The organism is Candidatus Tisiphia endosymbiont of Micropterix aruncella (genome assembly GCF_965178575.1).
In the GTDB taxonomy this organism is placed as follows: domain Bacteria; phylum Pseudomonadota; class Alphaproteobacteria; order Rickettsiales; family Rickettsiaceae; genus Tisiphia.
Genome location: NZ_OZ238268.1, coordinates 115,343 through 230,685, shown reverse-complemented (window position 1 = coordinate 230,685; position 115,343 = coordinate 115,343). Strand labels below are relative to the sequence as shown.

104 protein-coding genes, 2 tRNA genes and 2 pseudogenes (1 of these 108 cut by a window edge) are annotated in these 115,343 nt (G+C 33.0%); 50 read left to right on the top strand and 58 right to left on the bottom strand.

The window, feature by feature from the left end; all coding sequences use genetic code 11:
• Positions 1-49 precede the first annotated feature (49 nt).
• The 3 genes from rodA (at position 50) to ACN1AG_RS01075 (ending at position 2,764) form a co-directional block, all read left to right on the top strand.
• On the top strand, positions 50-1,150 hold the full coding sequence (gene rodA, locus ACN1AG_RS01085) for a rod shape-determining protein RodA (RefSeq protein ID WP_367364798.1): 1,101 nt from the start codon (positions 50-52) through the stop codon (positions 1,148-1,150).
• Between the two features lie 422 nt (positions 1,151-1,572).
• Positions 1,573-1,647, top strand: a tRNA-Asn gene (locus ACN1AG_RS01080).
• Between the two features lie 388 nt (positions 1,648-2,035).
• Positions 2,036-2,764 carry a 3-deoxy-manno-octulosonate cytidylyltransferase gene (locus ACN1AG_RS01075; RefSeq protein WP_417905164.1) on the top strand — a complete coding sequence of 243 codons (729 nt, stop codon included), beginning with the start codon at positions 2,036-2,038 and terminating at the stop codon, positions 2,762-2,764.
• A gap of 398 nt (positions 2,765-3,162) precedes the next feature.
• Here ACN1AG_RS01075 and ACN1AG_RS01070 read toward each other — a convergent pair whose 3' ends face one another.
• The 8 genes from ACN1AG_RS01070 to ACN1AG_RS01035 all read right to left on the bottom strand — a co-directional run bounded on the left by ACN1AG_RS01070 (position 3,163) and on the right by ACN1AG_RS01035 (position 11,842).
• Positions 3,163-3,903, bottom strand: coding sequence for a biotin--[acetyl-CoA-carboxylase] ligase (locus tag ACN1AG_RS01070; RefSeq protein ID WP_417905163.1), 741 nt, complete (start codon positions 3,901-3,903; stop codon positions 3,163-3,165).
• A 2-nt stretch (positions 3,904-3,905) separates the two neighbouring features.
• Positions 3,906-5,369 carry an NADH-quinone oxidoreductase subunit NuoN gene (gene nuoN, locus ACN1AG_RS01065; protein ID WP_417905162.1) on the bottom strand — a complete coding sequence of 488 codons (1,464 nt, stop codon included), beginning with the start codon at positions 5,367-5,369 and terminating at the stop codon, positions 3,906-3,908.
• Positions 5,370-5,450: 81 nt separating this feature from the next.
• Positions 5,451-7,247, bottom strand: a complete 1,797-nt coding sequence (gene mrdA, locus ACN1AG_RS01060; RefSeq protein ID WP_417905161.1) for a penicillin-binding protein 2 — start codon at positions 7,245-7,247, stop codon at positions 5,451-5,453.
• Positions 7,237-7,743 carry a hypothetical protein gene (locus tag ACN1AG_RS01055; RefSeq protein WP_417905160.1) on the bottom strand — a complete coding sequence of 169 codons (507 nt, stop codon included), beginning with the start codon at positions 7,741-7,743 and terminating at the stop codon, positions 7,237-7,239. Before ACN1AG_RS01055 ends, mrdA begins: the two co-directional genes overlap by 11 nt.
• Positions 7,740-8,696: an NAD(P)H-dependent glycerol-3-phosphate dehydrogenase gene (locus ACN1AG_RS01050; protein WP_417905159.1), complete on the bottom strand. Its 957-nt coding sequence runs from the start codon at positions 8,694-8,696 to the stop codon at positions 7,740-7,742. The genes ACN1AG_RS01055 and ACN1AG_RS01050 overlap by 4 nt, the downstream gene beginning before the upstream one ends.
• Positions 8,693-9,955, bottom strand: coding sequence for a tRNA (N(6)-L-threonylcarbamoyladenosine(37)-C(2))-methylthiotransferase MtaB (gene mtaB / locus ACN1AG_RS01045; protein WP_417905158.1), 1,263 nt, complete (start codon positions 9,953-9,955; stop codon positions 8,693-8,695). Before mtaB ends, ACN1AG_RS01050 begins: the two co-directional genes overlap by 4 nt.
• Positions 9,948-10,757: a diaminopimelate epimerase gene (dapF, locus tag ACN1AG_RS01040; RefSeq protein WP_417905157.1), complete on the bottom strand. Its 810-nt coding sequence runs from the start codon at positions 10,755-10,757 to the stop codon at positions 9,948-9,950. Before dapF ends, mtaB begins: the two co-directional genes overlap by 8 nt.
• Positions 10,758-10,903: 146 nt before the next feature.
• A complete protein-coding gene (locus ACN1AG_RS01035; RefSeq protein ID WP_417905156.1) occupies positions 10,904-11,842 on the bottom strand; it encodes an IS110 family transposase in 939 nt (312 codons plus the stop codon).
• A gap of 231 nt (positions 11,843-12,073) precedes the next feature.
• Here ACN1AG_RS01035 and ACN1AG_RS01030 point away from each other — a divergent pair, with 231 nt between their 5' ends.
• The 4 genes from ACN1AG_RS01030 to ACN1AG_RS01015 are packed head-to-tail and all read left to right on the top strand — an operon-like array spanning position 12,074 to position 15,683.
• Positions 12,074-13,336 carry a M16 family metallopeptidase gene (locus tag ACN1AG_RS01030; RefSeq protein ID WP_417905155.1) on the top strand — a complete coding sequence of 421 codons (1,263 nt, stop codon included), beginning with the start codon at positions 12,074-12,076 and terminating at the stop codon, positions 13,334-13,336.
• A complete protein-coding gene (locus tag ACN1AG_RS01025; RefSeq protein WP_417905154.1) occupies positions 13,333-14,016 on the top strand; it encodes a uroporphyrinogen-III synthase in 684 nt (227 codons plus the stop codon). Before ACN1AG_RS01030 ends, ACN1AG_RS01025 begins: the two co-directional genes overlap by 4 nt.
• Entirely contained in the window at positions 13,997-14,611 is a 615-nt protein-coding gene (locus tag ACN1AG_RS01020; RefSeq protein ID WP_417905153.1) for a hypothetical protein, read from the top strand. Before ACN1AG_RS01025 ends, ACN1AG_RS01020 begins: the two co-directional genes overlap by 20 nt.
• 4 nt (positions 14,612-14,615) lie before the next feature.
• Positions 14,616-15,683 carry a tetratricopeptide repeat protein gene (locus ACN1AG_RS01015; RefSeq protein WP_417905152.1) on the top strand — a complete coding sequence of 356 codons (1,068 nt, stop codon included), beginning with the start codon at positions 14,616-14,618 and terminating at the stop codon, positions 15,681-15,683.
• A gap of 247 nt (positions 15,684-15,930) precedes the next feature.
• Here the strand turns inward: ACN1AG_RS01015 and ACN1AG_RS01010 are convergent, their stop codons facing one another.
• The 8 genes and pseudogenes from ACN1AG_RS01010 to ACN1AG_RS00975 form a co-directional block, all read right to left on the bottom strand.
• Positions 15,931-18,306 (bottom strand): penicillin-binding protein 1A, encoded by a 2,376-nt coding sequence (locus ACN1AG_RS01010; protein WP_417905151.1) that lies wholly within the window; start codon positions 18,304-18,306, stop codon positions 15,931-15,933.
• 746 nt (positions 18,307-19,052) lie between these two features.
• Entirely contained in the window at positions 19,053-20,390 is a 1,338-nt protein-coding gene (gene miaB / locus ACN1AG_RS01005; RefSeq protein WP_417905150.1) for a tRNA (N6-isopentenyl adenosine(37)-C2)-methylthiotransferase MiaB, read from the bottom strand.
• A gap of 251 nt (positions 20,391-20,641) precedes the next feature.
• Positions 20,642-20,950, bottom strand: a complete 309-nt coding sequence (locus ACN1AG_RS01000; RefSeq protein ID WP_417905149.1) for a nucleoside triphosphate pyrophosphohydrolase — start codon at positions 20,948-20,950, stop codon at positions 20,642-20,644.
• 26 nt (positions 20,951-20,976) lie between these two features.
• Complete coding sequence (locus tag ACN1AG_RS00995; protein ID WP_417905623.1) at positions 20,977-21,672, bottom strand: PD-(D/E)XK nuclease family protein; 696 nt, start codon at positions 21,670-21,672, stop codon at positions 20,977-20,979.
• 165 nt (positions 21,673-21,837) lie between these two features.
• Positions 21,838-24,315, bottom strand: a pseudogene (locus tag ACN1AG_RS00990) (UvrD-helicase domain-containing protein); the annotation flags it as partial.
• Between the two features lie 542 nt (positions 24,316-24,857).
• Positions 24,858-25,523, bottom strand: a complete 666-nt coding sequence (locus ACN1AG_RS00985; RefSeq protein ID WP_417905148.1) for a demethoxyubiquinone hydroxylase family protein — start codon at positions 25,521-25,523, stop codon at positions 24,858-24,860.
• 94 nt (positions 25,524-25,617) lie between these two features.
• Entirely contained in the window at positions 25,618-26,490 is an 873-nt protein-coding gene (locus ACN1AG_RS00980; protein WP_417905147.1) for a phosphatase PAP2 family protein, read from the bottom strand.
• The gene (locus tag ACN1AG_RS00975) at positions 26,487-27,266 is read right to left on the bottom strand and encodes a phosphatase PAP2 family protein (protein ID WP_417905146.1); all 780 of its coding nucleotides are present in this window, start codon (positions 27,264-27,266) and stop codon (positions 26,487-26,489) included. Before ACN1AG_RS00975 ends, ACN1AG_RS00980 begins: the two co-directional genes overlap by 4 nt.
• 417 nt (positions 27,267-27,683) lie before the next feature.
• Between ACN1AG_RS00975 and ACN1AG_RS00970 the strand changes: the two genes are divergently transcribed.
• The 5 genes from ACN1AG_RS00970 (at position 27,684) to ACN1AG_RS00950 (ending at position 31,559) form a co-directional block, all read left to right on the top strand.
• Entirely contained in the window at positions 27,684-28,055 is a 372-nt protein-coding gene (locus ACN1AG_RS00970; protein ID WP_417905145.1) for a cupredoxin domain-containing protein, read from the top strand.
• A gap of 16 nt (positions 28,056-28,071) precedes the next feature.
• Positions 28,072-28,899 (top strand): FTR1 family iron permease, encoded by an 828-nt coding sequence (locus ACN1AG_RS00965; RefSeq protein ID WP_417905144.1) that lies wholly within the window; start codon positions 28,072-28,074, stop codon positions 28,897-28,899.
• Between the two features lie 8 nt (positions 28,900-28,907).
• Entirely contained in the window at positions 28,908-29,450 is a 543-nt protein-coding gene (locus ACN1AG_RS00960; RefSeq protein ID WP_341753674.1) for a septation protein A, read from the top strand.
• Positions 29,451-29,811: 361 nt separating this feature from the next.
• Positions 29,812-30,672 (top strand): UDP-3-O-acyl-N-acetylglucosamine deacetylase, encoded by an 861-nt coding sequence (lpxC, locus tag ACN1AG_RS00955; protein ID WP_417905143.1) that lies wholly within the window; start codon positions 29,812-29,814, stop codon positions 30,670-30,672.
• A gap of 26 nt (positions 30,673-30,698) precedes the next feature.
• A complete protein-coding gene (locus ACN1AG_RS00950) occupies positions 30,699-31,559 on the top strand; it encodes a hypothetical protein (RefSeq protein ID WP_417905142.1) in 861 nt (286 codons plus the stop codon).
• A 37-nt stretch (positions 31,560-31,596) separates the two neighbouring features.
• Here ACN1AG_RS00950 and rnpA read toward each other — a convergent pair whose 3' ends face one another.
• The 9 genes from rnpA to ACN1AG_RS00905 form a co-directional block, all read right to left on the bottom strand.
• Positions 31,597-31,992: a ribonuclease P protein component gene (gene rnpA, locus ACN1AG_RS00945; protein ID WP_417905141.1), complete on the bottom strand. Its 396-nt coding sequence runs from the start codon at positions 31,990-31,992 to the stop codon at positions 31,597-31,599.
• Between the two features lie 3 nt (positions 31,993-31,995).
• Positions 31,996-32,130, bottom strand: a complete 135-nt coding sequence (gene rpmH / locus ACN1AG_RS00940; RefSeq protein WP_341748129.1) for a 50S ribosomal protein L34 — start codon at positions 32,128-32,130, stop codon at positions 31,996-31,998.
• Between the two features lie 393 nt (positions 32,131-32,523).
• Entirely contained in the window at positions 32,524-32,802 is a 279-nt protein-coding gene (locus ACN1AG_RS00935) for a hypothetical protein (protein WP_417905140.1), read from the bottom strand.
• Positions 32,803-32,956: 154 nt separating this feature from the next.
• Positions 32,957-34,468 carry an NADH-quinone oxidoreductase subunit M gene (locus ACN1AG_RS00930; protein ID WP_417905139.1) on the bottom strand — a complete coding sequence of 504 codons (1,512 nt, stop codon included), beginning with the start codon at positions 34,466-34,468 and terminating at the stop codon, positions 32,957-32,959.
• 35 nt (positions 34,469-34,503) lie between these two features.
• Positions 34,504-35,991 carry an Asp-tRNA(Asn)/Glu-tRNA(Gln) amidotransferase subunit GatA gene (gatA, locus tag ACN1AG_RS00925; RefSeq protein ID WP_417905138.1) on the bottom strand — a complete coding sequence of 496 codons (1,488 nt, stop codon included), beginning with the start codon at positions 35,989-35,991 and terminating at the stop codon, positions 34,504-34,506.
• Between the two features lie 3 nt (positions 35,992-35,994).
• Complete coding sequence (gatC, locus tag ACN1AG_RS00920) at positions 35,995-36,297, bottom strand: Asp-tRNA(Asn)/Glu-tRNA(Gln) amidotransferase subunit GatC (RefSeq protein ID WP_341758655.1); 303 nt, start codon at positions 36,295-36,297, stop codon at positions 35,995-35,997.
• 134 nt (positions 36,298-36,431) lie between these two features.
• Positions 36,432-36,992, bottom strand: a complete 561-nt coding sequence (gene frr / locus ACN1AG_RS00915; RefSeq protein WP_367364621.1) for a ribosome recycling factor — start codon at positions 36,990-36,992, stop codon at positions 36,432-36,434.
• A gap of 3 nt (positions 36,993-36,995) precedes the next feature.
• Positions 36,996-37,715, bottom strand: a complete 720-nt coding sequence (gene pyrH, locus ACN1AG_RS00910; RefSeq protein ID WP_341758657.1) for a UMP kinase — start codon at positions 37,713-37,715, stop codon at positions 36,996-36,998.
• Positions 37,716-38,082: 367 nt separating this feature from the next.
• Entirely contained in the window at positions 38,083-38,244 is a 162-nt protein-coding gene (locus tag ACN1AG_RS00905; protein ID WP_417905137.1) for a palindromic element RPE1 domain-containing protein, read from the bottom strand.
• A 20-nt stretch (positions 38,245-38,264) separates the two neighbouring features.
• On the opposite strand from ACN1AG_RS00905, the gene tyrS reads away from it, so the two are divergent.
• Positions 38,265-39,503 carry a tyrosine--tRNA ligase gene (tyrS, locus tag ACN1AG_RS00900; RefSeq protein WP_417905136.1) on the top strand — a complete coding sequence of 413 codons (1,239 nt, stop codon included), beginning with the start codon at positions 38,265-38,267 and terminating at the stop codon, positions 39,501-39,503.
• A 458-nt stretch (positions 39,504-39,961) separates the two neighbouring features.
• Here tyrS and ACN1AG_RS00895 read toward each other — a convergent pair whose 3' ends face one another.
• Complete coding sequence (locus ACN1AG_RS00895; protein WP_417905135.1) at positions 39,962-41,269, bottom strand: nitrate/sulfonate/bicarbonate ABC transporter ATP-binding protein; 1,308 nt, start codon at positions 41,267-41,269, stop codon at positions 39,962-39,964.
• A 601-nt stretch (positions 41,270-41,870) separates the two neighbouring features.
• On the opposite strand from ACN1AG_RS00895, the gene ACN1AG_RS00890 reads away from it, so the two are divergent.
• The 8 genes from ACN1AG_RS00890 (at position 41,871) to blaOXA (ending at position 48,371) form a co-directional block, all read left to right on the top strand.
• Complete coding sequence (locus tag ACN1AG_RS00890) at positions 41,871-42,512, top strand: exopolysaccharide biosynthesis protein (protein ID WP_341757562.1); 642 nt, start codon at positions 41,871-41,873, stop codon at positions 42,510-42,512.
• Between the two features lie 133 nt (positions 42,513-42,645).
• On the top strand, positions 42,646-43,362 hold the full coding sequence (locus ACN1AG_RS00885) for a phosphoribosylaminoimidazolesuccinocarboxamide synthase (RefSeq protein WP_341757563.1): 717 nt from the start codon (positions 42,646-42,648) through the stop codon (positions 43,360-43,362).
• Between the two features lie 91 nt (positions 43,363-43,453).
• A complete protein-coding gene (nuoI, locus tag ACN1AG_RS00880; RefSeq protein ID WP_341754835.1) occupies positions 43,454-43,933 on the top strand; it encodes an NADH-quinone oxidoreductase subunit NuoI in 480 nt (159 codons plus the stop codon).
• Positions 43,934-43,935: 2 nt separating this feature from the next.
• Entirely contained in the window at positions 43,936-44,550 is a 615-nt protein-coding gene (locus tag ACN1AG_RS00875) for an NADH-quinone oxidoreductase subunit J (RefSeq protein ID WP_341753657.1), read from the top strand.
• Complete coding sequence (nuoK, locus tag ACN1AG_RS00870) at positions 44,543-44,857, top strand: NADH-quinone oxidoreductase subunit NuoK (protein WP_341757565.1); 315 nt, start codon at positions 44,543-44,545, stop codon at positions 44,855-44,857. Before ACN1AG_RS00875 ends, nuoK begins: the two co-directional genes overlap by 8 nt.
• A gap of 5 nt (positions 44,858-44,862) precedes the next feature.
• Positions 44,863-46,794 (top strand): NADH-quinone oxidoreductase subunit L, encoded by a 1,932-nt coding sequence (gene nuoL, locus ACN1AG_RS00865; RefSeq protein ID WP_417905134.1) that lies wholly within the window; start codon positions 44,863-44,865, stop codon positions 46,792-46,794.
• Positions 46,795-46,860: 66 nt separating this feature from the next.
• A complete protein-coding gene (locus tag ACN1AG_RS00860) occupies positions 46,861-47,565 on the top strand; it encodes a cyclase family protein (protein ID WP_417905133.1) in 705 nt (234 codons plus the stop codon).
• Positions 47,566-47,573: 8 nt separating this feature from the next.
• Positions 47,574-48,371: a class D beta-lactamase gene (gene blaOXA / locus ACN1AG_RS00855; protein WP_417905132.1), complete on the top strand. Its 798-nt coding sequence runs from the start codon at positions 47,574-47,576 to the stop codon at positions 48,369-48,371.
• A 192-nt stretch (positions 48,372-48,563) separates the two neighbouring features.
• Here blaOXA and yidD read toward each other — a convergent pair whose 3' ends face one another.
• The 8 genes and pseudogenes from yidD to ACN1AG_RS00815 all read right to left on the bottom strand — a co-directional run bounded on the left by yidD (position 48,564) and on the right by ACN1AG_RS00815 (position 57,173).
• Positions 48,564-48,803 (bottom strand): membrane protein insertion efficiency factor YidD, encoded by a 240-nt coding sequence (yidD, locus tag ACN1AG_RS00850; protein WP_341748468.1) that lies wholly within the window; start codon positions 48,801-48,803, stop codon positions 48,564-48,566.
• A gap of 571 nt (positions 48,804-49,374) precedes the next feature.
• Entirely contained in the window at positions 49,375-49,680 is a 306-nt protein-coding gene (locus ACN1AG_RS00845) for an HU family DNA-binding protein (protein ID WP_341752074.1), read from the bottom strand.
• 510 nt (positions 49,681-50,190) lie between these two features.
• Positions 50,191-51,561, bottom strand: a complete 1,371-nt coding sequence (mgtE, locus tag ACN1AG_RS00840; RefSeq protein ID WP_417905131.1) for a magnesium transporter — start codon at positions 51,559-51,561, stop codon at positions 50,191-50,193.
• Between the two features lie 247 nt (positions 51,562-51,808).
• Positions 51,809-51,893 (bottom strand) — tRNA-Leu (locus ACN1AG_RS00835).
• A gap of 478 nt (positions 51,894-52,371) precedes the next feature.
• A complete protein-coding gene (locus ACN1AG_RS00830) occupies positions 52,372-53,241 on the bottom strand; it encodes a TIGR01459 family HAD-type hydrolase (protein ID WP_417905130.1) in 870 nt (289 codons plus the stop codon).
• Positions 53,242-53,985: 744 nt separating this feature from the next.
• Positions 53,986-54,958 (bottom strand): annotated as a pseudogene (gene ftsZ / locus ACN1AG_RS00825) (cell division protein FtsZ); the annotation flags it as partial.
• A 93-nt stretch (positions 54,959-55,051) separates the two neighbouring features.
• Positions 55,052-56,434, bottom strand: coding sequence for a class II fumarate hydratase (gene fumC, locus ACN1AG_RS00820; protein ID WP_417905129.1), 1,383 nt, complete (start codon positions 56,432-56,434; stop codon positions 55,052-55,054).
• A gap of 49 nt (positions 56,435-56,483) precedes the next feature.
• Entirely contained in the window at positions 56,484-57,173 is a 690-nt protein-coding gene (locus ACN1AG_RS00815; protein WP_417905128.1) for a DUF2278 family protein, read from the bottom strand.
• A gap of 952 nt (positions 57,174-58,125) precedes the next feature.
• Between ACN1AG_RS00815 and ACN1AG_RS00810 the strand changes: the two genes are divergently transcribed.
• A complete protein-coding gene (locus tag ACN1AG_RS00810; RefSeq protein ID WP_417905127.1) occupies positions 58,126-59,628 on the top strand; it encodes a peptide MFS transporter in 1,503 nt (500 codons plus the stop codon).
• A gap of 310 nt (positions 59,629-59,938) precedes the next feature.
• Here the strand turns inward: ACN1AG_RS00810 and ACN1AG_RS00805 are convergent, their stop codons facing one another.
• Both ACN1AG_RS00805 and ACN1AG_RS00800 read right to left on the bottom strand, forming a co-directional pair.
• Positions 59,939-60,658 carry an outer membrane protein gene (locus ACN1AG_RS00805; RefSeq protein ID WP_367364638.1) on the bottom strand — a complete coding sequence of 240 codons (720 nt, stop codon included), beginning with the start codon at positions 60,656-60,658 and terminating at the stop codon, positions 59,939-59,941.
• Between the two features lie 410 nt (positions 60,659-61,068).
• On the bottom strand, positions 61,069-61,374 hold the full coding sequence (locus ACN1AG_RS00800; protein ID WP_417905126.1) for an RNHCP domain-containing protein: 306 nt from the start codon (positions 61,372-61,374) through the stop codon (positions 61,069-61,071).
• Positions 61,375-61,486: 112 nt separating this feature from the next.
• Between ACN1AG_RS00800 and ACN1AG_RS00795 the strand changes: the two genes are divergently transcribed.
• From ACN1AG_RS00795 to ACN1AG_RS00775, 5 genes are all read left to right on the top strand, one after another.
• Complete coding sequence (locus tag ACN1AG_RS00795) at positions 61,487-62,728, top strand: MFS transporter (RefSeq protein ID WP_417905125.1); 1,242 nt, start codon at positions 61,487-61,489, stop codon at positions 62,726-62,728.
• A 106-nt stretch (positions 62,729-62,834) separates the two neighbouring features.
• Positions 62,835-63,335 carry a Fe-S protein assembly co-chaperone HscB gene (gene hscB, locus ACN1AG_RS00790; protein ID WP_417905124.1) on the top strand — a complete coding sequence of 167 codons (501 nt, stop codon included), beginning with the start codon at positions 62,835-62,837 and terminating at the stop codon, positions 63,333-63,335.
• Positions 63,326-65,137: a Fe-S protein assembly chaperone HscA gene (gene hscA / locus ACN1AG_RS00785; RefSeq protein WP_417905123.1), complete on the top strand. Its 1,812-nt coding sequence runs from the start codon at positions 63,326-63,328 to the stop codon at positions 65,135-65,137. The genes hscB and hscA overlap by 10 nt, the downstream gene beginning before the upstream one ends.
• A 16-nt stretch (positions 65,138-65,153) precedes the next feature.
• The gene (locus ACN1AG_RS00780) at positions 65,154-65,486 is read left to right on the top strand and encodes a ferredoxin family 2Fe-2S iron-sulfur cluster binding protein (protein ID WP_341751628.1); all 333 of its coding nucleotides are present in this window, start codon (positions 65,154-65,156) and stop codon (positions 65,484-65,486) included.
• 13 nt (positions 65,487-65,499) lie between these two features.
• Positions 65,500-66,570: a hypothetical protein gene (locus ACN1AG_RS00775; protein WP_417905122.1), complete on the top strand. Its 1,071-nt coding sequence runs from the start codon at positions 65,500-65,502 to the stop codon at positions 66,568-66,570.
• Positions 66,571-67,145: 575 nt separating this feature from the next.
• Here the strand turns inward: ACN1AG_RS00775 and ACN1AG_RS00770 are convergent.
• Positions 67,146-70,883, bottom strand: a complete 3,738-nt coding sequence (locus ACN1AG_RS00770; protein WP_417905121.1) for a hypothetical protein — start codon at positions 70,881-70,883, stop codon at positions 67,146-67,148.
• A 219-nt stretch (positions 70,884-71,102) separates the two neighbouring features.
• On the bottom strand, positions 71,103-72,755 hold the full coding sequence (locus ACN1AG_RS00765) for a hypothetical protein (RefSeq protein WP_417905120.1): 1,653 nt from the start codon (positions 72,753-72,755) through the stop codon (positions 71,103-71,105).
• A 191-nt stretch (positions 72,756-72,946) separates the two neighbouring features.
• Between ACN1AG_RS00765 and ACN1AG_RS00760 the strand changes: the two genes are divergently transcribed.
• Both ACN1AG_RS00760 and ACN1AG_RS00755 read left to right on the top strand, forming a co-directional pair.
• Positions 72,947-73,669 carry an alpha/beta hydrolase gene (locus tag ACN1AG_RS00760; RefSeq protein WP_417905119.1) on the top strand — a complete coding sequence of 241 codons (723 nt, stop codon included), beginning with the start codon at positions 72,947-72,949 and terminating at the stop codon, positions 73,667-73,669.
• Between the two features lie 43 nt (positions 73,670-73,712).
• Positions 73,713-75,788, top strand: a complete 2,076-nt coding sequence (locus ACN1AG_RS00755; protein ID WP_417905118.1) for a hypothetical protein — start codon at positions 73,713-73,715, stop codon at positions 75,786-75,788.
• 423 nt (positions 75,789-76,211) lie between these two features.
• Here ACN1AG_RS00755 and xth read toward each other — a convergent pair whose 3' ends face one another.
• Complete coding sequence (gene xth / locus ACN1AG_RS00750; protein ID WP_417905117.1) at positions 76,212-76,991, bottom strand: exodeoxyribonuclease III; 780 nt, start codon at positions 76,989-76,991, stop codon at positions 76,212-76,214.
• A gap of 270 nt (positions 76,992-77,261) precedes the next feature.
• Between xth and ACN1AG_RS00745 the strand changes: the two genes are divergently transcribed.
• The gene (locus ACN1AG_RS00745; RefSeq protein ID WP_417905116.1) at positions 77,262-78,284 is read left to right on the top strand and encodes a hypothetical protein; all 1,023 of its coding nucleotides are present in this window, start codon (positions 77,262-77,264) and stop codon (positions 78,282-78,284) included.
• Positions 78,285-78,570: 286 nt separating this feature from the next.
• Here ACN1AG_RS00745 and ACN1AG_RS00740 read toward each other — a convergent pair whose 3' ends face one another.
• The gene (locus ACN1AG_RS00740; protein ID WP_367364683.1) at positions 78,571-79,038 is read right to left on the bottom strand and encodes a DUF2269 family protein; all 468 of its coding nucleotides are present in this window, start codon (positions 79,036-79,038) and stop codon (positions 78,571-78,573) included.
• The gene (locus ACN1AG_RS00735; protein ID WP_417905115.1) at positions 79,038-80,330 is read right to left on the bottom strand and encodes an NAD(P)H-binding protein; all 1,293 of its coding nucleotides are present in this window, start codon (positions 80,328-80,330) and stop codon (positions 79,038-79,040) included. The genes ACN1AG_RS00740 and ACN1AG_RS00735 overlap by 1 nt, the downstream gene beginning before the upstream one ends.
• A gap of 579 nt (positions 80,331-80,909) precedes the next feature.
• Between ACN1AG_RS00735 and ACN1AG_RS00730 the strand changes: the two genes are divergently transcribed.
• Entirely contained in the window at positions 80,910-81,581 is a 672-nt protein-coding gene (locus ACN1AG_RS00730; protein WP_417905114.1) for a bifunctional (p)ppGpp synthetase/guanosine-3',5'-bis(diphosphate) 3'-pyrophosphohydrolase, read from the top strand.
• Between the two features lie 427 nt (positions 81,582-82,008).
• Here the strand turns inward: ACN1AG_RS00730 and gmk are convergent, their stop codons facing one another.
• Both gmk and ACN1AG_RS00720 read right to left on the bottom strand, forming a co-directional pair.
• Positions 82,009-82,638 carry a guanylate kinase gene (gmk, locus tag ACN1AG_RS00725; protein WP_417905113.1) on the bottom strand — a complete coding sequence of 210 codons (630 nt, stop codon included), beginning with the start codon at positions 82,636-82,638 and terminating at the stop codon, positions 82,009-82,011.
• A complete protein-coding gene (locus ACN1AG_RS00720) occupies positions 82,616-82,801 on the bottom strand; it encodes a DUF465 domain-containing protein (RefSeq protein WP_341755487.1) in 186 nt (61 codons plus the stop codon). Before ACN1AG_RS00720 ends, gmk begins: the two co-directional genes overlap by 23 nt.
• Positions 82,802-82,905: 104 nt before the next feature.
• Between ACN1AG_RS00720 and ACN1AG_RS00715 the strand changes: the two genes are divergently transcribed.
• Positions 82,906-83,493, top strand: coding sequence for a UbiX family flavin prenyltransferase (locus tag ACN1AG_RS00715; protein WP_367364809.1), 588 nt, complete (start codon positions 82,906-82,908; stop codon positions 83,491-83,493).
• A gap of 59 nt (positions 83,494-83,552) precedes the next feature.
• The gene (locus tag ACN1AG_RS00710; protein WP_367364686.1) at positions 83,553-84,158 is read left to right on the top strand and encodes a carbonic anhydrase; all 606 of its coding nucleotides are present in this window, start codon (positions 83,553-83,555) and stop codon (positions 84,156-84,158) included.
• Between the two features lie 249 nt (positions 84,159-84,407).
• Here ACN1AG_RS00710 and groL read toward each other — a convergent pair whose 3' ends face one another.
• Together groL and ACN1AG_RS00700 are read right to left on the bottom strand one after the other, a co-directional pair.
• Positions 84,408-86,063, bottom strand: a complete 1,656-nt coding sequence (groL, locus tag ACN1AG_RS00705; protein ID WP_367364687.1) for a chaperonin GroEL — start codon at positions 86,061-86,063, stop codon at positions 84,408-84,410.
• A gap of 30 nt (positions 86,064-86,093) precedes the next feature.
• A complete protein-coding gene (locus ACN1AG_RS00700; RefSeq protein WP_341761682.1) occupies positions 86,094-86,381 on the bottom strand; it encodes a co-chaperone GroES in 288 nt (95 codons plus the stop codon).
• A gap of 612 nt (positions 86,382-86,993) precedes the next feature.
• Between ACN1AG_RS00700 and ACN1AG_RS00695 the strand changes: the two genes are divergently transcribed.
• The gene (locus ACN1AG_RS00695; RefSeq protein ID WP_417905112.1) at positions 86,994-88,034 is read left to right on the top strand and encodes an IS630 family transposase; all 1,041 of its coding nucleotides are present in this window, start codon (positions 86,994-86,996) and stop codon (positions 88,032-88,034) included.
• Positions 88,035-88,494: 460 nt separating this feature from the next.
• On the opposite strand, the gene ACN1AG_RS00690 is transcribed toward ACN1AG_RS00695, so the two are convergent.
• Positions 88,495-89,400 (bottom strand): hypothetical protein, encoded by a 906-nt coding sequence (locus ACN1AG_RS00690; protein ID WP_417905111.1) that lies wholly within the window; start codon positions 89,398-89,400, stop codon positions 88,495-88,497.
• Positions 89,401-89,773: 373 nt separating this feature from the next.
• Positions 89,774-91,462, bottom strand: coding sequence for a peptidylprolyl isomerase (locus ACN1AG_RS00685; RefSeq protein ID WP_417905110.1), 1,689 nt, complete (start codon positions 91,460-91,462; stop codon positions 89,774-89,776).
• A 76-nt stretch (positions 91,463-91,538) separates the two neighbouring features.
• Here ACN1AG_RS00685 and ACN1AG_RS00680 point away from each other — a divergent pair, with 76 nt between their 5' ends.
• The 4 genes from ACN1AG_RS00680 (at position 91,539) to ACN1AG_RS00665 (ending at position 94,288) form a co-directional block, all read left to right on the top strand.
• The gene (locus ACN1AG_RS00680) at positions 91,539-92,279 is read left to right on the top strand and encodes a triose-phosphate isomerase family protein (protein WP_417905109.1); all 741 of its coding nucleotides are present in this window, start codon (positions 91,539-91,541) and stop codon (positions 92,277-92,279) included.
• Positions 92,276-92,581 carry a preprotein translocase subunit SecG gene (secG, locus tag ACN1AG_RS00675; protein ID WP_417905108.1) on the top strand — a complete coding sequence of 102 codons (306 nt, stop codon included), beginning with the start codon at positions 92,276-92,278 and terminating at the stop codon, positions 92,579-92,581. The genes ACN1AG_RS00680 and secG overlap by 4 nt, the downstream gene beginning before the upstream one ends.
• Before the next feature lie 17 nt (positions 92,582-92,598).
• Positions 92,599-93,432 (top strand): 3-deoxy-8-phosphooctulonate synthase, encoded by an 834-nt coding sequence (gene kdsA / locus ACN1AG_RS00670; RefSeq protein WP_417905107.1) that lies wholly within the window; start codon positions 92,599-92,601, stop codon positions 93,430-93,432.
• Between the two features lie 244 nt (positions 93,433-93,676).
• Positions 93,677-94,288, top strand: a complete 612-nt coding sequence (locus ACN1AG_RS00665; protein WP_417905106.1) for an HD domain-containing protein — start codon at positions 93,677-93,679, stop codon at positions 94,286-94,288.
• A 59-nt stretch (positions 94,289-94,347) separates the two neighbouring features.
• Here ACN1AG_RS00665 and ACN1AG_RS00660 read toward each other — a convergent pair whose 3' ends face one another.
• A complete protein-coding gene (locus ACN1AG_RS00660; RefSeq protein WP_417905105.1) occupies positions 94,348-95,658 on the bottom strand; it encodes an MFS transporter in 1,311 nt (436 codons plus the stop codon).
• Between the two features lie 233 nt (positions 95,659-95,891).
• Entirely contained in the window at positions 95,892-96,701 is an 810-nt protein-coding gene (locus ACN1AG_RS00655; protein WP_417905104.1) for a class I SAM-dependent methyltransferase, read from the bottom strand.
• A gap of 243 nt (positions 96,702-96,944) precedes the next feature.
• Between ACN1AG_RS00655 and ffh the strand changes: the two genes are divergently transcribed.
• Together ffh and ACN1AG_RS00645 are read left to right on the top strand one after the other, a co-directional pair.
• Complete coding sequence (gene ffh, locus ACN1AG_RS00650; RefSeq protein ID WP_417905103.1) at positions 96,945-98,297, top strand: signal recognition particle protein; 1,353 nt, start codon at positions 96,945-96,947, stop codon at positions 98,295-98,297.
• Positions 98,298-98,439: 142 nt separating this feature from the next.
• Positions 98,440-99,504, top strand: coding sequence for a hypothetical protein (locus ACN1AG_RS00645; RefSeq protein WP_417905102.1), 1,065 nt, complete (start codon positions 98,440-98,442; stop codon positions 99,502-99,504).
• 5 nt (positions 99,505-99,509) lie between these two features.
• Here ACN1AG_RS00645 and ACN1AG_RS00640 read toward each other — a convergent pair whose 3' ends face one another.
• The 4 genes from ACN1AG_RS00640 to rpmI all read right to left on the bottom strand — a co-directional run bounded on the left by ACN1AG_RS00640 (position 99,510) and on the right by rpmI (position 101,738).
• Positions 99,510-100,265, bottom strand: coding sequence for a hypothetical protein (locus ACN1AG_RS00640; protein WP_417905101.1), 756 nt, complete (start codon positions 100,263-100,265; stop codon positions 99,510-99,512).
• Positions 100,266-100,282: 17 nt separating this feature from the next.
• Positions 100,283-100,834 (bottom strand): hypothetical protein, encoded by a 552-nt coding sequence (locus ACN1AG_RS00635; RefSeq protein ID WP_417905100.1) that lies wholly within the window; start codon positions 100,832-100,834, stop codon positions 100,283-100,285.
• A gap of 316 nt (positions 100,835-101,150) precedes the next feature.
• Positions 101,151-101,507 (bottom strand): 50S ribosomal protein L20, encoded by a 357-nt coding sequence (gene rplT, locus ACN1AG_RS00630; protein WP_341747957.1) that lies wholly within the window; start codon positions 101,505-101,507, stop codon positions 101,151-101,153.
• Between the two features lie 27 nt (positions 101,508-101,534).
• Positions 101,535-101,738: a 50S ribosomal protein L35 gene (rpmI, locus tag ACN1AG_RS00625; protein ID WP_341747956.1), complete on the bottom strand. Its 204-nt coding sequence runs from the start codon at positions 101,736-101,738 to the stop codon at positions 101,535-101,537.
• Positions 101,739-102,455: 717 nt separating this feature from the next.
• Between rpmI and ACN1AG_RS00620 the strand changes: the two genes are divergently transcribed.
• From ACN1AG_RS00620 to lptB, 5 genes are all read left to right on the top strand, one after another.
• Entirely contained in the window at positions 102,456-103,064 is a 609-nt protein-coding gene (locus ACN1AG_RS00620; RefSeq protein ID WP_417905099.1) for an outer membrane protein, read from the top strand.
• 699 nt (positions 103,065-103,763) lie between these two features.
• Positions 103,764-104,720 (top strand): KpsF/GutQ family sugar-phosphate isomerase, encoded by a 957-nt coding sequence (locus ACN1AG_RS00615; protein WP_417905098.1) that lies wholly within the window; start codon positions 103,764-103,766, stop codon positions 104,718-104,720.
• Complete coding sequence (lptC, locus tag ACN1AG_RS00610) at positions 104,720-105,439, top strand: LPS export ABC transporter periplasmic protein LptC (RefSeq protein ID WP_417905097.1); 720 nt, start codon at positions 104,720-104,722, stop codon at positions 105,437-105,439. Before ACN1AG_RS00615 ends, lptC begins: the two co-directional genes overlap by 1 nt.
• A 79-nt stretch (positions 105,440-105,518) precedes the next feature.
• On the top strand, positions 105,519-105,890 hold the full coding sequence (locus tag ACN1AG_RS00605) for an LptA/OstA family protein (protein ID WP_417905096.1): 372 nt from the start codon (positions 105,519-105,521) through the stop codon (positions 105,888-105,890).
• Between the two features lie 23 nt (positions 105,891-105,913).
• Complete coding sequence (gene lptB / locus ACN1AG_RS00600) at positions 105,914-106,651, top strand: LPS export ABC transporter ATP-binding protein (RefSeq protein WP_375332779.1); 738 nt, start codon at positions 105,914-105,916, stop codon at positions 106,649-106,651.
• Positions 106,652-106,847: 196 nt separating this feature from the next.
• Here lptB and pgeF read toward each other — a convergent pair whose 3' ends face one another.
• Positions 106,848-107,582, bottom strand: a complete 735-nt coding sequence (pgeF, locus tag ACN1AG_RS00595; RefSeq protein WP_417905095.1) for a peptidoglycan editing factor PgeF — start codon at positions 107,580-107,582, stop codon at positions 106,848-106,850.
• On the opposite strand from pgeF, the gene ACN1AG_RS00590 reads away from it, so the two are divergent.
• The 5 genes from ACN1AG_RS00590 to tnpB all read left to right on the top strand — a co-directional run bounded on the left by ACN1AG_RS00590 (position 107,583) and on the right by tnpB (position 110,830).
• Positions 107,583-108,458, top strand: a complete 876-nt coding sequence (locus ACN1AG_RS00590) for a glutamine synthetase (protein ID WP_417905094.1) — start codon at positions 107,583-107,585, stop codon at positions 108,456-108,458. It begins immediately after the preceding gene.
• Entirely contained in the window at positions 108,458-109,183 is a 726-nt protein-coding gene (locus ACN1AG_RS00585) for an SURF1 family protein (protein WP_417905093.1), read from the top strand. Before ACN1AG_RS00590 ends, ACN1AG_RS00585 begins: the two co-directional genes overlap by 1 nt.
• Before the next feature lie 224 nt (positions 109,184-109,407).
• On the top strand, positions 109,408-109,875 hold the full coding sequence (bcp, locus tag ACN1AG_RS00580; protein ID WP_417905092.1) for a thioredoxin-dependent thiol peroxidase: 468 nt from the start codon (positions 109,408-109,410) through the stop codon (positions 109,873-109,875).
• A 182-nt stretch (positions 109,876-110,057) separates the two neighbouring features.
• Complete coding sequence (locus tag ACN1AG_RS00575; protein WP_417904493.1) at positions 110,058-110,489, top strand: hypothetical protein; 432 nt, start codon at positions 110,058-110,060, stop codon at positions 110,487-110,489.
• Entirely contained in the window at positions 110,477-110,830 is a 354-nt protein-coding gene (tnpB, locus tag ACN1AG_RS00570; RefSeq protein WP_341757307.1) for an IS66 family insertion sequence element accessory protein TnpB, read from the top strand. The genes ACN1AG_RS00575 and tnpB overlap by 13 nt, the downstream gene beginning before the upstream one ends.
• On the opposite strand, the gene ACN1AG_RS00565 is transcribed toward tnpB, so the two are convergent.
• The 4 genes from ACN1AG_RS00565 to ACN1AG_RS00550 all read right to left on the bottom strand — a co-directional run.
• Positions 110,827-111,936, bottom strand: coding sequence for an IS66 family transposase (locus tag ACN1AG_RS00565; protein ID WP_417904515.1), 1,110 nt, complete (start codon positions 111,934-111,936; stop codon positions 110,827-110,829). The genes tnpB and ACN1AG_RS00565 overlap by 4 nt on opposite strands.
• Before the next feature lie 302 nt (positions 111,937-112,238).
• The gene (locus ACN1AG_RS00560; RefSeq protein WP_417904495.1) at positions 112,239-112,472 is read right to left on the bottom strand and encodes a hypothetical protein; all 234 of its coding nucleotides are present in this window, start codon (positions 112,470-112,472) and stop codon (positions 112,239-112,241) included.
• Between the two features lie 463 nt (positions 112,473-112,935).
• Positions 112,936-114,426: a sensor histidine kinase gene (locus tag ACN1AG_RS00555; RefSeq protein ID WP_417905091.1), complete on the bottom strand. Its 1,491-nt coding sequence runs from the start codon at positions 114,424-114,426 to the stop codon at positions 112,936-112,938.
• Between the two features lie 458 nt (positions 114,427-114,884).
• Positions 114,885-115,343: the 3' end of a S41 family peptidase gene (locus tag ACN1AG_RS00550; protein WP_417905090.1), read on the bottom strand. It continues 921 nt past the right edge of the window; the window shows 459 of its 1,380 coding nt (coding positions 922-1,380); its start codon lies off the right edge, out of view; the stop codon is at positions 114,885-114,887.

Genomic DNA, 115,343 nt, shown 5'->3' with positions numbered 1-115,343 from the left:
ATAATATCATTTTACAGCTAATTTTTATGGATATCTATCTAGAATGTCAATTCAAAGAAATTATTTTGAAAAACTAAAAAAACTACCAATTACTTTAATTATGCTTATTAGTGTGATTTGTAGCATTGGTTTTGTTGTACTATATTCCGCTTCAGACAGTAATATTCACCCTTGGGCGTATAAGCAGATGATGCATTTTTTCCTGTTTTTACCAGTTGTGATTATTATTGCAACCATTGATATAAAATATATATTTAAATTCTCATATATATTTTATATTGCTATTATTATCTTATTAGTTAGTGTTGAGCTTTTTGGATCTATTTCTATGGGAGCAAAGCGTTGGATAGATTTAGGAGTTATCCGTGTGCAGCCTTCTGAACCAACAAAACTAGCAGTAGTGTTAATGTTAGCTAGGTATTTTCATCAACTAAAAATTGAGGATTTTGCTAGATTTTACAAGATATTATTGCCTATAATAGGTGTGATAGTACCAGTTATACTGATAATAAAAGAACCGGATCTAGGTACTGGAGTGATTAATATCATTATTGCTAGTATTATTTTTTTTGCTGCTGGTTTTAGAGTAAGAAATTTTGTAATAATTGGTATTATAGTCCTTACTTGCATACCAGTTATGTGGCAAGTGATGCATGATTATCAAAGAAAAAGAATCATGGTTTTTTTTGATCCTGAGAAAGATCCTCTTGGAGCTGGATATAACATTATTCAATCAAAAATCGCTATTGGTTCTGGTGGGTTGTGGGGCAAGGGGTTAGCTAAAGGTAGCCAAAGCCATCTAGATTTTTTACCAGAGCATCAGACCGATTTTATCTTTGCTACTTTTGCTGAAGAATTTGGTTTTGTTGGTAGTTTGTTTCTGTTAATTCTTTATTGTGCAATTATAATAATTTCATTAATGATTGCTGTGAATTGTAGAGCTATATTTAGTAAACTGATGGTAATAGGCATAACATCAACCCTATTTAGTCATGTATTTATAAATATAGCTATGGTGATGGGATTATTGCCAGTGGTAGGTGTGCCTTTACCTTTTATATCTTACGGCGGTACAATGATGGTATCAATGCTTATTGGGTTTGGATTAGTAATGAATGCTCAGGTACACCAGCATAGTAATGTTTCTTAATTAACCTCAGTTCGATATAAGAATTATTAATTCTTATATCGAACTGGCTTTGTTATAAGGAAAAATGCATTCTTAAAGCGGCTAACGCGAATGCATTTTAAACCTTTCTAAAGCTAAAAACATGATTTTAACCTTTTAAAATCATGTTTTTAGCAAAATATTAATTTAACAATCAGATGCAGAGCCGTCTCAAATCTGATTGTTTCTATAATTTTACCGAATTTGGGATAAGAATTGGCAAATTCTTATCCCGAATTCGCGTGATATACGTTGCGGGTCGAGATTCCAAGTCTCCTTCAAATGCCTCAGCATAAACGAATTCTGCAAGAGGTCTATTTATTTTTTATAGATAAAATAAGAAAATACTAGACCCTAGTCAAAAGATTTGTTATAAGAAACCTAGTCTATATAAAGGCAAATGTTCCTCGGTAGCTCAGTGGTAGAGCAAACGGCTGTTAACCGTTCGGTCGCTGGTTCGAGTCCGGCCCGGGGAGCCATTCAAGACTAGTAGTAGTTTTTTCGAATATATAAAACGGGAAACGCAAGGTAAACTCTAGCTTCTGATCGTTTAGTTTGAGGTTCTGAAGTATGAAACTTATCATCTTACGTTTTTGAGGGCTTTCAGAACCTTTGAAAGTCTCATAGGCTTCAGAGGCAAGATTTGTGAGTTGCAGTGGTGTCAGTAAATTTATCATCTGCTTTAATAATTGGCTAATTTCATACTGACAATCTTTTAATTTCTGTTTTTTGGTTTGAAATTCTTCTTTACTAACTTTACCACCAAGTCTTAAATCAATTAATAGATCTCTTTCTAGGAATATGTGTTTTTTCTTGCATTTTACGGGAGATCCATACATGAGGTTAAATATAGTTATATGGTAGTTTATGCATTCTGATGTTGCAATTATTATCCCTTCAAGACTTGATTCAGTAAGACTTCCCGAAAAACCTCTACAACTTGTAGGGGGAATCTCAATAATTGAACGTGTTCTTAGGCAAGTATATTTAACCAAACTAAGAAATATTTATGTGGCAACTGATTCAAAAACTATAGCTAAAATAGTTACTGATTGCGGTGGACAAGTTATTATAACAACCCAGGAATGTCAAACTGGTACCGAACGTGTATACGAAGCATTTCAAGCAATACCTAACAATCACCATATTAATTATATCCTGAATGTACAGGGTGATATGCCTTTTGTTGAACCGGAATCAATTATCAAAGTTATTGAAAACCTAAAGTCCAGTAGCCATGATATTATGACCCCAGTAGTAAAAGTTGGTATAGATGCCGTAAATGGTCATAGTAATGTCAAAGTTATTACTGATCATAATGATAAGGCTTTGTATTTTTCTCGTAATCTCATTCCACACGGTGCAGAAGAATTTCTATATCATGTAGGAATGTATGGGTTTCGCAAAGAAGCATTAACTAAATTCATAAACTTACCTGTTTCAACTTTAGAATTAAGCGAGAAACTTGAACAACTAAGAGCCTTACAAAATAACATGTCCATAGGGGTATGTTATGTTAACAATATCCCTATCTCTGTTGATACAGCAGAGGATTTAAACAAGGCTATAGAGTTTTATCAAAAAAATATCAGTTAATAACTCACCTTACGCATAACTCCCATGGCAATTTAAAAGTCATGAGAAAAACAGCCTAGCGTCATTGCGAGGAGTCACTTTGTGGCGACGAAGCAATCTAATGAATGTGGATTGCCACTCATAGTACCCTACATTTTTCTATAATCGTCATCGCGAGGCATCTTTAGATGCCGTGGCGATCTAGGTAAACAGCGAAGCTGTTTTTTCTAGTACGCTTCGCGTATCCTGGATTGCCGCGTCGTCGCTTTCAGCGACTCCTAGCAATGACGATCAGCAGCCATTTTAATAGTGGTTATATAAAAAATGTAGGGTACTATGATTGCCACTACACTCACGTGGTCTCGCTAATAGACGTCTTGTACTTTTCTGCAATTTTTAAATGCTATACGTAAGGTGAATTAATAAATTATTTCCGTAGCATAATTAACGCAACAAACCTGTCCTGATGCAAGCTGAATCCTTATGCTCCCGTTTTCATCTATGTCTTTAAAAATTCCTGAAATTTTTGTGTTTCCATCATTTACGCTAACCATCTTACCTAACTTATAAGCTCTTTTAAGCCAATATTGTCTTATTTTACTGAACCCTTCTTGTTTCCATCTACTAAAATATTTTTCAAAATTAATCATGAGAAGCTCTAATAAATATTCTAGATCTTTTACTTCTATATTCTCATCGGATAAATTGGTTGCCAATTGATCAATATTTAAAGGGCTTCCCTTAACGTTGATGCCAACACCTATAATAAGATAATTATTATCATTTATACTAATAGATTCAAGCAATATACCCGATACTTTCTTGTCGTTTATCAAAACATCATTGGGCCATTTTAATTTGATAGAATTCTCCGATTCCACCCACAAAGATCTTATGGTTTTATAAACAACAATAGCCATAACAAAAGATAATTGTGGAATAAAATTAAGATCAATCTTATGATTTAATAATATACTAACATACAAATTTCCTAGACTAGAATGCCAGGCTTTTGTATTTCTCCCACGCGATTTTGTTTGATTTTTAGCAAATATTACATAATTTTTATCAGGACAAGCCTTAGCCATCCTAATAGCTTCAGAACTGGTACTATCTATCTCATCAAAAATTAGTAGATTATATTTTTCCTGCCATGACATAGCTATAAACCATCCATAGTATCAGCAAGTGGCTGGATAAAAACACACAGAAACAATAAAACTCCAATAATCAAATAGCATATAAATTTTAAACTCTTAGGTGTTGGTACTAAAACTCGTTTTAAACTTTTATTCGCCTCAAAGAAGTACATAGACTTAACTATTTTCAGGTAATAATAAGCCGCTATAACACTTGTGCCAATAGCTATAAATGCTAGAGTAAATTGCTTCTCTATAATAGCCTGATAGAAAACGCTGTATTTCGCAAGAAATCCTGCCAGTGGTGGAATGCCTATCATAGAGAACATGATAATCGCAATCCCAGCAGCTAACGCCTTACGGGTAGAAGCAAGGCCTTTAATATCATCAAAAGTTGCCGAATCTGATTTTTCACCCAGCAGAGTAATTAGGCAGGCAAAAAAGCCAGTGACAGAAGCAGCATAAATAATCATATATAGTAATGCTACCCTATCACCGTGAGGAGTATGAAAAGAAATAGCCATTAAAACATAGCCAATATTTAGAATAGTGCTGTAACCCATTAGCCTTTTAAGGGAGGTTTGTCTAATAGCACCAGCTGCCCCAATAAGCATGGACAAAATCGCAGTGATTTTTATTAGATCAACTGAAATTTGCTTATAATCTCCAATTACCATAGTCATTATATTTAATAATACCACCACATTGCCAATTTTTGTGGCAGCAGAGAAATAGGTAATTGAAGGAATGGGAGACCCTTCATATACATCTAGAGTCCAACTATGCAAAGGAGCAGCTGATAATTTAAATAAGATACCACTTAAAAAAAGCACTAAACCCACTATTAAACCAATATTTGGCTGCGGGGAATGATTCAATTTCTGAAAAATATTACTATAATCTAAACTACCGCCAAATCCATAAATAAAGGAAATGCCAAATAACGTTAGGCAGCTAATCAAAGACCCAAGGATAAAATATTTTAACGCTCCTTCTGATGCTTTAATATTATTCAGATTAAAGCCAGCTAATACATAGGCTACCAGTGCCTGTAACTCCATAGCAACAAATAAAAGTAAAAAATTACGGGCTGATATAGTAATACAAATAGCAACAGTCGATAGTACTATTAAAGTAATAAATTCACTTTTAAATTCTTCCCCAGTAATTTTACAATATGCCTGATAAATCATCATGGTCATTATTGAAAATAATAAAACAAAGAATTTAAAACCAACAGTAAAATGATTAACGACAAAAGAATTATGAAAAGCTATTATATCATTATCTGAACCTTGTAAAGCAAGATACTGCAACTGTTGAAAAGCAACAATAAGTAATATTGCCGATAGTAATATCTGAATATTGCTAATGGTTTTAGTTTTTGTACTAAATAACACTGCATATGTCTGAGTAAATAAAGCTAGTAAGGTCAGCATTATCTCAGGTAAAATAATTACAAATTGTTTAAGAATTGGGTCTGTCATATTGCGAGTTTCTAAGTTTTTATATAAATACTAATATATACTATAAAATCGCTAGCACTAAGTACGAATAGTAAAAAATATTCAATTATATTTATCAAGTACCATAGCCATAATCTTACTAGCTATAGGGGCTGCTGCTCTGCCCCCGCCTCCACCATGATCTACAAAAACTAAAATAGAGTAACGAGGTTGTAGGTAAGGAGCAAACCCAGCGAATATAGCGTGGTTACGCCTTTCCCAAGCAATTGACTCTCTATTTAAATCATCATTGATATTAGCCTTTGATTGCACTTGTGCCGTACCTGTTTTACCAGCTAATTGATGCCCTTCTGTCAAAATTCTGCTATAATAGGCAGTCCCACCTTGCGTATTAACTGCTCTATACATGCCTTCTTTTAAAATATCTAGATATTGTTGATTTATATTAACCTGATCAAATACTGACCCATCTTTTACTGATATATCTTTAGCAATTTTAGGATTATACAATTTCCCATTACTGGCAATTGCCGTTATAAATCTAGCTAATTGGATTGGAGTAGCTGATAAGAATCCCTGCCCTATCGATAAATTAAGAGTATCACCAATCGTCCATTTAGAGTTAAATTTTTTCATTTTCCACTCTTCTGAAGGGATAAAACCTGATGCTTCTCCGGTTAAATCAATGCCAGTTTTTGTACCGAAACCAAAATTTCTTGCCATATCTAATATTCTTTTATGACCTATTAAGCGAGCTATTTCATACATATAAGAATTACAAGAATGTTTGATAGCATTATACATATCAACGATGCCATGACCATGACGATTCCAGCACCTAGCACTATTATTACCTAATACTGAAGCACCAGTACAATTAACAGTTTGAGTTGGTTTAATGCCATTCTCTAATCCGGCTAAAATTGTAATAATTTTAAAAATAGATCCAGGTGGGTAAGTACTTTGTATGGTCTTATTAATCAACGGCTTATAGGGATCATTGACTAAACTTTGCCAGTAATCTTGGGATAATTTTATAAAGTTATTGGCCTCAAATACTGGTGACATAGCCAGCACTAGCACATTACCATTATTGGTATCGATAACTATTGCAGAGCAACCTTGTTTATTTAAGTATGGCTGCACTCTTTGTTGTAGTTCCACGTCAATATTTAAATGTAAGTCCTCACCTTGCTGGCTTTGAATATTGGTGATTTCTCTTACTTGTTTGCCCAAAGCATTTACTTCTATCTGCTTATAACCAAATTTTCCACGTAACTTGTCTTCATAATATTTTTCTACACCAAATTTTCCAATATTAAAATCCCCTAAATTGTTAATTTGTAAATCTTGTTTTTCTTGCTCATTAATCTGTCCAGTGTACCCTATCACATGACAAGTCGCTTCTGAAAAATGGTAAAATCTTGCATAACCAGCATCTACAAAAATAGAACTTAAATTTAACTTTTGTTCTTCAATAAGTGACATTTGTTGCCAGCTAAGATTATCTAGTATAACTAAAGGAGTATGTTTATTGGCTTTTTTTATTTTTTGCTTAATGTAATTTTGTTTTTCCTCGGATAATTCTAGGATATTGGCAACTAGAGCTAATTCATTTTTGTAATCATTGCCATCATGTATGTCAAGTAACAACCTAAAACAAGTTTGGTTTGTAGCCATAATGTTACCGCTGATATCATAAATTTGCCCTCTAAAAGGTGGAATTAGAATAAAACTTATACGATTTTTATCAGATAAAGTACGATATTTATCATTTTCAAGCAACTCCATAAAAAACATTCTTCCAGCCAATAACGAAAGCAATGTCAGTTTTCCTGAACCTATGAGAAAAGCCCTTCTTGATATTAACTGGCTATATAATATTTTACTATTTAGCATGTTTTCTAAAATATTCTAATGCTTTATCAAGTGGAATTCGTAGCAAATTATATGAGAATATAGTAGTTAGATACTGCATTAACATCATAAAATACCCCTCCGAAGATAAGCCTTTGCTTAAAATTAGCAAATATCTAAAATGTAATATAAAGAAATAATAGAAACAAAAGACGATAAAATTTGTTAAATAACTTCTAAGTACAAAAAATTTTCCTGTGAATTCTAAAGTTATGTGAGCAATTATCAGAACCAAAGAATTTGTACCAATTGGCATGGAATATAACTGGTCAAAAATTATTCCTGCTAAAAATATTAGCCAGAAACCAATATGATAAAATGTGGAAAAATAGTAGAGTAAACTAACTTCAAAAGCTGGGAAAATAATAGATTCTCCATTAATTCTAAAATTTTCTAACGGAAAAATTAATAATAACAAACAGAATTCTAATAATATTATTTTACCAAATATTTGTGATAAATTGCCAAAAAACTTCATACTAATTTCAGTTCTTTAATTACTGATGAAATAATCGGTAATGTTAGATCATATTTTCTTATGAGATCCAATACCAGTTTAGCAGATTCTCGACCCTCCACTAAGTATAAATTTTCATTTAAAAATTTATTAACATCTAAATGTTTCCCTAATTCATAGCCAAATCTACTATTTCGTGATTCTTTAGAGTAACAAGTTAGCACCAAATCCCCTAATACGCCTGGAGCATATAAAATAGAGCTATCCCCTAGTTCTCCGTCAATGGCCTCAGATAAAATTTTTATTTCTTGAAGCCCCCCCGTTATCAGACCTGCTTTAGCATTTTGTCCATAACCTTTTGCCTCATACCAACCACTTTTTATCGCTACAATATTTTTAACAGCAGATGCCACTTGCATTGCTACCACATAGTCAGTTACAGTAACCTTAAATTGCTGTGATATTAAACTAATTGCCAATCTTCTTGCAAGGTCAATGTCTACAGAAGCAATAGTTACCGAACTTAATAAATTTTGAGCAACTTCTTTAGCTAGGTTAGGTCCAGCGATAAACGCCAATGGATTATTTGGTAATATCTTTTTTACTTTATCGGATAGTAGTTCTGTAGGATCTCTAGAAAATCCCTTAGTTGCAACTAATAACGCCACATCCTTAGATATCCCAGTATCTTTTAATATATTCAGAGTATCATGAAAAGCAAAAGATGGTACAGCAATAATTATTACTTCTTGATCTAAAATAGCTGCCAACTCACTATAAGGCACTATATTACTTGGTAATGTAATATCGCTACCCAAATATTTGCTATTGGTTTTATTATTTTTTATTTCTTCAACAATATTATTATCACGTAAAAATATTGGAGCATTATCGTAACATCTTGCCACTTGACAGGCTAGTGCAGTTCCCCAACTACCACCACCATAAACAGCAATATTTTTAAACTTGTTCATACCAAAATTTCTGAAATCATATGATTATCTTCTATAGCAACTAGCCGAGCCTTAACAATTTGTCCTACATCAAAATTATCTTCAAGTTTTACCGGAATAAAATTTTCTGTATGAGCTATGTTATTCTGTTCTACAAGTAGCTCTACTTCCTGCCCTATATTTCTTTGGAAAAATTTTTGTAATTGTTGTTCCCCGGCAGTTCTTAAAATTTCTGCTCTTGCTTTTCTAATCGATTTTGCTATTTGCGGCATTCTTGCAGCCGGAGTTTCATCGCGTTCAGAATATGGAAAAACGTGTAAATATTGTAAATCTGCCTCAGAGATCAGTCTTTTTGTATTCTCAAACATTGCATCAGTTTCCGTCGGAAAACCAGCTATAATGTCTGCACCGAATGATACATTTGACCTTAAATTACGCAATTTATGACAAAAATCAATAATATTTTGACGATTATGGCGACGTTTCATACGCTTAAGTATCATATCATCACCAGCTTGTAAACTAATATGAAAATGCGGCATAATCTTTGGTACATAAGCCATAAGATCGAACAAATCATCATCGATCTCAGCTACATCAATTGAAGATAATCTAAGCCTCTTTAGTTCTGGAACCAAGCCAATAATTCGTCTAATCATCTGGGCAAAAGTTGGATTTCCTGGCAAATCTGGTCCATAAGCCGTCACATCAACTCCTGTAAATACTACTTCATTGTAACCATTTTCTACTAATGCCCTTAACTGCCGTACTATAACGCCCATCGGTACTGACCTACTATTACCTCTACCATAAGGTATCATACAGAACGTACAACGATGATTACAACCATTTTGCACCTGAATGAAGGCACGAGACCTACCGTCAAAACTACTCACCATATGATTAGCAGTTGCAGTAACCGACATTATATCATTTACCACCACTTTTTCTTCGGTAAATTGATAATTGCTAGCAATCAATTTTTCTTCATTACCAATTACTTTATCAACCTCAACCATATTAGCAAAAATAGCTGGGTTATTCTGGGCAGCACAACCAGTAACAATAATTCTTACATCAGGATTATTTCTTTTAGCCTTACGAATTGCTTGACACGACTGTTTTTCAGCTTCCTTAGTAACTGCACAAGTATTAAATACTATGACATTCTCGAGACCAGAAATAGCTAAGTTATTTTTGATCACTTCACTTTCATAAATATTTAATCTGCAGCCAAAAGTTACAACTTCTTGGGTTACAACTGCTTGTAATTTAGCCATAAAAAAACTCCCCTCGTGAAACTAAAGCGGCAGGACCGGTCATAATTATATTCTCGCCTTGTTTTGACATTTGTAGACTACCTAATTGAAACACCACTTGACAAGGAGAGCTAATAAATCCAAGCTTTACCGCAGAAGCAAAACTAGCACATGCTCCACTACCACAAGCAAGAGTTAAGCCTGTACCTCTTTCCCAAACCGATAAATAAATTTTATTATCCTTGATTGAAGCAAAATTAACGTTAACACCATCAGCAAATAATTCTTTTTCCTGTAATTTCTCTCCTATTATTTCTTTATCTTCAATAGTGAGATCGCTAAAAATAACAAAATGTGGATTACCAATATCGGCACAAATAACTTCCTTGATGTCGATCATATAACGCTCTACAACCGGCCAAATTTTTTCGGATGAAGGCATCCAATCTTCCTCGAAACTAACTATCCCGCTATCTACTTCAATCTCGTTCTCATTCAGTATCTTACAAGATAATTGTTTTCCGTATACCCTCAAAGTGATTTCCTTTATACCTAAATCAAGATATATCAGCTTGGTAAGACATCTTGAAGCATTACCACATAATTTGGCACTTGATCCATCTTGGTTATATATAATCATCTCATAGTAATTTGGTTTTTTATCATAAATAATAAACTGATCACAACCAATACCAGTATGGCGATTGGCAATCTTTAGAGATAATTGTTGCAAATCACAATTTTTAGGTAAATCACGCTGGTTAATAATCACGAAATCGTTACCTAATCCATGCATTTTAGCGAAATTGATTTTTTGGGACACGAAAATATCTTTAGTTGTTTGAGGTTATTATACTAAATATTATGAAATTTATGTAGAAAATAATAGACCTATTGCATAACTACTCGTAAAGAGTTATTTTAAGGTCATTGGAATCTACCGTCTTGCTAGTCAAGAAAAAAAGTAGATTAGTATTCATAAATTTTATTATTTTTCACCATAGAATTTAAACAAATAATTACTTTACGCATAACGGCTACTAAAGCGACCTTTGCTTTTTTACCAGCATTAGTCATACGTTCATATAATGCCTTCATTTTGTCATTATGACGCATCGCTACTAAAGCAGCCATATACAAGCTTTTTCGAACAAAAAACCTGCCGCCTCTAATATGAGCCCCATTAGTTTTTTGACCGCTTTGGCTTGTTTTTGGGGCGAGTCCAACTAAGCTTGCAATTTCCTTATTGCTCAGCACACCAAGCTCTGGCAGTTCTATTAGCAAAACACTAGCTGTTTTTTCGCCTATACCTTTATAGCTTATCAGCAAATCATTTTTTGCCTTTAAACTCTTATCTTCCTTTATGGCAGCCTTTATATCTTTTCTAATTTCCTCAAGCTGTTTTTTGCCACACTTTATCATTTCCTCGAGATATTTCTTGGCCTTCTCGGATGCAACTTTTGTTCTGCATTGATTAGCATGTATATCTTCTTCTATATTACGTTCTATGCTCCTTAGAGATTGTAATTCTTCTTGTATAACAGAAATTATTTGGTCTCCTTTCTCATCATTAGCAATAAAAGCTGCATATTTCTCAAGTAATAACGCATCCAATTTATCAGTCTTAGCAAAATGGTTACAGACCTTGGCAAAAGCGTGAACTCTATTAGGATGAGTTCTATGCACAGCAAGCCCGGCTTGTTGCAACATCCTCATAACCAAACGTTCATAACCGCCAGTAGATTCCAAAACAGTAAGCACAATATTTCGAGAAGCTATTTCTGATTTTATAAAATCAGAAATAGCTTTATCTGTATTTTTAATCTTACAATGAATATTGTTCATAGATATATCAAGCGTATTTTTTGAAACATCTATTCCCATAAATATCTTGCTTTTTTCAGTCATTTGCTTTACCTATAATTAGTGGTTGTTTTGCAAAGTTTTGATACATGATTGTAAATTCGATCTCTAAAGGATCATCCTACCGTTCGTATTATACTTTGCGATTCAAGGAAGGAGTGCACCAAGATTCCCTCGGTCTTTAAAGACCAATCTAAATTAAACGGCGTCACTCCTTCCGACCATATTAACTCCATATTGAGCTAATATTCAAGATACAATCTAATAAGTGATAAAATGACTTTCAACTCAAGCAAACTTAACAATGGACTAACCGTTGTTACTTACCATATGCCTAATGTAAATTCTGTAGCTATTAATGTCATTGTCAATGTAGGTAGCCGCTATGAACAATCTTCAGAAATAGGCATATCCCATTTTCTTGAACATATGGCATTTAAAGGCACAACAACTAGATCTGCTAAACAAATTGCTGAAGAATTTGACTCTATAGGAGGACATTTTAATGCATATACCTCGCATGAACAAACTGTTTATTATTCAAAAATATTGAATGAAAACTGCTATAAAGCTTTAGAAATACTGGCAGATATCATACAAAATTCAGTTTTTTCAAAGGAAGAAATAGCCAAAGAATATCAGGTGATTCTACAAGAAATTGCTCATGTTCAAGATAACCCTGATGAACTTATCCATGAAAAATTTTACAGTAGTGCTTATGAGAATCAAGCACTTGGCAGGTCAATTCTAGGAACTCACGACAGTTTGGCTAAATTTGATAGAGAACATTTTAGTAATTATGTTGACAAACATTATAATGCCGAAAATATTTACTTATCAGTAGCAGGAAATATTTCCCATGAGCAAGTTGTAGAATTTGCCAAAAAATTATTTTGTTCATTAAAAAATAAACAAAATAGTCATTTTGAGAAAGTTAGATATACTGGGGGACATAGCTTTATCACCAAAGATCTTGAGCAAACTACCCTAGTTCTAGGTTTCGAGAGTGTGCCGTATTTTAACATACAACAATTATATCATACGCAAGTTCTTTCACTAATACTTGGCAATGGTATGTCATCGAGATTATTTCAACAAATCAGGGAAAAACTTGGACTGGTTTATTCAATTGGTAGCTATAATAGCTCCTACTATGATAGTGGAATTTTTGGCATATATGCCTCCACTAATCATGATAAACTACCATTCCTTGCAGAACAATTAGTTAATGAAATAAAAAAAATTTCTACAGACATCAAAGACTCAGAAATTGATAGGGCTAAAATACAACTAAAAACTAGTATCTATATGGCTCAAGAAAAATCTTCTTATAAATCAGAAGAAATTGGTAAGAATTTTGCTGTTTTTGGCAAATATATACCTACGGAACAAATTATTGAACATATTATGAATATAACAAAACAAGATCTAATAAATATTGCTAACAAAATATTTGTTACAAAACCTACTTTATCTATTATTGGTTCTAAACCACTTGCCATAGATTATCAAGAATTATGCCATAAGCTAGCTCTATGAAATCGGTGCTATTAACTAGAAGTTTAGAGGATAATGATGAAATCATTAGAGAATTGGAGAAAAATTGTAGTTTTAAATATATCTGTTCTCCTTTAGTGGAATATCAAGCTTTGCCATTAAATAGCACTATTTTGCATAATTATGTTAATATAATTGTCACCAGTAAATTTGCTGCTAGAATCCTTGCTGGACATCAAGAGGCAGAACAAAAGAACGTATGGATAGTCGGCAATTCATCAAAGTTAATTCTAGAACAAAAAAATTTTGTAGTACGATATGTTGCTACAAATATTCAAGATCTACTAGAAAACATCCCTCAAGAAATATATGACCAAACCATATATTTATCGTCAAATGAAATTACTCAAGATTTGCCCCAAAGAATAAAAAGACACATTATTTATCAGGTAAAATACGCGACCCAACTATACCAAATAGCAGAGATTGAAAAGGGCATCAATTTTATTTTACTATATTCACAGAACAGCACTAAGACTTTCATTGAATTATTAATAAAAAATAATTTGCTAAAACTACTAGATAATAGTTTAGTGATTACTATAAGTGAAAAAGTGGCAAATATTATTAGATATTTTGCCAAAAATGTGGTTTATTGTGATAATGGACAGCCACAACAAATGTTAGAGTTATTAATTTATAATGCAAAAATCAGAAACTAATATAATAAAAGTTCGTAGTAATAATCCTATTATTCTCACAATTATTCTAATTGTGTTATTTGCAATATCGGTAACTTATATGACTTTTTTAAATAATAAAAAGGTCGATTCTGAATTACCCAATAATACAACTATTTCTAAAACAGACTCTATGTCAGAACATGATGTAATTCAAGAAGATAATAGTCCAAAACAAGAAGAGGTCTTATTAAACCACCAACCCGAACCATCTAAGACCCCCCCTAATTATACCATTTATTTACTTAGCGTTAATCTTTTAGTGATGAATTTTTTACAAGATAAAGATTATACACAGCAAATTCGTCAAATTGAAACTGTAGAGTTACCTACAAAAATAAAAAATATTTTGCTAGACCTACATAATTATAATGAAAATTATTTACTTAATAATAGTTTAGGTTTAGTCAAGATCTTTCCAAAAGCAAATTGTTGGATCGAGAAATTTATTAAGATTGAAAGAAAATCTAGTTTTACCAAAGATAAAGAAAAACTAAAGTTGAGAATAATAGGCAATCTAGATTTTTTTATTAATTTCTTTTATTCAGAAGAATTACAGCAAAAATTTGTAGAGTAAAATAATGATAAGATTATTAATAATTTGTATTACATTTTTGTTATTATATTTAGGCTTTTCTGTCTTAAATCAGCTTGACTCAACATTAACCTTAAATTTATATGATTATTATATAGAAACCTCCTTTTTTACTTTCATTATTTTATATATATTATTTACACTTTTTAGTGCTATTTTTTTAAAAATAATATTGCTAATTATTGACCTACCTGCTAATTTAAAAGATCTTTTCTTTTCCAAAAGAGCCACTACTGATAATTACCTACTGATGAAAGCTATGGCAGAATATATTGCTGGTGAAAAATCAAAGTCAGTAGCTTTGATCCAAAAAATAGCTTACCGTTTAAGCGAAGAAAACAAGGTATTTCATACTTTACTTTTAGCAGAAGCAGAATTAGATACTTCAATAAGAATAAAATATTTTCAGGAATTAGAGCAATCTAAACATTATAGTGCCTTTGTTACCAAAAGACTTGCACAAATATTTTATCAAAATAATATGTATGAAACAGCTGAGAATTATGCTGTTAGATCGTTTAACCTAAATGAATTTGATAGTGAAACTTTAGAAATTTTACTTAATTGTTATGCTAAACTTTCTCTGTGGACAAAATTTATCTTTGTGGTATCTAAACTTAGCAGAGTTGACGCACAAAAACTAGAGTCTATAAAGAACAAAATTGCTGATTACTATGTTGACGCTGCCAAAAATATGCTGGAAGCTAATGAAGAAAAGGATGCTATACATTATTTAGAATCAGCTATTAAACTTATACCTTCACATACCTTCGCATTAAATCTTTATCTACCTCTAAATTCTTCTAGCTGGAATAATAAAAACATTGAAATATTAAAAGCTGCCTTCGCACATAACCCTTCTTTTGAGATTGTAGAATTATATAAACAATTCTCCTCTGTAACCCCTTCAAGAATTTACGAAGATCTAGCAATTTTAGTGAATCCTAAACAATATTTAGGGCTATTTTTAGCTATAGCCGTTTATTTAGACTTACCGGAAAAGATTAAAAATCTTAAAAATGAACCTGAACTATTACCTTTTCATGATATTTGAGCTTAATATAACCTCAAATATTGATGTAATACCATTTCCCATTATTAACTACGCTAATACTACAGTTGTAGTTACTACCCAGAGCTGTCAGCAACGGCGAGAATCTAAAAAAATAGCCTAAAAGACTATTAAACATTATTAGATCCCAGCTTTCGCTGGGATGACATCGTTTTGACATTAGTACTACAACTGTAGTGCTAAATAGCGTAGTTAATAATGGGAAATGGTATTACATCAATACTCGAGCTTAATATATTTCCTGAGAAGTATCTTTTTCGGGAGGAATATTATGGAAAGCATCATTATCTTGACCTTGGTTTTCTTCTTGATAATCTAATACTGGTATATCATGAATTTTGAATGCTTCCATAATACTACTAGAAGAAGTAACTTTACCAGTTGTTGGATTTATTGGTAACAATCTAATTGATTCTGGTACTTTAAATGCCAGTGATGGAATATCAGAATAAGCCTTCTCCATAAAATCAATAAATATAGGCAAGGCAACACTTGACCCTGTTGCAGTTTTTCCTAGTGTTTTTGGCGTATCATAACCAATATATGTTCCGACAACTATTTTTGGAGTAAAACCAATAAACCAAGTATCCATACTATCGTTGGTAGTACCACTTTTGCCAGCTATAACCTTACCAAGTTTTTTTGCAGTGGTTGCCGTACCTCTTTCAACTGCTCCAGTGAGAAATGAGATAATCTGATAATCACTTGCTTCATCGGTAATCATCCGATAGTCGGGTTGAGGTAGGATAGGGAGTGATAAGTTATCAGTAAGCTGGGAGTCAGATACATTACAATTTTTACATTCTCTATTATCTCTACGATAAATTATTTTACCATTACGATCTTTAATTAGCTCTACGAAATGCGGCGTAACTTTTTTTCCTGAATTGGCAATTATTGCATAAGCATTGGTCATTTTTTCTAGTGTGGTTTCGAGCGAACCAAGTACCATAGAATAAAATCTCTTCGGCTCATTATTAATACCAAATCGCTTGATTATCTCAGCAACTTTGCTTAGTCCTATAGCTTGTGCTACCCTAACAGTAACAAGATTTCGTGATTTCTCAAGCCCTATACGCATAGTAATTGCACCTAAAAAATTCCCTTTATAATTTTTTGGTCGCCAAACTGGCATGCCAGGACCTTGTGGAATCTCTACTGGACCATCTTCAAAGATTCTATTTGGCTGGATTGCGTTTTCTACAGCAGCAAGATAAACAAAAGTTTTGCTGAGTGACCCTGGTTGTCGCAGTGCCTGAGTAGCACGATCAAATTTACTAACTGTGAAATCATATCCACCAACGCTGGCAAGTACCTGACCTGTTGTAGGATTCATCACTATAATCGCACCATTAACGGTAGGAATTTGCCGCAAATAGTAATTAGCATTTACTTTTTCGACTACTACAACATCACCTTTCTTTAAAAGAGTTTTTACTGATTTAAGATCATTTTTTGCCCACTTCATTTCTGATAAAACTATTTTTGACTGACTCAAGTCACAAAGACCAATTTCTGCTTGATTATCCGAAACATTTAACACAACAGCTAATTGATATTCTAAAATAGCTGGAGGCTTTGCTACTTTATTTAAATTATCTTGCCAGTTATTTAAATCAATATTAGTTATGACTCCTCTAAAACCATGCTTCCTGTCATATGCTCTTATGCCTTGCCTAAGAGCATTTTCTGCAGCTTGCTGATAACCAGCATCAAGTGAAGTAATGACCGTTAACCCTCCAGTATAGAAATATTCTTTACTGCCAATTTTACTAATGACTTCTTCCCGTACTTGCTCAGCATAATAACCGGCTGTAACGGTTTCGTTACGATCCCGCTTTTGCAAAGTAATAGGGCTATCTATTGCTTCTTTTGCTGTTTCTTGCGTTATATAACCATCTTCCAACATTCTCATAATAACATAATCTCTACGATCTTTCACCCTAGCATAATTTCTCTCCGGATTAAAATTTGATGGTGCTTTTGGTAGACCAGCGATAAAAGCTGATTCGGCAACAGTTAAATCTTCAATAGACTTATTAAAATAATTCTGAGCAGCCATGGCAACTCCATAAGCTCCCCTACCAAAAAATGTTTGATTAAGATATAACTCCAAAATTTGATCTTTAGTAAAGGTTTTTGATATCCTATAGGATAAAATTGCCTCTTTGATCTTACGTTCTATTGATACTTCAGAGGTTAATAAAAAATTCTTGACTACTTGTTGAGTAATAGTTGACCCTCCTTCTACTCTACGATGATGCAAAATATTAGAGATATTGAATATGGCTGCTCTGATTATACTTATAAAATCAACTCCTGGATGTTCAAAAAAATTCTTATCTTCTGCTGAAATAAACGCTTCTATAAGAGAGCGTGGTACACTACTAATAGGTACAAAAACTCTACGTTCCAAAGCATATTCCTCCATTAATTTTCCATTTTGTGCATAAACTCTTGTTACCGATGGTGGATGATAATCGGCAAGTTGAGAATAATCAGGTAGATCTTTAGAGTAATGATACAACAAATATATACAAGCACTAAGAGCTATTATGCCTGATATTATAAATAATTTAAAAGATATATAAAAAAATTTGAGCATTTTTGACAAAGTGTTTCTCACATTTATTTAAGTAAAAGTTTTATCTTAGATAATATTTCTGCTACCAGCTTTTTGTCTATAGTTAATTCAGGAGAATTGGGTAGCAGGAGCGATGGAGCGACACCTATATGTAATACCATTTCCCATTATTAACTACGCTATTTAGTGCTACAGTTGTAGTACTAATGTCAAAACGATGTCATCCCAGCGAAAGCTGGGATCTAATAATGTTTAATAGTCTTTTAGGCTATTTTTTTAGATTCCCGCCTACGCGGGAATGACATACTAGTGATCCACGCAACAAAGCCTACGCGAGAATGACATCTTCTCGGCTTCTTTTCATGACTTTTAAACTGTCCTGAATTATATAACTCACGCGAATTCGGGATAAGAATTTGTCAATTCTTATCCCAAATTCGGTAAAATTATAGAAACAATCAGATTTGAGACGGCTCTGCATCTGATTGTTAAATTAATATTTTGCTAAAAACATGATTTTAAAAGATTAAAATCACGTTTTTAGCTTTAGAAAGGTTTAAAATGCATTCGCGTTAGCCGCTTTAAGAATGCATTTTTCCTTATATTAAAGCTGATTCGGGATAAGAATTAACTAATTCTTATCCCGAATTGGGGTAACTCAATAAAAACTTGATTATCGAGTTTAAAATACATTCGCAAAACCGCTTTAAGAATGTATTTTTCCTTATATTAAAGCTAATTCTTATCCCGAATTGGGGTAAATTGGATCACAGCACCATTTCTCCGCTCAAACTACTTGCCCCAGCCTTGATAATTTTTACATCGATAATCTGACCGAACAAATCTCTTGCAGGGTTTATTACATGCACCGACTGCATATAACATGTTTTCCCTATCAGTTGATTGTCCAATTTACCGTCACGATCAAACAATACTGGCATTATTTTACCAATACAACTTTCATTAAACAATAATTGTTGGCGAGAGATTTCTTGCTGTAAAATTGCTAAACGCCTAGATTTGATATGTTCAGGCACTTGCTCTTTAACCGCAGCAGGTGTACCAGGTCTTGGACTATATTTAAAAGAATAACACTGACCATAACCAACCTTCTTTACTAGATCTAAAGTATCAGCAAAGTCTTCATCCGTTTCTCCGGGGAATCCTACAATAAAGTCAGATGAAAAGACTATATCTCTTCTCGCATTTCTTAAACGATTAATAATATCGAAATAATAATCTCTGTTATGTCTACGATTCATTGATTTTAAAATTTTGTTAGAACCTGACTGTACTGGCAAGTGTAAAAACGGCATTAATTTTGGTTCAGACCCATGTAACAGAATTAAATCTTCTGTCATATCAATAGGATGAGAAGTAACGTATCTAATACGCTCAAGATTTGGTATTTCTGCTACGTAGCTGATTAGATCTGCTAAACTACACTCTTTGCCTTCAATAGTTTTTCCATGATAAGCATTAACATTCTGACCTAGCAAGATTACCTCTTTTGCTCCGTTTGAAACGGATTTTACGATTTCTATGTATATTTGTTCTAGATTCCTTGAGAATTCTGCACCCCGAGTATAAGGTACAACACAGAAAGTACAAAATTTGTCGCAACCTTCCTGAACTGAAATAAGGCTACTTACTCCTTGTATATTAGACTGTTCAGGCAGCTTATCAAATTTAGCTTCTTCAACAAAATCTAATTTAATTACATGTTTTTCATGTCTAGCAATTTTTGCTATCAACTCTAGTAAATCGTAGTAAGATTGTGGCCCTACTACTATATCTACATAACTAGCTCTTCTAAAAATTTCATCACCTTCAGCTTGTGCAACACATCCAGCAACAGTAACGATTACATTACCTTCTCCCTTTGATTTTCTATCATCTTTAATTTGTTTGATGCGACCAAGCTCGGAATACATTCTTTCTGCAGCTTTCTCCCTAATATGACAAGTATTTAAAATAATCATATCAGCTTGGTGCATAGAATCAGTTGGCTGATAACCGAATGGCTCTAGCAAATCCTGCATCTTGATGGAGTCATATACATTCATTTGACATCCATAAGTTTTAATAAAAAGCTTTTTTTTCACGTTTTTTACTTAACAAAAATAAATTAGGTTGCATTATATATAATACTGTAAAAAAGATGACATATTTTTTTTGGAATGATTTTATTTGAGTGCAAAAAGAATTTTTCAAATTCATGGTGTAGATAAAAATGGTAAGATGGTATTAAAGAAAAAGTTGATGAGAGATCAGGCTCTTTTAGCTTATCATTACAATCTTTGAAATTAGTTGCCAGCCCTTTAATAATTGACTCACTTAATTGTTATTAGGTAGCTTAGGTTTTTATGATTATTTTTTCTAAAACTATTTTACTGTCAAAAGCACCATTGGTATCTTTTTTGTGCTTTTTAATGTTTAGTATATCCTTTAATTTATAAGAATTGCTATTACATATTACCTCAAGTACTTCTATGATATCAGCAATTTCTTCGATAGATTCACTTTTTAAGAATTCTTCTACCTCTTCAGAAAGTTTCTGTCTTAATAATTGTTTATACTCAGCCGGTTCTGCAATACGAAAGACTGGTATTCGACCAGATTTTAAGATAATTTGTGGAACTAAATCTCTTACTAATTTTGTCATATTACCTACGTATTATAGGTTGAAGGTTAACTAATAGTCATAAAATTGGCATTTTCTAGCCATAGAATTTTGCAAATGATTTCACTGTTAGGATACAGTTTTGCTACTATATGTCGATAAAAATTCAACTGATCAATATAAGATTCCTTAACTAATTGACAGGTTTTAGGTGGACTAGCATCAGATTTGTAATCAATAATGATTATTTTCCCCGTATCAATAGCAAGTAAATCAATTCGTCCTATCTTAACCTCATCATTTATAGTTGTTCCTATCGTCACTTCAGTGTTTAGCTCTTGGGAAATAAGTGCCATAAATTCTATATTATTCAGTAATTTATCAATATTGCTATGAATCTTTTCTTGCAGAGTTGTTGGTAACTTGTAAATAAACGGATGTTTATTCATACTAGAAAAATCATTGATCTTTGTGGCATCTTCTAGAATTTTATGAAATATCTTACCATATTCCAAATGATCATTAACTATAAGAGGAGAATTGACTGAATAATTTTGCTTTGTATTTTTGGTGATTTTATTAATTAAAAAAAGATTTGGTATCCAATCTTCAATATCATTCCCGCTGTCTTCAATGTCATATCTACTTCTCTTTATGTCATCCCTGCAATGGTTTATGTCATCCCTGCGAAGGCAGGGATCTAGAATATCTAAAGCACCCTTTTGGTCTATTTCTTTAGATTCCTGCTTTCGCAGGAATGACATCGTTTCATCGTATATGTCATCCCTACTTTCCTTTATATCATCCCTGCAAAGGCGGGAATCTAGATCCGCGACTTTCGTAGGATGACATAGCCCATTTCCACTTCCTTCAATAACTGATTCATAAACTATAATACCATTTTCCTGTACCTTCCCGCGCATATTCATTGTCCTAGCAACCAACTCATACCAACAATTTTGTGGCAGCTTACTACTTGACTGATAACCACATATCACTAAATGGTCTTCGGCTCTAGTCATTGCAACATAAAGTAGTCTGATATATTCTTGTAAGTCTTTTTGTTGCTCCTTTTCTTTGAGAGCTTTAAAGAATTCTGGGCTATTGGCTGATTGAGTGGTAGAGAACACTTGATTTTCGTCCCAAATAAATTTATTACTATTAGTTGGTACTGAACTAGTATCACACAAAATAACAATAGGTGCTTGCAGACCTTTAGAAGCATGCACGGTCATAATTTTTATCTTACTTGACGATTCTAAGTTTCTTTTAATCTCAATTTTGTTATTTTCAAACCAATAAACAAAGCTTTGCAAAGAGCTATCTATATTATTAGCATAATTGCTACTCAAATATATCAATTCATTTATTACGTCATTACTATCAAATCCATTAGATTCAACTAAAACTTTTCTAACATCCAAACAATCGACAATAAGTGAAAAAAAATTCTCACAATTGGCAACCTTGTATAGTTGCAAGAAATGACACAGTTTCTTATATATACTTGCATAGTCTGGGATAGTTTGTAGGTAACCCCAAATAGAATTTTTGCCTCGAGAAATTGCAATAGTTTGTAGTGCTTGTTCACTCATGCCGATTATTGGTGATTTTAACAAACTAGCCAAATTCAAATCATCTTGAGGTAGTAGTACAAATTTTGCTATGCTCATTAAGTCTAATACTGACAAACTTTTATTTAAAGTGATCCGATCAACATCTTCTACTGCCAAACCATGTTGCTTAAGACAGTTAATAATCTCAAAAATCAACTCATCTCTCTTGCGTACCAAAATCATAAAATCTGATTCTTTGACTTCGGAATTAGTAGCAGGCAGGATTCTTCGACTTGCTATTTGGCTTTTTATAAAACTAGCAATTTGTTGTGCAAATAATTGCTGAGCAGATTTGGATTTATTATGCTCTTCCAGTAAAGGCCAAAACAACTTACTCTCTTTTTCACCCTTAACTAATGGCCAAAGTTCAACTCTACCTTTATGAGTTTGACGAAATGGCAAAATTTTAGGGTTATCAGATGTAAATAATGGGGGGGTAGTATGTTTAATTTGTTGAAAAATTAGATAGACAATATCAATAATTTCTTTAGTAGATCTATAAGACCACTGTAGGGTAATATTTCTGAAATTCTTATTTGCATCAGATAGGTTTTTATACAAATTTTCATTAACATAACTAAAAGAGCTAAGATCTGCTCCTTGGAAGCTAAAAATTGACTGTTTCTCATCGCCTACGACAAAAATAGTACTTTTTTTCTTAGTGCTAGAAGTAAAGTCTGCTATAATTGCAGTGATAATGTCCCATTGTCCCGGGCTAGTATCTTGTGCTTCATCAACAAGCAAATGGTCAATCCCGCCATTAAGTTTATAAGCTACCCAATTTTTTGCAGCATTATCCGTTAATAATAACTGCGTAAGATAAATTAAATCATCATAATCAAGCAAACTATGCTGGATTTTGTAGGAATCATATTTATCAAGAAAAATTTTTGCCAAGTTACGTAACGAATTTGAGCAATTCTCCATATCTTGCATTTTAGCTTGTTGATCTAGCTGAAAAATTTTCTCTTGAATATATTCAAGTTCATTCAATAACTTTGGGTACTTCATTGCCACAGATTTAGGCAATATGTTCTTACGCTTAAGGTTTTCTTTAGTAAGGAAAAATTGTTGAATTTCTTGATCTAGGTCAATAGATATTGAGTATTTTGCCAATAATTGCTTAGCTTGGTCATAAATATTTGATAATTGTGCAAAAATAGTTTGAGCATCGTACTCTACAGAATCCATTTGTTTGGCAAATAATTTCTTAAACTTAATTTTTTGCTGGATTATTTCAGAGAAAATATCATTGATAGTTGTTTCATGAAAATTGGTCAGAAAAAAACTAATCAGCTCATTATAAGTCGGATCTAAATAGATTTGGTTTCTTATTTTGCTAAGAACCCCTTGTGCTGTAATCTCGTCAAGAATCTGAAATTTTGGATTAATGCCAACTTCAAAAGGAAATAATTTAAGCATCTTCTGACAGAAAGCATGGATAGTGTAAATATTAATACCATCTTCAGAGTTTAGTAGTCTGTGATATAAAGTTTTGGTATATTGTACCTCACTTTCTAAAGGCTCTCTAGTAAGTAATAAACCTAACTCTTCAGTTAATTTAGCGGTTTCGTTTGCAGCAAATTTAGCAAGCTTATTTTTAATCCTACTCTGCATTTCAAGGGCGGCTGCATTAGTAAAAGTTAAGCATAGGATCTTTTCAAATGGGACTCCCTTAATTAGTAACCGCAGCACCCTATCTGTTAAAATTTTGGTTTTGCCTGTACCAGCTGAGGCAGAAACCCAAACAGAATATTCTGGGTCAGATGCTTGTTGTTGTAATTCATTCATTTAATTCCTATTTGAGTTAACTTAACCTGAATTCGATGTAACTTGTTACATCGAACTTTCGTGTTATATATAGAAACAATCAGGTTTGAAGCGGTTCTACACCTGATTGTTAAAATATAACACTCCATTCAATATGTGATTTTAATAATTAAAATCACATATTGAATGATGAAAAAAGTTAAAATGCACTCGCAGAACCGCTTCAAGAGTGCATTTTTCCTTATAACAAAGCCAGTTCGATATAAGAATTATTAATTCTTATATCGAACTGAGGTTAACTTAAACTCAATAATCAAGTTTTTTTCTGAGGGCTACAATTCATGGTAGTGTATGTCATCCCTTCCTTACGATGTCACCCCTGCGAAAGCAGGGGTCTAAAAAAGTCTAACACACCTTCTTGGTCTATTTTTCTTAGATTCCTGCCTTCGCAGGAATGACATAAACCCTACACTGCCTTCGCAGGGATGACATCTTCTCGGCTTATTTTCATGATTTTCAAACTGCCATGAATTATATAACTTAATAAAAACTTGATTATCGAGTTAAACTTTTTTACTCACATTAATAGCCATATTACACATTAATTTAATAACTTTATTGATTAAGGAAGCCAATACTACCTTACTGCTACCTTGTAGACTCTTCTGCTTTGAAGAATTGGTTTCGCAAAACTGCGGGGTATTCGCGTACTCACGTACTTCATGTACGCTCCGTTCGCTCACCCCTTGTTTTACGTTCCAATTCTCCAAATCATTTGAGTACACTAGAGCTATATCTTTATGTTCAATTTCCTCAGCCTGAAATTGTTTTATGCTATCTACTAATTCTTTCTCTAAATTATACAATTCGAGATAATCTATTTGTTTTTGATAATGTTGTTCAATCACTTCTTCTACACTTTGCGTTAATAGCATGGCAGTTTTTGTTCCTATCAATATCGATCCACTACCAAGTATATAGCCAATAATATGCCAAAATGGTATCAAAATAGTTGGTCTAACATTACGTTGTAATAACAAATTAGTAAAGTAGCTCAAATGTACTTCTTCTTGCTGCATCATATGTTTTATTGTAGAGGAAGCTTCGTGGTTTTTGCAATAATTTAATTGCCCTTGATAAATTCGTTTAGCCCCATATTCTCCAGCATGATTCACTCTAATAATTTCTTTTATAATATTGTCTGAATTGATGAAATTTGGTCTTGCCATATGCTGCCTTAATATCTAAATAACGGATAATTTATTGCATTTTACGCGAATTCGGGATAAGAATTGACAAATTCTTATCCCGAATGGGGGTATTTTATAATATATCAATTTTATTAGATCTAGTGATCTTAGAGATAGTACTAGGAATTAATACAAAAATTCCAAAAACAAGAACACTATATTTTAATATAATACTACAATAGAAAATAAAAATGTTTATTTTTACAGTAGGTATGAATTTTGCTATGCCAATTAAAATGGCTAGGGATATTAGAGCTGTTGGAATAGTAATTTTGTGCTGTAGACGACCAACTGCCTGATTTCCTATCCATCGTAAGGATAACCCAAAGCCAATGAGAGCTCCTATTGCCATCGGTATCATAGGTGGCCATGGTAAAGATTGAGACACTATGGTGTATAGTGAAATTATTATAGCAAGTAAAAACCAAAATTTTTTGCAACTATGTTGAAACACTTCTACAAGCAATGCTCTTTCTAAATATGTTTTCCATATATGGAAAACACAAAACCCAAATATCAAACCACCAATTACATCATATATACTATGAACACCAAGATATACTCTTGAAAGACCAATACCAATTATTGGCAGTAAGCATAAATACTTGAAAGGGCTATTTTTAAGACTTAAAAAGATTGCTAGCCAAAAAGTGGTTGCCACTTGAACATCACCACTAGGAAAGCCAAAAGGATCATACACAGATATTAAATGTAAAGATATGTCAGGGCGCGATATTTTAAATAAATTCTTTAACAAGCAATTAAGTAAAGTACAAAAAGGTATTAAAAATCCTAATGATCTAAATAATAATGCCGATGGATTTAACCAATATCCTAAAGCAGTAAGGGTAATGTAAAAGTAATCACTAGCAAAAAATGGAAATAACTTAAATATGGTTGTTAGAAAATCTGTTCTTATTTCTACAATCCAACTAGGATCTATCATGAAAATGAACTCTTATAATGATTGATATAGTTTGCAATAAAAACTGATGCTGGGATACAAAATCCGATTATAGCCCATTGTATTTGCCTGATAGCTAATGGTAAAGAGGAGATATAACCAACTGTAAAAAGCATTTTGACTATAAAGAGCATGAAAAAACACAGTATTGTTGCTGATATTTTGCTTCGTAGATTTATAATTATTATTTTTTTTGTAAAAATGTTCTCAGAAAATATTACTCCAATAAGAGCGTAATATGCCATATATAGATGTTCTTCTACCTTATGTATAGATGCAATGTACAACATCAAAAATGTAGTAAAAGTCAATAAAACTGGTGGCAATATTTGCTGTTTTGTACTTGCAAGAAATGTATAAAAGGCTATTAATAAAGAACCAAAAAATATGGCTCCTAGAATATCAAAATAATTATGATAGCCAAAATAGACTAAACTCATTCCTATGCCAAATAGCAAGCCAGTTATCAGAATTTTACATATACGGCTTTGTGTTTTTGTCATCAGCCAACCATACAAAACAACTGAAGACTGCATATGACCACTTGGAAAAGCAAAACCTTGTTTACCAATATGAGCGGATAGTGGTACTTGAAATGTAATTTTTAGAGCAAAATTAAATAATATACTTACTAATATTAAACATATTGCATTAAAAAACACTTTTTGCTCTAACCAAATATAGCCTAGTATAAGTAGTGGGATAATGACTATATCATGACTAAAACTTAAAAAAATCTTAGCAACATTGTCTAGCATAAAAAATTGTAGAAGATTTGAACTTATAGACACTATTATTTACTTGGTCGCCAATTAAACTTTACCCATTATACAGATACTCTGTATACAAGATTTTATCATTTTGTCAATAGCTAATTACCCTGCTAGAAGCTCCAGTGATTATAATTGTCTTTTTATTGGTGATCATTTATAATTACCTACTGTACAAACTATCAGAGTTGGCTAGAGGAGAAACAACGTATTGTTAAAATATTTGATCCTTGATGACTTAGTGGAAATCTAATATATTGTATAATATAGGGAGGGTGCTTATGAATTTACCCAAAAAAATGAAGAACCATAAAAAACAAAAAAACTACACTCTGTTATATGTGCTTGTAGCTATGATTGTATTGGTGTATTTTGTAACTTTAATAAAGCTTTCAAGTTAGAACTATGGAAAAAAAAACTATCCTTCAATTTTTTGGAGGTATTATTCTATTGATAGGTGTAATAATTTTTGCAATTAATCATAAAAGCACATCTAAGAATGATGTAGATAATATAGTAGAAATTGTAACGGTTATAAAAAATCATAGATTTGAGCCAAATGTTATTAGAGTAGAAAGTGGTAAGAAGATTCGTTTTACTATCCACAACCAAGATAGTACAGTAGAAGAGTTTGAGAGTCATGATCTGCACCGCGAAAAGATTATTATGCCAAATGACTCTATAAATATCATCCTTGCCCCTTTAGCCCCGGGTAAATATGATTTTTTTGGAGACTTTCATCAAGAGACAGCACAAGGGTCTCTCATTGTTAATTAAATTTATTTAGGTTTAGATGTTTAAAATAGCATTAGTGGTATTCAGGGAATGCCTAGAAATAGCTTTGTTGCTTGGTGTAATACTTGCTGTGACAAAACAATTAGAAAAATCTAGAATTTATATAATTGCTGGAGTCATGCTTGGTACAGTTTCTGCTGGGTTATTCGCTTTCTTTACTCGTAGTATAACCGTAGCATTTAGTGGTCTAGGTGATGAGATATTTAACTCTGGAATTATTTTGTTAACAGTTGGATTAATTGGTTGGACTATAGTATGGATGCAAGGTTATGGTATTAAGATAAAACAAAATCTTAATGATTTATCTGTAAAAATTAGTAGCGGCGATAGTAGTTATATAATGCTAGTACTGATTGTTGCGGCAACTATTCTTCGAGAAGGAATGGAAATTATTATATTAGTTTATAGTATTTCTTCAGTCGAAATTATTGACAGTAATAGCTATCTACTAGGATTAATTATTGGTATGGTCAGTGGTCTAACCTTGGGTGTCATTATCTATTTAGGTTTAATAAAAATAGTAAACCAACAATATATATTTCGCATATCTTCCATTTTATTAATGCTTGTTGCTAGTGGCTTTGCAGCAGAAGCTGCTGGTATATTGAGTTCTTCAGGGATTATTACTATTTTATCCGACCAGCTTTGGGATAGCTCTTGGCTCATTTCTGACAGAAGTATCTATGGTAAATTCCTAAAAATGATTACTGGATATATTGCTAGACCTAACGGATTACAAGTTGTTTTTTACATTTGTACTCTAGGTTTAATTAATATCTTAATACAAATAAAAATCAGACACACAAAAGTAGTAACAGAGAAATAAAACTATTTATGATTAATTTTTTATCAGAAGTTGCTCCGCTTATAGCTTTTTTTATTGGCTATTTTTATGGTGGTAGTATACAAAGTGCGACGTTATATATACTTATTACTTCAATTATTTGTGTTAGTCTGTGTTATCTTATAGAAGGCAAAGTTTCCAAATCCTCCTTAATATCTTCTGGAGTGTTGTTAGTCTCAGCTAGTATAGTTTTGATTAGTGGTAACTCTATGTATATCAAAATCAAACCAACTATTCTATATGTAATTTTTGCTAGTACATTTTTTATCAGTGCTGTAAGAAATAAGGCCTTTTTGAAATATATGTTTAATCATTTTGTCCAACTTGAAGATAAGAACTGGAATATTTTAAGCTATAGATCTGCTGCTTTTTTACTGTTCATGGCAGTGTTAAATGAAATAATATGGCGTAATTTTGCAGAATCTACATGGGTTATATTTAAAATATTTGGAGCAATACCTGTAACGATCATTTTCTTTTTACTACAACTACCTTTTATACTGAAGAACAGACTTCCAGATTCAACAGAGTAAGGTATACTCTTCTGCTTTGAAGAATTGTTTTTTGAAAATATCATGGATTCGCACATGTTGCCATTATGTCATCCCAGCGAAAGCTGGGATCTAAGAAAAGTTTAAATAGTCTTCTTAGCTATTTTTAGACCCCTGCTTTCGCAGGGGTGACATCGAAGGGGAATCAGGGTAACCCCATAACAGGAATGATACTGATAACTTGTTACATTGAACTAAAATAGCAAAAATCTCAACAAGCACCAATTTTTTAAAGCAGAAGAGTATATATTGATGAAATATTTTGTAACATAATGTAACTTGCATGTAATTGTTTAAGGCATTAGAATAAGTTGAATTTCTAAAATGTTAGTAAAATTAACCAATGCAAGTATCAATACTAAACCCAGTAAGTTGTTATGGTGTGGGCGTTCATTCCGGTAACATTACTCAGATGACTTTAAGACCAGCTGTAGAAAATACCGGTATTGTTTTTGTCAGAACTGATGTAAGGCAAGAGATAAATTTTATTCAAGCTAGTTGTTTAAATGTTTCAGAAACTTCTTTATCTACTACCATAAAAAATGAACATAATATTTATGTTTCAACTATAGAACATTTAATGGCAGCTCTTTGGGGATGTGGAATCGATAATTTAATAATTGAAATCGATGGTCCTGAAGTCCCGATAATGGATGGTAGCAGTAAACCATTCGTCTTTATGATAGAATGTGCTGGTAGACAATTACAAAATGCTCCAAAGAAATACCTAAAAATCTTAAAAGAAATTAGGGCAATTCACAAAGATTGTGAGCTAGTATGCAGCCCCTCCAATAGCATGACGGTTGACATAACAATAGATTTTGCTAGTAAAGCTATTGGCAAGCAAAATTTAGTCTTCTCAGAAAATGAGTCTTTTAAAAGTAATATTGCTGATGCTAGAACTTTTGGATTTGTCCATGAACTTGAATATTTAAAAAGTAAGGGCTTAGCACGTGGGGCATCTCTCGATAACGCTATAGGTATAGATCAAGATATTATAATGAACCACGATGGACTAAGATATCCTAATGAATTCGTGCGTCACAAACTTCTTGACCTGTTCGGAGATTTATATACTACAGGAGGTCATCTAATAGCTAACATCACGGGTTATAAAACTAGTCATGCTCTGAATAACCAATTCTTACGACAAGTATTTAGTGATCGCAGCTCCTATCAATGGGTTAGTGCTAGAGAAATTTAAGCTTGCAGCAGCTCAGGTTTAATAATATGGCTAGTAAAGAAAATATAAAGTTCAAAGAATTAGAAAAACGAATTCAGCAATTAGAGCAGCAAGTTCAGCCAGTAATAGATATGCATAGTGCAGCATCTTTTAAAACTGGTTTGGTCTATAATTTGCTTCCAAAGATAGAACCTTTATGGCTCAAAGTTAAACCTGTATTTAAGTTCATATACCAATATTTTTACTCATTATTATTTTTCTGCCTACTAATATTTATAATAACTACTTCTTGTATATATGATCGAGCTGAATTAGCATCCATTGCAAAAGATTATACGTTGTCTGAACAAGTACGATTTATGATTATATCCGGTATGACATCTGTAATTATTATTTTTGCTAGGCGTTACTCCTTTATCGTTGATATTTATAAATTTCTAGAAGCTTCTGTAACTAGTTTTATTGTGATTTATTCCTTTACCTTGGTCATAGCTCTTATTGTTCACTCTTTAATGATCAAATTTAACATAATAGATATCCAAAATATCCAAGAAACTAATATTACGTATATATTAATAGCAATATTTCTAGCCACAATGTTTATTTTTAACTCTGTAGGCTTACTAGTAAAACGTCACATGCAACTTTATTATCGTAAGTGGATACATTACCAACCATCTTGGCCATTGATCTGTACTATTTTCTGTATGCTAATATGCATAGCTGCTACAATTTGGAGTACAAGATACTTCGTTTATCCAGAAAAGGATAACGAGATAATAAAAATATATGTTGCTATTTGGTTGCAAGTTAAGTTTCTCATTCCTACTTTTATAATGCATATTATAGGATTGCTAATAAGCGAATATTATATTGATAAAAAATGCATAGAAATATATGGAGAGTGAATGATTAGAATAACTTCACAGCATTAGATCTTTGAAACTATCCTATATAGCTCACTTGATAAGGTTGCAACTCAATTTGCTCAAAACCCTTTCTAGGGACAAATATCATTGCCCAACTATTGGATTTGAATTGTGGCTCTTTGCTTAGAAGCCTAACTAAATGCCTGATACGTCTTTTGATTTTATTACGAATAACAGCGTTTCCTAATTTTCTCCCGGCTTTTATGCCAAAAAGTAATAGAATTTCACTAGGTTTCTTACATAGCTGTACTTGGGTAGTTTTGTCGTCAATATTACCTTTTACATTTAGTTTTGCAAAGAGTTTAGTAGAATTCTTTGCTATTATTGTGATAAAATAAGGACTATGGAACTTTTTCCCTAACTTATTAACTAGGTCAAATTCTTTCTGATTTTTTAGAGATGAAATAAGCACTTACTACGCTGATAATTTTTTTCTGCCTTTTGCTCGGCGTTTCCTTAAAATTTCTCTACCGCCGACAGTCGCCATTCTTGCCCTAAATCCATGTCTTCTTTTTCTTACTAAATTGCTAGGTTGAAATGTACGTTTCATAAATTCATATCCAATACACGCGAAGTTATAGAAACAATCAGATTTGAGACGGCTCTGCATCTGATTGTTAGCTTTAGAAAGGTTTAAAATGCATTCGCAAAACCGCTTCAAGAGTGCATTTTTCCTTATAACAAAGCCAGTTCGATATAAGAATTATTAATTCTTATATCGAACTGAGGTTAAACTAATATAGTTGTTTTAACCATTTTTCATTTTTGTCCAGTAGTGTGACTAAATGTACGCTTCGCTCACTCGCCCCTCATTTTCAAATCCAATTCGTAGGATCATTCGAGTATACACGTAACAAAACCTTGCTTGCAAGGACAGCCCCTGCAGGAATGTTGAACTAGGATATAATACCCCTATATTCAACAGAGCATGTGAAATTATGTTTTACTTGGTTTTTGTTTGGGTATTTTGATCAGTCTGTCGATTTGACTGTTCTTGTTTCAAAAGCTTACTTTTCTCCTCTATTGAGTTAAGAAAAAAATAAGTAAACGTTAGAAACCCGACCAAAAGTGGGATAACGACAAATATAATTGCCTTTAATTTTCTAGCTGATTCTTCACGATCCAAGCGGTTTTCTCTTTCTTCTTCTGTTTCTTCAATCTTTTCTGTTTCAACATTTAATTCGTTAGCAATAATTTCTGAATCTAAATTGTCTTTTAACATTTGTATAACCTATTAATTCTATAGTTAAGAAGATTTTTAATCGAGCCTAGCATAGTTGTTTGAGTCTTACAAGTAATAATATAAAATTAATTTATAAATATCTAAAAAAATCGTTAAATCATTAGAATAATAATAATTAAGTTAATTTAAGTAATTATTTTACAACATAAGGTATTTGTGATAAGATTTTATGAGTTGATAAATCCAGTATGTTCATAATTGTATTTGGCAACAAACCTAAATAAATTATTGCTACACAAAGCGGCATAATTGCTAGTGTCTCATAGAGATATAGATCTTTAAAACTTACAACCTGATTATTAGTAATTTGTCCTAGCATTACTTCCTTATAAAGTTTTAGCATATAAACAGCTCCAAGAATAATGCCAACACTACTTATAATAGCTGCTACTGCATTAGCTTGATAAATACCTACCAAACTTAAAAATTCTCCTATAAAACCGCTAGTGCCTGGTAAACCTATAGAGCCAAGCATGGCAATCATGAAAAAGGTGGCGAGTATTGGCATTTTATTTGCCACTCCACCATATTTGTCTATCTCCTTAGTATGCAATCTATCATACAAAGTACCAATTATCAAAAACAAAGCAGATGCCACAGTGCCATGACTAATCATTTGATATACGGCTCCCTTAATCCCAGCTTCTGTTAAGCTAAAAATCCCTCCAGTCACATAGCCCATATGAGCTATCGATGAATAAGCTATCATCTTTTTCATGTCTCTTTGAGTCAGTGCTACTAGTGAACCATATATTACAGCAAAAATACTCAGCACTAATACATAAAATGCAAATTCTTTTGATATATTTGGAAACATTGGTAATGATACACGTAAAAACCCATATGCCCCAAGTTTTAACAATATACCAGCCAAAATGACAGATCCAGCAGTTGGAGCTTGTACGTGTGCATCAGGAAGCCACGTATGGAACGGTAGCATAGGAACTTTCACTGCGAAGGCTATAAAGATTGCCCACCATAAAACTCTCTGCACTGGTAATGTTAATGAAGGTACTAATTCGTTTAGATCAAGCATATTAAAACTATGAACTTGGCTATAAATATATATAAGTGACAATAAGAAAAATACCGACCCCAAAAAAGTATAGAGGAAGAATTTTACGGCAGCATAAACTTTATTTTCGCCTCCCCAAATTCCTATAATTATATACATAGGGATCAATATTACTTCAAAAAATAAGTAAAATAATAGTAAATTCATTGAGCAAAAAGCCCCAATGCAAAAAGACTCAATTAATAAAAAACAAAATAAGAATTCTTTGATATATTTTTTGACGGTAAATAAGCTAGCTATAATACAGATAAGGGTTAAAAAGCTTGTCAGAACAACAAAAAATATTGAGATTCCGTCAACTCCAATGTGGAATTCAAGACCTATATATTGAATCCAACTATAGCATTCTACAAACTGATAAAGTTTTGATGTATTATCAAATTGAACTAATAAATAAATAGTAGATATTAGGGTTAGGATAGAGCTTAAAACTGCGACATACATCGCATAAACTTGCTTATTTTTAGCTTGCTTATTTACTGACCTACTTTGGTTGATAAATAGCAGAATATATAATGCACTTACTAAAGGCAAAAAAATACTTATTGATAAGATTGGTAACCCGGACATTTTAAGCTCTAATAATCAAATTAACACCGATAACTTTACCGTTTATTAGAATATACAAAACTAATATCTCTTGAACCACGCTCAATTGCTGCTGCTACCTTTAAAGTATTATATTCATCAAGGGCTTTTCCTATTACTTGCATGCCAAGAGGTAAACCCCTAGAAGATAATGCAGCAGGTATAGAGCAACAAGGAAGACCGGCAAGACTAGCTGGAATAGTAAATAAATCGTTTAAATACATTGTCACAGGATTATCTTGTTTCTCACCTAAGTTAAAAGCTTCGGATGGTGCAGATGGCAAAATTATTGCTTCAACTTGTGCAAAAGCTTTCTTGAAATCATCTGAAATCAAGCGTCTTATTTTTTGGGCTTTTAAGTAATAAGCATCCATAAAAACAGATGAAAGCAAATAAGTACCAATCATAATACGTCTTTTAACTTCAGCACCAAAGCCAGCAGTCCTTGTTTTTTCATACATTTCCTCAATGGATATTCCCTCATTTCCTACCCTGATTCCATATCTTATACCATCATATCTAGATAAATTAGATGAGGTTTCAGCAGGTGCTATAACGTAATATGCAGCTAGAGCATATTTAGAATAGGGTAATGAAATATCAATAATTTCTGCCCCATCATTTTTTAGAATATCAATAGTATGCTGCCACATCTTAATAATATCCGGTTGTATACCATCTTGTTTCATAATATCAAATGGTACACCTATTTTCATGTTTTTTGCACTACTATTACATGCTGATCTTAGCTCTAGTATCTCAGAGTGTATAGAAGTAGAATCCTTTTCATCAAAACCAATTATGGCTTGTAGCATTAAAGCAGTATCTTCAACAGTTCTTGTAAGTACTCCAGCTTGGTCAAGCGAACTGGCAAAAGCAATCATACCATATCTAGAACAACGACCATATGTTGGTTTGAATCCGACAATCCCAGTATAACTGGCAGGTTGGCGAACAGAACCTCCTGTATCACTTCCAAGAGCTGCCATAGCTAAAAAGCTACTGACAGCAGCTGACGAGCCTCCAGAAGATCCACCAGGGACTACCGGAGTTGTAGGTGCATCTACCGCTTTCCAAGGGCTAATAACGTTACCAAAATAGCTAGTAATATTAGCCGATCCCATAGCAAACTCATCCATATTAGCCTTACCAAGCATTATTGTGCCGTGATCTCGAACATTTTTACTTACAGTAGATTCATATGTTGGTACAAAGTTGCTGAGTATTTTTGAGGCGGCAGTAGTTCGTACTCCTTTTGTACAAAAAAGATCTTTTACAGCAATAGGAATTCCTTCTAATGGTCTTGCTATTCCATTATGATAATTTTGATCAGCAATTTTAGCTTGCTCTAAAGCAATATCTGTAGTTTCAGTAATATAAGCATTTAACTCTTTATGTTTATCCATTTCCTTAATATGTGCTTTAGTCAGCTCAACACACGAAAATTCTCTATTTTTTAAGGCTTTAAGGGCTTGTGTGATGGTTAATTTTATAATTTCCGACATATTTTACTCTACTACTTTTGGGACAACAAAACATTTTACTTCTTTGGCAAGTTCTGCTTTATCATTAGGCAGATTAGCAAATAATTCATCAGAAATGTCACCATACAATACTTGGTCTTTTCGCATTCTTTGGTGCATATCGCAAACAGAGGTAAGTGGTTCAACGTTACTACAGTCTACATCGTTTAAAATGTCGATCATATTCATCATCTCAGTTAATTGATAGGCAAAACTGCTTATCTCTTCTTGGGTAAAATTAAACCTAGCAAGTTTTGCTATTTTTTGCACTTCTTCATTTGTAATCATTATATACCTTAAATATTTATAGTAATTATAGCATGAAATATGTTTGCACTAATAATTTATGGCTATTTTATGAAAAAATATACCTAAGTCATTTAGGTGGCATCTCTTTGAGGAATGACACTTCTTTTTAGACTTCAAATAGTCAATATTTCTTGTTCTTTTTGTTTAACATGCAAGTCCACTTTATTACTATACTCATCAGTTAATTTTTGGATTTCTTCTGATAGGTTATGTTGTTCATCTTCAGTTATGATACTGTTTTTTTCTAACTTTTTTAAATCTTCATTACCATCCCTTCTTATATTACGCAAGGCAATTTTAGTATTCTCTCCATATTTGTGAGCAAACTTAACAAGCTCTTTGCGGCGTTCTTCAGTAAGTAGTGGTATTGTGATTCTTATTAGCTGTCCATCTGATGATGGGTTTAGACCCAAATTTGTATCCACAATAGCTTTTTCTACAAATTTTACTATAGATTTATCCCACACCTGTACAGTAATAGTCCGTGCATCTGGAGTTGAGAGACTTGCTACTTGCGACAATGGTACTTTATCTCCATATGCTTCAACCAATACAGGGTCAAGTAAGTTAACTGAAGCTCGACTAGTCCTGAGTCCCTTAAGTTCGTGATCTAATACCCTTATCGAACTATCCATTTTTGATTGTAATTCTTTACGTATAGTTGCTTTATCCATACTTTACTCACCTTCTTGAATTTTTGTATATTCACCTTTTCCTTGCAGTACTTTTGCAAAATTACCTTTCTCTTTAATGGAAAATACCTTAATTGGCAAGTTGTTTTCTCTAGCCACAGCAATAGCAGCAATATCCATAACTTGTAAATTGTCTTTTAAAAGATTAGTATAGCTTATAGTAGAATATTTCACTGCATTAAGATTCTTTGTCGGATCTGCATCATATACACCATTAACCTTAGTGCCTTTTAGTAATAAATCACAGCTCATTTCAATTGCTCTTAAAACAGCTGCACTATCAGTAGTACAAAATGGATTACCAGTACCGCCGGCAAAAATTACTACTCTACCTTTTTCTATATGTTTTTTTGCTTTACGACGTATATAAGGCTCACAAACGCTCATCATAGGGATTGCGGAAAGGACTCTAGTATGAACACCCAAACTTTCCATAATATTTTGTAGAGTAAGTGCGTTTATTACCGTGCCAAGCATGCCAATATAATCACCAGCAGCTCTTTCCATGCCAAATAAGACATCAGTGCCACGATAAATATTGCCACCGCCGACGACCACACATACTTCTATCCCAAGATCAATTGCTTCCTTTATATCTTCAGCAATTCCTAGGATTATAGAGTATTCATGACCAAATTGTTTGTTGCCCATTAAGGCTTCGCCAGAAACTTTTAACAGGACTCGTTTATATTGCAAAGAGGACATAAATTAAACTCCTATTTTTAGATCCCTACGAAAGCAGGGATTGTAAAATGACACTACCTTTGTTGTGTTGAACTTAGGTTACTTAAACTCGATAATCAAGTTTTTTCTAAGGCATACAATTCATGGTAGTTTATGTCATCCGAGCTGCGGCTGGGATCTCAAAAACCTTTACGTCTAAGGTGTTTTTGTATTTTTAGATTCCGCTACCTGTGCGGGAATGACATCTTCTCGACTTCTTTTCATGACTTTTAAACTGCCATGAATTATATAACTCAATAAAAACTTGATTATCGAGTTAAACTTGCATACTTGGTGACTACTAAAATTAGTTGAAGTATTATTTTTGTCAAGTATTATAACCTTTAATTCAGCAATTATGAAGAGAGTTCTTGCATAATTCTACTTCTGCTGGTAATTTATTCGTGTTCCCGGTACTCTGCTCCTCACATACATTTGAGTACGCTGCGGGTCGAAGTTCTGTGACTCCTTTAAATTCCTCAGCATAAGCGAATTCTACAAGAACTCTCATTAAAAAAATTAGTTTTAAAAATGTTTATTAAAAATTTTGATAGTAAAGGTTTTCTATATCAATGTACTGATTTAGAAAAACTAACAGAGCTAATGAAAAACAGCAAAATCTCTGCTTATATTGGTTTTGATTGTACAGCACAATCTTTACATGTAGGTAGTCTGATGCAAATTATGATACTGCGTTTATTGCAACAATATGGTCATAAGCCAATAGTACTCCTAGGAGGGGCAACTAGTAAAATTGGTGATCCTACCGGTAAAGATGAGGCAAGGAAATCTTTAACAAAAGAAGAAATTGCCAAAAATGCTGAAGGTATAAAAAAATCATTATCAAAATTTATTAAATTTGGTACTGGGGAAAATGATGCAATATTAGTTGATAATTCAAATTGGCTAGAATCGTTAAATTACTTAGATTTTCTTCGCAATTTTGGTAGTTTTTTTTCTGTGAATCGTATGTTATCTATGGACTCTGTAAAATTACGTTTAGAGAGAGAGCAACATATGAGTTTCTTAGAATTTAATTATATGTTGCTACAAGCCTACGATTTTTATCATTTAAATAAACTATATGGTTGTTCTTTACAAATAGGTGGTAGTGACCAGTGGGGTAATATAGTAATGGGCGTCGATTTTACAAGGAAACTAACAGGTAATGAAGTCTTTGGTATGACTACGCCCTTACTAACAACTGCTTCTGGCAACAAAATGGGCAAGTCTATTGGTGGAGCTGTGTGGCTAAATGAGGATATGTTAAGCCCGTACGATTATTATCAATATTGGCGGAATTGTGAAGATCAAGATGTGGTCAAGTTCGCAAAATTATATAGTGAGTTAGGGGAAGATGCCATGCAGGAGTTTATCTTACTTAGTACCTCTGATATTAATAGTGCCAAAAAGCAATTAGCCTTTAATTTAACCAAACTTTGTCATGGTGAAGAGGCTGCTATGACGGCTTTAGAAACAGCTACCAAGGTTTTTGAACAAGGAGAAATTGACACAAATTTACCAACTATTTATCTAGAGCAGGGGAGGTTAGCTCTAGGTATTCCAGCATATGAATTACTTTATGAAGCAGGTCTTGCTAAATCAAAATCTGAAGGGCGTCGGTTGATTAAAGGGGCTGGAGCAAAAATCAATAATCAATTAATCCAAGACGAAAACATGGTTATTGACTTGACCTTTATGCAGGATAACCAGCTTATTAAGATCTCTGCAGGTAAGAAAAAACATGTGTTGATCAGGTTGATACAATAGTGAGCTAAAAAATAGATCTCTTTCGAAAATCTACTTCTGTTGGTAATTTATTCGTGTTCCCGGTACTCTGCTTCTCACACACATCATCGTCTGCTGCGGTTCTGCGTTCCGTGGCTTCTTTAAATTCCTCAGCATAAGCGAATTATGCAACAAGTCTAGTAGTAAAAACAACCCCTGCGAAAGTAGCTTCCTATTACCCACATCTCTAGATTTGTGGGACGTCGGTAACTTCAAAGTATAAAGTATTAAAAAGATTAATAGTTACTAAATAATACGATATACGTCAATTCGGGATAAGGATTAGTAAAAATGCTTTAGCTATAACTAATACAAGATTTTGGATATGTATAAATTGCATTTCTGTGAATTCATACATTAATTGCTCTTCGTAGTGTATATATGTCTGCTATTTTTACTAATCCTTATCCCGAATTAACGTGATATATACAATTCGACTTTCAAGCTGTTGGATTATCTAAGCTAAAAACCTTTTTATTATCATCATAGGAGAAGATTTCTGCATATCTTCCTAAACCTATTATAGACTTTAAAGTTATAGTGGCATCTTCACTAGATAATGTATCCTCAAGCTGTGTCTTAAAACGCGAAAGAGGTGCTTTATGATCTAAACGTTGATGTAAAATTTCACAGATGTAGGATGCAAGAGGAATATTGTCAAGTAAATGCTGAGCAAGCATTTTTTTTCTATCTTCTAAACTACTTGTGAAAAAAAGCTTGCCATGTTTATTTAATTTTATACTCTCAGAAGTAACATTAGCAAAATTTAATATTTGTAAAGCTCCAACAATATGTAAAATTTCCTCCATATTGTTAATGTGAAAAATCTTAGATAATTCTGATAAATTTGCAGAACCTTTATATGGCAATGCAGAAAGTGCCTCAATGCTACCGATCAGTTCAGTTACCGACAAATGAATTTTTTGATCGATGTTGCCAACAATAGCTTTCTGTTTATTACTAACAGGCAAAGGTGGTTTTTCATAGGCTGATACCATGAGAGCATAAATTTTATCTACCACAGTACGAAATTCCATATTTTGAACATCACGTGAACGAGGGAGGGTAATTGCTAATTCTGATACAATACGCCCAGGATTAGATGAAAGTATTAACACTTTGTCAGCCATAGTTACTGCTTCTTCAATCGAATGAGTCACCAGTACCACTGACTTCATTTGAGTTTTTCCACTACTCCACAGATCAAGAAAATCATTCTTTAAGGTATTAGCCGTTAGAACATCAAGAGCGGAAAAAGCTTCATCCATAAGTAAAATTTCTGGTCTGAGAACTAATGCTCTAGCAAAACCTACTCGTTGCTTCATACCACCTGATAATTCTTTTGGGTATGCTGACTCAAAACCATCAAGTCCTATCATATCTATAGCCTCTAATGCACGCTTGCGACGTTCATATTCAGAAATATTGAAACTTTTTAAACCTAGCTCAACATTCTCAAAAACAGTTAACCATGGAAAAAGTGCAAATGTTTGGAAAATCATACTAATATCGCAACGATCACGAAAAGCAGGTTTTTTATTTAGTATTACTTTACCTTTAACTGGTTTTGCAAAACCTGCGATAATTCTTAGTAATGTTGATTTTCCAGATCCAGATTTTCCCAGTATCGCAACTATCTCATTAGGTTTTAGTTTTAGAGTAACATTATCTAGTATCTTTTGCGTACTATGATCATCTTTTGTAAAACTTTGTGTAATTGATACTAATTCAAGTAAATTATTATTCATAGGTCTTACTCTTTTTGTAAAATGGTCAACTTAATTTGCTGCAGTATATGCAGGGTAATTTAAAAGTCACAATCGTTAGTTGTTATAGATTCAAGTTTAACCGCTACCGATGTCATCCCTGCTTCGGTGCGGGATCTATATTACTTAATAGTCTTTCAGGCTTATTTTTTTTAGATTCCCGCCGTTGCTAAGAATGACATCGAGTACATATTAAGCACTTTTTCCTTTATCTATTAGCCTTGCAGCCCGACTTTTAAATTACCCTGAGTATATGTAAGGTGAAATAGTTAGTTTTTTACATAAATTATCTATAGAGTCATTATTTTTGCTGTATAAAATCTTCAGCTAACTTTAACAAAGCATTTAAATTAAAGCCAGTTCGATATAAGAATTAATAATTCTTATATCGAACTGAGGTTAACTAATGATAATAAAGTAAATATTCTTTGCTAAATCCATTACAATTGTGCTACATTCCGTAGTGGATTTCTTAATTACTATAAAATCGTAATTTTGAGATAACCTAACGAAGGTAAGAGAATTATTAATTATTTTCTAATAATCTAAAATATAGTATAATTTACAAGAAAATTAAGTCAAAATGTTTAACATTGCATCAAAAGATAAACAACTAGATAGAACTAAAGTATCTAGTGTTTTTTATAAATTAGGACAAAAAGAAAAAAAAGAAAAGACTAGAATTAGTGAGTTATTAGTTGATTTTCATGAAAATGGTCTTCTATTAATGATACTTTTTTTTGCAATACCAGTTGCAATTCCACTGCCTTATCCTCCAGGTTTTACTACTATAGTAGGGATTCCTTTGATGATTCTATCTATGCAGATGTTGCTTGGCTTTAGACAAGTTTCTTTACCATCCAAAATTAATAACTATCAAATTAGCAATGGTATACTTATTAATATAAGTGACAAAATTGTACCAAAAATTAAATTTGTGGAAAAATATATACGACCAAGATTTAGTTTCGCAGCCTCTATATATTGTGAACAATTTATTGGTTTAATATCGCTGATTTGCTCTATTGCCATATCAATACCTTTACCTCTAACTAACGCCATACCTGCACTGGGCATTACAATAATGGCATTAGGTCTTTTAAACCGAGATGGATTAACTATAGTTCTTGGATTTATTACCTCTATAGTTGGACTTATTATAGCTTTTATAGCAATCGCTGCTAGCTGGATTAGCATTAAATATTTATTTAATCTATTCTTCTGATATAATAAATATTAAATTTGTGCAAAAGGTGAAAGCCACTACTATAGAACCTTTTGCACTCATTATTAAATAATTTCCTCTTCAAGAGTTGTTTTCACAACTCTTGAAGTAGGAGAAGTATATTATTTTTCAAATGAAACAAAAGTTATATCAAGGATCAAGTAAAGCTCTTTATCAGTCACAAGAAGATTTTGCTTTTATTATGGCCTTTACTGACAAAATTACTTTAGAGAACGGAGAGATTTTTGATATTTCGGGTAAAGGGGTGCTGAATAATAATATTTCGTCCTTCATAATGAGCAAACTTGATATGGTAGGAATAGATAACCACCTAATTGAAAAAATTAATATGCGTGAGCAATTAATACAATCTGTAGATATTTTCCCCGTTCAAATATTGGTTTCTACAGTAGCTTGCGGTAGGTTTGTAAAAGAATTCTCTATGGAAGAAGGATACGTATTTGATCATCCAATTATCGATTTTAGAGTTAGAAGTAGTGAGTTAAAGCATCCTATAATTAATGAACACCAAATACTAAATTTTGGTTGGTTAAGTAAACAAGAAATTGATGAAGTAAAACATAAAGCCATAAGAACATACGATTTTTTAAGTGGATTATTTACAGGTATTGGTATAAGGCTTGTTGAATGCAAACTAGAATTTGGCAGAGTGTTTAATGGTGAGGAATTTATGGTAATGTTGGCTGATGAAATTAGCCCTGATAATTGTCGTTTATGGAATATGAATAATAATGAGAAACTTGGAGCAGAAATGATTGCCAGTGATCCAGAAAAAGCTCTGAAATCTTATCAGGCAATAGCTGATTTATTAAAAGATAGAACTTTATAAGTATTAGTATACCTAAAACCTTCTCTAGGAAGAAAAAATAAATTGTAAACATGCTTAGTGCTACAAATTTTTGGTGTATAATAAAATGAGAATAATTAGTTACCTGAAGTCTTTTTTTTTATTTGAAATAATCTCAGGGCTTAGTCTAACTTTGAAGTATTTCTTCAAACCTAAAGTAACTATAAATTATCCCTATGAGAAGGGAAGGATAAGCCCAAGATTTAAAGGTGAACATGCATTAAGGCGTTACGCCAATGGTGAGGAACGTTGTATTGCTTGTAAGCTTTGTGAAGCAATTTGTCCGGCTCAAGCTATTATTATTGAAGCAGAAGAAAGAGAAGATGGTAGTAGGCGTACCACTAGGTACGATATTGATATGACTAAATGCATTTATTGTGGTTTATGTCAGGAGGCTTGTCCAGTTGATGCTATAGTGGAAGGTCCTAATTTTGAATTTGCTACTATTACCCATGAAGAATTGCTTTATGACAAAGAAAAATTGCTGAAAAATGGTGATATGTGGGAACAAGAATTAGCAATTAAGTTACATGATGATTATAAATATAGATAATTATGGAGATATTTTTTTATTTATTTGCGGGGTTAATGGTTATAAGTAGTTGTTTGGTAGTCATGAGTAAAAACCCTGTTTATTCTGTCTTATGGTTGATCTTTACTTTCTGTAACGGTTCGGGGCTAATGATTTTGCTAGGAGCAGAATTTTTAGCAATGATATTGATTGTTATATATGTTGGGGCAGTAGCAGTATTATTTTTGTTTGTTATAATGATGTTGAATATCCGTTTTACCGATGTTATTGTGCAATTTAAAAGAAACTTATTTATAAGTATTGCTGTTGCACTTATTATGTTTGCTGATCTTGTCCTGATAATTTGGTTAGGTACTAAAAATATAATTTTAGATAATAGCCAATTTGAAATAAAATCAGATGTCACTAATACTCATGCTATTGGGAAAGTACTATATACCGATTATATTTTACCTTTTCAAGTTTCGGGTATTATTCTGTTTGTGGCAATGATATCTTGTATTACCTTAACTATTCGGCATCGCAGCGGAGTTAAAAGACAGGATATTGCTAAGCAGCATGCTAAAAATAAAGATAATTCCATATTAATGGTCAAACCACATTTAAATGAGGGAATAGAAGGACTCAAATATGATTAGTACTATTACTTTGGAACATTATTTAACTTTGTCGGCTCTCATTTTTAGTATAGGGATGGTTGGTTTGTTTATGCATCGTAAAAATGTCATAACAATTCTTATGTCGATTGAATTGATGCTGCTGGCTGTAAACATCAATTTTGTGGCATTCTCTACTTATGCACATGAGATATCTGGGCAAATTTTTAGTATAATAATTTTAACAATAGCAGCTGCCGAGACCACAATAGGGCTTGCAATATTACTAGTGTATTTTAGAAATAAAGGCTCAATAGAAGTGGGTGATATAAATCAGATGAAGGGCTAATTGATATGATGGCTTCGGCAGCAACACTTACAGTAATGTTACCTTTAATCTCTGGTATCATCAATGGTCTGTTTTGTCAGTGTTTTAGCAAAAAACAAGCAGCTTTTATTTCTACTATTGCTATAAGTTTATCGGCATTATTATCTATGTTTATATTTTACAATGTGGGCATAAACAAAGCCATTATTCATATAATTTTAGCAAAATGGCTAGAAGTTGGTAACATGAAAGTAAGTTGGGCGATTTACGTCGATCAGCTAACTGCTATTATGTTTATAGTGGTTACTTGGATTTCAGCTGTTGTACATATTTATTCTCTTGGCTATATGGCAAATGATGATGGATTACCTAAATTTCTAGCATTTTTATCATTATTCACTTTCTTCATGCTAGCTTTGGTATCAGCAGATAATTTTTTACAATTATTTTTTGGTTGGGAAGGTGTTGGTCTCTGTTCATATTTGTTAATTGGTTTTTGGTATCAGAAAGAAGCGGCGAATAAAGCAGCAATTAAAGCCTTTATAGTCAATAGGGTAGGAGATTTTGCTTTTATACTTGGGATTATTACCATTATTGTTTATTTTGGTGTAGTTGATTTTGCTAGTGTATTTGATAAAGCGGAGTCATTATCTAAGATACAATTGAGTATATTGGGTTTTAAAGCAACAGTAATTGACGTGGTATGTTTGCTATTATTCTTGGGCTGCATGGGCAAATCGGCTCAAATTGGCTTGCATATATGGCTACCAGATGCTATGGAAGGTCCAACTCCAGTTTCAGCACTTATTCACGCTGCAACTATGGTAACAGCTGGGGTCTTTTTAGTAGCTAGATGTTCTTATTTATTTGAATATAGTATAGGGGTATTGCACTTTATTGCCATTATTGGTGCTATTACATGTATATTTGCCGCAAGTATTGCCATAGTTCAAGATGATATAAAAAAAATTATTGCCTATTCTACTTGTAGCCAACTTGGTTATATGTTTCTTGCTTGTGGTGTATCAGCTTATAATGCTGGTATTTTTCATTTAGTCACCCATGCATTTTTTAAAGCTTTATTATTTTTATCAGCTGGTAGTGTAATTCACGCTTGTCACGAGCAAAATATTTTTAAGATTGGTGGTTTGAAAGATAAGATGCCTATTACTTATTGTAATTTTTTAATTGGATCACTGGCTCTCATAGGTATTTATCCTTTAGCAGGATTTTATTCAAAAGATGCTATTTTAGAGCTAGCATATAGTAGCGGTGGTATCGGTACTATCGTGTTTATTCTTGGAATTCTTGCTGCAGTTCTGACTGCCATTTATTCTATGAAAATTATCTTATTAGTATTTCATGGAAAAACTAGATTAACTATTGACATCAATCATATCCATGAATCACCCAATATCATGAATGGGCCACTTAGTCTTTTAGTAGCAGGGAGTTTTTTTGCAGGGATGATAGGTTATTATATATTGTCTTTTGACAAACCAAATGGTTATTTCCTTGATAGTATATTTAATATTCATATTTACCAAATACTAGCAATTCATCCTCCTCTTTATATAAAATTATTACCAATGCTTTTGGGACTAATAGGTATTGTTTTGGGGATTTATTTTTATAGAAGCATCAAAGAAAAAATAAAAATAGGATTTATAGAAAAGCTGTTGGTACATAAATATTATTTTGATGAGGTTTATGACTTTGTGATAGTAAGATTAGTAACTAACTTAAGTAAGTTATGCAATTTGATGGATCAAAGAGTGATAGATAGATTTGGTCCAAATAGCTTTGCCAAAACGGTAAATTACTTTGGTTTTTTGGTGGGTAGATCGCAGACAGGTTACGTATTTAATTACACTTTATATATAGTTTTATGTATAGTTGTTTATATTACTTTCTTTATAATAGGAATATTGCGAACTGATTCTTTTTACCCCAATTAGGGATAAGAATTGACAAATTCTTATCCCTAATTTGCATTTTTTGATAAGTTTGAAGGAAGGATAACCATGATTTTTCCATACAAAATTATTGATCTCACACACATTCTTGATGAGCAAACTCCTTCATGGAGTGGAGGTTGTGGGTTTAATATTGAGGTTAAATTGGATTATTCTGACTGCCCACAGAATGAAGAATTTCGCGTGCAGCAGTTCAAAATGCATGCCGGGATTGGTACACATATGGATGCACCAGCACATTGTATTCCAGGTAGTACTACCATTGACCAAATACTATTATCGCAGCTGATTGCTCCTTGTGTTGTTATTGATGTATCAAGCTCTTGTCATGAGCGTTATAGCCTAAGCCTAACGGACATTGAGCGTTTTGAAGGACAATATGGAGTTATCAATGAGGGAAATTTTGTGATGATCAAAACAGGATGGGAAAAGTTTTGGGGTGATCCGGAAAAGTATAGCAATAATCACGTTTTTCCTTCTATATCAGTTGAAGCAGCGGAGGTACTGACAAAACGAGGTGTGTGCGGACTTGGTATTGACACTTTATCACCAGACAGACCAGCAGATGGATTTCCCGTTCATAAATTGTTTTTGGGCAATGGCAAATATATTGTTGAAAATGTTGCTAATTCGGCAAGTCTACCTATAACAGGAAGCTGTATCTTAGCTCTGCCAATTAAGGTAAGAGGGGCAACAGAAGCTCCGATAAGGCTTATTGGCTTAATAAAAGAAGAAACAAATTTAAATTTTTAGAAGGTATAATGAAAAAACTTATTTTATATTTAAGTATTGGGTTATTGTTTAACACATCTTCACTGGCAGATACCAAATGCTTTTTGGCTAAAGAAAATGATAAAATTATCAAACAAGAAGGTGATTGTGCATCACGCTATGCACCTTGCTCAACATTCAAAATTGCTATTAGTCTGATGGGATATGAAGAAGGATTGCTAGTTGATGAGACTCATCCTGAGTTACCATTTAAAGAAGGTTATGTAGATTGGCTTGATAGGTGGAAACAGCCCCACAATCCAACAACATGGATGCAAAATAGTTGTGTTTGGTATTCTCAAGTTTTAACGCAAAATCTTGGAATGAGTAAATTCAAAGACTATGTTGTAAAATTTAACTATGGGAATCAAAATGTTTTAGGCGATAAAGGTAAAAACAATGGATTAACGAATTCATGGCTATCCAGTTCGTTGGAAATCTCACCTGAAGAGCAAAGCGTGTTCTTACAGAATCTTATTGATAACAAATTACCAATAAGTCTTAAATCTCATGAAATGACAAAAAATATACTCTTTGTGGAAGAACTACCAAACGGCTGGAAACTTTATGGGAAAACAGGCAACGGTTCTCAGCTTAATAAAAATAGAACGAAGAAGTTAGACCTCCAGCAAGGGTGGTTTGTTGGTTGGATTCAAAGAGATAATAGGGCTATTGTATTTGTGAACCATATTACAGATGACCGTAAGCAAGACACTTATGCAAGCCTACGTGCCAAAGCAGAGGCAAAAGAAAAATTACTACATTTGATCAAGACTGAGCAGAAATGATTTGAGAAATTAGGCTTCGTGAAGATGTGAAGATTTTGTTTTTATGAGTAGCTCTATATACTCGAATGATCCTACGAATTGTATTTGAAAATGAGGGGTGAGTAAGCGGAATGTACATTTAGTACATGAGTACGCGAATTCCTGATATTTTCAAAAAACAATTCTTCAAAGCATTCGAGTAGACTCTTTTAATTAATTTTCAGGTTGGGTAGTATTAGGCACAGGATCATATCCTCCTTGACAGAAAGGATTACATCTAATTATTCTCTTAATAAATAACCATAATCCTTTAATATTACCATGCATTATTATTGCTGACCTAGCATATTCTGAACATGATGGATTAAAACGGCAATTATCACCAAGTAGAGGGGAAATAAAGAATTGATAAAATCTAATAAGTATGAGCAACAAATTAAAGCGATGTTTCATTTTGATCATGGTTACCTCAAAAAGAGTATACTCAAATGATTTGGAGAATGGGGACAATAAACAAGGGGTGAGCGGACTAGGCATACATGAAGTACGTGAGTACACGAAATCCCCGCAAGTATTTGCGAAACCAATTCTTCAAAGCAGAAGAGTATACTCTTACTTAATCTCAAGTATCGATATAACAAGTTAATACTAGGTTCAGTATCATCTCTATTAAAGCTGATGTCACCCCTGCGAAAGCAGGGGTCTAAAAATGTATAACATACCTTCTATGCTATTTTTTTAGACCCCTGCCTACGCAGGGGTGACATCCGAATATGCAGGGATGATTGCATGGACTTCGTCCATATATGACATCGTTTTTGGCTAAGAGATTAATATATAGCTAAAACCTTCTAGGGTTAGCTATAGCATTAAGCCTTATTGTTTTTATTTAACCTCAGTTCGATATAAGAATTATTAATTCTTATATCGAACTGGCTTTGTTATCAGGTGTAGAACCGCTTCAAACTGTTTCTATATATAACACGAAAGTTCGATGTAACTTGTTACATCGAATTCAGGTTATTTACTTTGCAGTTTTTGGTTTTGAGTCTTTACGTCCATTGCAGGCAGATTTTAGTTTTTCACCAGCAGAAAACTTAGGTTGAACGTAAGCTTCAATTTTAAGAGGCTGACCAGTTCTAGGATTTTTGCCAGCTCTAGCTGCTACTTTACTAGAGTAAAACTTACCAAAGCCAATCAGTATTACGTCTTTACCTTCAGCAAGAATAGAAGTGACTGCATTAGTAAATGTATTTATAATCTTTTCAGCTTCAACTTTAGTACAATTTTGTTGGTTTGCTATATAATCAATGAATTCACCTTTGTGCATAAATTTTTCCTTTAAGTGAGTTAGTTTATATTTAATTCAGCTAATGATAGCTTGACTATCAAGTAAAAATATAGATATAGATGTTGTAAATCAATAATTATTAGCTATTAAAGTTATCTATATTATAAAATATTTTCACTTTACGTTTCTTTTTGATATTATTAACACAGATATCCATTTGTTGTTACTGGCTGTCAAGCATCATCATATACTCGATGAAAATCAAGAATTGCGTTGTCGTCTTCAGGGATCGTAGGTAGCCACGTACTAAATGTACGCTCCTCTCCTCGACCCTTCGACTCCTAGCACTTCATAATTTTGATTCTATCGTCTATCAACTCTTCATTTACGAGTAGTATATAAGTATTCTAGAGGAAAATTATCAAGTGAATCTAAGCACCAGTATAATTATTAAATAATTCCCTACTTCAAGAGTTGTGAAAACAACTATTGAAGTAGGAGAAGTATATATGAATTTTATATAAGAATCTAAATAATCACAAGGCAAGTTTACACCAAAAAGGTATAAGCTAAAGTAAGAAAGGTAAAAAATGCAAATGAATCAGTTATGGTGGTTAAGAATACACCTGAGCCAGTGGCGGGATCAATATTTAAATAATGTAGCGTAATTGGTATTACTGAGCCAAAAAGACCAGCAATTAGAAAAGTTAGGATAACGGCTATGGAGAAAATCAAGCTAAGATTTGGATCAGAAAGCATTGCTAAGCTTAATAGTGCTCCAACTAATGCCAATATAGAGCCGTTAAATCCGCATACAGCTATTTCTTTAAGAATCACTCTCAGCACGTTATTATGGTGAATATCTTTGTTGGCAAGTGCTCTAACTGTCACTGTCATGGCTTGTGTACCGGCATTCCCTCCCATAGAAGCAACAATAGGCATAATAGCTGCCAGTGTTATAAGTTTTGAGATTGTAATACTAAACTGGTTAATAATTATCGATGTCATACAAGCAGTAATTAAATTGACAAATAACCAAGGGAATCTATGTCTCACAGTATAAAATAGATTGTAAAATGTATCTTGAGTATAAACGCCACCGAGTGACATTATATCTTTTTCTGTTTGTTGTTCAATGATGTAAAGCATACTATCTATTGAAACAGTACCTATTAACTTGCCACTTTTATTCACCACTGGTACAATTGTTAGAGCATATTGTTTAAAAATAAAACTTAACTCACTTAAATTAGTAAATACATCGGTAATTTTAAATTCAGGATTCATAAGATCTTTTACTAACTTATCCCCTTTATGCTTAAGTAAAGTGCTTAGAAGTATACTACCTATAGGTCGGTATTTACTGTCAAGTACAATAGCAGCATGAAAATCTTGTGCTATATGTTTGTGTCTAATAAAATCTATAGCCGTGGCTACTGTCCAATCTTCTTGAAATGACACAAAATTTCTTTCGATTACCCTACCAACAGTATCTTCTGGGTAAGTACAGCCTTCTATAATTTGCTGTCTTTTTTCTGCTTTGAGATTATCTAAGATCATTTCTTTTGTTAGATCATCAAGATCCTCGATAACTTCAACAGCATCTTCTATAGCAAGTTGATTAATTAGGTGTACACTTTTCTGTATACCCAAAATTTGCATTATAAGTGGTTTACTGTTCACACTAAGTTGCACTAAAGTTTCAGGCTTTAGTGTATCCTGTAATAAGGGAAGAATTGTTTTATATGTTTTCTGATTTATATTATCTAAAACATCTGCAAGATCTGCATAGTGGAGATTACTCATAATCTCTATTGCTTTGCCAAATTCATCATTATTCAGAAGATTATTAATTTGCTCAAATGTTTCGTCAAATTGGTTTTGATGAACCGACAACATATTTTTTGATTGATTTTGCATAACTCCTCATTTGAGTATACTCGAATGATCCTACGAATTGGATTTGAAAATGAGGGGCGAGTAAGCGGAGTGTACATTTAGCACATGAGTACGCGAGTCCCTGATATTTTCAAAAAACAATTCTTCAAAGCAGAAGAGTATATACTGAATTTTCTAAAAGTACCCTCAGTAGCCAAGAAGGATGAGTCACTTGTATTCTAACATGTTAGGTTTTATAAGACAACTAAGTTGAGAGTATATAGAAAACTGGTGCGGTCGAGAAGACTTGAACTTCCACTCTGTTAAGAACAGCCCCCTCAAAGCTGTGCGTCTACCAATTTCGCCACGACCGCAATTAATAATAAGTTTTTAATAAAATTATTCCTGTAGCCTAAATAATTTTGGTTAATCCAAATAGTGTATATAACAAATTATTCTACTAATATCAATATATACTCGCATGATCCTCCGCAGAGTAATTTAAAAGTCACAGTCATTAGTTGTTATAGATGTAAGTTTAACCACTACCATGTCATCCATGCGAAGGCTTTGCCCGCGTAGATCACTAGTATGTCATTCTCAGCAACGGCGGGAATCCATAATATCTAATAGCCTTTGTAGGTTATTTTTTGGATTCCTGCTTTTAGCTAGGAATGACATCGAATACATATTAAGCACTTTTTCCCTTATCTATTAGGCTTACAAGCTGACTTGTAAATTACATTGATCCTCCGAATTGGATTAAAAATAAAGGGTAAGCGAGTGCATAGTACATGAGGTACATGAATACAAGAATCGAAAACAATTATTCAAATCATTCAAGTATCCTTGTTAATCTGTAGTCAATTGAATAACAAAATTTGGCATTACTTCCTGCTCAGTTGCTGCAATTTTCAAATGGTGCATTTTTTCTTCAATAGTATGATACTGGTTATGAAACTTTGTAGCATTACCTGTTAATACTAAAGCTGAATTAATTCCTACTTTATTTGCCCCTAAAATATCAGTATAGAAAGTATCGCCTATCATAAGAATACGTTTCAATGCAATATTTGGTAATTGGTTTAATACTTTATGATATATTTCTATATAGGGTTTGCCGGTAAAAATTACTTCACCACCAAATTGTTTTATTTTTGCAGCAAAGTATCCAGCACAATATCTCTGTATTTCTTGTTGCCTAATTCCAAGATCTGGGTTCGCACATATGCTAACCATGTTTCTTTTAACTGCAGTTTTTAATAAATCGTCAAACTCATCTAAATTTAAATTTTTTCCTTCATCACGATAAAGTGTTAACAGCAAAATATTAGCTTCATTTATGTTTGTGGTAGTAGGTGTCTGTAATCCGTCCATAAGATCGTTATTTTCTCGACCAAGATGATAAACTATAGGATTTTTTATACCAAATCTTTTATCACTTTCTAGTATCATATCAATTGCTACTTCACCAGAACTAATAATCATTTCTTTCGTTGCGTTAATGCCCCAGCTGTTAATTTTGGTCAATAAGAAAAATGTGTTGCGTGGGGCATTAGTAACAAAAAAAACTTTCTTTTGCTGTTTAAGCATCTTGTTAATATTATCAACTACTCCGGGATAAATTTGGTTACCTTCTACTACCACTCCCCAAAGATCAAATAAAAAAACATCATAATCATCTATTACAGATGAAATATGTCTAAAATCTAGTTTAGTCATTTTGTACACTATACTTATAGGATAATCTGATGATAATAGACAATAAATATTTTTAGTAAAATATATTTGTTAAAAATTGTAGGATAATTTAAAAGTCGGGCTGCAAGCCTAATAGATAAAGGAAAAAGTGCTTAATATGCACTCGATGTCATTCCTGCGTAGGCGGGAATCTAAAAAAATAAGCCTGAAAGACTATTAAGTAATATAGATCCCGCACCGAAGCAGGGATGACATCGATAGTGGTTAAATTTGCATCTATAGCAACTAATGGTTGTGACTTTTAAATTACCCTGAAAATTGTAGAGTAATTTAAAAGCCTACCCTAAAGAATCTCTTATAAAAAAACAAATTATTTTGGTTTCCTTAGAAAGGTTGGAATATCATGGATATCAACTTCTACATCATTCTTCTGAAGAATAGGCGGTGTAGGCTTTTTTATTTGCTCCTGAGTTTGAGTAGTATTAGATTTGAGTGAATTCCACATTCTACTTAATAAAGATGATTTTGCATCATTACTGCTTATAGTTTGCTGATTTAGCATATCAATTGATGTTGCTTGAACACTTAAATTTAAAGGTTGTGTTTCAGAATCCACTAAACTAGGCTTTTCACCAGTATATTGAGCAAAATCTGGAATTTCTTCTAATATTGTTGTTTCTATCGAATTGGACTGACTATCCATCTGTTCAGAACTTGTAGTAGTACTTGCTATTAATTCAATAGGTTGGGATTTGCTACTTATTGAGTGATCAGCATCAATACCAGTAGCAACTACCGATACTCTAATAACACCATTTAATTCTGGATTAAACGTAGAACCGAAAATAATATTAGCATCACTATCACCCACTTCTTCTCTAATTCTATTAGCGGCACTATCAACTTCAAATAATGTCATATCCGTACCACCAGTAATGTTAATTAAAACCCCCCTAGCACCACGCATTGAGTTATGATCTAATAATGGATTAGAGATAGCTGCTTCAGCAGCTTTAACTGCCCTATCCTCGCCAGAGGATTCCCCAGTACCCATCATAGCTTTACCCATTTCGCTCATCACCGTTCTAATGTCGGCAAAATCTAGATTGATAAGCCCTGGCATGATCATCAAATCAGTAACCCCTCTAACTCCAGCATGTAATACATCATCTGCCATTTTAAAGGCATCTGCAAATGTAGTACTCTCATTTGCTATACGAAATAAATTTTGATTCGGTATTACTATCAAAGTATCAACAAATTTCTGTAAATCTAGTAAACCTTGCTCGGCAGTTCTAATCCTATGCTTTCCTTCAAAATGAAAAGGCTTAGTTACCACTCCGACAGTAAGAATTCCTAGTTCCTTGGCTATCTTTGCAACAACCGGAGAAGCACCTGTACCAGTGCCTCCACCCATCCCGGCAGTGATAAACACCATATTGCTACCCTCTAAGTATCCCTTAATCTCGTCAGCTGATTCTTCAGCGGCTAAAGCACCGATTTCTGGAGATGCACCAGCTCCAAGACCCTTAGTAATAGCAACTCCTAACTGTATTTTATTATCACATAAAGAATGTTCCAGTGATTGTGCATCAGTATTAGCAACAACAAAATTTGCTCCTTGTAATTTTGCAAGTACCATATTATTTACCGCATTACCACCAGCTCCCCCAACACCAAATACTGTAATAACTGGTTTAAGAACTATATTCTCTGGTGCTTTGAAATGTAAAGCCATAATAATATTCTACCTGTTAAATTAAATTGTTGTTAGTATAGTAAAGAATCCAAAAATTTCTACCATAAAATATACTTATGGGCATCACCCTAATTATACCATATTTTCGAGTACCACTAAGCTATCAAACTCTTCACCTGATAAAAAATTTAATTTTATAGCTGCTTCTCTTAAAGTTATGCCTTCTTGATAGGCTTTTTTTGCAATCTTTGCTGCATTATCATAGCCTATATGTGGATTTAATGCTGTTATTAACATTAGCGATTGTTCTCTGAGCTTATTAATACGTTCTATATTTGGTACTAGCCCATCAATACAGTGCGTAACAAAACTATTAATGCTAGAAGAAATTAAGTCTATTGACTGCAAAATATTATATATTATAACAGGCTTAAAGGTATTTAGCTCAAGACAACCGTTTGATCCGGCTACGGTTACTGCAAGATTATTTCCCATGACCTGAACACAAACCATAGTTAATGCTTCAATTTGTGTTGGGTTGACCTTGCCTGGCATAATTGACGAACCAGGTTCATTTTCTGGTAGGTGTAATTCACCAAAACCACATCTTGGTCCTGATCCGAGCAGTCTAATATCATTGGCAATTTTCATTAAACTCACCGCTATAGTGTTTAGGGTACTAGAGAATTCTACTAATGCGTCATGAGTAGCTAGTGCTTCAAATTTATTAGCAGCACTTTTGAACGGATAGTTAGTATATGAGGCAACTTTATCAGAAAATTTTACAGCAAATTCTTTACGGCAATTAATACCAGTACCTACTGCAGTGCCACCTTGTGCCAAGAAATATACTCTTTTTAGTGATTCTTCAACCCGTTCTATAGCATATGCCACTTGCGTTACATATCCAGAAAATTCTTGTCCAAGAGTTATTGGTGTAGCATCCTGCAGATGAGTACGCCCTATCTTAACTATTTTATTCCAAGCTTGAGCTTTGGTATTTAACGCTGAATGCAGACTTGTTAATGCTGGAATCAATTGTTGTTTACTAGCAAGTACGGTTGCTATGTGCATAGCAGTTGGGAAGGAATCGTTGGATGATTGTGCCATATTCACATGATCATTGGGGTGAATTGGTGATTTACCACCTTTTTTACCTACTAGCTGTTCATTACCAATAGAGGCGATTACTTCATTCATATTCATATTAGTCTGTGTACCAGACCCGGTCTGCCATACTACTAAAGGAAATTGATCATCAAATTCCCCATCTAATATTCTAGTGGTAGCTTGATCTATTGATTCTGCTATTTCAGGCTTAAGATCACCTAATTCCCCATTGACCTTTGCTGCACATTTTTTTAAAATTGCCAATGCCTTAATCAATTGGATAGGCATTTTTTGATTACCTATCTTGAAATTTTCAAGAGACCTTTGAGTTCCCGCACCCCAGTAAAAATGATCATCTACTTTGATTTCTCCAAATGAATCAGTTTCAATTCTATAATTTTTCATAAAAATCTTTTCCTTTTCCTACCTTCTATATTAAGCTTCTGCAAGAAGTCTATTCATCTGCCCAAGCTTTTGACTTACCTTGTTCATCAAGAGGGTTACCGGCATCATCAGTAACCAAAGATTGCTCAGTAAATCTAAAGAAGAAAGCTTTGTTTGTATTATCAGGTGTTTCTACAAATATAGCTCCATCTTGATAAATACCATTACTTTCACTTTGTGGCATCATTAAAGAAGTACCTTGGTTCATATGTATATCATGTATACCTCTAGGAGGTAGATGATTATATGTTTGTCTTAGATGTAAGCCATAAGGCATCTTTTGCATTGTTTCACTATTATAATAAGATTCACCTAAAATACACACTTTTGCACCACATATAAGATATTGGTCTAACAAAGCTGATATTTCTTGCCATGAGTTTGGTAGCATATTCTTTAAATCAGCTACTTTTAAAATTCCACTACGAAGATAATCAAGCCTAGAAGTGCGAGGTAACTTATCCAAACTAAACAATCCTTCATTTCCTAGTTTATTTAAATTAGTTAATAGCTCATTACTAAACTGATCGGTATAGTACACCTTAACGTTAGGTGTCGAATCGGACTGAGTGTCTATATTTACTTGATAGTCTAATCCATTAGCTTGTACTATAAGATTATGATGAGTCATTGTGTGTTTTATATGATCTTCTAAATCCTTTGATATGATTCCCTTTAAACACGAATAGTTTTTTAACATACTAATAGCCTTTTTATACAAAGTAGATTCGCTCATTCTACTATAGAAGCTTGTAAAGTGCTACCGTATTTTAAATTCTTTATATTTAAATTACTTGACTCTTTTTCCTACCATATTATACTTATAATATGTCATACCCTCAATATATGGCATAACATTTTTTATCTATTATAGGTTATTTTTATGTTAAAAGAATCAGATGATTTAAAAAACCCCCAATTATCAATAAGCGTTAAAAATACTAACGCAAATTCTATCTTCTTTCCTTTTGCCGCATATCCCCATCATTTTTACATGTTTTGGCGCTAATCACCTTATTTCTGTTTTTCCAAAAAGCTTTAATTCTTAATTTAACAACACATAATTTAACCGTGATTTTTTGTTTTCTCGCTTAATTTATGTGAAATTTTAAAAAATGTTATTGAAAAGTGCTGTCTTTTGACGTGCGTGCTAAAGAATCTTATTAAGTTTTAGTAAGTTCTTTGGCTTAGCATTAGAATGACCTACTTCCATATATAGTCAAACCTATTGAATTAGGTGATACAAATTTTGTGTCATACCTGCGAAAGCAGGTATCTAGATTCCCGCCTACGCGGGAATGACAATTTACGCGAATTCGGGATAAGAATTTGTCAATTCTTATCCCAAATTCGGGGGAATTATGGAAACAATCAGATTTGAGACGGCTCTGCATCTGATTGTTAAATTAATATTTTGCTAAAAACATGATTTTAAAAGATTAAAATCATGTTTTTAGCTTTGGAAAGGTTTAAAATGCATTCGCAAAACCGCTTTAAGAATGCATTTTTCCTTATATTAAAGCCAATTCGGGATAAGAATTAACTAATTCTTATCCCGAATTGGGGTAATTTACAATTGTTATGTTCTTTGTCACCTAATCCTATGGGCTTAACTATAACATTCAAATTTTAACATTATATTTAGGTGTTTTATGAGTGCAATTTTAAATGTACCAAATTCAACGAGGTTTCCCAAATTTTTAACAATGCTATTTTTTGTTGAAATGTGGGAGCGATTTAGTTACTATGGGATGAGATCTCTTTTAGTGCTTTTCTTGACTTCCCGTTTGGGCTATGAAGATGCAAAAGCTTATGCCATCTATTCATTATTTGCAGCGGTTGGTTATGCAGGTCCTGTGCTTGGCGGCTTCCTTGCTGACAAATTAACAGGATTTCGTAATATGGTACTACTTGGCGGTATCATTATCACTATTGGTCACCTGTCCTTAACTTTAGTTGAATTGGAGTCTGAGCTAATATATATAGGCCTTGCGTTAATTGCTGTAGGTACTGGTATGTTTAAAGGGAATATAACTAATTTGTTAGGTTCATGTTACAAGGAAGATGACCCAGAACGAAGTAGAGGATTTACTTTATTTTATGTAGGTGTAAATCTAGGATCATTCATGGCATCCATATTATGTAGTTATATAGCTTATTTATATGGTTGGCACTATGGTTTTGGTATAGCTGGGGGTGGTATGATCTTAGGACTTACTATTTTTATCAAATTTCAATATTTGTTAGGAGATAATGGTATTTCCCCACGACCAAAACTGATGAATAAGAAAATACTAGGGTTAAATATTTTTACTATATTAATGATAGCTAGCCTTCTTTTTGCTCTTGTAGTTGCTAGAATGCTTATATCAAGTGAGTTTTTTGCTAATATACTTGCTTTGTGCGGTATCCTAATTTTAGGTGTATTTATTTACATAATAGTAAAATCATCGCCACTCCAAAGAAAAAGATTAACAGTATTATTAATACTAATGACATTTTTTATGTGTTTTTTTGCATTAGAAATGCAACTTGGCTCGCTAGTCAACTTATTTACTCAAAGAAATGTTGTAAATGAAATATTGGGTTTAACAATTCCACCTGCTGCTTTTCAGGCAATAAACCCTCTTTCAATTATAATATTTGGTTCTCTATTAGGGACATATATGAAATTTGATAAAAAATATACCACTCCTATATTTGCTTTTGGTATTTCTACCATGGCTATATGCTTTTTTATATTATATATAGGATGTTTAAATGCAAATATAGAAGGAAAGATAGGATTCCTATATTTAGTAGGTGGTATAGCATTTATAGGACTTGGAGAACTATGTATAGGGCCATTAATACAAGAACAAGCAACTTTACTTGCACCTAAACACTTAAAAGGTTTGGTAATGGGTATAATAATGTTATTTGCAGCATTTTCTAATTTAGCAGGAATTTTAATATCGAAGTTCATGTCAATCCCTTCCATAAATGGAGAAGTAGATTGTCTAGAGTCCTTAGATATATATAAAGAAGGATTCTTAAAGATAGCAACGTTTAATTTAGGGTTAGCACTCTTGTTTTTACCTTGCTATCTGTTTGTAAATAAAGTTATAGCACAAACGAGTACAGAAAAAGTGGACAAAAAACGCCAACGTAAGTAATGGTACTTACAAAGCCAAAAACGATGTCCCTGCACCTTCGGATGTTACCCCTGCGAAAGTAGCGGGGTCTAAAAAAATAGCATGGGAGACTATTTATTTCTAGATCCCGCTACTTTCGCAGGGATGACACCCTAGGCTATTAAACCGATGTCTTGCAGCGATACTTGAGGTTAACTTACAGTTTACTATAAATTAAACTAATCAGCTAGCTTATTTTTTAAGATAACCCTACAAATAAAAAAAGAAGAGGGTTACTAAAAGCCCTCTTCTTTTGTAGAACAAAAATAATAAATCTATAAATTATTTACTATTAGATATCAAATCTTAAGCCAGCCATTAAATTGTGACCTCTGTAAGCGGTTTTAGGTAATTTTTCAGTCTCCTTCTTATCTTTATTTTTAGAATTTGTTTCTCCATAATCTCTCCAGCTATAGGCAAGCTCAACATTCACACCATCAGCCACATTAGCAGAAGCACCAACAGTCAACTGATAAGCAAAATTATTAGCAGGTTTCCTAGTGTCAGAACCTCTGTCAGTATCTTCAACCTTTCCATCAAGGGTTGTAGTATTATCATAAGTTATTTTTTCTTTTATTTGAGCCATACCAATACCTGCTCCAGCAAAGAATTTAGCAAAACCTGCATCATACAAATCTACATAACCGCTGAGCAACAATGACACCACTTGCCCTTTAGCTGTTATTTTGCTAACTTCTTGACGCTTTGAACCCAAATCTTCAGTAGTAGTATTAGTAAATTCTGGATTGATTAGGAAATCAAGTGTCAATTCTGCTCTAACATTATCCATGGCATAATAACCTGCACCAAGACCCAAAATAGCGTTAGTTTTAGCTTTAAATTTCAAGCTATCTTCTTTCTTTGTTTTAGCATTCTCCCATTTCATTTTCGTATTATTCAACTTACTCGCACCACCTTCAGCTTTAAGATAAAACTGTCCTACATCTGCAAAAGATGTAGCAGAAGTTAAAAGAGCCGTACTTGTAGCAGCGATTAAAAACAATTTTTTCATAATATTTCTCCTTAAATTATATAGACAAGAATCCCCTTATAGATTCTCAAATAATACCCGTGAAACACAAATCTCTCCAAATTCCACTTAGGCTACCTAGTTTGGTATATATAGCATACTAATTTCCTTATGCCAAACTAAAAACTATTCTGAGCATTAATCAATAGTGTTATAGAGAGACTTTGTGGCAATAAAAACACAATAGACTGATCTATAGCTAACCCGAAAATGTTTTACTCGATAATCAAGTTTTTTTCTGAAGGCTACAATTCATGACAGTTTATGTCACCCCTGCGAAGGCAGGGATCTAAAAAGTCTAACACACCCTTTCGGTCTATTTCTTTAGATCCCTGCGTAGGCAGGGATGACATCAATTCTATCACCATTACTATGCCCTAAACCTTTTCGTGTTAGCTATAACTGAAAACATTTAGCAAATTCTCTACGCTATCTGTGTTCGCAAGTTTATTGTTTTTATATTCTCCACATTTAAGGCATTTATGGGTTAGAATTATGCCCTTTCTACTGTCGAGTTTATAGGAAACTGGCTGCATTAGTCCGTTACATCTAGAGGCTCTATCCCCAGGGTTAATATCCACATGCTTGCTGTAGAAACATATTGAACAGTGATTAGTATAGCCATTTCCTTGTACCGATTCACTACATATCTCACAAATAAAATCTTCTTTATTTCTGTAGAACTTTTTTGTAACCATTTTTTAACTTTTTTTGGCAATATTAACTATATGAAATTATTAAAAAAGCTGTATTACTAAATATACGTAATGTCTAGATAATTGTTTGAAAAGATGGATATCACTCCTGAATATGCTAACTAATCATACACGTTCTTATTTTATTTGTTTCTTCTTACTAGGAATAGTTGCAGGAGTAAATTTTTCTTTAGTATCATTTACTACTCATTACCAATTATCACAGGCGGGATATTCAACTGATATTATTGGTGTAATGTTTCTAACATCTATTCCATATTGCTTAAAACCAATATGGGCACCGTTTATTGATAAATATTCTATACCTGTGATATGTCAAAAATTTGGCCAACGTCGTGGATGGACACTAGTTACCCAAGCATGTTTATTAGTCAGTATTAGTGGGTTTTTAATTATAGAGCCCCCTGTTAATATAATTATTACCACAATTTTAATTTTTATTATTTCCTGTTGTGCAGCAACTCAAGATGTTGTTTTAGATGCATACCGTATAGAACGGACTAGAAAAAGAGAAGATCTCTCAATTGCCACAACTTTTAGTTCAACTGGTTTTCGTATAGGAATACTTATTAATAGTACAGGGGCGTTATATTTATCTTGCCTCTTTAATTGGTACGTTGTATATCTATGTATCTTTTTTATAACAATGGTTGCACCTATAATAACCTTATATATGCAAGAACCTGTTACAAAAAAAACTCAACACACCTCTACTGATTTAATTTCACCTGCACAATATTTTCAAGCCATTGGTGATAGCTTACTATTGTTAAAACGAAATCATCCAAACTGGATGTTCATTATGCTGTTTGTCTTTCTATATAAAGCAAGCGACTCAATTCCTATGGCAATGAGTTCTCCATTGTTTATTGACTTGTCTTTTACCTCTCAAGAAATTGCTTCTATCTCAAAAGCATATGGATTCATGCTAATGATCTCTGGAGGAGTTATTAGCGGTATTTTAACTGCAAAAATAGGAATATCTCGAAGTGTCCTAATATGTGGTAGTCTACAATTACTGTCACCCTTAATGTTTGTGTTTTTATCTATAGCAGGTCATGATATGCTTATATTTACTATAACAATTACTGTGCAGAATTTTTGTTGCGGGCTTGGTAATACAGCGATTCTTATTTATTTTTCTAGTTTATGTAGTAGCGAATTGATAGCCACCCAGTACTCAATTATATCTTCTTTTGGCTCATTCGTACGTATTATTTTATCCTTTTTATCTGGTATTTGTGCAAACTATATGGATTGGCCTCAACTTTTTTTATTTACTACGTTATTTAGCATGTTATTTGTACTAGCCTTTTCAAGGATACGTAAGATTTAATAGAGTTGATACTTTACTATGCTACCTATTTTTCTTTCTATTAAACAATTATTCTAGTATATAATCACAGAGTCATGGTTTGATAATTGATCTACTAGAAGTTATTATGAGCAGTTATTTTGAGTTATTAGGTGTAGAAAGAAAATATAATATTGACTTAAATATATTGGATCGTCAATATTTTGCTATGCAGTCAAAATATCATCCAGATAGAGCTAAAACTAATAATGTGAGGCAAGAGAATTTGGCTATCTCTATTGATATAAATAAAGCTTATTCAATTCTTAAAGATGATTTAGCCCGAGCTGAGTATCTTCTACTTTTAAACAATATAGTCTTGGATGAAATAACGGTTAGGCAAGGTATCTCAAAGGAACAATTAAATGTTGTGTGGAATGAATTAGAGCTTGTTGAAACTACTCAAGAATTAACTAAGTTAGAGCATATGCTAAATAACAAAATCCTTGAAAAGGAAAAACTTATTGAATCTCTAACTACTGCATTTCAAGATCAAAATATGCAAGACGCTCTTGATATTACCATAAAATTTAAATACCTTAAAAATTTAATTAATAATATTCAACTAAAAATCAAATCATGCAAATAATAGAAATTAGCGAAGCTGGCTCTTCTAACCAGCATGAACATGATAAGGATATAGCAGTTGGTATTGATTTTGGTACAACCAACTCATTGATTGCTTTATCAAATAAACAAATAATACAAATTATCATAGATGATCATGGCCGAGAACTTATACCATCAGTTATAGCGTTTCATGGTAAAGGCTTTATTGTTGGCAATGATAATATAATTGACAATTTTCGTTCTATTAAAAGACTTTTTGGTAAAAAACTATCTGATATACGCAACAACCCTGTGTTTTTTAGTTTAGTGAAAGACTATATTGATTTAGATAGTGAAATTTTACGAATAAGGTTTGCTGGAAAATTACTGACGATTCCAGAAGTTGCCGGGCAAATCTTTTTGTACTTAAAGAAACAGGCTGCTCAAAAATTGAATTCGGAAGTCAAACAAGCTGTAATAACCGTGCCAGCACATTTTAACGATGCTGCTAGAGGAGAAGTAATGCTAGCTGCAAAAATTGCGGGGTTTAGGGTATTACGGTTAATTGCAGAACCAACAGCAGCAGCTTATGCATATGGTTTAAATAAAGAAAGTAGGGGGTGTTATTTAGTGTATGACCTAGGAGGTGGTACTTTTGATGTATCAATTCTAAATATGCAAACGGGCGTATTTCAGGTCATCGCCACTGGTGGAGATAATATTTTAGGTGGTGATGATATTGACCACTTAGTGATGAGGTATTTTTGTGATCAATATAAATTACTAGAATCTAGCGAATTAATAAAATTAGCAAAAAAAGCTAAAGAAATACTTAGTGGTCAAAATAAATTTGCTATGATATACGAGGAGGCGACGATATTGGAGTTAGATCTAGAAAATTTTGAGCAGTTAATATTACCATTGGTAGAACGTACAATATCTATTACTAAAGATACGCTAGAGCATGCAGGCAACCCTAATATTTCAGGTATCATCCTTGTTGGTGGTTCAACTCGCATACCCTTAATTAATAGAAGTTTAGCACAAACGTTTAATACTATTATTTTCTCGGATATTAACCCAGATAAGGCGGTAGTATGGGGAGCAGCCCTGCAGGCAGAGAACCTAACTTCGGCAAATGTTAATTCCTTATTAATCGATGTAGTTCCTTTGTCACTCGGTATCGAATTAAATGGTGGTATTACTGAAAAAATCATTCTTCGTAATAGCCCCATACCGATATCAAGTACTAAGGAGTTCACCACTTATGTAGATAACCAAACTTCTATGAAGCTACATGTGGTACAGGGAGAGAGAGAAATGGTAGAAGATTGTAGATCACTGGCAAAATTTGAACTAAAATTACCAATAATGAAAGCAGGAGGAGTAAGAGCAGAAGTAACATTTTCTATTGATGCAGATGGTATCTTGTCAGTGTCAGCTCTAGAAAAAAATAGTGGTATATCACATGATGTTGAAGTAAAACCAAGTTATGGTTTAAACGAAAGTGAAATTACCGAAATTCTAGAAAATGCTTATCAAAATGCTGCTAGTGATCATAATAAGAAATTATTGCAAGAAACAATTATTCATACAAAATCTTTGATTTATAATATAGAAAATGCTATTAGAGAAACGCCAAATATTTTAGAAAAGAATGAAATAGAAAAAATTGAAATGGCAATTAAAACTTTGAAAGAAGCAATAGATTCAAATGATCGTGATTACATTATAGAATGTAGCAAAACTTTTGAGACTATAACAGAGCATTTCTTTTATGAAAGATTAAATAGTGCTACTTTGGGCTTACTGAAAGGTAAGCATATTGATAAAATAAGATAAGAGGTAATGATAATTAATGCCTAAAGTAATTTTTATTATAGATAAAGATGGTACGGAAAAAATAGTGGATGCTCCTCTTGGATTGTCTATTTTGGAAATTGCTCATCAAAACGACATTGATCTTGAAGGTGCATGCGAAGGATCACTAGCATGTGCCACTTGCCATGTTATTGTAGATGAGGAATTTTACCACAAATTAAAAAATCCTTCTGAAGCAGAAGAAGATATGCTTGACTTAGCGTTTGGTCTTACCCATACTTCAAGACTTGGTTGTCAGATTATTGTTAGTGAAGAACTTGACGGTATAAGGGTTCGCTTGCCATCTGCTACCCGTAATATTAACTTATAATTGAGTATATAGAGTGATACGTAAAATTTTGTTTTTTATTTGTTTAGTTTACACCATAATATGGTTTGGCATTGCTTATACTATCAAAAGCAATATAGTAAATACTATAAAGAATTCAGAGACAGATAATACTAAAATATCTTATAGCCAAATCAAAGTTTCTGGCTTTCCTATTCGCTTTCAAATTCGTTTAGTCGAGCCAAAAATAAAATTTATCGATCATGTTAATTCCAAAGAGATATCTACTGAGGAAATGACATTTTTGTTTGATTTTAGTTTTAAAAAGGCTAGATTGATTTTAGGAGGACAAGGGATAAAACAACAAGAGAATTTTGATGGTAAATTAATAGAGTATAGTGTTCAGTCCAAGGAACATATTACAGCACTAATTAAATTTAATAAACCTATATATAAATTATCCCATGGAGATAGTTTAAAATCTATCGTAAAGTTTCTGCAAGTTAACAATAAATTATTATCCTTCATTCAGGAAGATAAGGAAATTTTTAATATTGCTGATTTAGTTTTCCTAATCAATAAGGAAAAATCTCAGGACGGTGAAAATATAGCTCTACAATTACGTTTGTTGTACTCTGCGGGGGAAGATTTTTTTAATTTCAAAACAGCACAGCTTGATTTAGCCACACTGATCAATATTGCTACTAACCAAGGTAAAGATACAAATTCTATCAGAAATTTAAATATCGATCGTTTAGTTTTTTCTTGTGATGATAATGCCCAAGTAGATTTGGTAGGGTTCTTACAATTTTTTGATAGTAAGTTACCAAAAGGTAAATTATCTTTTGAATTGACTAATTACCATGATATCGTCGATAAATTGATTCCTAACAATTTGTTATTACCTAAAAAAATGGTCAAAACTATCATTGAGAAAGCTGTTGATTCTTCTTTATTTGGAGTAGTTAAGACAGATGATAATGAATTAGCAACTTATGAAAAGGTGAAATTTGATATTGAATTTTCTGATAATGGTATACATATAGGTTCAATTAATTTGCTTGATTTTAAACTAGAGGATAGTAAAGTAGATGAGCCTATAGAAGAGAGCAGCACTGAAAGTTAACATTAGTTCGATATGACTTACCCCAATTCGGGATAAGAATTTGCCAATTCTTATCCCGAATTCGCGTAATATGACTGGTACTTTTTCAACTAGTTTTTTTATTAATCGGTGATATTTGCATAGTAGAAACCCAAATTACGTTAATTCGGGATAAGGATTAGTCAAAATAGCAGACATATATACACTACGAAGAGCAATTAATGTATGAATTCACAGAAATGCAATTTATACATATCCAAAATCTTGTATTAGTTATAGCTAAAGCATTTTTACTAATCCTTATCCCGAATTGACGTAAATTTATAAAATAAATTTATACTAGCAAAAAAATTTAATAGTGTTATGCAGTTTTGCTGCAAGTATACAATTAACCTCGAGTATCGATGTAAGAATAATTATTATTCTCTGCACGCTCGATGTCCCTGCGAAGGCAGGGATCTAAAAATGTTTAAGCACTTAATCCTTGCTACTTCTTTTTAGACCCCTGCTTTTACGCAGGGGTGACATAAAAGGAGAGGCATGACAACCCTAGGCTATTAAACCAATGTCTTACATCGAATTGAGGTTAAATTACCCTAGTGTGAGACATCCATGTTGTTAACGTTACCTGTGAAAGGTGTATCTTCATGATTGTCTAAATGACTGTCTAGGTTTACTCCTACTAATGCAAATGCTTCATTGCCCAAATGGCTTACTCCACTACAAAACTTCTTGATAACAGCTCTAGCACCAACTATAGCAATTCCAATTATAGCAGCTCCACCTATAGTAGCTCCAACAGCAATGCCGGAGATTTCTGCTATTGACATTGTGCTACTAGCAGGATCATTAGGATTTGATTCCTTAGTAGTAGCCTCTTCCTTAAAAATAGTTTCTTCAGGAGTAGTTGAATCTTCAGTGGAGGAAGCAATAGACTCTATCGTAGTAGTACTAGACCCATCCGTAATAGAAGCATTAGACTTCACGGTAGTAGGAGTAGGTTCTTCCTTAAGAATAGTAGTTTCTTGAGAAGTAGACCCTACTGTAACAGAATCAGTAGTAGGATTTCCAGCAAAGGAAGCAATAGATCCTATCGTAGTAGAAGTAGTAAGCTCTTTCTTAAAAATAGTAGTTTCCTCAGGAGTAGTCGGATCTTCAGTGGAGGAAGCAATAGACTCTGTCATAGTAGTACTAGACCCATCCGTAGTAGGAACAGTAGACTTTACGGTAGTAGGAGTAATAATCTCTTGCCCAGTAGTAGTCGGATATTCAGTGGAGGAAGCAATAGACTCTGTCGTAGTAGTACTAAACTCCTTCGTAGTAGGAACAGTAGACTTTACGATAGTGGAAGTAATAATCTCTTTAGTAGTAGTCGGATCTTCAGTGGAGAAAGCAATAGACTCTGTCATAGTAGTACTAGACCCATCCGTAGTAGAAACAGTAGACTGCACGGTAATAGGAGTACTAGCCCCTTCCTTAGTAGTAGTTGAATCTTCAGTGGAGAAAGCAATAGACTCTGTTATAGTAGTACTAGACCCATCCGTAGTAGGAACAGTAGACTTTACGGTAGTAGGAGTAATAATCTCTTGCCCAGTAGTAGTCGGATCTTCAGTGGAGGAAGCAATAGACTCTGTCGTAGTAGTACTAGATTCCTTCGTAGTAGGAACAGTAGACTTTACGATAGTGGAAGTAATAATCTCTTTAGTAGTAGTTGGATCTTCAGTGGAGAAAGCAATAGACTCTGTCGTAGTACTACTAGACCCATCCGTAGTAGGAACAGTAGACTTTACGATAGTGGAAGTAATAATCTCTTTAGTAGTAGTCGGATCTTCAGTGGAGGAAGCAATAGACTTTGTCGTAGTAGTACTAGACCCATCCGTAGTAGAAACAGTAGACTTTACGATAGTAGGAGTAATAATCTCTTTAGTAGTAGTCGAATCTTCAGTGGAGAAAGCAATAGACTCTGTCATAGTAGTACTAGACCCATCCGTAGTAGGAACAGTAGACTTTACGGTAGTAGGAGTAGGTTCTTCCTTAAGAATAGTAGTTTCTTGAGGAGTAGACCCTACTGTGACAGAATCAGTAGTAGTATAACTTATCGTAAGAGTAGAATCAGCAACTACATCAGCATCCATAGTCATCAATGATTCCTCAGTAGTAGACTCCGCTGTAGTAGAAGTACTAGGCTTGTCCTCAAAAGTAGTAGACTTTACCGTACTAGTACTAGACCCCTCCGGAATAGAAGTAGTAAGATCTTCCTCAGTAACAGTAGGATCTTCAGTAGGGGAAGAAGTAGGCTCATTAGTAGTATGAATATCACGCTTCTCTCGCTTGCCATGGGATATATCTTTGGAAGACTCTTTCTCAGTAGTACTAGACTTCAAATTATAAGTATTGGAGTCAATATCAATATCTTCTATTTGGTCATTAATTTCGTCTGAATAAGTGTCTTCATCTCTATTGTGTTCTAGTACCTTGGAGATTTTTTGTAATGTCTCAGGTTCTATATCTTTGTTGCCCGTTAGGTCTACTTCAATAATCTGAGTATCTGTAAGTTCTGGTATAAGATCTTCTGCCCCTTTGTTGCTTATATTGTTATGTGCTAAATTTAATACCTTAACCTTAGTATCACCTTCTTTAAGTGATTTTATAAGATCTATTGCCCCTTCATCGGTTATACTGTTATATGCTAGACTTAATTCTTCAACATTAGTACCTTTGAGATTTTTTCCAATCTCTTGTGCTTTACTCCCAACACCCCATACATTCCATAGATGTAATTTAGTAATATTACTATTTTCTTCGAGTTTTTGTTTGAGAGTTTTTGTATTTAGAGAAACATGACCGAAAATTAACTCATTATCATTTATTATTATACTATAACCAGTACCTGCTGAACGTTTTACCATAGATGGGTCATCATTTAATTGTGATTGTTCATGCTCATCAGATACTTTTTGTTCTTTAGCTAGTTTTATTTCACTATGTTTTGTAGTATCTTTTGATTTGTCATGGTTTTGGCTAGTTGGAGTAGTTGCAGAAGTAGTAAGATCTTTCTCAGTAACAGTAGTATCTTCAGTAGGGGAAGAAGTAGGCTCATTAGTAGTATGAATATCACGCTTTTCTTGCTTGCCAGTATGGGGTATATCTTTGGAAAACTCTTCCTCAGTAGTACTAGACTTCAACTTATAAGTATTGGAGTCAATATCAATAATTTTTATTTGGTCATTAATTGCGTCTGAATAAGTGTCTTCACCTCTATGGTGTGCTAGTACCTTTGAGATTTCTTTTACTGTCTCAAATTTTATATACTCATCATCGTTGTCACCTAGGCTCAAGTTAATTATTTCAGGATGTTTTCTAAGCCATAATATAAGTTTTCTTGCTCCTTCGTCTGTTATATGATTATCTTTTAGACTCAATTCAGTAAGATTTGTTTTTTTATCTCCAAGTCCTTTTGCAAGAGCTAGTGATCCTTCGTCTCCCATGTTACTGTTCGTTATATATAATTGAGTAACATCAGTACCTAATATCACTCTTCCAAGAGCCTCTGCTCCTTCGGCAGTTATATTGTTATATCCTAGATTTAATGCTTTAACATTTCTAAGATTTTTTCCAATCTCTTCTGCTTCCTTGCGTCCAATAACACTGCCCCATATAAGTACTTGATAAAAGCCATTGATATCGTGTTTATAAGCTAGTATATTTTTGAATTTGGAATTTAAATTACTCTCTAGCTCTAGTGTGTAATCATCCCGTAATTGTGGTTGTTTATATTGATCAAATACTTTTTGTTCTTTAGCCAGTTTTATTTTACTATGTTTTGTAGAGCCTTTTGATTTGTCATGGTTTTGGCTAGTTGAAGTAGTTGCAGAAATAGTATCAAAAAAAACAGGGGGCTTACTCTCTGTGGAATTTTTTACCGTACTTGATAAGTCATTTTGATTACCTGGCGGGAGACCCTTCCTAGGCGGAGCGGTAGTCTCAGGATGAATCATAGGTAAGAAACTAAGAACAGCCAATAAGCCTTGTGCAGAAAGAGTATGAGGCTTACTTCCGTCAATAAACCTAACACCTTCTTTCTGCTTTAAAGGATTGGTCTCACCATTTAGGATAGAACCAGTTTCTAGTATATTATTATACAGGTCTAGCGTATCATCTTGTTTGTTACCACCATTATTCAACTTTTTACTGAATAGAGTCTCATCTTGTTGCTTGCTCCCATTATTCAACTTTTTACTGAATAAGTGTGCTTCACGATCTTGTTTACTCAGAAACTGTCCCTGAGTCTTCCGATGCTGATTAGCCCAATCTCCATTATTAATACGTCCCATATTTTTTCTCTCCAGTTATATTACAGATTATTGAAAATTTATTTACTATAGGGTACTATTAGAATAATATTTGTTAAGCAATGTCAAGCGAATAATAAGAATATCTTAATATTTAGCAACTTTTTTGTAAAATAACTTAATCTGTATAGCATTAATGTAACCTGAATCAGGGGTAACATCAACCATAACAGAGATGATACTGAGCCTAGTATTAACTTGTTACATCGAATTGAAGTTATAGTTATATTTAGCAGAATATTCCCACATAGGATTCCAATAGGTTTCTAATAATATTTTACTAGCTTCTATACTATCTACAATGATGCCAAATTGTTGTAATGATGTTGGGTAAAAATTATGACTACCAAAATAAAAAACTTTGTCATCTACTATCCAAAACTTATTATGGCTTCTTGCATTGGTATTAATAATATGATTATAACTTATATAGGCAAGATGGAGATGCTGTTTTAATTCTTGTTCGGCTATTTTACTCTCAACATGATAATCAGAAACTATCGTATTAAGTATATAATCATATAAATATTGTAAATCTACATGATCTGAGTAATTAAATCTGAATAAGTTGCTGGTCACTATATATGTATCTACTGCATTATTATGTATAGCATGTGCTATTGCTTGGATAATATTACCATTAATAGTATTAATTGGTTGTAGAACTTTATTTGCCAGTGGATCATCCTCACCTTTATTAAATAGGGCTTGTTGGCTAATTTTGATAGAGCGAGTAGCATTTTTTAGAGCAAATACTCTTGCAATTTCTGATTGATCAGCATCATCGCCAATGCCAACTCCATTGTTCAATTTACTAATAAACATTGCCTGTACAGGTAATGAACTATTAATATTAAATTCGTTATTTAAGGAAATATCTTTAGCACATTTTGTTGAAATATTACCTCTCTTATATGTATAACAATGATTCACAAGGATATCTCGATGATGTTGGACATATTTCCATAATATATTAGCATAAGTTGTTGCCCCATTTACAACAGGTCCAAATATTTTAATATTGGCATCATTAACTGGCTCTGCTTGAGTGTAATCCTGACCAAATAAATTTTCTCCACCAGTGATTAATGTATTACCATCCACCGCAATAATTTTGCCATGATTCCAAGAGAAATCAAGAGAGATATCATGTTGTTTCTCTTGATTCCCACAATTGGATTTAAATGTACATGACCGAATATTAGTAATTGATATAATTAGTTTATTATTGGCTGGTAATTTAGAAATAATATTATTTAAATAGCTTTTCATCCATTCAGGTGGGACTTCTTTATACGTACCATATAATAAGCGTATAGTTATAAGATGAGGCGAATTAATGCTTTTTTTACCTAGCGTTATGATAGCATTTTTCAACATAGCAGTAAATGCTCCTGAACTAAAGTAATCTCTACCAAGAGTTGTAATATCTACAGATGTAGTAGCATTAATAATTGTATTATACATAGTGTCTAACACATTATATGCATTTGTTAAACATAATTTTCTATTATCCAAAGTAAAGTCAGCAGTTCGACAAGTACTGAGTCCACGGCAATCTGATTGAGTATGGCATATTGGGACGAAAAATTGTGCATCTATCACGTTATCTCCAACTGGCGTAAGCCCTGCTCCATATTCTTCTAAAGTAGCACCCCAAATATTTGGCGTTTGCAGTAACCAATTATTTGGTATTAAATAATTGGTTGAAGGTTTATTATAGGTAATATTGTTGTAACTTGGATATGTTATCAATAAATGTTGATATATACTATCAATTGACAATGGTTGTGCCAAAGCGGTTTTAATCGTAAATAATAAAATTAATAGTTTAATAATTAATATATTCTTCATGGTTATTTAAACGTACAAATTTGAATAATAAGAACTTAGCGGAAATACTAATTGATATCTAGGGGAATTTAAAAGTCGGTCTTGTAACATTGCTAACATATAGTTATCTTGAAATCTATAAAATGGCATGTTATAATTTTACTTTTTGGTCTTAGTGATCGATATAAATTAATATATTATATGTTATAATTATGGCTAACGTTTTTTTTAATGGTCCTGCCGGTCGGATCGAAGGGCTTTATACTAAATCTAGTAATCCTAAAGCTCCACTTGCTTTATTATTACATCCGCATCCGCTTTACGGTGGCACTATGAATAGCAAAGTAGTTTACAATGTCTATAAATCATTAGTAGCTAATGGGTTCACAGTACTCAGAATTAATTTTAGGGGCGTTGGGCGTTCCCAAGGAGAGTTTGATAATGGTATTGGCGAAATGACTGATGCTGCAACAGCACTTGATTGGCTGCAACTTAACAACCCTACTAGCACTCTAAATTTGATAGCGGGGTTTTCTTTTGGAGCATGGATAGCCATGCAACTTATCATGAGAAGGCCAGAGATTAATAATTTTATTACGATATCTCCGCCAGTGAATAAATATGATTTTTCTTTCTTGTCTCAATGCCCTATTTCTGGCTTTGTAATACAAGGTGACAATGATAGTATTGTATCCGAAGAATCAGTGCTTGAACTAGTAGATAAATTATCTAAGCAAAAACATATAACTGTCGACTATAAGATTATCCAAGGAGCCGATCATTTTTTTCGGAACAAACTTGGTGAATTTACCCAAGCAATTAATGATTACTTACAATTAAGGTTATTGAATAATCAGGTTACGCATTTAAAGAAGGATTTTTTAACTGAAGAAAATTTAGCAAACAAACCGCTACAAAAGGTTTTTTTAGATTAACTGCAATTAACAATTAATTATAAATTATAAAAATTAGATCTTTATGGCAATAAATCAAGAAGAAATTAAACAATTTTTACATACTCAATTATTTACAACTTTAATAAAACTTACAAAGTCAAATGGCAAAGATCAACTTGTAAATGACAGAATCTCTAGAAAATGTGAAGAACTTGCTAGTAGCGTGATAGCACTTGCTCAAGAACCATCAGAGTCTAATATTGATTTGTATAGAAAGAAAATGCGGAAACTTACACATTCTAAATACATTGTAGGTGAAGCATTAAAGGTAATAAAAGACGCGTTTCCTGGAGATCAAAATAAAAAGCTAAGGGAGCTAATAGATATTCCGCTTATGTATGCATTAGTTAAAGAAAATAAGCCAGCACGTCCAAAAAAGCTAAAAGAATCCAAAAAAATTCCACTTGAAGCTATGCTACGTGATAAAGCAACGGCTAACAAGACAGAATTTATACAAAAAGACAAGAAGAAAGCTGGTGTATCTGCTGGATATGTTGCTGAAGAAAAAGGAACACATAATACTTTCATGTTAAAACGTTTCTATAAACAGCATGTGCATTGTTTAGCTCTACATGGAGAAAAACAGCGAGAGCAAGCTTTAGCAGATCGGGATGATGGTGTGAGGGAGTTAATCGGTTCTTCTATGTATCAGTTTTTATTATATGATCGCACCCCTAAAGAGGCATTAGTAGTATCTAATCTAGCCAATTCATCATCAATTGGTATACGTTCTAAATTCTTTGATAATGTGGTACAGCTTGCAGAATTTGCTAAGGGTACTTATACTACTAGCGTTGGAGCAAATGATCAAAAATTAAAAGAATTAGAAGGATTTGAAAAGGTTATTGCTGCTTGTCATATGTTAGGGGAATTGGATTATCATGCTGGTAATTTGATGGTGCAGGATGGGAAGACTGTAACTAAAATAGATCATGGTAGATCTTTTGAAGTGTTTCACCAAGATTTTGGTGCTATGATTGAGGCAACACATAAAATGTTTTCAGAGGATGGAGTTAACTATACTGAAGCTATTAAGGCAGGTAATTTATCGTTTAACATTGAAAAATATAGTAAAGCATTAGCACAAATGACCAATCAGTTAAATGATCAGCAAATAGATGCTATAATTGATCAAAAAGTTGATGAATTGAAAAAACATGGGTTCTCTCCAGAAGGTCTCCTTGTAGCAGCTAGATTTGAAGGTGATAAATTTGAAGTAAAGTGCGTTAAGGATTTTAATGAATTAAGCACATTTTATAAAGAACATATCAAGGAAAATCTCAATAATATGAAAGAGGTAGCAAGAGCAGCAGACATAGTGGCTAAATTTAGTGATGTATCTCCTGAATTTAAAAACGGTCAGTGGTTAGAAACTTTTGCTAAATCTCCTATTAAAGACCCGGTAGCCTATGCAGCTCACCATAATATTCAAATTGAGGGAAAAAGTGCTTTACAGTGGGCTAGCGAACATGATTATCAAATTAAAGTTCCTGCTCAACCTGTAACAACAACTGTTCAAGAACAACAATGGCAAAAGAGTCGAGATGGTAAATGGCAAGAGGTAAAAGTCTCGGTGTCAAAGGTTCAAAAAAGTATAACAAGTTTGAATCCAACAGAATATGTTGCAGATATAAACAAACGTCTTCAATCTCTTGGAAATAAAGTTGAGGATTTCATAAAAGAAACAGTAACTAAAGACATTACTACAGAAAAACTAGAGCATTTTTATGACAAATTATTGACCCATCTAAAAAAAGAAAAGTACCTCACTGATGAAGATGTTAAGAAAATAAAGGAAGATCCGAATTATGACAAGAATATTATACAGACAGCTCGATTAATGGAAATGACGACCCCTGATTTAACTGTTGTAGAGAAGATGTGTTATAAGGTAGCAAATTTTTGTGAAAAAATAGGACTCTCTAATTTATCGAAGCATTTGATGCATAAAATTACTCCTGAAAAATTGGCTAAGATAGATGACACAGAAAAGGTTGTAGCTGAAAGCCTAAAAATTAAAGAAATATTGTTAGAACCTATAGTAAAACCTATAGCAGTAAAACCTATACCAAAAGCTAGCCTAGGTAAAGCAAGATAAACAAAATACCTTGCACTCGATAATCAAGTTTTTATTGAGTTATATAATTCATGGCATTTAAAAGTCATGAAAAGAAGCTGAAAAGATGTCATTCCTGCGTAGGCAGGAATCTAAAAAAATAACATGGATAATGTTGTTAGATATTTTAGATCCCTGGCTTCGCAGGGATGACACCGAGGCTATTAAACCGATGTCTTATACCATTTCCCATTATTAACTACGCTAATACTACAGCTGTAGTTACTACCCAAAGCTGTCATTCCCGCACAGGTAGCGGAATCTAAAAAAATAGCCTAAAAGACTATTAAACATTATTAGATCCCAGCTTTCGCTGGGATGACATCGTTGTGACATTAGTACTACAACTGTAGTGCTAAATAGCGTAGTTAATAATGGGAAATGGTATTACATCGATATTTGAGGTTAACTAAATATAGCAACAACGGGTATATGATCAGAAGGCTTAATTTTAGTTCGTAAATTATAATGCATGTAGCAATCATTTAGATAATCTGCAACATTGCTTGATGCAAGTATCATGTCAATACGCATACCTTTATTTTGTTCAAAGCAACCTGCTCTATAATCCCACCAAGAGAATTCTTGCTTAGTAGGATTTGATAATCTATATAAATCTTCAAAACTAGAATTTAAAATAATTCTCAGTCGTTGTTTTTCTTCACTAGTAAAACAAGTAGTATTTTGTAACTCTTTTGCTGAGTATACGTCAATATCAAAAGGAGCAATATTAAAATCTCCTCCAACTATCACCTTAGTATCAAGAGATCTCTTGGATTCAAAGTAATTAATTAAATTGTCATAAAATTCTAATTTCATCTTAAATTTATCACTACCTACCAATGAACCGTTAGGTGCGTATAATGAAGTGATACTACAAAAACCTATAGGAGTCTGTAGAGATATTTCTATAATCCGTGCTTGATTAGCACAATTAATACCCGGAAAGTCTTTTACCACTTCATCAGCTGGAAACTTTGATAAGATAGCCACACCATTATAGGATTTCTGACCATACACATAGAAATTATATGCTAGATCTGATAGTTCATCAAAAGGAAACTTATCAGTCTCACACTTGATTTCTTGTAACAAAACAATGTCTGGATCTACTTCTGTTAAAAAGTCCCGTAAATGTTGTAGTCTTATTCTTATAGAATTAATATTCCAAGTAGCTATTTTCATTTCTAATTCTTAGTGTAATTGACTATATTCGTGCCGTAACACTTGCTCATAAAGGTTTATTATAAGATAATATATTTTTTTAGAATGGAAAAATAATTATAGAATGTTATAATATTACTATAAAGTATTCAAAAAGAAAAGTACCTTATATTTACTTGTGTAATGGTTGATATTAGTTTACAATCTAATCTGTTATTGCAATTATCAGGAATAGAGAAAAGTTTACCTTGCGTGTGTTCGTAGTAAAAATTTATAAGTAGTTTTAATAAGATGACAAAAAAACAGAATATTCAAGAAGTTTCGGTTAAAAGTACTAAGGATCAGATCTTAGCAGCCTATAATGAGGTGGTAACAAAATTAACTGAAAAACAGGTTGCGAGTCCTCAAGAACATAAAAAGCAGGAAGAGAAACAACAAATAGTAACCAAAGCAATCAATAATTCATCGGATGATATATTAGCTGACTTAAGTACTTTAAAATCAAAGACTATTAAGAAAATTGATAATTTATCAGAACAATTGTTGGATGAGTTTCAAAAATTAGCCAATTTGCGTGAGGCTATTATTTTGGAACAAACGCATTTACAGGAACTATATCAAATTCATGAAACAGCAAATACTTTATCAGCTTTATTGCAAGCTCAATCTGAACAAAAAGAGCGTTTTGAGCTAGAAATGCAGCAAATAAAACAGAATTTTCAACAGGAAATGGCTAGTGAGAAATCCCATTGGCAACAACAACGTACGATTCTTGAGCAAGATTACAAGGAACAGAAAGATATTCTTGCAAAAACTAGAAAGCGTGAGGAAGAAGAATATAGTTATGCTTTGGAATTAAAGCGTCGCAAGGAAACTGATGAATATAATAACAAAAGAGTCATGATGGAAAAGGAATTATCTGACTTAAAAGATAATTTACTAAGACGAGAAGCTGATTTGGTAGCAAAAGAGCAGGACTATGATGCTTTAAAAGTGCAAGTGGAAGAAATGCCAAATAAAATAAAAGAGGCTATGGCAAATGCCGAAGAATTATTGCGTACACAATTATTACAACAATATGAGTTTGATAGCCAATTGAAGCAGAAAGAATATGATGGCATATTAAAACTAAACGAGCAGAGTATCGGTTATCTTGAAGACAAAATCAAGAAACAGGAAACATACATAAAAGAACTGACTGAGAAAGCAGATAATGCAACTAAGCAGGTACAATCAATTGCTTGCCGTGCCTTAGATACTTCGGGTCAACGCTTTGTGACTTTGGGTACAAGTAAGACTGAAGAAAAAAGTTGATATTTGTGACAACAACAAATAACAGAACAAATGCTATAGTAACCTGAATGCTATAGTAACCTGAATGCTATAGTAACCTGAGTTCGATGTAAGACATTGGTTTAATAGTCTCGATGTCCCGGTAAGAGTTTATGTCAATCCCTGCGAAAGCAGGGATATAACATACCTTCTATGCTATTTTTTTAGATTCTGCACCGAAGCAGGAATGACATAAACCCTTCGCAGGGACACCCTAGACTATTTCTTACATCGAATTGAGGAACTGTCTATAATATATCTAGATATTTTACATCGGCTTAAAAACCATTAAAAAGAAAATAATAACTAGGCTGATAAATGCTGGCCAGCCAAGATAAAACCATAAATTAAATAATTTATAATATTGTGCTGGTAATTGCTCATTATTTTTTAATGTTCTGACTGCAATATTCCGTAATTGTATTTGAATCCATACTACTGGTAGCCAACATGCTCCTGTAATAGCGTATCCTAAATAAGTTAAAACAAGCCATAAATCAAAGAAATCATATCCAATTATATTGATTAATATTATGCCACTAATTGGTTGAATAATAGCACTAGTGGTAGTAAAGAGAAAATCGGCAATAACCGTAGTACGTGCTGCATAAACTTTGGCTGCTAAATCCCCGGTTTTATTAGCCCACCACATAAAAAAAGCAATACCAATACCTGTACCAAACAAAATAGTAGAGCTAATGATGTGAATAGTTTTGACGACAGAATACCAATCCATTATTTATCCTTTTCTATAGCAAGTAAGACAAGAGTAAGAAGTATTATAGGAATATTTTTAGTAAGTGACCCCAAGGGTTCTAGCCATAAATCAGGCTTAAGAAAGGTTAGAAAAAATGTATAAGCTAGCATTAATAAAATCTGTAGTATACATACCCCTATAATTCTTGGCTTGATAATCATCATAGTTCCAAGAATTATATCAGCAAGACAGCTTGAATATAACATAACTTGTGCAATTTGCTTGCTAAACCCTAACTCTGTTATTATTTTCAGACCTCGTTCTGAAGTAAAAACCCCCGTAATGACGCCTGTCATAATCCAAAATAAACCTAAAATGATTTTTAATAGTGGTTTCAACAAAAAAAGTCTTGCATGCCATAGTGATTGAACAGTAAGAGGTTCAGTGGCTAATCCTTGCTCAAAACTTCTTGGAACGACAGAAGTAAAATTGATAAAGTCTTTCTTATCTGCAATATTTGGTTGTAATAGCATATTATATGAAGTGCTATTAAGTGGGCCTATACTAAAAAAGTCTCCTAACTTAGCTGCAATTCTAATAAATATTAAAGGAATCTTTATTAGTTTGGCAGGATCTAGACCAAGCCAGCTCCTAAAATTAATCAATATATCTTTTACTGTAACTATTTCTGGACCAACTATTTTTAATACTCTACAAATTTCCCCTTCTCTTTTAGTGCAATTAACAACCACTTTAGTTAAGTCATCCATATGTATGGGTTGGAATTGTTGTGATCCATCTCCTATTAAAGGAATAAACCAAGGTAAAGCTGAAAGAGATCTAAATAATGAAGTACCTCCATAACAACCACTTGTATACACAAGCGATGGTTGTAAAATTACCCAATCAATATTTTCTAAAGTTTTTAAATAATTGTCAATTTTTTTCTTTGTTACAGCATAGTCAGTAGTTTTCTCATTATCTATACCAAGAGCTGAAATATGAATAATTCTTTTTACTTTAGCTAAAATACATGCATCAAATAAAGCTTTTGGACCAAAGAAATGAACATTCTCTATTTTGTTGTTATTAGTTGAAGTTAACACTCCGGATACATTAATGACTACATCAATATTTTGTAAATTGTTAAGCCACTTTTGTTGATCAGTATCATTGTTAAAATCACAAGCTAAAATTTCTAGGTTAGGAAATTTTCTTTTAGTAGCTTTTATATCTCTAACTGCACAAACTACATCATGATTATCTTTTAATAACTCAGCGGTAATATATGAACCAATAAAACCATTAGCACCTACTACTAAAACTCTCACCCTATCCTCTCTATTATTTTCTTATAGCTAAAACTTTCCCGCGAATTAGCTATATAACCTGAATTCGATGTAACTTGTTACATCGAATTCAGGTTATAATAACATAAAATAACTAAACACTAAGTACATTAATCTCAATTCGATATAAAAATTATTAATGGATGTTACGCAATAAACGATGAACTATGCAAGCTGAGTAGCAAAAATTGAAAACCGTCTTGAACCTTTTGCACTCATTTAAAATAATAATTAACCTCAAGTATTGATGTAATAAATTAATAGTAGGCTCAAGTAATCATCGCCATCATAGTTGATGACACCTTAGGCTATTAAACCGATGCTTTACATCAATACTTGAGGTTAATTATTTAACAAATTATATCATTTGGAAACTCTTTCTTATTTATAAATTAATAATTTAATCTTGACAGGGGAATAGTTTTTATTAATATTACGGGTATATTCGATGCTTTTGAAGAGTAAATACTTGCGAATTCCTGATAGTAAAGACAACGACAACGCAATTCTTGATTTTCATTGACTATATATAATAATCTAAATCAATAATAAAGTAACAGTATGAGTTTTATGTTATACGAGGATATTGATAATTTACACAATATCACTGATATTATTAGTACTAAATTGCAAGAGAATTCTATAGTGGCGAAGATATCTTGCAGATTAAAAGATCCTCATTCTATCTTAAAGAAATTGGTAAGAAAAGGTATTGGTTTTCATCAATTAACTGACCTCGTTGCTTTTAGAATTATAGTTGATACGCAAGAAGACTGTTATAAAGTACTGGATATTATTAATGATATATATCCTAGTAACCATGAAAAATATAAAGACTATATTGTTAATCCCAAAGATAACGGCTATAGTTCCTTACATATTGTGACTACTATTGGTACATTTAGACGTAATGTGGAAATACAAGTACGGACTAGTCAAATGCATGATATAGCAGAGTTTGGCATCGCTAATCATGGTGAATATAAAGAAGCACAAGAAGCAAGGATAAAAAAATTATTTTCTCCAGAATTACTTAATATAATTGTTCTTCATATCGGACTAAATAATTTATATAAACTTTTTGAACAATTTAATTGGACTATGTCTGAACTGGTTGCTTATGAACAAGAAATTAAAAATTTTTGGGATAATTTTCAAGATAACTTGCAGACAATACAAGATCAATTTATAAAAGAAATAAATGTAGACCAGTTAAAGAGAAATTTTATCTAATTAACCTGAATTCGATGTAACAAGTTACATCGAACTTTCGTGTTATATATAGAAACAATCAGGTTTGAAGCGACTGCCCACCTGATTGTTAAATATAACACTCCATTCAATATGTGATTTTAATAATTAACCTCAGCTCGATGTAAGAATAATTATTATTCTCTGCACGCTCGATGTCATCCCTGCGAAGGCAGGGATCTAAAAATGTTTAAGCACTTAATCCTTGCTACTTCTTTAGACCCCTGCCTACGCAGGGGTGACATCACCCACAATAGAGATGATACTGGGTCTAGTATTAACTTGTTACATCGAATTCAGGTTAATTTAACAATCAGATGCAGAGCCGTCTCAAATCTGATTGTTTCTATAATTTCACCGAATTGTGGATAAGAATTTGTCAATTCTTATCCACAATTCGCGTATAACGTCAGAGTTGGTCATGCCAATCATTATAAAACTTGCCTAAATCAAGTCTTATTCTTTTCGATCGCTCAGCAGTAATTATAGAGTATATTGTTTCAAGAGTGGTATCAAAATCATCGTTAATAACCACGTAATCATATTGTTTGGCATAATACACTTCTTTAGTAGCCAATTTCATACGCAACTTTATTGATTCTTTACTATCTTGCCCTCTATCTTTAATTCGTTGTTGCAAAATACTAGGACTTGGTGGCAAAATAAAAATTGTAATTACATTTGGTAAGGTTTTTTTTATTAGCTTTGTACCTTGCCAATCTATATCAAACAAAACATCTAACCCTTGATTTAGTAAGTCTTCTACAACTTTTTTAGGTGTTCCATAATAATTATTGTAAATATTTGCATATTCAAGAAATGCATCTTGCTCAATTAATTTATTAAATTCCTCTTTGGTCTTGAAATAGTAACTTACTCCATCAACTTCATCTGTTCTTGGCCTTCTAGTAGTTGCAGAAACGGATAATCTAAGATTACTGTCGATTTTTAAAATTGCTCTAGCTAAGCTAGATTTACCAGTAGCCGAGGGCGAAGACAAAATAATAGCTAATCCTTTACTTCTGAGAGATAGTAGCATTCTTGGTGAAACCTTTATATAGCAATAAGATTTTATCTTTTAATATTAATTTTTGTTTCTTTAACTGCCTGACTTTAGTATTATCTTGCAAATGCAAAAATCCGGTATTTATTAGTCTTTCTAAATCATTATGTTTTTTTTGTAAACTTTGTATGTGGCTCATGAGACTCATATGCAAACTCCATAATCAGTTAAAAGCTTGGTTTTTTGTAAACCAAGCTTCATTTTAATATAAGCAAATACACTTTGAAAGGAAAAAATATAGCTATGACTAGCGATAATAAAAAAAAATTGCTTGTGGCAATCTCTGGAGCTTCTGGAGCAATATACGGTATAAGGTTACTTGAGATTCTGAGGCAGATAAATATTGAGAGTCATCTAATTATTTCAAAATCTGCTCATCTTACCATATTACATGAGACGAATTATTCCATAGAACAAGTAAAAGATATAGCAGATTACTGTTACAATCTTTCTGATATTGGGGCTAGGGTTTCTTGCGGTGCTTTTAGGACATTTGGCATGATAATAGCCCCATGTAGCATGAGAACTCTAGCATCAATTGCTGGCAGTATTGAGAATAATTTAATCAGTAGAGCAGCAGGGGTTATACTAAAAGAACGAAGAAAACTGGTGTTGATGATAAGAGAGACGCCTTTACATCTAGGTCATTTAGAAAATATGTTAAAAGTAACGAATTATGGTGGGATAATTGCACCTCCAGTACCTGCTTTTTATAATTTACCTAAAACCTTGGATGACATGATAAATTATTCAATTTCGCGGGTTCTTGATATTTTTGATATTAACACTGATTTAATAAAACGTTGGGATGGTATGCCTACAAAAATTTAAAATCTATTAGTGCTTGAAAAATATCTGCTATAATTGCAGTGACGTCTTGAGGGTCATATATGCAACAAAGTTTTGAAAAAATACTAAAAGGCTATCAGCTATTTAGAAAAAAATATGCTTATGGTAATAAATCTATTATGCAGAGTCTATCCCGTGATGGTCAACAACCAAAGATTATGGTGGTTGCTTGTTGTGATGCACGAGTAGATCCGGCATTAATACTACAATGTGATCCAGGGGATTTATTTGTTGTACGTAATGTAGCAAATATTGTTCCTCCTTACGAAAAAGATGGATCTCATCATGGCACAAGTGCTGCCTTAGAGTTTGGAATATGCTTTTTGAAAGTTGAACACTTAATTGTATTAGGACATAGCCAATGTGGAGGAATTCAAGAATTATTAAATAGTGACGATAGAGTGCAGAATGATTTTATAACCAACTGGGTTTCTCTGATAAAAACACCTAATTTTAGACATCATAATGCTGATGATTATACAAAATTAGCACTTAAACAATCACATCAAAATTGTATGACGTTTCCATGGATTAATGAACTAGTGACCAAGAAAGAGCTAATTATTCATTTATGGTTTTTTGATATAAAAACTGGGCAAATTTTTACTTATTCTGATAAGCAACAAACATATCTACCCCTTGCTTAGGTTCTTGAGTATATACTCGATGAAAATCAACAATTGCGTTGTCGTTTTCCAAGATTTCCGGTACTCACGTACTAAATGTACGCCTAACACCTCGACCCTTCGACTCCTGCTACTATCATAATTTTGATTCTATCATCTATCAACTCTTCATTTACGAGCAGTATACTCAAATGAATGGTAAAAAGATGCCATCCCTACAAGAAAGCAGAGGGATGACATCAAAGTGTTGTTCGTATGAGGAAATGAGCGTTAGAAGTCCATACCGCCCATGCCGCCCATACCACCACCCATGCCACCACGTGGCATAGTAGGTTCATCTTTATCAGTTGGTTCATCAATAATAAATGCTTCAGTAGTAATAATCAAAGAAGCAACTGATGCTGCATCTTGCAAAGCTGTACGTACAACTTTTGTTGGATCGATAATACCAGCTTTAATCATATCAACATAAGTCATGTCTTGAGCATTGAAGCCAAAATGTTTGTCTTTACTATCATTAAGTTTTGCAACTACAATAGCTCCTTCCTCGCCCGCATTTTTTGCAATTTGTTTTACTGGAGCTTGCAATGCCTTCTTAACTATGTCAATACCAGCCTGTTGATCTTTGTTAGTACTTTTTAACGCTTCTAAAGCTTTTGCTGCATAGAAAAGAGTGACCCCACCCCCTGCAACAACACCTTCTTCTACTGCAGCTCTAGTAGCATGCAGGGCATCCTCGACACGATCTTTTCTTTCTTTTACTTCAACTTCAGTAGCACCGCCAACTTTTAAGACAGCTACGCCACCAGCAAGTTTAGCCAAACGCTCTTGTAATTTTTCTTTATCGTAATCTGAAGTAGATTCATCAATTTGTTTACGAATTTGTGAACAACGAGTAGCGATATCAGCCTTACTACCAGCACCGTCAATTATGACAGTATTTTCTTTAGAGATGGTAACTTTTTTAGCAGTACCCAACATTTTGATATTAACATTCTCAAGCTTCATACCAAGATCTTCGCTGATAAGCTGACCACCTGTTAAAATAGAGATATCTTCCATCATGAATTTTTTTCTATCACCAAAGCCAGGAGCTTTAACTGCAGCAACTTTTAACCCACCACGTAATTTATTTACTACTAGGGTAGCAAGTGCTTCTCCTTCTACATCTTCAGCAATTACTAGTAAAGGACGTCCTGATTGCATTACCGCTTCAAGTACTGGTAACATTTGTTGTAAATTTGATAATTTCTTTTCAAATAGTAAGATAAAAGGATTTTCCAATTCTACTACCATCTTTTCGGAATTAGTAACAAAATATGGTGATAGATAACCTCTATCAAACATCATACCTTCAACTACATCTACTTCGAAACTAAAATTTTTGGCTTCTTCGACGGTAATTACTCCCTCTTTGCCTACTCTTTCCATAGCTATAGCAATTTTTTCACCAATTTCTTTATCACCATTTGATGAAATAGTACCAACTTGAGCAATCTCCTCTTGGCTACTGATCTTTTTACTTGCTTTCCTAATTTCTTCAACTACTAGGTTAACCGCTAAGTCTATACCGCGTTTTATATCCATAGGATTTAAACCAGCTGCTACAGCTTCATTACCTTTTTTTACTATTGCTTGAGTTAGCACAGTTGCGGTAGTTGTTCCATCACCAGCAACATCAGATGTTTTGCTAGCCACAGATTTCACTAATTGAGCACCCAAATTCTGAGCTTTGTCTTTTAGTTCAATGGCTTTTGCAACAGTTACACCATCTTTGGTTAGTCTTGGTGCCCCGAATGATTGTTCAATTACAACATTTCTACCTTTTGGACCTAATGTTACTTTTACGGTATCAGCTAAAATATTAATACCTTTTAGCATTTGTTCACGTGCATGTGAACCGTGTTTTATTAATTTTGCTGCCATATATATATTCTCCTTACAATAAATAAATTATTAACCAATTATGCCCATGACATCACTTTCTTTCATAATGACCAAATCTAAACCATCAACTTTTACTTCAGTGCCAGCCCATTTGCCATAAAGTACTTTATCTCCTACTTTAATTTCTAATGGATGGACAGTACCATTCTCACTTCTTGTTCCCTTACCTACAGCTACTACTTCACCTTGTATTGGTTTTTCCTTTGCTGTATCAGGAATAATAATTCCTCCACTTGTTTTTTCTTCTTGTTGAATTGGTTTTACCGCAATTCTATCGTGCAATGGTCTAAAAGACATTCTTACCTCCATAGATTTTTAATACTTATAATGTGTATTCTATATATGCTTGATTTTGTAACAGTTCAAGGGGTAAAAAGAAAAATTTTTAAGAAAAATATTCTGTGAACAAAATATTGTGTATATTTATAAAAGTCTAATAAAGTTTAATAATGGAACAACAGAAACAGAGTGTTAGTTAAATAATTATTTATGTTTAGACCAATACTATAGTAAAATCCTATATAGTTAATAGACAAAGCTAACCCGAGAATGCAGGGTAATTTAAAAGTCACAATCATTAGTTGTTATAGATGCAAATTTAACCACTACCGATGTCATCCCAGCGTAGACTGGGATCTATATTACTTAATAGTCTTTCAGGCTATTTTTTTTAGATTCCCGCCTACGCGGGAATGACATCGAGTACATATTAAGCACTTTTTCCCTTATCTATTAGGCTTACAACCCGACTTTTAAATTACCCTGCCGAGAATGTTTGAGTTATATGTTGACATAATGCGTATCATTTTGTTTGGTGCTTATCATAGTACCCTAACCTGAATTCGATGTATACTACTCATAAATGAAGAGTTGCAAAGACAGGAGAGATATTATAAAGTTTAGGACATTATGAGAAAGAATGTATTGACAGAAGAACAAAGAGAAAAGTTGAAGGAACGTCATAAGACAGAACGAGACGGACGCATACGTGATCGTATTAAGGCAGTTTTGATGTATGACGATGGGTATAGTAATGTAGAGATTGCTAAGGTACTACTCTTGAGCCACGAAGCGATAAGAAAACATATTGTTGATTATCAAAAAGCCAATAAGCTTGCTACCGACAATGGAGGTAGCACAAGCAAATTAAGTGATGGTGATAGGGCAGAATTAGTGACTCACCTAGAAGCAAATAATTATGTTTATGCTAAAGATATCATGCATCACATTGAGAACAAATATGGGGTGACATATACGATAACGGGAGTAACAAAATTACTATACAAACTGGGTTTTGTTTACAAGAAGCCGAAAGTAGTACCGGCTAAGCTGGATTTTGACAAGCAAGAATTATTTAAGTTAAACTACAGTTTACTAAAAGGGAATCTCAGAGATAAGGAAGCCATATATTTTATGGATGGTGTTCATCCTCAGTATCAAGCAAGGGCAAGGTGCGGTTGGATAAGAAAGAACCAAGATAAGACCTTACCAACATTCAGTGGCTGGAGAAGAAAGCACATGATTGGTGCTATTAACCTAGCCGATTTACAGTTAGTAAGCACAGAGAACCCCAAAATAAATGGGGAGCAGATAGTTAATTTTCTACAAAGGTTGGAAGAGGAGAATAGTGACAAGGAAAGAATATATTTAATTTGTGACAATGCTAGTTACCACAAATCCAAGAAAGTTAAGGAATACCTAGTAAATACTAAAATAGAGCTAGTATTTTTGCCACCATATAGCCCAAATCTTAACCCAATTGAGAGATTATGGAAGTTTATGCACAGTATTACAACTAATAATAAATTTTATCATAATTTTGAACAATTTTCGGAAGCAATAAACAAATTTTTTAGCAACATCGGCGATTATAAAGATAGGTTACGTACCTTAATAAACGATAATTTCCAGACTATTACCGTTAACCATTTTTGCAACTCTTCAGGTTAATTGAGTATAACAAGTTACATCGAACTTTCGTGTTATATATAGAAACAATCAGGTTTGAAGCGGCTGCCCACCTGATTGTTAAAATATAACACTCCATTCAATATGTGATTTTAATAATTAAAATCACATATTGAATGATGAAAAAAGTTAAAATGCACTCGCAGAATCGTTTCAAGAGTGCATTTTTCCTTATAACAAAGCCGGTTCAATATAAGAATTATTAATTCTTATATCGAACTGAGGTTACCCTACATTTTTTATATAACCACTATTAAAATGGCTGCTGATCGTCTATTAGAGAGGAGTCGCTGAAAGCGGCGACGCGGCAATCTAGGATACGCGAAGCGTACTAGAAAAAACAGCTTCGCTGTTTACTTGGATCGCCACGGCATCTAAAGAGCCTTGCTATGACGATTATAGAAAAATGTAGGGTACTATGGGTGCTTATATCGAACTGAGCTTAATTATGATGATATAAATCACCTAAAAGAGTCTCATCAGATACATCATGCACTGCTTCACTATAATATTTACTATATGGAGGTGGTGCTGGAAGTAGTGGTGCAACTTTACGAGCTTTCGGAGGACAGTTCATTGTATGGGATATAGTTGTAATATCTGAAGGTAGTTGCGGGCATAAATGATCAAGTGGTAGTACACTAGGTGGTGCTGAATCTGCTGCTGGATGGTTGTTAGTAGTAACATACGTATTATTACAATTACTTGATCCTTCAGGAGGAGTTGATAGGGATAGTTCTGGAGCACTTGGTTCACGCTCATATTCAGCCTGACGTGCCTCTAGTATTGTCTCATATTCTCCCCGTTTAACTTCTAAATATTCATCCAAATTTTTAAGAAAAGTATTTTCCAATATTTTACTAACTTTTAAATATTTATCCAAATTTTCAAAAAAAGTATTTTCCAATATTCTACTTATCCATGGTGTAGACTCCTTAATTATATAGCTCAACCCAGCAATCTTCAGTGCTTCCTTAAAATTATGTTGGTCAATACATTTAAGTAACTTTCTAGCTTGAATTATTTCGTCTATTTGGTCACTGCGTTCTTCAAAATTTCTGCAATCATCTATATCATACCTTAGTAAGGTAGAATTTTTTATATATAGACCCTTTAAACTAACTTTTAATTCCCGACTAGCCAATTTTAGTTCCTGACTAGTTATTAATTTACTTTCCGTATTTTTTACAAAATTACAACATTTTTCCAAATCAGCAGCCTTCAATATCTCATGAACACTACTATCAGTAGCAAATAACTTTTTAGCTCGTTCTATTTTATCAATTTCATTCTTAAGTAATTGTATTGTGGTAGAAAACCTTTCTAATAGCATACGATCTTTTGACATAATAAACACATATTAAGATTATATTAATTATGACATAATATAATCTTAATATATATTAATATGCAAGATTTAGTAACAATATAGTTAAAATTAGTTATCTAAATTGTCTTATTTATATCATGATAACATACAATAACCTCAAATATTGATGTAAGACATCGGTTTAATAGCCTAGGGTGTTCATCCCTGCCTCTTCGGATGTCACCCCTGCTTCGGTGCGGGGTCTAAAAAATTTTAAAAAATCCTCTTGGTTTATTTTTCTAGATCCCAGCTTTCGCTGGGATGACATCATGGCAGTAACATCACCCCTAATGGCTATGATTACTTGAGCTTACTATTAATTTATTACATCAAACTGAGATTACAATATAAATCACATACTCTTTTGTTTCATTTTATTTTTCTTGATGGCATAGCTAATCAGCTCATCAATAACATTGTTTCTTATGGCTACTGCAATATCTACTTCATTTTTTTTCTGAATTTCTTGCCTTTTCGTCTTATCAATTCTTTTTGATTTTACATAAGCAAAATACGCCTTATCTTTTGACTGAAAAACTGGAGTATTGGAATCAATGTTAGCATTAAAAATTGCTGATAGTAATTCTGCTGGTAATTGCTGATTATTATGAATTTCATACCTAGAAAAAACTGTAGCTTGGTTGGTAGTAATGTCTAGAGGTTTTTTACTTTTACCAGGTTTATATTCTTTAGCAAGACTCTCTATGTTTCCTAAATTTATCTTTCTAATATATTGCTTATACCATAGTTCGTATACTTGATCCTTGACTGCCGAGAATTCTTGTAGTTTACTTGGCTGAATAGATTTAATCTCAACCAATATAAAAGCTCCTTTATCAGTTAGCTCCATTGGATATGATAATTCTCCTTCTGCAAGATCAAAAATACTGTCAGCATTTTGGTCAAGATCAATATACAATTCGCCTTTCAAGTGTTGGCGTTGTGGTACGATGGGACTTCGTGTAGGAACGACGGTTTGACTACGTTCCGTTCGCTCGCCACTCGCAGGCTTAGCCAAATCTTGAAATTCATCTTGTATATTATTAGTTAAATCCTTATAACTTACAGAATCTAAATTCTGTATTGGTAATTCATATTTTCCAGCAATTTCTGTTAAACTTGAACCAGCTGCCACATCATCTTCTAGATTTTTTGCTAATAGTAGCTTCAGCTCTTCTATTTTTTGTTGTTGCAATAATTCATTAACCTGTTTTCGTACCTCGCTAAATTTTTTATTAGCAAATTCTTCTTGGTTATCCTGATAAAACTTCAATAATTCTTCATCGCTATTATGAATTTGCTTACCTAACACTTCACTTGATATTTTTACATAAGACAAGCTACGTTTTTCCGGTATTTCAAATAACTCTTGGTTTTGCTTGTATAGCTCTTCTAACTGGCCCGGAGTTGCATAAGTCATAAACGCACCTTTAGGTTGAGCTTTTAGGTCAATTTGTACAAGGTCGACATCTCTTGTTTCAGCCATATAGTCTACGATATTTTTGACCATTATTTTTGGTGTTTGAAATGATTCTATAAAAATACTAATGAGACTATTCTTTAAGGTATGTTCTTTAACGTCAGATACATAGTCCTCCTCATTAATATAAGAATTTTTTAAAAAACCTTTAAAGAGTGCTATGTCAAATAGACCTTGCTCATTCTTAAAATTAGCAGATTCTTTAATAAACTGAATCACAGTATCATCAGTTAGATCTAGATTATAATAGTGTACTAAATAGTTCATGATGCGATTATTGATAAGTTTTTTAATAATAAAATTATCAATATTCAACTGCTTTATATCTTCTTCACTAAGATGTGTTCCAGTTTGTTTTTGAATAACACGAATTTGTTCGGCTTTTGCTTTTAGAAAATCTTCTTCGCTAATAGTTTTTGTATCAGAAAATGTAATCAAATCAAAATTATTGGTAGTCTGTAATACATCTTTAATTCCCCATCCAACAAATGCAAAGGCAATCATTCCAAGTAAAACACGCATTACAAAACTATCAGCAGCGTTTCTAATATTATTTAACATAAATATAAATTTTTTCTTCAAGTTTTTTGTAGTATACTAAGATAGTTCTGTACACTAATATCTGCAAGCGATTTTTATGAAAAAACTTATTATTGCTAACTGGAAAATGCATATAAGTTTAGATGATGCATTTAAATTTTGTGCTAGGCTAACAGAGCAGCAACATAACAATAAATTTATTATAGCTCCTCCTGCTCCCTATCTTGCTTATTTATCTGATAAATTCAAATCTATAGAGTTTTGTGGACAAAATGTCAGTCAATTTGAAGGACAAGGAAGTTATACGGGAGAATATTCAAGCCTATTACTGAAGCTAAGTGGTATTAATTATGCTATTGTTGGTCATAGTGAACGTAGAAGTTTCTTTCAAGAATCCAATGAATTAATCAGACAAAAAGCAGAGAATTGCTTGAACGCCAAGATCAGCCCTATTATTTGTATCGGAGAAGACCTAGCTACACGAAAAAATAATAATTATAAAAATTTTTTATTAAAACAATTAGTGGAATCCCTGCCAAATGATAAAATAGGGGAGGGGATAGATGTGATAATAGCCTATGAGCCGATTTGGACTATAGGAACAGGGATTATTCCTAACCAAGAAGAATTAATAGAGATATTTGATGTCCTCAATTATTTTCTTCAGCAAAGCCAAGTTGCAAATAATATTAGCTTAGTGTATGGTGGATCTGTAAATTTAGGTAATATAGAAAAAATATTAAGTATACAGAATATTGATGGGGTTATGATTGGCAAATCTTCACTTGATTATCAAATTTTAGTTCAAATATTAAATTATAGGTTTTTTAGAAAATGATGAATATATTACTTTTTGTTCATATTGTAATAGCAATACTGCTAATTATCGTAATTCTGATGCAAAAGACTGGCAATGATGGGTTAAGTGGTATGAGCGGTGGTAGTGGTAATATGGGTGTTGTAACAGGCAGAACTGTAGCTAATTTTTTGACTAAAACCACGGTAGTGCTTGCCACCTTGTTTATAATTAATGCTATTATTCTTGCCAATCTGTCTTCTCAGAAAAACCTTGGGATAATTAAGAAAATTGAACAAGTTAACGATAAGCAAGAAGAGTCTAGCTTGCCCATTGCCAAATAAAATTTAAGGACCAAGTTATGCAAAAAATAATTGATTTACATAATATCAAAATTGGTAATACCTTACCATTTGTGTTTATTGCTGGACCTTGCCAAATAGAAAGTCTAGATCATGCATTATTTATGGCTGACAAGCTTGTGACCCTTACTGCTAAGCTTAACATCCCCTTTATCTATAAATCGTCATTCGATAAAGCCAATAGAACTTCAATAAATGGTATCCGGGGTAGCGGTCTTGAGAAAGGGCTGGAAATTTTGTCTAAAGTAAAAACAGCCTTTAACTGCCCTATTCTTACTGACGTTCATATAGAGGATCAGTGTGCTAAAGTTGCTGAAATTGTTGATATAATCCAAATCCCTGCCTTCTTATGTAGACAAACAGATTTGCTGCATGCTGCAGCTAGGACTAATAAGGTTGTTAATGTTAAAAAAGGCCAGTTTCTTGCCCCTTGGGATATGAAGAATGTGTATGCTAAACTTGAAGCGTTTGGTGCAAAAAATATCATGCTTACCGAACGGGGTGCATGTTTTGGTTACAACACATTAGTATCGGATATGCGTAGTTTGCCAATTATGGCAGAAACTAAGACTCCTGTAATTTTTGATGCAACCCATTCAGTTCAGCAACCAGGTGGCATAGGTAACAGTAGTGGTGGCGAAAGAAAATATGTTGAAATACTAGCAAGGGCAGCTGTTAGCGTCGGAGTAGCAGGTGTTTTTATGGAAGTTCACCAAGACCCAAATAATGCCCCAAGTGACGGACCTTGTATGATCAAGCTGGATGATTTAGAATCTATATTGGTTAGGTTAAAGAGCTATGATGAACTAACTAAAGCAATATTTAAGATATAACATAACTTCAAGTATTGATGTAAGACATCGGTTTAATAGCCTAGGGTGTTCCTGCACCTTCGTATGTCACCCCTGTCTGTCATTCATCCCAGCTCCTTCGTATGTCACCCCTGCGTAGGAGGGGTCTAAAAAGTAGCATAGAAGGTATGTTATATAGATCCCCGCCTTCGCGGGGATGACATCGTTTTGACGTTAGTACTACAACTGTAGTATATAAGTTGAGTATAAAAATATTATGGTTTTTATGGAATATATTAACTATGGGGATAATCCAAGATACCAGTATTGTGCATATGCTGAGAGGTTGCTTAATGAATTAACTTTGCTAAATACAAAAGTAAAGCAACCAATAAACATTGATGAAGTCAAAAAAGGCATCTACTATGCTAAAAAATATCATGGTAGTCAAATGAGACAATCCGGCGAGCCATATTACTCGCATCCAATAGAGGTGGCTTATATGGTTGCCCAGTACACAGCCCTAGAAATTCCAAGATTGTTTAGGACTGACATGATAGTTACCGCATTACTACATGACACCATCGAGGATACAGAACTTACTAAAAAGATGATTGCCTATATTTTTGGTGATATAGTTGCTGGACAAGTTATGGATTTAACTAGGATTAAAGAAGACGGACATAAAATCAGCTCTGCCGAGGTGGTAGAAATTTTATATAGAGAAAAAAAGTATAATGTGGCATTTATAAAAATCTTTGATCGGATACATAATCTACAAACTTTAGAGGTTAAATCCCCCGAGAAAGCCAAAAAGATTATCGAGGAAACATATAACACATATTTTTACCTTAGCTATCCATCTTCAAATACCAGTAATAAAGCAACAAATTATTGAACTATGCTATCAACATCTACTCATTAAACAGCCTTTATTGAAACAATGGAAAATTATGGTTAAAGATGATTTTCAGTTTCCCGAGACAACTTCTCAAAATGAAGTAACCCAAATATATAACCAATACTTACTGGAATCATAATAAATAATAATCCTAGATAGCCAAAATATGTTGTTAAATAAATTAATCCAAAAGAACAAACAATAAAGACAACAGCACGAGAAAAAGCATATATTAAACCGCTACATGTAAAACGTTTAAAGATAGGAATGGCTTTAAGAATGATCGGAACAGCTGGTATGGTAGTTGGAGAAAAGACAACAATAAAACTCTGAATTAATAACATATTAAATGAGTTAGTGACATTTTTCAGTAAAAATGGAAAAATAAATATAAAAGGTAAAAAAATAAATAACTTTACTTTTAGTAATTTTAATGGATGTATTTTGTAACTTAGCCAAGCTAACATGCACCAAGGAAAAATTTGTATTATTGAGAGCATTAAATTTTGATGAATCACTTGTTCTGTACTAAAACAGAAAGAATTTTTTAGAATAGTACCACAAAAAAAATACGCAATGTAGAAATTTAATGGCCAAGAGCAATCTAATAAGAAGTAAGCTAAGGCTGTTTTCTTATTCACCTTTTCATTAACAATGGGGTTATTATTTAATTTTTTAATATCCATATTAGCTTTTTCAAATACCCTTTTTAACTGAAGTTTTGCATCAGCAAATTCAGGAGTTTCTATTAAAATTCTTCGAGCAGTTCCTCCAATTATGGCTATTATTGTTCCAAACCAAAAAGCTATACGCCAATTTACATTTCCTAAAGTTGCAAAACTTGCAACAATTAAGGCAATTGTTGTGCCTAAAAGCCCCATTACTTCAATAGTTGCTACAGCGGGATATTGAGCAGGCGGTTTCGTCATTTCTGTAACGTAAACCTCCGCACCAACTATTTCTCCAATAGAAGAGAGTCCCTGCATAACACGACATATAACCATACATACAGAAGCAGTATAACCCCATTGAGCGTAAGTTGGGAGATTAGCCATAGTGAGGCAACAGGCTGCCATAATACAAGTAGTTATAATAAAAGTTGATTTACGCCCTATATTGTCTCCTATATATCCAAATATTAATGCTCCTATAGGTCTCAGCACATATGATGAACAAAAAGCAGCTGCTGCGAGCAAAGTGGCAGTACTAGGATCTGTTTTTGGGAAAAATATCTCATTGAGGAATGTAGCCATGTGTACGTAAAGCATAAAATCAAAAAATTCTAAGAACGTCCCTATCGAAAGCAACCCAACCGCTTCTTTCTGTTCTTTCGTTAAGCTTCTTTGTTCTTGCTGATAGTTTAACATTATTTGCCTCGCATTTGCGTTCATTGAAATATATTTATGAGGGAATAAATTATGCTTATTACCCCAATTCGAGATAAGAATTAGTTAATTCTGATCCTCTTACGATGTCACCCCTGCGAAAGCAGGGGTCTAAAAAAGTTTAACAAATCCTCTCGGTTTATTTTTCTAGATCCCGCACCGAAGCAGGGGTAACATAAAACCCTACAATGTCACCCCTGCCTCCGAATTCGCGTTTATTGGAGTTTTTTCCCCCAAGATTGAAATACCCCACCTGCACTTTGTATAACCGTCTTGTCTTGAATAATCTGATCCATGTCTTTTAGCATCTTTTCTATTTCTAAATTATCGATCAACTTATGCTTAATAAAATGTTCTTTTTCTTCTAAAAGAGATAATTTTAATAATAATTTTTCTTCCGCCCCATTAAAAACTGGTTGATGAAAATCAAATTTTACATCTGTTAATTGAAGACTACATAAAGTATTAAATAGCTTTATACCATAAGAATAATCTACACTAAGTCTTTTTGCAATTTTATGTAATAATTCTTTATATTGTTCTATTGAACGAGCATATGGATAATTAAATATAGCTTTATAATCATGCTCTTCACATGCAATAGTTCCACCTGGCTTTAATAAACTTAACATATTATTTAAGGCTTTTTGAGGATGTGTTAGATGTATGAGTACAAACCTACAATATACTAGATCATATTGCTCATTACCCTGATAATCTTGTATATCTGCAACTTGGTATTCAACAATATCGATGTTTTTACTACTTAACTTACTTTTAGTAAGCTCTATCTGTTTTGGGCTTATATCTAAGCATAATAGTTTGCCATCTTGTCCAATTTTCTGATATATTATATCAATAGTCTCACCAGATCCACAACCAATAATCGCTACTTTCATATTTGGACGAAGTTCTAGCCTATCCAATAGAATATTAGTATATTTACCATATATTTTATTCAAAATACTGAGTCTATAATCCGTTTCATCGCCAGTTGCTAAAATATAGCTATTCTTTTTTACCATTTGATTTATTTATATTTTATATATCTATTTGGTAATATATTGCTGATTTGGTTCATTGATAGCAAGAGAAAATAATATAGAAAATTGAAATAATAAATTCTTGGTTGTAACAATACCACTAGTTCTTAATAAAAGCTGAAAGTTTTATTTCACAAATTAATTGCTCTTTTTTTTGCTAATATGCTTAGTGATTATTAGTAAGTATGCTACAATGCGGTGAATTCAAGTAATTTATTACATTTTATGTTTCAAACATTAACTCAAAATCTAACGAAAATTTTTGATCGTATCAAAAGAAGTGGTACTTTATCGGAATCCCAAATAAACGATACTATGCGTGATATTAGGATTGCCCTTCTTGAAGCAGATGTTGCACTGCCGGTAGTTAAGGATTTTATTGCTGTAGTAGCATTAAAAGCTATGGGGCAGGAAGTCATAAAATCAGTAGCTCCAGGGCAGATGATAGTAAAGATTGTCCATAATGAGTTAATCAATATATTATCCTCGTCTCTAGATGAAAGTAGTTTACAGCTTAAATCTGAACCGCCGGTAAATATTTTAATGGTTGGTCTGCAAGGCAGTGGAAAAACTACAGCAAGTGCCAAATTAGCACTTAGGCTAAAAAATCAAAATAAAAAGGTACTTTTAGTCTCTCTTGATATTTATAGACCAGCTGCTCAGGAACAATTAACTATCCTTGGTAAATCTATAGGGGTAGATTGTTTAACTATTGTCCCCAACCATACTCCTATAGATATTGCGAAAAGAGCTTTACACGAGTCGAAATTATCTGCCTATGACGTCGTTATTTATGATACAGCAGGTAGGTTACAAATCGATGATGAGATGATGAAAGAAGCATCAAATATAAAAAATTTAATAGACCCAAAAGAGATAATTTTGGTGGTTGATGCAATGACAGGGCAAGATTCGGTACTTATAGCTAGCAATTTTGATCAAAAATTAGGGATTACCGGCGTAATTTTATCCCGTATTGATGGCGATGCCAAAGGTGGGGCGGCTCTAAGCATTAAACATGTTACCAAGAAACCTATTAAGTTCTTAAGCACTGGCGAGAAATTGACAAATTTAGAATTATTTGACCCAGAACGCATAGCTTCAAGAATATTAGATATGGGAGATATCATCTCCTTCGTTGAAAAAGCAGCAAGCATAATAGACCATCAAGAGGCAGAAAGAGCGGCTGCTAGACTTAAAAAAGGTAAATTTGATTTGGAAGATTATCTAACGCAAATGAGGAGTATAAAGAAACTAGGTGGATTCAGTAGTATGATGAGTATGTTGCCTGGTATTAATAAAATTATCGATAAGGTCGATCAATCGAAATTAAGTGGCAAATTAATAGACCACCAAGAAGCAATAATTTTATCTATGACCAAGAAAGAACGAAAAAACCCAGATTTGCTAAATGCCTCACGTCGGAAACGTATCGCTGAAGGATCTGGAACATCAGTACAAAAAGTGAATAGTCTATTGAAACAATTTAAACAAATAAGTGGTTTCATGAAAAAGGCAAGCAATATGAATCCCAAAAGCCTAATGCGTAGTGGTATAAGCAACTTATTTAAATTATGATAACCTGAATTACCATCAACTCTTCATTTACGAGTAGTATATATGTATCCCTGAATTCGATGTAACTTGTTACATCGAATTCAGGTTGAATTTGACAGATGATCCCTGCGAAGATAGCGGGATCATATTAACCGGAGATTAAATGCTTAGCAAGGTATATAACGATCTTATTTTACAGATTAAAGCCAATAAATATGATTTTTTAAGGTTTGATCTGATTAAGCAAGATGCAATAAAGGATCTCGCAGCTCAGCTTGCCTTAAAATATGATATTGTGGTAGTTATAGGTTTTGGTGCGTCTTCTCTAAATGTTAGAGCATTATTAAGTATAAAGGCAGTAGCTACTAAAAGGCTAATATATCTTGATAGTTTAGATCAGTTGGAAATTGATGAGAAACTGGCATTAGTTGATTTAAGTAAAGCAGTCTTTTTCTCATTGAGTAAGTCTGGGAACACAAATGAAACCTATTTATTAACTAAGTATGTTTTAGAAGTTTTACATGTTCCCCCTCAAAATGTTTATGTAATAGTACCGTTTAGTAATAATTTGTTACGTAATTTAGCAGAGTCTTTTGGTACAAATTGTCTAGAACATGATAATATTCGTAGTGGAAGATTTGGCGTAATTTCTAATGCATCTTTGCTCCCAACCGCAATTGCAGGAGTTGATGTACATAAAGTCGTACTAGCTGCTTCAAAAAAAATATCAGATATTCTTCTTGATGGATTTAATATTTGTGAGATAGCGGAGCATTACCTTAATCAATATTATTTAAATAGACATATATTAGTTATGTTTAATTATTGTTATCAATTAGATGGTCTATGTAGATGGCAACAACAGATTATAGCTGAATCACTTGGTAAGAATGGTTTTGGTATAACTCCTATAATAGCAAAAGGAACATTTGATCAACACAGTCAATTGCAGCTTTATTTAGAAGGTCCGGATGATAAATTTTATCAAGTTATTACTAACAAAGCAAACTCAGATATTGAAATAGCTCTAGCTGCTCATTCTAATAATATATATAATGCATTAGGTCAAGTCAAACGACCAGTGATGCTAGAGAATTTTGTACATATCGATGAACAGGTAATTGTAGATCAAATTATTCACGTAATGTTGAGTACTATACTAATTGCAAATCACCTAAAAATCGATCCATTCAACCAGCCATCTGTGGATGAATATAAAAAGGTATAACAGACCTATTTCGCATCAGGAAGAGCTGCAAGTGCTGAATTAAACAACTTAGAAAGATTTTTCTTATCCACTTTGTCATCATCAGAAAAACTAGCAATAGTGGTGTCAATCATATCATTAGACAGTCCTACCGAGTGTGTCCATAGTACCCTACCAGTTGGTACGTCAAGAATAGCTAATCTAACTCGCGAAACTTCTGATGGGTCTGATAAATTGACTCTACCAGTTATACATCCCTTCAAAATCTCTGTACAAAAATCCTTAGTTACTGCACCAGATGTTTTACTCTCCGCATAGAAATTTATTAAAACTAGTAAATCAGCTCCTGCTTTTTCACCAAGATCAACTGCAGAAGGAATTTTTTCATCAATAGAATATGCCGCATCCTCTTTCCAAGCTCCACTAGCATAGAGTATATTTAGAGTTTCATCAAAATTATCCTTAATGTCAACGACGTATTTTGACAGTTTGTTAGTACCAATTTCTGTTCTAGAGAAAAGTTTAATATTATACCCTTTGTCCTGCATTTTGGTTATGAATGTATCTACAATATTTTCTTCAAGGCAATCCTCATAATTATAAACTCTCGTTTTTTTATTAAAAGCATCAATTTGATTTACTTCAACTTTTGGTGGTAAAAGTAAAGCAACTTTGGACTTAGTTAGCGATTGCGAATAATCAGGTGCATATCTCACAAAAGTCGTTTTAGTACAAGCCGATGTAGAAAAAAACAGTAAAATTATAAAGAAAATTCTGACCATATAACTATGTATTTTTATTAATTTTTATATGTAGCTGGAATGAGTCTAGTTCTCTTCTCAGAAAGAATAACTAGAACATCTTGCCCCTCATTTATCACAGGATTGGTTTTATCTTCTCTAGCCTGCACAATGGTGATAATACCTGTAGCACGTACAGCTGCCATAGCATTTCTTAAAAGTCTGCTACCTTCGTAATAATCGTCTTTCAAATTCGATCTATTAACCTGTACGATATATTCTGTACCTTTTGATGCTCCCAAAGCAGATTGCATTATTGCACCAGTAACACCTCCAACAATAGCACCACCAACAATTATAGCCGCGTTATTAGTTCCGCTAGCAGCAACCGCCCCACCAGTAACAGCCCCAGCTAGACCACCAATTGCATTATCACCAAGTCTTTCATCCTCCGTGATTTTGATATCTCTTTTGGCAAGAAGCCTTCCTTCCAATACAATATTTAATGTTGAATCACTAGTATATGTATTTGCCGCAAGATTCCGACCGCAGCTAGAAAGAGTAAAAGCAATTATAAGAATCAAAAAAGTATATAAAAGTTTTTTAATCATAAAATTATTATTTTTATATTGTTAATAAAATTTAAGAATGAATTAAAAGTAAGATTATACTATACAAAATTAGATACATGCAATAAATTACTATCTCCAGTTGCCAATTGAACTGAATAATTTTTGAGGAATTTTTAGGCAAAATGTAGCTGAATACCGCAAGCAGTATGCAGATATATGTGAGAAACGGAAGTAAATTTTGACGACAAAATTACCACAAAGAATCCGTTCACAACACTCTCATTAGATATCTTTCGAAACTCGCTTATGCGAGTTTCGAAAGATATCTAATAATGATCCAAGAGGTCTAATAAGTCTATTGCAGATGAGTCTTTACCTGCACCACTATATCTGCAAAACCTTGTGGGTTGTTGACTGCCAATTCAGCTAGCACCTTGCGATCGATATCTATGGCAGCTTTTTTCAGTCCACCCATAAACTGTGAATATACTAAATCATGCTCGCGTACTGCTGCATTGATTCTTTGTATCCAAAGCCCTCTAAAATCACGCTTACGATTTCTACGATCTCTATAAGCATATTGCAGAGCTTTTTCAACTTTTTCAATTGCTACCCTAAAGCAATTATTCGATCTTCCCCTATAACCTTTAGCAAGTTTGAGAATTTTTTTATGACGATTTTTTGAAACTTTTCCTGATTTTACTCGTGACATATCTCACCTATTTCCTTATTTAAATTATTAAATTCCATATGGAAGAAAGAATTTTTTCAAGTTCTTTGCATCTTGATCGCAGAGAATTGTTGTTCCTCTAAGGTTACGAAGTTGAGATTTTGTACGACGTCGCATGAAGTGCTTTTTTCCAGCTTGAGTGGCACAGACTTTGCCAGTAGCAGTAAGCTTAAAGCGCTTTTTTACCGCTGATTTTGTTTTTAATTTAGGCATTATAATTCCTTTATTTGGTATTTTAAGATCAGTCTAGCAAAAACTAGGCATACCAAAGCCACGTTGCTAATAGACGTAAGTATAATATTTTTAAGTATTATTGCAAGTCAATTTTGCAAATATTTTGGCTAGGATCATTTATATATGTTAATGTTATCTTAACCTCAACTATCGATGTAATAAATTAATAGTAGGCTCAAGTAATCATCGCCATTAGGGGTGATGTTACCGCCATTATGTCGTCCCTGCTTCGGTGCGGGATCTAAAAAAATAGCCAAGAAAACTATTAGACTTTTTTAGACCCTGCTACCTTCGCAGGGGTGACATCGACAATAGCTAAATGTACGTTATATCAATTATTAGTTGCGATTTTTGAACTGCCCTCTGAGGGTTATCTTAAAAAATAAGCTAGCTGATTAGTTTAATTTATAGTAAACTGTAAATTAACCTGAATTCGATGTAACAAGTTACATCGAACTTTCGTGTTATATATAGAAACAATCAGGTTTGAAGCGGCTGCCCACCTGATTGTTAAAATATAACACTCCATTCAATATGTGATTTTAATAATTAAAATCACATATTGAATGATGAAAAAAGTTAAAATGCACTCGCGTCAGCCGTTTCAAGAGTGCATTTTTCCTTATAACAAAGCCAGTGCGATATAAGAATTACTAATTCTTATATCGAACTGAGGTTAAATTAAAAAATAGAATTATGAAAAATTTACTCTTAGTAACGATTATAGCTATTTCACTTTTATTCTCTGTTTCCTCTGTGGCTATTGAAAATCAATTTTATTTGAAAGCAGAAGTTGGGGCGAATAAAATGGCTAATATTAAGTTAAATGATAAAAAACTAAAGCAAAATACCGCTATGTTTCTTGGCGGAGGTTTGGGTTATTATATTCTAGATAATGTTAGAGCTGATCTCATGCTTGCTTGGATTGCTAATCATCAATCTAAGCATTCTTTTGCCGGTACAGACTCAAAAATTAAGCCTCAAATTGCTACTTTAATGCTTAATGGTTATGTGGATATTGTTGATATAAGTATTTGTGAATTTTTTGTTGGTGCTGGTGCTGGAGTTGGTCAACTAAAAAACCAAATTACTAAGAATAATGGTGTATCAGTTTCTAGTGGTAAAAAAAACAACCTAGTCTACCAGCTTACTTTTGGAGTTGCTACAAAGTTAGCCCCAGGAGTAAAAGTTGAAGCAGCTTACAGTTGGAAAGATTTTGGTAGCACAAAAGAAATAAAAAATCATATTAAATCATTAGCATATAAAGGTCATAATGTATCACTCGGCGTCAGGTTGGATGTGTAATACCATTTCCCATTATTAACTACGCTATTTAGTGCTACAGTTGTAGTACTCATGTTAAAACGATGTCATCCCAGCGAAAGCTGGGATCTAATAATGTTTAATAGTCTTTTAGCCTGAATATTGCATGATGATAGAAATTTTCTGTCGTGTAGGTCTCATACTAAAAGGCATGCAGGTCGATTATCTAAAAATACACTTTGTAAATTTATATTTTTTATAAAATTACTGTATTTCCTGATATTATCAATACTTTGTGGGTATTGTGATAATTGATCGTGCAATATTCAGGCTAGGCTATTTTTTTAGATTCCCGCCGTTGCTAAGAATGATATCGTTTTTGGTTCTGTAAGTACCATTACACGCGAATTCGGGATAAGAATTTGCCAATTCTTATCCCAAATTCGGTAAAATTATAGAAACAATCAGATTTGAGACGGCTCTGCATCTGATTGTTAAGTTAATATTTTGCTAAAAACATGATTTTAAAAGATTAAAATCATGTTTTTAGCTTTGGAAAGGTTTAAAATGCATTCGCGTTAGCCGCTTTAAGAATGCATTTTTCCTTATATTAAAGCCAATTCGGGATAAGAATTAACTAATTCTTATCCCGAATTGGGGTATTACTTACGTTGGCTTTTTGATCCACGTGGGCAATGCTACCTTCGTAGGAATAACATCGTTGAACAACTCGGACACTATATGAAAATACCATACCATTGTGATGTTGCCAAAAGGGTTATATTAAAAGAATCTGCTGCATTAGTTGAATTATCTAATAATATTCCTAGTGATTTTAACAATATAGTAGATTATATAATTAACTATAAAGGTAGGATTATTTTAACCGGCATAGGAAAGAGTGGTTATATAGCTCATAAAATAGCAGCAAGTTTTGCTTCTACCGGTACGGCTGCTTTTTATCTGCACCCAGCTGAGGCTAGCCACGGTGATCTTGGTATGGTAACTGACAATGATGTAGTATTCATGCTGTCTAATTCAGGGGAGACAAAAGAATTATTTGATATAATGAAATATTGTAAGAGATTTTCTATAAAAATAATTGCCATGACTATGAATGCCAACTCTACTATAGCAATCAATAGCGATTTCCTATTATTAATACCAAGAATCAATGAAGCATCTTATATTGCCGCTCCAACAACTTCTTCGGTAATGATGTTATCTCTTGGAGATGCACTTACCACTTCTGTACATGAAGCACGAGGTTTCTCTGAAGATGATTTTCGGTTGTATCATCCTGGGGGGAAGATTGGAGCGAATCTTATAAAGGTAGAGAGCTTAATGCGGGGGAAAGATCAGTTGCCTTTAGTATATGCTGATACCTCATTTACCGATACTATATTGGTTATGAATCAAAAGAGTCTTGGATGTGCTATAGTGGTAGATAAAGATTTGAGTTTGGTTGGTATTATAACAGATGGAGATCTGCGTAGACATATTAATGATAAAATAGATATGAAGTATGCACGCGATGTAATGACTTCTAACCCAAAACAAATTTCTCCTTCGAAATTAGCGGGAGAGGCTTTAGGTGTAATGAATAGTAAAACAATTACTAGCATACCAGTAACTGAAAATAATATAGTGATTGGTATTGTTCATATCCATGACTTACTTAGGGCAGGAATCAGCTGATGAATGTCCATGATAATGTTACCCCAATTCTAGATAAGAATTATAATTCTTATCCCAAATTCGCGTATAATGTTGGCAATATTATGGTTAGGATTCCCTTCATAGATAAAGGTAGTAGTGCTATCATTTCATCTTATAGACGTTCAATTAGTCTATCAAAGATCTTATCTTGTTTAGGGATAGTATTAACCTTATATTTAATTTATATAAATTTAAATCCTATCAGTAATAATTTAAAATCAACTGAGGATAATAGTAGCAATAGTGCTTTTAATCCAAATGATAAACTCGATTATGAAATAAAAATTTCAAATTCAATTTTTAAGGGGTTCAATAAAAACTTAAATCCTTACCAGATTCAGGCTGTGCAAGCAGTTAGGACTTTAGGTAATCAATATAAACTAGAAGAAATTAATGCTACATATAAAATAAGTGACAACAAAGACTTAGTGATCAGTGCAAAAAATGGTATATTAAATGAGAATAGTCACATGTTAAAATTAAAAAATGATGTACAGTTTTTTTTAGGAGAAAGCAGATTAAACGCACAAGAAGCCCAACTGAATCTACTAAATAAAGAAACATATAGTAACACAGGGGTGGTATTATCTTATAAAAATTGTAAAATTACTTCTAATAATTTTAGTGCTACACATGATAATGATATTATAAATTTCAAAGGTAATGTATCGACGGTTATTGATGTATCAGATTTTTAGCATGATTTGTTATCTATTGCTTGTTCTAATCATGAGTTCATCAGCATATGGGAAACATCCGTACTCAAAGCATTCGAGTATGGATAAATTATATATTAATTCTGACAATTTAGTAATTGATCAAACTAAGAATCAAGCTTGTTTTACAGGAGAGGTGATTTTGTGGTTTGATGATATAATGGTAAAAACAACTAATTTAGAAATTTTTTATAAAACAGTTGATAATAAAAAAACTATTGATTACATCTCTATACCGTCAAGATTGACTGCTAAGAGGAATAATGGTCAAGAGTTACTAACTGCTATTTCTGCAAAATATTTTGTAGAAAGAAAAGAACTAGTGCTGCTTGGTGATGTAATAGTACAGAATAAGGATGGTATTATAAAAACTGACAAGCTAGTATATTATACGGAACTCAATAATATAGATTATACCAAATCAAAAAATTAGTTATGTAAGAAATTTTTTAAAGTATGCCGCATTTAATAATAGAGAAATTACAAGTAAGTAGTATTTCAAAATCTTATAATAAGAGAGTGATCCTAAACGACGTATCTCTTCAATTAAAAACAGGAGAAATAGTTGGTCTTTTTGGTCCAAACGGTGCAGGTAAAACTACCTGTTTTAGTATTATTATAGGACTTACCAAACCAGATAGTGGAGCATTATTTTATAATGATCATGATATTACTCATTTACCAATTTATTTAAGAGCTAGGTTTGGCTTTAGCTATCTTCCTCAAGAACCATCAATTTTTCGTGGGCTATCTGTAGGAGATAATATTAGATTAATGCTAGAGGTTTTAGAAAATGACCAAGAGATTATCGAACAAAAAACATTAGATTTGCTTAAAGAATTTTCTATTCTTCATCTAAAAGACATGCCAGCAATAGGATTATCCGGCGGAGAAAGACGTAGACTAGAAATCGCAAGAACAATAGCACTAGATCCCAAATTTATTATGCTTGACGAACCACTTGCAGGCATTGATCCGTTAGCAATTGAGGATCTTAAAAATTTGATTGTTCACTTACGTAACCGCAATATCGGCATCCTAATTACTGATCACAATGTTAGAGATACTCTTAATATAGTTGACAGAGCCTATGTTATTTACGAAGGAAAAGTCCTATTAGAAGGAACTCCACAAGAAATAGCCACAAGCTATCAAGTAAAGGAAGTATATCTAGGGCAATCTTTTTGTTTGTAATAATAGACTTCTTGCCATCAGCAATTATAAATCCAAAATTGTTGCGTGGATCACTAGTATGTCATTCCCGCGTAGGCGGGAATCTATAATATCTAATAGCCTTTGCAGGTTATTTTTTGGATTCCTCACCGAAGCGGGAATGACACCCTAGGCTGTTAAACCAATGTCTTACATTGAACTCAGGTTAGTTAATAATTTATGCTTTAATTACAATAGTAGATAATATGGTACGGTTATATAATTCTCCAGTATGGCAGGCACGTCGATAACTTGGATATTTCTCAGGGTTAGTATATGTATCTTCTAGCATCCTTGTTATATCTTTAATACCCGCTTTTTGCAGTTGAAGTTCTACATAAGCTGGTAAATCGAACATATAATGCTTTGTTCTCAAAGAGGCACTAAAAAACTTTGAGTTCTCAGCCCTCTGCTTTATAAAATTATCGTAAAATTCTTGGTCTACCTCATAAGAATATTGTTGAATACTAGGGCAAATAATAGCTTTAATATTTTTTGCTCCTTTCTTATGCATTAGTTCTACCAAATTATTAGTGATACCAGCTTTAGCTCCACGCCAACCACAATGAGCTACCCCTATAACCTTACCATCTTCGCTACTAAGTAGAATAGGAACGCAATCAGCAGTTTGTACTGTTAGTACTAGATTTTTTTTGGTAGTAACTGCCCCATCAGCTTCGGGATCATTCTCAATATCACTATCAGCATCAATAACTTTGTTACCATGCACTTGCTGTAGGATAACAATATTCTCGGCATCATAATGTTTAACTACTGTTAGCCGATTATTCTCGACACTTTCTAAGGTCCTAGAGTCACCCAACTTATTTTTTTTACTATAAATATGACTAGATTGCTTGAAGCTTCCATCAAAAATTTTATAATAAACTTTATTTTTTATAAACTCATCCATATGGCCACCCTACAGAAATTTATCCATACACTATCAGATCATTTGCAAAAGAACAATGCTTTACAAAAAATCATTAACAAATTTCGAACAGACTACTCACTAATAGCTTGCATCGGAGTGGAAATAGAATTTTATTTAAGCAAAAATATTGATCCACTCGAATTTCAGACTCTACTTGGAATAGCAGTTAAGAAAGAAAAAGGAGCTAATCAATTTGAGGTAGATTTGCCGCCTTCCACTAACATAATTGAGTATATAGAAAAAATTAGTAGCACTAAGTCTAAAATACAAATTATTGCAGAAAAATTACGGGGTAATGTAAATTTTTCTGCCAAACCATTTGCAAGCGATTATGGTAATAGTATGCATTTTCATGTAAATTTTATATCCCCAAATGATTTGGAGAATTCTATACTTAATATTGATCTAATGGGTCAAAGTATCTGTCATTATATGCTTGACACTTTCTTGATATTCATGCCAAATGAAGATGATTACCTTCGTTTGGATAAGAATTTTATGGCACCAACTAATGTATCTTTTGGTAATAATAATAGAACTGTTGCACTGCGTATCCCTGACCTATCGCCTAAAAGACTAGAACATAGAATAGCAAATCCACTAACTGATCCTTATTTAGCAATTTTTACTATTTTAAACTCTATATTTCTAGGTCTAAAATTTCCTGATAAAATAAATAATATCAACAAAATATATGGCAATGCTTTTGATCAACAATATAATTTAGTGTCATTCCCCAAATCATTAACAGAAGCATTAGAGCTATTTAATTTGGAGTTTTTTATATACCTAAATAATAGACAAAGAGAACTAGCTACTCTAGAATCACTACTAGAAATAATGAAGAAATTATAGTGTTACAAACTTTAAAAAAAAGTACTTTAAAAATTGGTAAGTGCCAAGTTCAATTATTACCTTTATTACTTACTATATTAGCATTTGTAATTCTCTTATCACTTGGGTTTTGGCAAATTGCTAGATTACAGGAAAAAGAACTGTTTTTAAGTTCAATGAAAAATAATCTTAATAATCCGCCAATTGATATAAAAACACTTAGTGGACATAAATTATATGCTAAAATAAGGGCGAACGGCCATTTTCTAGTGGGTAAGAATTTACATCTTTATGGACGCAGATCAATGTCCACTGAAAAAGATGGTTATTATTTAGTTACCCCATTTCAAACTGATGATAACAAGATAATCTTGGTTGTACTAGGGTGGTTTGCTGGGAGGCATAAAGAAAATATTGATAATATAATAAATAACTCTATGGAAATCACAGGTGTAATTCTTCCCGGTGAAAAAACAAAGCTGTTTGTATTGGATAATGATGTTAAAAACAATGTTTGGTTTACCTTGGATTTAACTCAAGGCTCTGATGTTCTTGGCTTAAAATTAGAAGATTTTTATTTAATTATGGAGGGTAATAACAATCGATCTGATATTCTTAAAAGTTTGTCGATTGAAAATTTGCTGAATGTCAGAAATGATCATTTAGAATATGCCATAACTTGGTTTGCATTAGCAATTTCGTTAGCAGTAATTTTTGTGATTTGTAATTTGTCTAAAAGAAATTAGAGTGTATATATACTCGGTGAACTTCAAGAATTGGCGGCGGCGTATCAAAGATCTGTGCTGCTCACGTACTAATGTACGCTCCGCTGCTCGACTTTGACACTCCTAGCTCTTCTTGAAGTTATACTATCGTCTACCCAACTCGTGAAATCATAGCAGTATACTCTTCTGCTTTTTAAATCACAGGAGTATACACTAGTTAATAAAATAAATATAAAGGAGTAGTTATGACATTAAAAATAGGCGATACTGCACCAAATTTTACTATGCCAATAGGTGATAATAGTAAAATCAATTTGTCAGATTTAGCAGGAAAGGTTGTTGTATTATATTTTTATCCTAAAGATGATACGCCAGGTTGTACTATCGAAGCCGGTGACTTTAATAAATTAAAACTAGAATTTGAAAAAATGAATGCTGTCATTATTGGTGTATCAAAGGATGACTTAAATTCTCACGATAAATTCAAGAAAAAATATTGTTTGGATTTTGATCTTGCATCAGATTCTAATTCCGATACTTGTGAAAAATATGGAGTTTGGGTAGAAAAATCAATGTTTGGTAAAAAATATATGGGAGTTAATAGAGCTACTTTCTTAATAGACAAAAAAGGCAAGATAGCTTACATTTGGCCAAAAGTACAAGTGGCTGGACATGCTGAAGACGTATTAAATCAGGTGCGGACAATAATATAAACACATATATACTTGATAATCAAGTTTTTTTCTGAAGGCTACAATCAGGGTAATTTAAAAGTTGGGTTGTAAGCCTAATAGCATAGTACCCTACCTTTTTTATAGTATACTTGCAGCAAAACTGCATAACTTTATCTAATTTTTTTGCTAGTATGAATTTTTTATACATTTGGGTTCCTACTATGCAAATACCATCAATTACTATTGAGCAAGTAGCTCAGCAATTTAAAGCTTGGCGTCAAACTAAAACTAACAAGTTTGATCCCATACCAAACCATCTAAAGGAATTAGTTCACCAATTACTCCATCATTATTCTTACCAAGAGATAGCTAAACATCTTAATATTAATATTAATAAAGCAACAATTAGTTCAATTAAAAAAGCCCATGAACCTACCCTCAAAACTTCTCCTGTCTCAGCTTCAAATCAAGCTCTACAACAAAATATTAATTTTGTCCCATTTCAACTAGTAAATTCTATAGCTACTGATCCTGTAGCGAACCCCAAACAAAATCACTATACTTGTCACATTATTAAACCAAATGGTACCAAGCTTATTATCCAAACACTAGAGCCAAAAACCATAATTCAGACATTTCTATGCTGCAACTAACCCCGGCGTCAGTTATTTTTGTTGCCACTATTGCCATCGATTTTCGCAAGGGTATAGATGGCTTAATCGCTGTTTGTAGACAAAAACTTTCTTCTGACCCTCTTAATGGTTCCTTGTTTTTATTCTATAATAAAAACAGAACTGCCATTAAAATTTTGTCCTTTGACGGTCAAGGCTTTTGGCTATGCTCTAAACGCCTATCCAAAGGTAAATTTACGGCAAAACTCTTCCCTTCTGATAATTTATCTTATCAGATTTGCCATAGAACCTTATACATTCTTATTCATAATGGCGATCCTAGTTCTGCCAAACTCTCTAATGATTGGCGTTCTGTCATTTAAGCTGCTGTCTTGATTAATTCCGTATTATTCATATATCTTGCATAGGCAAAAGGGCTATAATTCGCAGGATGCTTCTTTGCTTTGCTACTCTGCTCTTGTAGCCAATTTAAATATTTAAAGGCATTGATCTCGTTCTCACTACAAGTCTTTACTATACTATATAGACCACTATGTATCTCAGCACTATTGATTGTTTTAAAGAATAATGAATTCTTCCTTTGTAAAATAATGGTACGCAGTGATCTCTCAGCCCAATTATTATCAAGACTGCTAACTGGAATTTTTAAAAATTGGGTCAAACCTTCTTTATTATTTAACCAATATCTCATAACTTGTCCAAGCCTACTATTAGGCTCAACTTTCTTGTCGTTAAATAATTCGTCTATTTTGTTATATATGTTTTCTATATATTTACTGCTATGTTCCTGATGATACCCCAGTTTTTCTTCAGGGCTCATCTCTTTACATTGATGTTCATTGTGGTAAATACCACGTGTTTGTTTGAGAAAATATCCGCATTCTTCAGGGTAATATAGTTCATTCTCTGTAAATTTTCTCTGACCATGTGACAAACAATTGATCATCACTATTATTGCTAGTAATTCTTTATCTGCTTCTGATAATACCGGGTTATTATTGTTACTTGCGTCAGTCATTAATTGGATAGAATCTGTTCTATTCTTACGATTCTTTAGTACGTTACCAATATTCTCCCCGCCATGCTTATTACCTGTAAAATATAAAACTATCACCTCATTATTTGTAGTCTTAGCACATATAGTAGTAGTATAACAGCTGCGTCCTTTCTTATTTTGAGTACGTAATTTTTTATTGGCTATAGTAATTTCTAAAATCCTGGCTCTAGTATCATCAAGATTCAGTGAATTACATTCGGCAGCCATTTCCAATAATACCCCGTAAATCTCAGCTCCACCACCTTCTTGCCAAACATCTAAATATTGTTGCCACAACGAACTATATGCTACAGGAAACCCACTTAAACTTTGCAACCTAGATAAACGGTAGAAAGGAGTACCATAGGTCTTTTGTAACACTATTGCACTTCTGCTACTATTTGTCCATTTGTTGATATTTTTATTGTTCATAACTTTATAGTCGCAAGCATTACAGCGTAGCGTTTTCTTTACATATCTGTTGACTGTAATTGGAGCGTTACCTGTGAATTGTAGCAATTTTCTAGCTTCACTATTATATAGTTTGCCATTATAGCAGTGAGGACAGCTATCACCACTACAAAAATTCTCAGGAGCTAAATAGCTGGTATTCGCATCCTTATAATCATCAAACCCATATTTACCTTGCCAATTACTACGATCTATCTTTTTGGGCTTATCGCACTCTTCTTCATTACCACCATTCCCGTTATCAGATTCACTTGGCGGTTCTTTTAATGAATCTGAACTATCTTTTTTTTGTTATCTGCCTTAAAACCAATCAGCATTTCCTTAAGCTTATTTATACTGATATTTGATGATGCTAGCTTGTCTATTAGTTCGTTACAAAATTTCACAAGTTCTATTATCGCTTGCTGATCATTTCCTGTTAATGAATTTGCCTTAATATGTTGTATTAGTTCTTCTCGTTCTTCAGCACTTAAGGTCGCTACTTTTGGCTTTTGCATTTCGATTAATTATCATTATTGTTAATATTTCAGATGTTATAATATGACTGGTACTTTTTCAACTAGTTTTTTTATTAATCGGTGATATTTGCATAGTAGAAACCCAAATTTATAAAATAAATTTATACTAGCAAAAAAATTTAATAGTGTTATGCAGTTTTGCTGCAAGTATACTTTTTATATAACCACTATTAAAATGGCTACTGATCGTCATTGCGAGGAGTCGCTGAAAGCGGCGACGTGGCAATCTAGGATACGCGAAGCGTACTAGAAAAAACAGCTTCGCTGTTTACTTGGATCGCCACGGCATCTAAAGATGCCTCGCGATGACGATTATAGAAAAATGTAGGGTACTATGCTATTAGGCTTGCAGCCCGACTTTTAAATTACCCTGGCTACAATTCATGGCAGTTTATGTCATCCGCACGTAGGCAAAGCCTACGCGGGAATGACATGGGGGTAGTTATTGTTCTATACTACTATCATAAGCAAAAGTTAGTGTTACAGTTGTGCCTATGCCTATTTTACTTTGTAGATCAAATTTACCTCTCATTAGTTCAACCAACTTTCGAGTGAGTGGTAAACCAAGACCAGTTCCTTGATATTTTCTGCCAACGGCACTATCAATTTGACCAAATGTTGAGAGTACTTTTGGAATATCTTTCTCATCAATTCCTATACCAGTATCTATAACTTGCACATAAACTAGTCCTTGAGATTCATTTTTTTCAGCATGAATTGTTATAGAACCTAATGGGTTGGTGAATTTTATAGAATTAGATAAAAGGTTAAAAAATACTTGTTTAAGCCTTTTGGGATCTGCTTTTATAATAATATGATCTTTTGGTAGTTTTTCAATTAATGCTACATTCGCTTGGTCAGCTCTTGGTTTCATTATCCTTATAGTAGAAGTAATTAATTTATTTAGGTCTAACTCTACAAAATCAACTAATAGCTTGTCAGCAGATGCTTTTGACAAGTCTAATATATCGGTTATTATACCTAGCAAATGCTTGCCTGCGTTATGAATATCTTTTACATAAACATCATGTTCCTTATTGTAAGGTGTAGACATCATAATTTCTGAAAAACCTATAATAGCATTTAGAGGGGTACGCAGCTCATGACTAACATTGGCAAAAAATTTAGTATGAGCAGAACTTTCATTTCTAACCTTAGTTACTGCTTCCTCTAATGCTTTATTAGCCTCAAATTGCCGATCTATAATTTTTTGTGCATAATTTGTGTTGCTCATAACTATAACTAAAAATATTACCAAAATGATAACAAAAGTTAATAATACTTTTCTTTCAAGCTCTATAATACTTGACCATAAACCAGTAATATTGGTATGTATCTCTAATACACCATCAACAGGATGGTTCAATGGATCACGGTTTATTATTGGGATATAACTTGTTATACAAGATGCTTTCTTTACTTCCCCTGATATATGTAACATGGCTCTAGGAATTAATAGATGAGTTGTTATCCCTTTAAAAGCTTTGTTAAAGGCTTGTTCTATACTCAATTCTTTTAAAAAATATCTATCAATTTTGGTAAGAATTTTTTGATACAGAGTATCTTCAGGAAAATTCATGTGACTTGTTACTTGAATTGGCGAACTAGTTATAATTTTATTACCTTGTAGATCATATAAAGAAATATAGGCATTAAGATTAACAAAAATATCAACTGAAGTAGTTGCAAACCTAATAAAATCTGTATCTTGTAATAAATTTATATAACCAAATTCATGTATCTTATCTACAGCAGTTCTATTCCTATCCCAAACATTTTTTGTATAAACATCAGCTATTTTAATATTTGTTTCTCCGACTTGCTTTAAAATCATTTCTTCAATAATGAAGTAACGATAGTAAATCATATTTACAATAATGTTTATAAATAAGCCAATGGATGACAGTCTAACAATATATTTATTTTGAATCATTAGGTTTGCACATATATTACTTACACATTAGACACAGGACAATATTAAAGTTATAACCAATAGTTGATATTTCCTTTGTAATTATCATTCCTAATCACGCGAATTTGCATAGGCGTCAACTTAAGAATCTAGCATGTCATTGCGAGGAGACCATAAGGTCGACGAAGCAATCTATATGACAAGTTTCATGGATTGCCACGCTCACGTACGTTCGCTCGCAATGACGGTTTAAGCCTTACAACAACGCTTCGCAATGACGATTTTTTAACTTTCAACAGTTATGCCCAATTACCCTACCCATTGTATACTGCTCGTAAATGAAGAGTTGGTAGACGAAGGTCAACTTCAAGAAGAGCTAGGAGTGTCAAAGTCGAGCAGCGGAGCGTACATTAGTACGTGAGCAGCGGAGATCTTTAGACACGACGACGCCAATTCTTGAAGTTCACCGAGTATACCCTTTATTTTTTCAATTCATTGCCACTTTTATTAGTCAAGATTAATCCCATAATTAAATCATAAGCTCTAGCAAATTGATAATCTTTTTTATAAAGATCAGATAATTGTTCTAGAGTATTTTTTGGTTTGGTATTTTTTGTAGTACCATCTGTTTTCTTAATAAGTTCTTTATTTTTATCTGTAGTATCTACTTTTTTATCATCATTTTTATTATTATCGTTTTTTAGATAATTTTTTAGAGAAGATTCAGAAAATCTATTATCTATTGATTTTGTTTCAAGATACTCAACTTTTGCCATCTCAACCACTATGTCAGGTTCAATACCCTCTGCTTGAATTGAACGACCACTAGGAGTGTAATATTTAGCTGTTGTAAGCTTTATAGCAGCTCTAGGACTAATTGTAGCAAAGCTTTGCACGGACCCTTTACCAAAAGATTTTGTTCCAAGTATTACTGCTCT

Coding starts and splice junctions, on each gene's coding strand:
- xth (WP_417905117.1), bottom strand. CDS start 76,991: ATGAAAATAGCTACTTGGAATATTAATTCTATAAGAATAAGACTACAA.
- ACN1AG_RS00620 (WP_417905099.1), top strand. CDS start 102,456: ATGAAAAATTTACTCTTAGTAACGATTATAGCTATTTCACTTTTATTC.
- ACN1AG_RS00975 (WP_417905146.1), bottom strand. CDS start 27,266: ATGCTAGACAATGTTGCTAAGATTTTTTTAAGTTTTAGTCATGATATA.
- rpmI (WP_341747956.1), bottom strand. CDS start 101,738: ATGCCTAAATTAAAAACAAAATCAGCGGTAAAAAAGCGCTTTAAGCTT.
- ACN1AG_RS00740 (WP_367364683.1), bottom strand. CDS start 79,038: ATGGATTGGTATTCTGTCGTCAAAACTATTCACATCATTAGCTCTACT.
- blaOXA (WP_417905132.1), top strand. CDS start 47,574: ATGAAAAAACTTATTTTATATTTAAGTATTGGGTTATTGTTTAACACA.
- ACN1AG_RS00860 (WP_417905133.1), top strand. CDS start 46,861: ATGATTTTTCCATACAAAATTATTGATCTCACACACATTCTTGATGAG.
- gatC (WP_341758655.1), bottom strand. CDS start 36,297: ATGATTACAAATGAAGAAGTGCAAAAAATAGCAAAACTTGCTAGGTTT.
- ACN1AG_RS00935 (WP_417905140.1), bottom strand. CDS start 32,802: ATGTTAAAAGACAATTTAGATTCAGAAATTATTGCTAACGAATTAAAT.
- ACN1AG_RS01035 (WP_417905156.1), bottom strand. CDS start 11,842: ATGACTGAAAAAAGCAAGATATTTATGGGAATAGATGTTTCAAAAAAT.
- ACN1AG_RS00635 (WP_417905100.1), bottom strand. CDS start 100,834: ATGATTAAAAAACTTTTATATACTTTTTTGATTCTTATAATTGCTTTT.
- pyrH (WP_341758657.1), bottom strand. CDS start 37,715: ATGTCCTCTTTGCAATATAAACGAGTCCTGTTAAAAGTTTCTGGCGAA.
- hscA (WP_417905123.1), top strand. CDS start 63,326: ATGCAAATAATAGAAATTAGCGAAGCTGGCTCTTCTAACCAGCATGAA.
- ACN1AG_RS00660 (WP_417905105.1), bottom strand. CDS start 95,658: ATGTTAAACTATCAGCAAGAACAAAGAAGCTTAACGAAAGAACAGAAA.
- tyrS (WP_417905136.1), top strand. CDS start 38,265: ATGTTTATTAAAAATTTTGATAGTAAAGGTTTTCTATATCAATGTACT.
- ACN1AG_RS00730 (WP_417905114.1), top strand. CDS start 80,910: ATGAGTTTTATGTTATACGAGGATATTGATAATTTACACAATATCACT.
- ACN1AG_RS01020 (WP_417905153.1), top strand. CDS start 13,997: ATGCAAAAATCAGAAACTAATATAATAAAAGTTCGTAGTAATAATCCT.
- ACN1AG_RS00950 (WP_417905142.1), top strand. CDS start 30,699: ATGGCTAGTAAAGAAAATATAAAGTTCAAAGAATTAGAAAAACGAATT.
- ACN1AG_RS00655 (WP_417905104.1), bottom strand. CDS start 96,701: ATGGTAAAAAAGAATAGCTATATTTTAGCAACTGGCGATGAAACGGAT.
- nuoK (WP_341757565.1), top strand. CDS start 44,543: ATGATTAGTACTATTACTTTGGAACATTATTTAACTTTGTCGGCTCTC.
- ACN1AG_RS00965 (WP_417905144.1), top strand. CDS start 28,072: ATGTTTAAAATAGCATTAGTGGTATTCAGGGAATGCCTAGAAATAGCT.
- kdsA (WP_417905107.1), top strand. CDS start 92,599: ATGCAAAAAATAATTGATTTACATAATATCAAAATTGGTAATACCTTA.
- gatA (WP_417905138.1), bottom strand. CDS start 35,991: ATGTCGGAAATTATAAAATTAACCATCACACAAGCCCTTAAAGCCTTA.
- ACN1AG_RS00755 (WP_417905118.1), top strand. CDS start 73,713: ATGGCAATAAATCAAGAAGAAATTAAACAATTTTTACATACTCAATTA.
- mrdA (WP_417905161.1), bottom strand. CDS start 7,247: ATGCTAAATAGTAAAATATTATATAGCCAGTTAATATCAAGAAGGGCT.
- ACN1AG_RS01030 (WP_417905155.1), top strand. CDS start 12,074: ATGACTTTCAACTCAAGCAAACTTAACAATGGACTAACCGTTGTTACT.
- groL (WP_367364687.1), bottom strand. CDS start 86,063: ATGGCAGCAAAATTAATAAAACACGGTTCACATGCACGTGAACAAATG.
- ACN1AG_RS00895 (WP_417905135.1), bottom strand. CDS start 41,269: ATGAATAATAATTTACTTGAATTAGTATCAATTACACAAAGTTTTACA.
- ACN1AG_RS00875 (WP_341753657.1), top strand. CDS start 43,936: ATGGAGATATTTTTTTATTTATTTGCGGGGTTAATGGTTATAAGTAGT.
- ACN1AG_RS00780 (WP_341751628.1), top strand. CDS start 65,154: ATGCCTAAAGTAATTTTTATTATAGATAAAGATGGTACGGAAAAAATA.
- ACN1AG_RS00665 (WP_417905106.1), top strand. CDS start 93,677: ATGGAATATATTAACTATGGGGATAATCCAAGATACCAGTATTGTGCA.
- ACN1AG_RS00960 (WP_341753674.1), top strand. CDS start 28,908: ATGATTAATTTTTTATCAGAAGTTGCTCCGCTTATAGCTTTTTTTATT.
- fumC (WP_417905129.1), bottom strand. CDS start 56,434: ATGAAAAATTATAGAATTGAAACTGATTCATTTGGAGAAATCAAAGTA.
- ACN1AG_RS00805 (WP_367364638.1), bottom strand. CDS start 60,658: ATGAAAAAATTGTTTTTAATCGCTGCTACAAGTACGGCTCTTTTAACT.
- secG (WP_417905108.1), top strand. CDS start 92,276: ATGATGAATATATTACTTTTTGTTCATATTGTAATAGCAATACTGCTA.
- ACN1AG_RS01075 (WP_417905164.1), top strand. CDS start 2,036: ATGCATTCTGATGTTGCAATTATTATCCCTTCAAGACTTGATTCAGTA.
- ACN1AG_RS00885 (WP_341757563.1), top strand. CDS start 42,646: ATGAAACAAAAGTTATATCAAGGATCAAGTAAAGCTCTTTATCAGTCA.
- bcp (WP_417905092.1), top strand. CDS start 109,408: ATGACATTAAAAATAGGCGATACTGCACCAAATTTTACTATGCCAATA.
- ACN1AG_RS01010 (WP_417905151.1), bottom strand. CDS start 18,306: ATGCTCAAATTTTTTTATATATCTTTTAAATTATTTATAATATCAGGC.
- ACN1AG_RS00930 (WP_417905139.1), bottom strand. CDS start 34,468: ATGTCCGGGTTACCAATCTTATCAATAAGTATTTTTTTGCCTTTAGTA.
- mtaB (WP_417905158.1), bottom strand. CDS start 9,955: ATGGCTAAATTACAAGCAGTTGTAACCCAAGAAGTTGTAACTTTTGGC.
- ACN1AG_RS00680 (WP_417905109.1), top strand. CDS start 91,539: ATGAAAAAACTTATTATTGCTAACTGGAAAATGCATATAAGTTTAGAT.
- ACN1AG_RS00605 (WP_417905096.1), top strand. CDS start 105,519: ATGGATAAATTATATATTAATTCTGACAATTTAGTAATTGATCAAACT.
- ACN1AG_RS00710 (WP_367364686.1), top strand. CDS start 83,553: ATGCAACAAAGTTTTGAAAAAATACTAAAAGGCTATCAGCTATTTAGA.
- ACN1AG_RS00980 (WP_417905147.1), bottom strand. CDS start 26,490: ATGATAGATCCTAGTTGGATTGTAGAAATAAGAACAGATTTTCTAACA.
- ACN1AG_RS01055 (WP_417905160.1), bottom strand. CDS start 7,743: ATGAAGTTTTTTGGCAATTTATCACAAATATTTGGTAAAATAATATTA.
- ACN1AG_RS00695 (WP_417905112.1), top strand. CDS start 86,994: ATGAGAAAGAATGTATTGACAGAAGAACAAAGAGAAAAGTTGAAGGAA.
- ACN1AG_RS00795 (WP_417905125.1), top strand. CDS start 61,487: ATGCTAACTAATCATACACGTTCTTATTTTATTTGTTTCTTCTTACTA.
- ffh (WP_417905103.1), top strand. CDS start 96,945: ATGTTTCAAACATTAACTCAAAATCTAACGAAAATTTTTGATCGTATC.
- ACN1AG_RS00645 (WP_417905102.1), top strand. CDS start 98,440: ATGCTTAGCAAGGTATATAACGATCTTATTTTACAGATTAAAGCCAAT.
- hscB (WP_417905124.1), top strand. CDS start 62,835: ATGAGCAGTTATTTTGAGTTATTAGGTGTAGAAAGAAAATATAATATT.
- ACN1AG_RS00590 (WP_417905094.1), top strand. CDS start 107,583: ATGGCCACCCTACAGAAATTTATCCATACACTATCAGATCATTTGCAA.
- ACN1AG_RS00720 (WP_341755487.1), bottom strand. CDS start 82,801: ATGAGCCACATACAAAGTTTACAAAAAAAACATAATGATTTAGAAAGA.
- ACN1AG_RS00760 (WP_417905119.1), top strand. CDS start 72,947: ATGGCTAACGTTTTTTTTAATGGTCCTGCCGGTCGGATCGAAGGGCTT.
- lptC (WP_417905097.1), top strand. CDS start 104,720: ATGAATGTCCATGATAATGTTACCCCAATTCTAGATAAGAATTATAAT.
- ACN1AG_RS00685 (WP_417905110.1), bottom strand. CDS start 91,462: ATGTTAAATAATATTAGAAACGCTGCTGATAGTTTTGTAATGCGTGTT.
- nuoN (WP_417905162.1), bottom strand. CDS start 5,369: ATGACAGACCCAATTCTTAAACAATTTGTAATTATTTTACCTGAGATA.
- ACN1AG_RS00985 (WP_417905148.1), bottom strand. CDS start 25,523: ATGGCAAGACCAAATTTCATCAATTCAGACAATATTATAAAAGAAATT.
- ACN1AG_RS01050 (WP_417905159.1), bottom strand. CDS start 8,696: ATGAACAAGTTTAAAAATATTGCTGTTTATGGTGGTGGTAGTTGGGGA.
- ACN1AG_RS00640 (WP_417905101.1), bottom strand. CDS start 100,265: ATGGTCAGAATTTTCTTTATAATTTTACTGTTTTTTTCTACATCGGCT.
- ACN1AG_RS00560 (WP_417904495.1), bottom strand. CDS start 112,472: ATGCAAAAGCCAAAAGTAGCGACCTTAAGTGCTGAAGAACGAGAAGAA.
- ACN1AG_RS00890 (WP_341757562.1), top strand. CDS start 41,871: ATGTTTAACATTGCATCAAAAGATAAACAACTAGATAGAACTAAAGTA.
- ACN1AG_RS00905 (WP_417905137.1), bottom strand. CDS start 38,244: ATGAGAGTTCTTGTAGAATTCGCTTATGCTGAGGAATTTAAAGGAGTC.
- ACN1AG_RS00815 (WP_417905128.1), bottom strand. CDS start 57,173: ATGTTAAAAAACTATTCGTGTTTAAAGGGAATCATATCAAAGGATTTA.
- ACN1AG_RS01025 (WP_417905154.1), top strand. CDS start 13,333: ATGAAATCGGTGCTATTAACTAGAAGTTTAGAGGATAATGATGAAATC.
- ACN1AG_RS00700 (WP_341761682.1), bottom strand. CDS start 86,381: ATGTCTTTTAGACCATTGCACGATAGAATTGCGGTAAAACCAATTCAA.
- ACN1AG_RS00690 (WP_417905111.1), bottom strand. CDS start 89,400: ATGTCAAAAGATCGTATGCTATTAGAAAGGTTTTCTACCACAATACAA.
- ACN1AG_RS00765 (WP_417905120.1), bottom strand. CDS start 72,755: ATGAAGAATATATTAATTATTAAACTATTAATTTTATTATTTACGATT.
- mgtE (WP_417905131.1), bottom strand. CDS start 51,561: ATGCAAAATCAATCAAAAAATATGTTGTCGGTTCATCAAAACCAATTT.
- ACN1AG_RS00800 (WP_417905126.1), bottom strand. CDS start 61,374: ATGGTTACAAAAAAGTTCTACAGAAATAAAGAAGATTTTATTTGTGAG.
- ACN1AG_RS00970 (WP_417905145.1), top strand. CDS start 27,684: ATGGAAAAAAAAACTATCCTTCAATTTTTTGGAGGTATTATTCTATTG.
- ACN1AG_RS00845 (WP_341752074.1), bottom strand. CDS start 49,680: ATGCACAAAGGTGAATTCATTGATTATATAGCAAACCAACAAAATTGT.
- ACN1AG_RS00995 (WP_417905623.1), bottom strand. CDS start 21,672: ATGTCATTCCTGCGAAAGCAGGAATCTAAAGAAATAGACCAAAAGGGT.
- gmk (WP_417905113.1), bottom strand. CDS start 82,638: ATGCTACTATCTCTCAGAAGTAAAGGATTAGCTATTATTTTGTCTTCG.
- ACN1AG_RS00575 (WP_417904493.1), top strand. CDS start 110,058: ATGCAAATACCATCAATTACTATTGAGCAAGTAGCTCAGCAATTTAAA.
- ACN1AG_RS01070 (WP_417905163.1), bottom strand. CDS start 3,903: ATGTCATGGCAGGAAAAATATAATCTACTAATTTTTGATGAGATAGAT.
- rpmH (WP_341748129.1), bottom strand. CDS start 32,130: ATGAAACGTACATTTCAACCTAGCAATTTAGTAAGAAAAAGAAGACAT.
- ACN1AG_RS00770 (WP_417905121.1), bottom strand. CDS start 70,883: ATGGGACGTATTAATAATGGAGATTGGGCTAATCAGCATCGGAAGACT.
- lpxC (WP_417905143.1), top strand. CDS start 29,812: ATGCAAGTATCAATACTAAACCCAGTAAGTTGTTATGGTGTGGGCGTT.
- ACN1AG_RS01015 (WP_417905152.1), top strand. CDS start 14,616: ATGATAAGATTATTAATAATTTGTATTACATTTTTGTTATTATATTTA.
- tnpB (WP_341757307.1), top strand. CDS start 110,477: ATGCTGCAACTAACCCCGGCGTCAGTTATTTTTGTTGCCACTATTGCC.
- nuoL (WP_417905134.1), top strand. CDS start 44,863: ATGATGGCTTCGGCAGCAACACTTACAGTAATGTTACCTTTAATCTCT.
- yidD (WP_341748468.1), bottom strand. CDS start 48,803: ATGAAACATCGCTTTAATTTGTTGCTCATACTTATTAGATTTTATCAA.
- ACN1AG_RS00615 (WP_417905098.1), top strand. CDS start 103,764: ATGAAAATACCATACCATTGTGATGTTGCCAAAAGGGTTATATTAAAA.
- ACN1AG_RS00830 (WP_417905130.1), bottom strand. CDS start 53,241: ATGACTAAACTAGATTTTAGACATATTTCATCTGTAATAGATGATTAT.
- ACN1AG_RS01000 (WP_417905149.1), bottom strand. CDS start 20,950: ATGACAAAATTAGTAAGAGATTTAGTTCCACAAATTATCTTAAAATCT.
- pgeF (WP_417905095.1), bottom strand. CDS start 107,582: ATGGATGAGTTTATAAAAAATAAAGTTTATTATAAAATTTTTGATGGA.
- rplT (WP_341747957.1), bottom strand. CDS start 101,507: ATGTCACGAGTAAAATCAGGAAAAGTTTCAAAAAATCGTCATAAAAAA.
- ACN1AG_RS00565 (WP_417904515.1), bottom strand. CDS start 111,936: ATGAACAATAAAAATATCAACAAATGGACAAATAGTAGCAGAAGTGCA.
- ACN1AG_RS00715 (WP_367364809.1), top strand. CDS start 82,906: ATGACTAGCGATAATAAAAAAAAATTGCTTGTGGCAATCTCTGGAGCT.
- ACN1AG_RS00745 (WP_417905116.1), top strand. CDS start 77,262: ATGACAAAAAAACAGAATATTCAAGAAGTTTCGGTTAAAAGTACTAAG.
- lptB (WP_375332779.1), top strand. CDS start 105,914: ATGCCGCATTTAATAATAGAGAAATTACAAGTAAGTAGTATTTCAAAA.
- ACN1AG_RS00555 (WP_417905091.1), bottom strand. CDS start 114,426: ATGATTCAAAATAAATATATTGTTAGACTGTCATCCATTGGCTTATTT.
- ACN1AG_RS00810 (WP_417905127.1), top strand. CDS start 58,126: ATGAGTGCAATTTTAAATGTACCAAATTCAACGAGGTTTCCCAAATTT.
- frr (WP_367364621.1), bottom strand. CDS start 36,992: ATGGATAAAGCAACTATACGTAAAGAATTACAATCAAAAATGGATAGT.